General features: G+C 70.9%; 118 protein-coding genes (1 of these 118 cut by a window edge). 71 read left to right on the top strand and 47 right to left on the bottom strand.

The annotated features are described in order from the left end of the window. The 4 genes in view from JJQ90_RS16100 to JJQ90_RS16085 are tightly spaced (at most 28 nt apart) and all read left to right on the top strand, a layout consistent with a single transcriptional unit that may run on beyond the window. Positions 1–78, top strand: the 3' portion of a protein-coding gene (locus tag JJQ90_RS16100; RefSeq protein WP_216877109.1) for a hypothetical protein. Its footprint begins 276 nt before the window's first position; 78 of the gene's 354 nt are visible here — the last part of the coding sequence; its start codon lies off the left edge, out of view; its stop codon occupies positions 76–78. A 6-nt stretch (positions 79–84) separates the two neighbouring features. Beyond that, positions 85–1,347 (top strand): MFS transporter, encoded by a 1,263-nt coding sequence (locus tag JJQ90_RS16095; RefSeq protein ID WP_329959453.1) that lies wholly within the window; start codon positions 85–87, stop codon positions 1,345–1,347. Then, the gene (locus JJQ90_RS16090) at positions 1,341–2,330 is read left to right on the top strand and encodes a Gfo/Idh/MocA family protein (RefSeq protein ID WP_216877108.1); all 990 of its coding nucleotides are present in this window, start codon (positions 1,341–1,343) and stop codon (positions 2,328–2,330) included. Before JJQ90_RS16095 ends, JJQ90_RS16090 begins: the two co-directional genes overlap by 7 nt. A 28-nt stretch (positions 2,331–2,358) precedes the next feature. Next, positions 2,359–2,664, top strand: a complete 306-nt coding sequence (locus tag JJQ90_RS16085) for a hypothetical protein (RefSeq protein WP_216877107.1) — start codon at positions 2,359–2,361, stop codon at positions 2,662–2,664. Here JJQ90_RS16085 and JJQ90_RS16080 read toward each other — a convergent pair. Further along, entirely contained in the window at positions 2,649–2,933 is a 285-nt protein-coding gene (locus JJQ90_RS16080) for a hypothetical protein (protein WP_216877105.1), read from the bottom strand. The genes JJQ90_RS16085 and JJQ90_RS16080 overlap by 16 nt on opposite strands. 87 nt (positions 2,934–3,020) lie before the next feature. Here JJQ90_RS16080 and JJQ90_RS16075 point away from each other — a divergent pair, with 87 nt between their 5' ends. From JJQ90_RS16075 to JJQ90_RS16065, 3 genes are all read left to right on the top strand, one after another. After that, a complete protein-coding gene (locus JJQ90_RS16075; protein WP_216877103.1) occupies positions 3,021–3,371 on the top strand; it encodes a RidA family protein in 351 nt (116 codons plus the stop codon). 396 nt (positions 3,372–3,767) lie between these two features. After that, positions 3,768–4,607 (top strand): CHAP domain-containing protein, encoded by an 840-nt coding sequence (locus tag JJQ90_RS16070; RefSeq protein ID WP_230410712.1) that lies wholly within the window; start codon positions 3,768–3,770, stop codon positions 4,605–4,607. 58 nt (positions 4,608–4,665) lie between these two features. Then, positions 4,666–5,172 carry a cupin domain-containing protein gene (locus JJQ90_RS16065; RefSeq protein ID WP_216877099.1) on the top strand — a complete coding sequence of 169 codons (507 nt, stop codon included), beginning with the start codon at positions 4,666–4,668 and terminating at the stop codon, positions 5,170–5,172. Here the strand turns inward: JJQ90_RS16065 and JJQ90_RS16060 are convergent, their stop codons facing one another. The 4 genes from JJQ90_RS16060 to JJQ90_RS16045 form a co-directional block, all read right to left on the bottom strand. Next, complete coding sequence (locus tag JJQ90_RS16060; protein WP_216877097.1) at positions 5,173–6,138, bottom strand: lysophospholipid acyltransferase family protein; 966 nt, start codon at positions 6,136–6,138, stop codon at positions 5,173–5,175. Then, on the bottom strand, positions 6,131–7,528 hold the full coding sequence (locus tag JJQ90_RS16055) for a cytochrome P450 (protein ID WP_216877095.1): 1,398 nt from the start codon (positions 7,526–7,528) through the stop codon (positions 6,131–6,133). The genes JJQ90_RS16060 and JJQ90_RS16055 overlap by 8 nt, the downstream gene beginning before the upstream one ends. Before the next feature lie 27 nt (positions 7,529–7,555). Next, entirely contained in the window at positions 7,556–8,623 is a 1,068-nt protein-coding gene (locus tag JJQ90_RS16050; protein WP_216877093.1) for an alcohol dehydrogenase, read from the bottom strand. Between the two features lie 73 nt (positions 8,624–8,696). After that, on the bottom strand, positions 8,697–9,866 hold the full coding sequence (locus JJQ90_RS16045; protein WP_216877091.1) for a deoxyguanosinetriphosphate triphosphohydrolase: 1,170 nt from the start codon (positions 9,864–9,866) through the stop codon (positions 8,697–8,699). Positions 9,867–9,977: 111 nt separating this feature from the next. Between JJQ90_RS16045 and JJQ90_RS16040 the strand changes: the two genes are divergently transcribed. Both JJQ90_RS16040 and xth read left to right on the top strand, forming a co-directional pair. Then, positions 9,978–10,322 (top strand): HesB/IscA family protein, encoded by a 345-nt coding sequence (locus JJQ90_RS16040; protein ID WP_216877089.1) that lies wholly within the window; start codon positions 9,978–9,980, stop codon positions 10,320–10,322. A 50-nt stretch (positions 10,323–10,372) separates the two neighbouring features. After that, a complete protein-coding gene (gene xth, locus JJQ90_RS16035; protein ID WP_216877335.1) occupies positions 10,373–11,146 on the top strand; it encodes an exodeoxyribonuclease III in 774 nt (257 codons plus the stop codon). A gap of 3 nt (positions 11,147–11,149) precedes the next feature. Here the strand turns inward: xth and JJQ90_RS16030 are convergent, their stop codons facing one another. Next, on the bottom strand, positions 11,150–11,491 hold the full coding sequence (locus JJQ90_RS16030; RefSeq protein ID WP_216877087.1) for a hypothetical protein: 342 nt from the start codon (positions 11,489–11,491) through the stop codon (positions 11,150–11,152). Positions 11,492–11,637: 146 nt separating this feature from the next. Further along, complete coding sequence (locus JJQ90_RS16025) at positions 11,638–12,786, bottom strand: amidohydrolase (protein ID WP_216877085.1); 1,149 nt, start codon at positions 12,784–12,786, stop codon at positions 11,638–11,640. Positions 12,787–12,874: 88 nt separating this feature from the next. On the opposite strand from JJQ90_RS16025, the gene JJQ90_RS16020 reads away from it, so the two are divergent. Both JJQ90_RS16020 and JJQ90_RS16015 read left to right on the top strand, forming a co-directional pair. Continuing rightward, the gene (locus JJQ90_RS16020; RefSeq protein ID WP_216877073.1) at positions 12,875–14,752 is read left to right on the top strand and encodes an autotransporter assembly complex protein TamA; all 1,878 of its coding nucleotides are present in this window, start codon (positions 12,875–12,877) and stop codon (positions 14,750–14,752) included. Further along, entirely contained in the window at positions 14,727–18,590 is a 3,864-nt protein-coding gene (locus tag JJQ90_RS16015; protein ID WP_216877071.1) for a translocation/assembly module TamB domain-containing protein, read from the top strand. Before JJQ90_RS16020 ends, JJQ90_RS16015 begins: the two co-directional genes overlap by 26 nt. A gap of 1 nt (position 18,591) precedes the next feature. Here JJQ90_RS16015 and JJQ90_RS16010 read toward each other — a convergent pair whose 3' ends face one another. After that, positions 18,592–20,268: a methyltransferase domain-containing protein gene (locus JJQ90_RS16010; protein ID WP_329959452.1), complete on the bottom strand. Its 1,677-nt coding sequence runs from the start codon at positions 20,266–20,268 to the stop codon at positions 18,592–18,594. A gap of 185 nt (positions 20,269–20,453) precedes the next feature. Between JJQ90_RS16010 and JJQ90_RS16005 the strand changes: the two genes are divergently transcribed. From JJQ90_RS16005 to JJQ90_RS15985, 5 genes are all read left to right on the top strand, one after another. Further along, on the top strand, positions 20,454–21,329 hold the full coding sequence (locus tag JJQ90_RS16005) for a 2-dehydro-3-deoxygalactonokinase (RefSeq protein WP_216877067.1): 876 nt from the start codon (positions 20,454–20,456) through the stop codon (positions 21,327–21,329). Beyond that, complete coding sequence (locus JJQ90_RS16000; protein ID WP_216877065.1) at positions 21,320–21,928, top strand: 2-dehydro-3-deoxy-6-phosphogalactonate aldolase; 609 nt, start codon at positions 21,320–21,322, stop codon at positions 21,926–21,928. The genes JJQ90_RS16005 and JJQ90_RS16000 overlap by 10 nt, the downstream gene beginning before the upstream one ends. Before the next feature lie 81 nt (positions 21,929–22,009). Beyond that, positions 22,010–23,053, top strand: coding sequence for a TRAP transporter substrate-binding protein (locus tag JJQ90_RS15995; RefSeq protein ID WP_216877063.1), 1,044 nt, complete (start codon positions 22,010–22,012; stop codon positions 23,051–23,053). Positions 23,054–23,106: 53 nt separating this feature from the next. Next, complete coding sequence (locus JJQ90_RS15990; RefSeq protein WP_216877061.1) at positions 23,107–23,619, top strand: TRAP transporter small permease; 513 nt, start codon at positions 23,107–23,109, stop codon at positions 23,617–23,619. Next, the gene (locus JJQ90_RS15985; protein WP_216877059.1) at positions 23,619–24,941 is read left to right on the top strand and encodes a TRAP transporter large permease; all 1,323 of its coding nucleotides are present in this window, start codon (positions 23,619–23,621) and stop codon (positions 24,939–24,941) included. Before JJQ90_RS15990 ends, JJQ90_RS15985 begins: the two co-directional genes overlap by 1 nt. An 8-nt stretch (positions 24,942–24,949) precedes the next feature. Here JJQ90_RS15985 and JJQ90_RS15980 read toward each other — a convergent pair whose 3' ends face one another. Continuing rightward, the gene (locus JJQ90_RS15980; protein ID WP_216877058.1) at positions 24,950–25,129 is read right to left on the bottom strand and encodes a hypothetical protein; all 180 of its coding nucleotides are present in this window, start codon (positions 25,127–25,129) and stop codon (positions 24,950–24,952) included. Positions 25,130–25,278: 149 nt separating this feature from the next. Here JJQ90_RS15980 and pcaF point away from each other — a divergent pair, with 149 nt between their 5' ends. The 4 genes from pcaF (at position 25,279) to pcaG (ending at position 28,973) form a co-directional block, all read left to right on the top strand. Next, positions 25,279–26,487, top strand: a complete 1,209-nt coding sequence (gene pcaF, locus JJQ90_RS15975) for a 3-oxoadipyl-CoA thiolase (protein WP_216877056.1) — start codon at positions 25,279–25,281, stop codon at positions 26,485–26,487. A gap of 94 nt (positions 26,488–26,581) precedes the next feature. Continuing rightward, positions 26,582–27,730 (top strand): bifunctional 3-oxoadipate enol-lactonase/4-carboxymuconolactone decarboxylase PcaDC, encoded by a 1,149-nt coding sequence (pcaDC, locus tag JJQ90_RS15970; protein ID WP_216877054.1) that lies wholly within the window; start codon positions 26,582–26,584, stop codon positions 27,728–27,730. Then, positions 27,727–28,434, top strand: coding sequence for a protocatechuate 3,4-dioxygenase subunit beta (pcaH, locus tag JJQ90_RS15965; protein WP_216877052.1), 708 nt, complete (start codon positions 27,727–27,729; stop codon positions 28,432–28,434). Before pcaDC ends, pcaH begins: the two co-directional genes overlap by 4 nt. Beyond that, positions 28,431–28,973: a protocatechuate 3,4-dioxygenase subunit alpha gene (pcaG, locus tag JJQ90_RS15960; RefSeq protein WP_216877051.1), complete on the top strand. Its 543-nt coding sequence runs from the start codon at positions 28,431–28,433 to the stop codon at positions 28,971–28,973. Before pcaH ends, pcaG begins: the two co-directional genes overlap by 4 nt. On the opposite strand, the gene JJQ90_RS15955 is transcribed toward pcaG, so the two are convergent. Both JJQ90_RS15955 and JJQ90_RS15950 read right to left on the bottom strand, forming a co-directional pair. After that, positions 28,937–29,218: a hypothetical protein gene (locus JJQ90_RS15955; RefSeq protein ID WP_216877048.1), complete on the bottom strand. Its 282-nt coding sequence runs from the start codon at positions 29,216–29,218 to the stop codon at positions 28,937–28,939. The two genes, pcaG and JJQ90_RS15955, sit on opposite strands and share 37 nt — an antisense overlap. A gap of 116 nt (positions 29,219–29,334) precedes the next feature. After that, positions 29,335–29,727, bottom strand: coding sequence for a response regulator (locus tag JJQ90_RS15950; protein ID WP_216877046.1), 393 nt, complete (start codon positions 29,725–29,727; stop codon positions 29,335–29,337). 276 nt (positions 29,728–30,003) lie between these two features. On the opposite strand from JJQ90_RS15950, the gene JJQ90_RS15945 reads away from it, so the two are divergent. Genes JJQ90_RS15945 through JJQ90_RS15925 form a run of 5 tightly spaced genes read left to right on the top strand, consistent with a single transcriptional unit; the run spans position 30,004 to position 34,051 of the window. Next, entirely contained in the window at positions 30,004–30,978 is a 975-nt protein-coding gene (locus JJQ90_RS15945) for an NAD(P)/FAD-dependent oxidoreductase (RefSeq protein ID WP_216877044.1), read from the top strand. Further along, the gene (locus JJQ90_RS15940) at positions 30,975–31,547 is read left to right on the top strand and encodes a pyridoxamine 5'-phosphate oxidase family protein (protein ID WP_216877042.1); all 573 of its coding nucleotides are present in this window, start codon (positions 30,975–30,977) and stop codon (positions 31,545–31,547) included. Before JJQ90_RS15945 ends, JJQ90_RS15940 begins: the two co-directional genes overlap by 4 nt. A gap of 8 nt (positions 31,548–31,555) precedes the next feature. After that, positions 31,556–31,831, top strand: coding sequence for a DUF3253 domain-containing protein (locus tag JJQ90_RS15935; protein ID WP_216877040.1), 276 nt, complete (start codon positions 31,556–31,558; stop codon positions 31,829–31,831). Then, on the top strand, positions 31,828–32,292 hold the full coding sequence (locus JJQ90_RS15930) for a DUF1499 domain-containing protein (protein WP_216877038.1): 465 nt from the start codon (positions 31,828–31,830) through the stop codon (positions 32,290–32,292). Before JJQ90_RS15935 ends, JJQ90_RS15930 begins: the two co-directional genes overlap by 4 nt. A 28-nt stretch (positions 32,293–32,320) precedes the next feature. After that, complete coding sequence (locus tag JJQ90_RS15925; RefSeq protein ID WP_216877036.1) at positions 32,321–34,051, top strand: ABC transporter ATP-binding protein/permease; 1,731 nt, start codon at positions 32,321–32,323, stop codon at positions 34,049–34,051. 13 nt (positions 34,052–34,064) lie between these two features. On the opposite strand, the gene JJQ90_RS15920 is transcribed toward JJQ90_RS15925, so the two are convergent. Next, a complete protein-coding gene (locus JJQ90_RS15920; protein ID WP_216877034.1) occupies positions 34,065–34,535 on the bottom strand; it encodes an SRPBCC family protein in 471 nt (156 codons plus the stop codon). Beyond that, positions 34,528–34,860, bottom strand: a complete 333-nt coding sequence (locus JJQ90_RS15915; RefSeq protein ID WP_216877032.1) for an ArsR/SmtB family transcription factor — start codon at positions 34,858–34,860, stop codon at positions 34,528–34,530. The genes JJQ90_RS15920 and JJQ90_RS15915 overlap by 8 nt, the downstream gene beginning before the upstream one ends. Before the next feature lie 125 nt (positions 34,861–34,985). Here JJQ90_RS15915 and JJQ90_RS15910 point away from each other — a divergent pair, with 125 nt between their 5' ends. The 3 genes from JJQ90_RS15910 to JJQ90_RS15900 all read left to right on the top strand — a co-directional run bounded on the left by JJQ90_RS15910 (position 34,986) and on the right by JJQ90_RS15900 (position 38,107). Further along, a complete protein-coding gene (locus JJQ90_RS15910; RefSeq protein ID WP_216877030.1) occupies positions 34,986–35,630 on the top strand; it encodes a DUF1826 domain-containing protein in 645 nt (214 codons plus the stop codon). Further along, positions 35,627–36,817: a zinc metallochaperone GTPase ZigA gene (gene zigA / locus JJQ90_RS15905; protein ID WP_216877028.1), complete on the top strand. Its 1,191-nt coding sequence runs from the start codon at positions 35,627–35,629 to the stop codon at positions 36,815–36,817. The genes JJQ90_RS15910 and zigA overlap by 4 nt, the downstream gene beginning before the upstream one ends. Before the next feature lie 111 nt (positions 36,818–36,928). Continuing rightward, positions 36,929–38,107, top strand: a complete 1,179-nt coding sequence (locus JJQ90_RS15900; RefSeq protein ID WP_216877026.1) for an AGE family epimerase/isomerase — start codon at positions 36,929–36,931, stop codon at positions 38,105–38,107. Here the strand turns inward: JJQ90_RS15900 and mdoH are convergent. The 5 genes from mdoH to JJQ90_RS15875 all read right to left on the bottom strand — a co-directional run bounded on the left by mdoH (position 38,104) and on the right by JJQ90_RS15875 (position 43,911). Further along, on the bottom strand, positions 38,104–40,278 hold the full coding sequence (gene mdoH, locus JJQ90_RS15895; protein WP_216877024.1) for a glucans biosynthesis glucosyltransferase MdoH: 2,175 nt from the start codon (positions 40,276–40,278) through the stop codon (positions 38,104–38,106). The genes JJQ90_RS15900 and mdoH overlap by 4 nt on opposite strands. Continuing rightward, a complete protein-coding gene (locus JJQ90_RS15890; RefSeq protein ID WP_230410710.1) occupies positions 40,266–41,783 on the bottom strand; it encodes a glucan biosynthesis protein in 1,518 nt (505 codons plus the stop codon). The genes mdoH and JJQ90_RS15890 overlap by 13 nt, the downstream gene beginning before the upstream one ends. 179 nt (positions 41,784–41,962) lie before the next feature. Further along, on the bottom strand, positions 41,963–42,658 hold the full coding sequence (locus JJQ90_RS15885; protein WP_216877022.1) for a hypothetical protein: 696 nt from the start codon (positions 42,656–42,658) through the stop codon (positions 41,963–41,965). A gap of 41 nt (positions 42,659–42,699) precedes the next feature. Next, complete coding sequence (locus tag JJQ90_RS15880) at positions 42,700–43,314, bottom strand: hypothetical protein (protein ID WP_216877021.1); 615 nt, start codon at positions 43,312–43,314, stop codon at positions 42,700–42,702. A gap of 129 nt (positions 43,315–43,443) precedes the next feature. Then, positions 43,444–43,911, bottom strand: a complete 468-nt coding sequence (locus tag JJQ90_RS15875) for a CYTH domain-containing protein (protein WP_216877020.1) — start codon at positions 43,909–43,911, stop codon at positions 43,444–43,446. 69 nt (positions 43,912–43,980) lie between these two features. On the opposite strand from JJQ90_RS15875, the gene uvrB reads away from it, so the two are divergent. Together uvrB and JJQ90_RS15865 are read left to right on the top strand one after the other, a co-directional pair. After that, on the top strand, positions 43,981–46,188 hold the full coding sequence (uvrB, locus tag JJQ90_RS15870) for an excinuclease ABC subunit UvrB (RefSeq protein ID WP_216877019.1): 2,208 nt from the start codon (positions 43,981–43,983) through the stop codon (positions 46,186–46,188). Between the two features lie 110 nt (positions 46,189–46,298). After that, positions 46,299–46,541: a hypothetical protein gene (locus JJQ90_RS15865; RefSeq protein ID WP_216877018.1), complete on the top strand. Its 243-nt coding sequence runs from the start codon at positions 46,299–46,301 to the stop codon at positions 46,539–46,541. A gap of 3 nt (positions 46,542–46,544) precedes the next feature. On the opposite strand, the gene JJQ90_RS15860 is transcribed toward JJQ90_RS15865, so the two are convergent. Together JJQ90_RS15860 and JJQ90_RS15855 are read right to left on the bottom strand one after the other, a co-directional pair. Continuing rightward, positions 46,545–47,030, bottom strand: a complete 486-nt coding sequence (locus JJQ90_RS15860) for a hypothetical protein (RefSeq protein ID WP_216877017.1) — start codon at positions 47,028–47,030, stop codon at positions 46,545–46,547. After that, positions 47,006–47,347 carry a hypothetical protein gene (locus JJQ90_RS15855; protein ID WP_216877016.1) on the bottom strand — a complete coding sequence of 114 codons (342 nt, stop codon included), beginning with the start codon at positions 47,345–47,347 and terminating at the stop codon, positions 47,006–47,008. Before JJQ90_RS15855 ends, JJQ90_RS15860 begins: the two co-directional genes overlap by 25 nt. Positions 47,348–47,442: 95 nt before the next feature. Between JJQ90_RS15855 and JJQ90_RS15850 the strand changes: the two genes are divergently transcribed. The 9 genes from JJQ90_RS15850 to JJQ90_RS15810 all read left to right on the top strand — a co-directional run bounded on the left by JJQ90_RS15850 (position 47,443) and on the right by JJQ90_RS15810 (position 55,767). Then, a complete protein-coding gene (locus JJQ90_RS15850; RefSeq protein ID WP_216877015.1) occupies positions 47,443–48,234 on the top strand; it encodes an SDR family oxidoreductase in 792 nt (263 codons plus the stop codon). After that, positions 48,231–48,653 carry a dihydroneopterin aldolase gene (gene folB / locus JJQ90_RS15845; RefSeq protein WP_216877013.1) on the top strand — a complete coding sequence of 141 codons (423 nt, stop codon included), beginning with the start codon at positions 48,231–48,233 and terminating at the stop codon, positions 48,651–48,653. Before JJQ90_RS15850 ends, folB begins: the two co-directional genes overlap by 4 nt. Before the next feature lie 348 nt (positions 48,654–49,001). Beyond that, positions 49,002–50,936 (top strand): excinuclease ABC subunit UvrC, encoded by a 1,935-nt coding sequence (uvrC, locus tag JJQ90_RS15840; protein WP_216877011.1) that lies wholly within the window; start codon positions 49,002–49,004, stop codon positions 50,934–50,936. Between the two features lie 25 nt (positions 50,937–50,961). Then, on the top strand, positions 50,962–51,579 hold the full coding sequence (gene pgsA / locus JJQ90_RS15835; RefSeq protein WP_216877010.1) for a CDP-diacylglycerol--glycerol-3-phosphate 3-phosphatidyltransferase: 618 nt from the start codon (positions 50,962–50,964) through the stop codon (positions 51,577–51,579). Between the two features lie 29 nt (positions 51,580–51,608). Next, positions 51,609–52,322 carry a hypothetical protein gene (locus JJQ90_RS15830; protein WP_216877008.1) on the top strand — a complete coding sequence of 238 codons (714 nt, stop codon included), beginning with the start codon at positions 51,609–51,611 and terminating at the stop codon, positions 52,320–52,322. A gap of 14 nt (positions 52,323–52,336) precedes the next feature. After that, entirely contained in the window at positions 52,337–52,588 is a 252-nt protein-coding gene (gene moaD, locus JJQ90_RS15825; protein WP_216877006.1) for a molybdopterin converting factor subunit 1, read from the top strand. Between the two features lies 1 nt (position 52,589). After that, positions 52,590–53,051, top strand: a complete 462-nt coding sequence (locus tag JJQ90_RS15820) for a molybdenum cofactor biosynthesis protein MoaE (protein ID WP_216877004.1) — start codon at positions 52,590–52,592, stop codon at positions 53,049–53,051. Further along, positions 53,048–54,418 (top strand): hypothetical protein, encoded by a 1,371-nt coding sequence (locus tag JJQ90_RS15815; RefSeq protein ID WP_230410709.1) that lies wholly within the window; start codon positions 53,048–53,050, stop codon positions 54,416–54,418. The genes JJQ90_RS15820 and JJQ90_RS15815 overlap by 4 nt, the downstream gene beginning before the upstream one ends. Beyond that, the gene (locus JJQ90_RS15810; protein WP_216877002.1) at positions 54,418–55,767 is read left to right on the top strand and encodes a hypothetical protein; all 1,350 of its coding nucleotides are present in this window, start codon (positions 54,418–54,420) and stop codon (positions 55,765–55,767) included. Before JJQ90_RS15815 ends, JJQ90_RS15810 begins: the two co-directional genes overlap by 1 nt. Before the next feature lie 115 nt (positions 55,768–55,882). On the opposite strand, the gene JJQ90_RS15805 is transcribed toward JJQ90_RS15810, so the two are convergent. Together JJQ90_RS15805 and JJQ90_RS15800 are read right to left on the bottom strand one after the other, a co-directional pair. After that, positions 55,883–56,236, bottom strand: coding sequence for a nuclear transport factor 2 family protein (locus JJQ90_RS15805; RefSeq protein WP_216877000.1), 354 nt, complete (start codon positions 56,234–56,236; stop codon positions 55,883–55,885). A 68-nt stretch (positions 56,237–56,304) separates the two neighbouring features. Next, a complete protein-coding gene (locus tag JJQ90_RS15800; protein ID WP_216876998.1) occupies positions 56,305–56,832 on the bottom strand; it encodes a GNAT family N-acetyltransferase in 528 nt (175 codons plus the stop codon). A gap of 215 nt (positions 56,833–57,047) precedes the next feature. Here JJQ90_RS15800 and JJQ90_RS15795 point away from each other — a divergent pair, with 215 nt between their 5' ends. Genes JJQ90_RS15795 through JJQ90_RS15785 form a run of 3 tightly spaced genes read left to right on the top strand, consistent with a single transcriptional unit; the run spans position 57,048 to position 59,721 of the window. After that, complete coding sequence (locus JJQ90_RS15795) at positions 57,048–57,614, top strand: MarR family winged helix-turn-helix transcriptional regulator (RefSeq protein WP_216876996.1); 567 nt, start codon at positions 57,048–57,050, stop codon at positions 57,612–57,614. Then, positions 57,611–58,318: a response regulator gene (locus JJQ90_RS15790; RefSeq protein WP_216876994.1), complete on the top strand. Its 708-nt coding sequence runs from the start codon at positions 57,611–57,613 to the stop codon at positions 58,316–58,318. Before JJQ90_RS15795 ends, JJQ90_RS15790 begins: the two co-directional genes overlap by 4 nt. Then, positions 58,315–59,721, top strand: coding sequence for an ATP-binding protein (locus JJQ90_RS15785; protein WP_216876993.1), 1,407 nt, complete (start codon positions 58,315–58,317; stop codon positions 59,719–59,721). Before JJQ90_RS15790 ends, JJQ90_RS15785 begins: the two co-directional genes overlap by 4 nt. Positions 59,722–59,747: 26 nt before the next feature. Here JJQ90_RS15785 and JJQ90_RS15780 read toward each other — a convergent pair whose 3' ends face one another. The 5 genes from JJQ90_RS15780 to JJQ90_RS15760 all read right to left on the bottom strand — a co-directional run bounded on the left by JJQ90_RS15780 (position 59,748) and on the right by JJQ90_RS15760 (position 62,902). After that, the gene (locus JJQ90_RS15780) at positions 59,748–60,179 is read right to left on the bottom strand and encodes a phasin family protein (protein WP_230410708.1); all 432 of its coding nucleotides are present in this window, start codon (positions 60,177–60,179) and stop codon (positions 59,748–59,750) included. Between the two features lie 144 nt (positions 60,180–60,323). Next, complete coding sequence (locus JJQ90_RS15775; protein WP_216876992.1) at positions 60,324–60,920, bottom strand: TetR family transcriptional regulator; 597 nt, start codon at positions 60,918–60,920, stop codon at positions 60,324–60,326. A 51-nt stretch (positions 60,921–60,971) separates the two neighbouring features. Next, entirely contained in the window at positions 60,972–61,772 is an 801-nt protein-coding gene (gene proC, locus JJQ90_RS15770) for a pyrroline-5-carboxylate reductase (protein WP_216876991.1), read from the bottom strand. A 55-nt stretch (positions 61,773–61,827) separates the two neighbouring features. Then, a complete protein-coding gene (locus JJQ90_RS15765) occupies positions 61,828–62,334 on the bottom strand; it encodes a type III secretion system chaperone family protein (RefSeq protein WP_216876990.1) in 507 nt (168 codons plus the stop codon). A 166-nt stretch (positions 62,335–62,500) separates the two neighbouring features. Continuing rightward, positions 62,501–62,902: an accessory factor UbiK family protein gene (locus JJQ90_RS15760; protein WP_230410707.1), complete on the bottom strand. Its 402-nt coding sequence runs from the start codon at positions 62,900–62,902 to the stop codon at positions 62,501–62,503. Between the two features lie 105 nt (positions 62,903–63,007). Between JJQ90_RS15760 and rfaD the strand changes: the two genes are divergently transcribed. The 7 genes from rfaD (at position 63,008) to JJQ90_RS15725 (ending at position 69,046) form a co-directional block, all read left to right on the top strand. Next, the gene (gene rfaD, locus JJQ90_RS15755) at positions 63,008–63,988 is read left to right on the top strand and encodes an ADP-glyceromanno-heptose 6-epimerase (RefSeq protein ID WP_216876989.1); all 981 of its coding nucleotides are present in this window, start codon (positions 63,008–63,010) and stop codon (positions 63,986–63,988) included. Positions 63,989–63,997: 9 nt separating this feature from the next. After that, a complete protein-coding gene (lgt, locus tag JJQ90_RS15750) occupies positions 63,998–64,789 on the top strand; it encodes a prolipoprotein diacylglyceryl transferase (protein WP_216876988.1) in 792 nt (263 codons plus the stop codon). Continuing rightward, positions 64,786–65,784, top strand: coding sequence for a class I SAM-dependent methyltransferase (locus JJQ90_RS15745; RefSeq protein ID WP_216876987.1), 999 nt, complete (start codon positions 64,786–64,788; stop codon positions 65,782–65,784). Before lgt ends, JJQ90_RS15745 begins: the two co-directional genes overlap by 4 nt. Continuing rightward, a complete protein-coding gene (gene pgeF / locus JJQ90_RS15740; protein WP_216876985.1) occupies positions 65,781–66,539 on the top strand; it encodes a peptidoglycan editing factor PgeF in 759 nt (252 codons plus the stop codon). The genes JJQ90_RS15745 and pgeF overlap by 4 nt, the downstream gene beginning before the upstream one ends. Positions 66,540–66,598: 59 nt before the next feature. Beyond that, positions 66,599–67,534, top strand: coding sequence for a hypothetical protein (locus JJQ90_RS15735; RefSeq protein WP_216876983.1), 936 nt, complete (start codon positions 66,599–66,601; stop codon positions 67,532–67,534). Positions 67,535–67,687: 153 nt separating this feature from the next. After that, a complete protein-coding gene (locus JJQ90_RS15730) occupies positions 67,688–68,620 on the top strand; it encodes a ribose-phosphate pyrophosphokinase (RefSeq protein WP_216876981.1) in 933 nt (310 codons plus the stop codon). A 102-nt stretch (positions 68,621–68,722) separates the two neighbouring features. Next, positions 68,723–69,046, top strand: a complete 324-nt coding sequence (locus JJQ90_RS15725; RefSeq protein ID WP_216876979.1) for a hypothetical protein — start codon at positions 68,723–68,725, stop codon at positions 69,044–69,046. Between the two features lie 27 nt (positions 69,047–69,073). Here the strand turns inward: JJQ90_RS15725 and JJQ90_RS15720 are convergent, their stop codons facing one another. Then, a complete protein-coding gene (locus tag JJQ90_RS15720) occupies positions 69,074–69,949 on the bottom strand; it encodes a LysR family transcriptional regulator (RefSeq protein ID WP_230410706.1) in 876 nt (291 codons plus the stop codon). A gap of 118 nt (positions 69,950–70,067) precedes the next feature. On the opposite strand from JJQ90_RS15720, the gene JJQ90_RS15715 reads away from it, so the two are divergent. Next, entirely contained in the window at positions 70,068–70,712 is a 645-nt protein-coding gene (locus JJQ90_RS15715) for an NADPH-dependent F420 reductase (RefSeq protein WP_216876977.1), read from the top strand. 4 nt (positions 70,713–70,716) lie between these two features. Here the strand turns inward: JJQ90_RS15715 and JJQ90_RS15710 are convergent, their stop codons facing one another. Continuing rightward, entirely contained in the window at positions 70,717–71,115 is a 399-nt protein-coding gene (locus JJQ90_RS15710; protein ID WP_216876975.1) for a Zn-ribbon domain-containing OB-fold protein, read from the bottom strand. Positions 71,116–71,120: 5 nt separating this feature from the next. After that, positions 71,121–72,293: a thiolase domain-containing protein gene (locus JJQ90_RS15705; RefSeq protein ID WP_216876974.1), complete on the bottom strand. Its 1,173-nt coding sequence runs from the start codon at positions 72,291–72,293 to the stop codon at positions 71,121–71,123. Positions 72,294–72,407: 114 nt separating this feature from the next. Between JJQ90_RS15705 and hmgA the strand changes: the two genes are divergently transcribed. From hmgA to JJQ90_RS15685, 4 genes are read left to right on the top strand one after another with little or no spacing between them, the layout of a single operon-like run. Beyond that, on the top strand, positions 72,408–73,745 hold the full coding sequence (gene hmgA, locus JJQ90_RS15700) for a homogentisate 1,2-dioxygenase (protein ID WP_216876972.1): 1,338 nt from the start codon (positions 72,408–72,410) through the stop codon (positions 73,743–73,745). Between the two features lie 5 nt (positions 73,746–73,750). Then, positions 73,751–75,025, top strand: coding sequence for a fumarylacetoacetase (gene fahA / locus JJQ90_RS15695; protein ID WP_216876970.1), 1,275 nt, complete (start codon positions 73,751–73,753; stop codon positions 75,023–75,025). Between the two features lie 15 nt (positions 75,026–75,040). Then, on the top strand, positions 75,041–76,012 hold the full coding sequence (locus JJQ90_RS15690; RefSeq protein WP_216876967.1) for a hydroxymethylglutaryl-CoA lyase: 972 nt from the start codon (positions 75,041–75,043) through the stop codon (positions 76,010–76,012). Then, entirely contained in the window at positions 76,009–77,148 is a 1,140-nt protein-coding gene (locus JJQ90_RS15685; RefSeq protein ID WP_216876965.1) for a CaiB/BaiF CoA transferase family protein, read from the top strand. Before JJQ90_RS15690 ends, JJQ90_RS15685 begins: the two co-directional genes overlap by 4 nt. Before the next feature lie 3 nt (positions 77,149–77,151). Here the strand turns inward: JJQ90_RS15685 and JJQ90_RS15680 are convergent, their stop codons facing one another. Both JJQ90_RS15680 and JJQ90_RS15675 read right to left on the bottom strand, forming a co-directional pair. Further along, the gene (locus tag JJQ90_RS15680) at positions 77,152–77,883 is read right to left on the bottom strand and encodes an aspartate/glutamate racemase family protein (protein ID WP_216876963.1); all 732 of its coding nucleotides are present in this window, start codon (positions 77,881–77,883) and stop codon (positions 77,152–77,154) included. Positions 77,884–77,887: 4 nt separating this feature from the next. Then, the gene (locus tag JJQ90_RS15675; protein ID WP_216876962.1) at positions 77,888–78,931 is read right to left on the bottom strand and encodes a TauD/TfdA family dioxygenase; all 1,044 of its coding nucleotides are present in this window, start codon (positions 78,929–78,931) and stop codon (positions 77,888–77,890) included. Between the two features lie 96 nt (positions 78,932–79,027). Between JJQ90_RS15675 and JJQ90_RS15670 the strand changes: the two genes are divergently transcribed. Together JJQ90_RS15670 and JJQ90_RS15665 are read left to right on the top strand one after the other, a co-directional pair. Beyond that, positions 79,028–80,188, top strand: coding sequence for a M20/M25/M40 family metallo-hydrolase (locus tag JJQ90_RS15670; protein ID WP_216876961.1), 1,161 nt, complete (start codon positions 79,028–79,030; stop codon positions 80,186–80,188). 68 nt (positions 80,189–80,256) lie between these two features. After that, complete coding sequence (locus JJQ90_RS15665; RefSeq protein WP_216876960.1) at positions 80,257–80,529, top strand: hypothetical protein; 273 nt, start codon at positions 80,257–80,259, stop codon at positions 80,527–80,529. A 1-nt stretch (position 80,530) separates the two neighbouring features. Here JJQ90_RS15665 and JJQ90_RS15660 read toward each other — a convergent pair whose 3' ends face one another. Both JJQ90_RS15660 and JJQ90_RS15655 read right to left on the bottom strand, forming a co-directional pair. Then, the gene (locus tag JJQ90_RS15660; protein WP_216876959.1) at positions 80,531–81,289 is read right to left on the bottom strand and encodes an SDR family NAD(P)-dependent oxidoreductase; all 759 of its coding nucleotides are present in this window, start codon (positions 81,287–81,289) and stop codon (positions 80,531–80,533) included. Further along, on the bottom strand, positions 81,286–82,338 hold the full coding sequence (locus JJQ90_RS15655; RefSeq protein ID WP_230410705.1) for a ketopantoate reductase family protein: 1,053 nt from the start codon (positions 82,336–82,338) through the stop codon (positions 81,286–81,288). The genes JJQ90_RS15660 and JJQ90_RS15655 overlap by 4 nt, the downstream gene beginning before the upstream one ends. 119 nt (positions 82,339–82,457) lie before the next feature. Between JJQ90_RS15655 and JJQ90_RS15650 the strand changes: the two genes are divergently transcribed. Together JJQ90_RS15650 and JJQ90_RS15645 are read left to right on the top strand one after the other, a co-directional pair. Then, positions 82,458–83,312 (top strand): DMT family transporter, encoded by an 855-nt coding sequence (locus JJQ90_RS15650; RefSeq protein ID WP_230410704.1) that lies wholly within the window; start codon positions 82,458–82,460, stop codon positions 83,310–83,312. A 187-nt stretch (positions 83,313–83,499) separates the two neighbouring features. Continuing rightward, the gene (locus JJQ90_RS15645) at positions 83,500–84,471 is read left to right on the top strand and encodes a DMT family transporter (protein ID WP_216876958.1); all 972 of its coding nucleotides are present in this window, start codon (positions 83,500–83,502) and stop codon (positions 84,469–84,471) included. On the opposite strand, the gene JJQ90_RS15640 is transcribed toward JJQ90_RS15645, so the two are convergent. Beyond that, complete coding sequence (locus JJQ90_RS15640) at positions 84,402–84,821, bottom strand: gamma-glutamylcyclotransferase family protein (protein WP_216876957.1); 420 nt, start codon at positions 84,819–84,821, stop codon at positions 84,402–84,404. The genes JJQ90_RS15645 and JJQ90_RS15640 overlap by 70 nt on opposite strands. 47 nt (positions 84,822–84,868) lie before the next feature. On the opposite strand from JJQ90_RS15640, the gene JJQ90_RS15635 reads away from it, so the two are divergent. Further along, positions 84,869–86,272, top strand: a complete 1,404-nt coding sequence (locus JJQ90_RS15635; RefSeq protein ID WP_216876955.1) for an L-lactate permease — start codon at positions 84,869–84,871, stop codon at positions 86,270–86,272. On the opposite strand, the gene JJQ90_RS15630 is transcribed toward JJQ90_RS15635, so the two are convergent. Further along, the gene (locus tag JJQ90_RS15630; RefSeq protein ID WP_216876953.1) at positions 86,250–86,480 is read right to left on the bottom strand and encodes a hypothetical protein; all 231 of its coding nucleotides are present in this window, start codon (positions 86,478–86,480) and stop codon (positions 86,250–86,252) included. The two genes, JJQ90_RS15635 and JJQ90_RS15630, sit on opposite strands and share 23 nt — an antisense overlap. An 11-nt stretch (positions 86,481–86,491) precedes the next feature. Further along, complete coding sequence (locus JJQ90_RS15625) at positions 86,492–87,235, bottom strand: TSUP family transporter (RefSeq protein WP_216876951.1); 744 nt, start codon at positions 87,233–87,235, stop codon at positions 86,492–86,494. 85 nt (positions 87,236–87,320) lie between these two features. Here JJQ90_RS15625 and JJQ90_RS15620 point away from each other — a divergent pair, with 85 nt between their 5' ends. The 9 genes from JJQ90_RS15620 (at position 87,321) to JJQ90_RS15580 (ending at position 95,210) form a co-directional block, all read left to right on the top strand. Continuing rightward, complete coding sequence (locus tag JJQ90_RS15620; RefSeq protein WP_216876949.1) at positions 87,321–88,199, top strand: LysR substrate-binding domain-containing protein; 879 nt, start codon at positions 87,321–87,323, stop codon at positions 88,197–88,199. A gap of 170 nt (positions 88,200–88,369) precedes the next feature. Beyond that, complete coding sequence (locus JJQ90_RS15615) at positions 88,370–88,987, top strand: YjbE family putative metal transport protein (protein WP_230410703.1); 618 nt, start codon at positions 88,370–88,372, stop codon at positions 88,985–88,987. Between the two features lie 119 nt (positions 88,988–89,106). Next, positions 89,107–90,078: a TRAP transporter substrate-binding protein DctP gene (gene dctP / locus JJQ90_RS15610; protein ID WP_216876947.1), complete on the top strand. Its 972-nt coding sequence runs from the start codon at positions 89,107–89,109 to the stop codon at positions 90,076–90,078. A 189-nt stretch (positions 90,079–90,267) separates the two neighbouring features. Next, entirely contained in the window at positions 90,268–91,239 is a 972-nt protein-coding gene (locus JJQ90_RS15605; protein ID WP_216876946.1) for a DctP family TRAP transporter solute-binding subunit, read from the top strand. A gap of 58 nt (positions 91,240–91,297) precedes the next feature. Continuing rightward, positions 91,298–91,894 carry a TRAP transporter small permease gene (locus JJQ90_RS15600; RefSeq protein WP_230410702.1) on the top strand — a complete coding sequence of 199 codons (597 nt, stop codon included), beginning with the start codon at positions 91,298–91,300 and terminating at the stop codon, positions 91,892–91,894. Positions 91,895–91,919: 25 nt separating this feature from the next. Next, on the top strand, positions 91,920–93,197 hold the full coding sequence (locus JJQ90_RS15595) for a TRAP transporter large permease (RefSeq protein ID WP_216876945.1): 1,278 nt from the start codon (positions 91,920–91,922) through the stop codon (positions 93,195–93,197). Beyond that, complete coding sequence (locus JJQ90_RS15590; protein ID WP_377099175.1) at positions 93,197–93,871, top strand: DNA-3-methyladenine glycosylase family protein; 675 nt, start codon at positions 93,197–93,199, stop codon at positions 93,869–93,871. Before JJQ90_RS15595 ends, JJQ90_RS15590 begins: the two co-directional genes overlap by 1 nt. Positions 93,872–94,020: 149 nt before the next feature. Further along, on the top strand, positions 94,021–94,917 hold the full coding sequence (locus tag JJQ90_RS15585) for a metallophosphoesterase (RefSeq protein ID WP_216876944.1): 897 nt from the start codon (positions 94,021–94,023) through the stop codon (positions 94,915–94,917). A gap of 104 nt (positions 94,918–95,021) precedes the next feature. Continuing rightward, a complete protein-coding gene (locus JJQ90_RS15580; protein ID WP_216876943.1) occupies positions 95,022–95,210 on the top strand; it encodes a hypothetical protein in 189 nt (62 codons plus the stop codon). Position 95,211: 1 nt separating this feature from the next. On the opposite strand, the gene JJQ90_RS15575 is transcribed toward JJQ90_RS15580, so the two are convergent. The 5 genes from JJQ90_RS15575 to JJQ90_RS15555 form a co-directional block, all read right to left on the bottom strand. Further along, positions 95,212–95,976: an alpha/beta fold hydrolase gene (locus JJQ90_RS15575; RefSeq protein WP_216876941.1), complete on the bottom strand. Its 765-nt coding sequence runs from the start codon at positions 95,974–95,976 to the stop codon at positions 95,212–95,214. Then, positions 95,973–96,836, bottom strand: a complete 864-nt coding sequence (locus JJQ90_RS15570; RefSeq protein WP_216876939.1) for a DMT family transporter — start codon at positions 96,834–96,836, stop codon at positions 95,973–95,975. The genes JJQ90_RS15575 and JJQ90_RS15570 overlap by 4 nt, the downstream gene beginning before the upstream one ends. A 77-nt stretch (positions 96,837–96,913) precedes the next feature. Further along, positions 96,914–98,263, bottom strand: coding sequence for an NAD(P)H-dependent oxidoreductase (locus JJQ90_RS15565; protein ID WP_216876937.1), 1,350 nt, complete (start codon positions 98,261–98,263; stop codon positions 96,914–96,916). 10 nt (positions 98,264–98,273) lie between these two features. After that, on the bottom strand, positions 98,274–98,465 hold the full coding sequence (locus tag JJQ90_RS15560) for a hypothetical protein (RefSeq protein WP_216876935.1): 192 nt from the start codon (positions 98,463–98,465) through the stop codon (positions 98,274–98,276). A gap of 4 nt (positions 98,466–98,469) precedes the next feature. Further along, on the bottom strand, positions 98,470–99,486 hold the full coding sequence (locus tag JJQ90_RS15555) for an NAD(P)H-quinone oxidoreductase (protein ID WP_216876933.1): 1,017 nt from the start codon (positions 99,484–99,486) through the stop codon (positions 98,470–98,472). Between the two features lie 162 nt (positions 99,487–99,648). On the opposite strand from JJQ90_RS15555, the gene JJQ90_RS15550 reads away from it, so the two are divergent. Further along, complete coding sequence (locus JJQ90_RS15550) at positions 99,649–100,938, top strand: ABC transporter substrate-binding protein (protein ID WP_216876931.1); 1,290 nt, start codon at positions 99,649–99,651, stop codon at positions 100,936–100,938. A gap of 73 nt (positions 100,939–101,011) precedes the next feature. On the opposite strand, the gene JJQ90_RS15545 is transcribed toward JJQ90_RS15550, so the two are convergent. From JJQ90_RS15545 to JJQ90_RS15535, 3 genes are all read right to left on the bottom strand, one after another. Continuing rightward, positions 101,012–102,010, bottom strand: coding sequence for a Bug family tripartite tricarboxylate transporter substrate binding protein (locus tag JJQ90_RS15545; RefSeq protein WP_216876930.1), 999 nt, complete (start codon positions 102,008–102,010; stop codon positions 101,012–101,014). A gap of 109 nt (positions 102,011–102,119) precedes the next feature. Beyond that, positions 102,120–103,097, bottom strand: a complete 978-nt coding sequence (locus JJQ90_RS15540; protein WP_216876928.1) for a Bug family tripartite tricarboxylate transporter substrate binding protein — start codon at positions 103,095–103,097, stop codon at positions 102,120–102,122. An 83-nt stretch (positions 103,098–103,180) separates the two neighbouring features. After that, positions 103,181–104,350, bottom strand: coding sequence for a diaminopropionate ammonia-lyase (locus tag JJQ90_RS15535; RefSeq protein WP_216876926.1), 1,170 nt, complete (start codon positions 104,348–104,350; stop codon positions 103,181–103,183). A 100-nt stretch (positions 104,351–104,450) separates the two neighbouring features. Here JJQ90_RS15535 and denD point away from each other — a divergent pair, with 100 nt between their 5' ends. Continuing rightward, positions 104,451–105,437: a D-erythronate dehydrogenase gene (gene denD / locus JJQ90_RS15530; protein WP_216876924.1), complete on the top strand. Its 987-nt coding sequence runs from the start codon at positions 104,451–104,453 to the stop codon at positions 105,435–105,437. Here the strand turns inward: denD and JJQ90_RS15525 are convergent. Beyond that, complete coding sequence (locus JJQ90_RS15525; protein WP_216876922.1) at positions 105,357–105,860, bottom strand: hypothetical protein; 504 nt, start codon at positions 105,858–105,860, stop codon at positions 105,357–105,359. The two genes, denD and JJQ90_RS15525, sit on opposite strands and share 81 nt — an antisense overlap. Positions 105,861–106,072: 212 nt before the next feature. Between JJQ90_RS15525 and JJQ90_RS15520 the strand changes: the two genes are divergently transcribed. Beyond that, positions 106,073–107,044: a Bug family tripartite tricarboxylate transporter substrate binding protein gene (locus JJQ90_RS15520; RefSeq protein ID WP_216876920.1), complete on the top strand. Its 972-nt coding sequence runs from the start codon at positions 106,073–106,075 to the stop codon at positions 107,042–107,044. Between the two features lies 1 nt (position 107,045). Here the strand turns inward: JJQ90_RS15520 and JJQ90_RS15515 are convergent, their stop codons facing one another. Then, positions 107,046–107,474, bottom strand: coding sequence for an acyl-CoA thioesterase (locus tag JJQ90_RS15515; protein ID WP_216876918.1), 429 nt, complete (start codon positions 107,472–107,474; stop codon positions 107,046–107,048). Positions 107,475–107,599: the final 125 nt, after the last annotated feature.

The raw sequence follows: 107,599 nt of genomic DNA, 5'->3' as shown, positions 1-107,599 counted from the left end.
GACCGGCTGATCGCCGAATGCCTGCGCGGGCCGGCCACGGCCCCTGTTCCTGGCCCGGCCCCCGCCCGGACCCGCTGAGCGGGCGTGGCCTCCTCCGGCGCGCTGGCGCGCGCCCTTTCCACCCGGGATTCGCGGCTGTTCTTCTCCGGCTCCATGGTCGCCTGGACCGGGCTGTGGATGCAGCGCATCGCCGTGTCCTGGCTCGCCTGGGAACTGACCGGCAGCGCCTTCTGGGTGGGCATGGTCGCCTTCTGCGACCTGGCGCCGGCGGTGTTCATCAGCCCGCTCGCCGGCGCGATGGCGGACCGGGTGGACCGGGTGAAGCTGGCGATGTGGACGCAGGTGGCGATCGCCCTGCAATCCGCGCTGGTCGCCGGCATCACCTTCAGCGGCCATATGACCATCACCATCCTGCTGGTGCTGGAGGTGATCGGCGGCGTCGCCGCCAGCTTCGCCCAGCCGGCGCGGCAGACGCTGATGCCCGGCATCGTGGCCCGCGCCGACCTGCCCGCCGCGGTGGCCGCCAACTCGCTCTGCTTCGCCACCGCCCGCTTCATCGGCCCGGCCATCGCCGGCCCGGTGATCGCCATATGGGGCGTGGTGCCGGCGATTGCCGGCAATGCGGTGGGCTATGTCTTCGCCTGCATCTCGATCTGGCTGCTGCGGGTCGACCCCAAGGAACGCCAGGGCCACCCCGCCTCGAAAAGCCTGTTCGGGGAGGTGGTGGAGGGGCTGCGCTATGCCGCGCGCCATCCGGGCCTCGGCCCGATCCTGCTCTATGCCGCGCTCGGCGCGCTGCTGCTGCGCGGGGTGCAGGAGATTCTGCCGCCCTTCGTGGAACGCCTGTTCGGGCGCGGCGCCGAGAGCCTGGCCATACTGACCGCCTGTTTCGGCGTGGGCGCGCTCTGCGCCGGGCTCTGGGTGGCCTCCCGCGGCCGGCTGGAAGGCACGACGCGGCTGGCGGTCTTCGCCGGGCTGGCGCAGGCCGTGGCCACGGTGGGCTTCGTCGCCACCAGCTTCTTCCCCTTCGGCATGCTCTGCGCCGCGCTGATCGGCGGCTTCGCCTCGATCCATGGGATCAGCGTGCAGACCCTGATCCAGAGCGCGACGGACACGACCTATCGCGGCCGCATGCTGAGCCTCTGGGGCCTCATCACCCGGGCCTTCCCGGCGCTGGGGGCGCTGTCCCTGGGCGCGGCCGGGGAGTTCTTCGGGCTGCAATGGCCGACCCTGGTGGCGGTGGCGCTGTTCCTGGGGGTCTTCGCCTGGGGCGTGACGCGGCTGAAGCGCATGGAAGCGGAACTCGAATCACCACCACCACCCCCTTTGGGAGACGACAGATGTTGAACGCCGCAATCGTGGGCATGGGGCGCTGGGGCCAGGTGCTGGTGAACAGCGTGCAGGGCCAAGGGCAGCCCAAGCAGGGCGCGCCGCTGCGCTTCGTCGCCGGCAGCACCCGCAGCCCGGACAAGGCGCGCGACTGGGCCGCGCAGCAGGGCATCCGCATCCTGCCGGACTTCGCCGCCGTGCTGGCCGACCCGGAGGTGCAGGCCGTGGTGCTGGCCACGCCGCATGCCCAGCATGCCGAGCAGGTGATCGCCGCGGCGCAGGCCGGCAAGCATGTCTTCGTGGAGAAGCCTTTCACCCTCGACCGCACCAGCGCCGCCGCTGCCGTGGCGGCCTGCGAGAAGGCCGGCGTGGTGATGGCGCTGGGCCATAACCGGCGCTTCCTGCCCTCCACCGCGCTGATGAAGGCGATGCTGGCGGATGGCTCGCTGGGCACGCTGCTGCATGTCGAGGGCCAGTTCAGCGGCCCCGGCGCGCGCGCCTACCAGCCCGGCATGTGGCGCGCGGACCGGGCGGAAAGCCCGCTCGGCGGCATGGGCGGCATGGGCATCCATATGATCGACATGATCATCCACCTGGCCGGCCGCTTCCGGCAGGTGACGGTGCACAGCCACGCCCAGGTCAGCCAGACCATCGACGACACCACGGCCATGCTGGGCCTGCTGGAGACCGGCGCCACGGTGAACTTCGCCACCCTGTCGCTGAGCCCCAGCTTCTGGCGTGTGGCCCTGTTCGGCACGGAGGGTATCCTGCAAATGCAGGGGCTTGAGACCCTTTCCTACACCCCGCGCGAAAGCGAGGGCTGGGTCAAGACCTTCCCCAAGACCGATATCGAGGCGGCCGAGCTCGCCGCCTTCGCCGCCGCCGTCGCCGGCGGCCCGGCCTATCCCCTGCCGGTGGCGGAGGCGATCCATGGCGTCGCGGTGTTCGAGGCGATGATCGGCGCCGCCGCCTCCGGCAGCAGCTACGCCGTGGTGGCGTAGCGGCGGGCTGCGGGGCTATCCTGCCGGCATGACGAGATCGCGCCGCACCCTGCTGACCTGCCTGCCCGCCGCCGGGGCGCTGACGCCCCTGGCGGCGCAGGCCTTCCGGCTGGAAGCCCCCTCGGCCGAGGCCATGGCCGATTACGGCGCCGGCTGCCCGGCGACCGACAGCCACGCCGCCTTGCAGGCGGAGGTGGAGAAGCTGCTGGAAGGGCGGCCGCTGCCACCGGCCCTGGCCCCGCAGCTCGCGCGCCTGGCGCGCTGCCCTTTCTGTGGCTGCGCCGTGACGGGCGCGGCCGACCATGGCGAGGGCCGGCCTCAGCCGGAGGGCTGATCCCGCCAGTAGCGCACCGTGGCACGGTCTTCGAGTTCCTTCGCCAATCGGCGCGCAAGGGACCGGCCCTGCGTTTCAAACGCCGCCTCGGCGGCCGATGTGGCGAAGCCCGACCTTGCGGGGTCGTCAGCGTCCAGCGTGGCATCATAGCGGGCGGCCCAGGCGGCCAAGTCGGCGGCCAGCGCCGCGCTCACCGCCAGCGTCGCCGGGTCGATATTCCCGGCTTCCCCGGCATCCCACCACAATGGCCAGCAATGATAGTCGGCCATGACCCTTATCCGCATGGCACCTCACCTTGCCGCCCGTGCCGACCAAGCTTAGGAAAAGCGCGCCAACCCCCACGAGGAGAACCGCTCATGTCCAAGATCACCCGCCAGGGCAGCAACCCGATCCTGTCCTCCTCGGTGGAGTACCACAACTTCGTCTACCTGGCCGGCATGACCGCCGATGACCTGTCCCAGGACATCACCGGCCAGACCCAGCAGGTGCTGGAGAAGATCACCGCCGCGCTGGAAGCCAATGGCACGGACAATACCCGCCTGCTCCAGGCCCAGATCTGGCTGAAGGACATCCGCGACCGCGACGCCATGAACAAGGTGTGGGTCAACTGGCTGGGCGATGCCGGCCGCCCGGTGCGCGCCTGCGTCGAGGCGAACATGGCCGATCCGCGCCACCTGGTGGAGATCATGGTCACCGCCTGCCGCTGAGTTCGCTTCCGGATGCGCGCCGGCCGCCGTCAAGGTGGCCGGCGCGTTTTCATATCGGCCTGATGCCCTTCCCATTCGGCAACAACATGACAGCCATGTGACTCGCTTCTGGCCTGTCGGGATTCCCTGTTTCGAGTGTTGCATTTTGGACGCAACACTGTGGCTTCGTGTTTCAGCGTGTTTCGCTCTAGGAAGATGGTCTGTTCCTGTGGCCCCGCGCCCACCCGCCCCGAACGAATCACCGCGTATTTCGCCGCGTTTCATCACAGCGGGTTGCCCCGGGGAACCGCCGCCGGCTACCGCAACCTCCAGGCGAGCCATAACGGGTCGCTGTTGTGGCGAAGCAGGGGATAGTCGATGCGGGCAAAAAGCACGCTTGCAGCACTCTTAATCCTGTTGGGCAGCACTGCCTTCGTCCCATCAGCCGATGCCGCGGAGCGCAACGCGCGCACGGCCCAGGCCCGTGCCACGGCGCAGCCGGCCCAACGTCCCGCGGCGAACCGGCCCACCGCCAGCCGGCCCACCACCAGCCGCCAGAACGCTGCCCGCGCCAATGTCACGCGACAGACGAGCGCCGTGCAGCGCCGCCAGGCAAGCCGCAGCGTCTCCGTCGCCGTGCCCAGCACAGCCGCATCGCGCAGCGCACCCATCGCCCAGCAGGTCTCCACTTTCGGCGTGATGCGCCAGGCCCATGGGGCGGGCGCCGGCACGCCGATCCTGCCCGTCTCCCGTACCTCCGGCCTGTCCTGCGTACCCTTCGCGCGGATGGCGACGGGCATGGAGATTTCGGGCGATGCCCGCCATTGGTGGAACAACGCAGGCGGTCGATATGCCCGCGGCCAGGCGCCGGAGCGTGGCGCCGTGCTCGCCTTCACCGCCTCCGGCGGCATGTCCCGCGGCCATGTCGCCGTGGTCAGCCGGGTCGCCGGCCCCCGCACCATCCATATCGACCATTCCAATTGGGGTGGTCCCGGCATCCGCCGTGGCACGGTGATGCGTGGCGTGGTGGTCATGGACGTCTCCGACCGCAATGACTGGACCGCCGTGCGCGTCCAGGTCGGCCATGACAGCAGCAGCTTCGGCCGCACCTATCCGACCCATGGTTTCATCTACAACCGCCCCGCCGGCACCCGCATGATGACCGCCGAGGCGCCGCGCTACATCGAAGTGGCCGACGCCGCCTCCCCCCATGCCGCACAGCATCAGCGGCTGGCGGAGCAGCTTCTGGCCCGCTGATACCGCGCAACTTCCGGCGCGCCGGCGCGTCAGGCCCCCATCGATTTGGGAGGCTTCGATGCATGAACGTGGCACGGATGGCGCGGAGCGCCTGATGCTGCCGGACAGCGCCGCCCAGGGCGGCCAGATCCCGAATAATCCCCGGCTTCCCGTGCTGCTGCATCGTGGCGCCACCCCGCCGGACGATCCGGCGGCGGCGGAGGCGCTGTTCGCCCGCCATGGCTGGCCGCCCGCCTGGCGCAACGGCATCTACGACTTCGACCACTACCACCCGAACGCCCATGAGGCGCTGGCCATTGCCCGTGGCAGCGTGCGCGTCAGGCTGGGGGCGGAGGCCGGGGTGACGCTGGATCTTACGGCCGGCGACGTGGTGGTGCTGCCCGCCGGCACGGCGCATCGCAATCTCGGCCAGTCGGACGACCTGCTGGTGGTCGGCGCCTACCCGCCCGGCGACCCACCCGAGCAGTTCACCACCCGCCCCGGGGAGCGTGAGCGCGCCCTGCACGCCATTCCCGCCACGCCCGACCCGCCCTGCGACCCCGTGACAGGGCAGCCTTACCGGTAGCTACCGGTCCTGCTGGAAGACATGCGCCATGAACCACTGCTCGGGATGGGCGCGCACCACCCCCTCCACCACCCAGTCCAGCGCCGCGATATCCTGGAGCACCGCCGCGCGGCCGCGCCCCGGCGGGCCGATCTCGACCGGCGGCAGGAAGGTCAGGCTGAAGCGCGCCGAATCGCCCAGCCGCAGCGCATAGGCCGGCACCAGCGCCGCCCCGGTGGCGGCGGCCAGCCGCACGGCGCGCATGATATTGCCATCCATCCGCAGCGGCCGGCCGAGGGAGGGCGCATGAACCCGCCCCTCCCAGAACTCGTCCACGTAATACAGCAGCGCGGCCTCGCGGGCTTCCAGGATGCGATGTGCCTCGAATACCGCGCCGAGCGTCGGCGCCACCGCCACGGCGGCACCGCTGCCGGCGGAGGTCCGGCTGCGGTTGCGGGCGCGGTCGGCGATGCGCATGCGGAAGCGGTTGGGCAGGCGCTGGTAGATGGCGTGGAAGGGAATGCCGAGCATGGCCAGCCCGGCATGCACCACCTCCCAGTTGCCGACATGCAGCCCGGCGACGATCAGCGGCCGGCCGGCATGCCAGGGGCCGAGCACATGTTCCGCCCCCTCCACCGCGATGCGCCCCTCCGCCCGGAAGCGCGACAAGGCGGCGAATTCGCCGAAGCAGCGGCCGACATGCGACCAATGGGCCGTAAGCAGCCTCTCGATCTCCTCCGCCGATGCCTCCGGTCGCAATTCCCGCAGCAAGGCGCGCACCCGGTCGGAGCCGACCTGCCGCTTGCGCCCGCCGCGCAGGCCGAGCCTGGCGCCGACGGCGGAAGCGCCCTCCGTCGGCAGCAGCCGCATGGCCTGGTGCGGCAGCCAATCCGCCAGCCCCTGCATCGGGTCGCGCAGCCAGTAGCGCGCCAGCGCCTGGCGCTCCGCCCAGCGCCAGGGCGGGGCCTTGTAGAGAAGATCAACCAAGCGGGGCGATCCGCATCGGCAGGGTCTCGCCGGGGCGCAGCGTCAGCCGCGCCACGGGCATCACCTGCGTGCCCGGCTCCAGCGTCAGACCGAAGTTGCCGGCCAGGGCGGCGAGGCAGATGGTCGCCTCGGCGAGGCCCAGATGCATGCCTGTGCAGATGCGCGGGCCGGTGCTGAAGGGGATATAGGCGTGGCGTGGCGGCTTCGGCGCGCCGGGCATGAAGCGGTCTGGGATGAAGGCATCCGGCTGGTCCCAGAGGCCCGGCTTGCGATGCAGCAGCCAGGGGCTGACCAAAATGATGGTGCCCTTGCGCACCGGCCGGTCACCGATCCGGTCCGGCCCCAGCGCCTCCCGCGACAGCAGCGGCACGGGGGGATACAGCCGCAACGTCTCCTCCACCACCGCGCGGGTGAAGGGCAGCTTCGGCAAGTCGGCGAGAGTCGCCACCCGGTCGCCAAGAGCACCCCGGACCTCCTCGACCAGCCGGGTGGCACTGCCGGAATCCTGGGACAGCATGAACAGCGCCCAGGCGAGGGTATTCGCCGTGGTCTCGTGGCCGGCCATGAACAGCACGATCGCCTCGTTGCGGAAGGCGCGGCGGTCCATCGGGCGGTCGGTGCCGGGGACCTTGGCCTCCGACATCGCGCGGATCAGGGAGGCCTCGCCCTCGCCCGGCCGGTCCAGGATATCGGCGATCAGCCCATCCACCACCTGGTGGATGCGCCGCGCCGATTCCCGCACGGCGGCGCTGCGGTAGCGCGGGAACCAGTCGGGCAGGCCGAGCAGCGACAGGATATCGGTCTGGCCGATGCAGGCCTGGTAGGCGGCGAAGGCGGCCACCACCTCCTTCGCCGCATCCCGCCCCAGGGCACGGCCGAAGATGGTACGGCAGATGATCTCGGCGGTCAGGTGCCCCATCTCCGCCAGCACATCCACCGGCCGGTCGGGCGAAAAGCCGCGCCAGGCATCGCGGCGCTCCATGGCGGCCTCGGTGATGGCGGGCGCCAGCTCGGCCAGGCGGGAGACATGGGTGACGGGCGCCACCACGCGCCGACGCTCCCGCCACAGCGGCCCGTCGCTGACGAACAACCCGTCGCCGAGCAATGGGATCAGCGCATGGCGATGCTGCGGGCTTTTCCGCTGGAAGTTCTCATGACGCTCGACGAAGACGTAATGCACCGAGTCGGGGCTGTTGCAGACCACCACGTCGCGGGTCAGCAGGCGGCTGCCATAGACGTCGCGTTCGAAGGAGGATTGGGCCCAGATTGCCAGCCAGTTCTCCCGCGCCAGCTTCAGCATCTGGCGCAGCGGCAGGCCCTTTTCCGGGCGCGGCGGAAAGGGCGGCACATAGGGCGCCGTGGTCGGCGGGGCAGCCGTATCGGTCAGCATGCCCGAGCCTAACACGGCCTTCGCGGGCTACGCAGCCTCTGCCGTCAGCACGACGCGGCCCGTCACCTTGCCCTCACGCAACCGTTGCAGGGCGCTGTCGGCATTGCGCAGCGGCTCCCGCGTGATGGGGATGCCCGGCAGCCCGCCGCCCTGGGCGATCTTCACCAGCTCCCGCAGCTCCTTCGGATTGCCGACATAGCTGCCGCGCACCGTCAGCGCCCGCATCGCCATCACCGGCAGCGGCACGGTCAGCTCGCCGCCGAAGAGCCCCACCTGGATCAGCGTGCCGCCCTTGGTCAGCGCGTCGAAGCACATGCGCGCGGTCTGGCTGCCATTGACCAGATCGATGATCGCCTCCACCGGCCCGCCGCAGAGCGCGATCAGACGCTGGACGGTATCCTCCCCGCCGGGCTGGAAGGTGTCGGAGGCCCCGGCCTGCCGCGCCGCTTCCAGCTTTTCCGCGCTGAGATCGACCGAGACGATGCGCTGGTGCCCCATCGCCTTCAGCACCGCGATCGCCTGCAGGCCGAGACCGCCGGCGCCGACCAGCACGATCGGCACGTCGGGCGGCATCGGCATCACCTTGTTGATGGCCGAGAAGACGGTGATGCCGGAACAGGCATAGGTCGCGGCCAGCGCCGGGTCGATGTCGCCCGGATCGACAAGGTGGCGCGGCTCCGGCACCAGGATGTGGGTGGCGTAGCCGCCATTCTGGAAGATGCCGAGCGCCTTGCCCTGGAGGCACATATTGTCCTCCTCCGCCTGGCACTTTGCGCAGGTGCCGCAGCCGACCCAGGGGAAGACGATGCGGAGCTGGCCGACTTCGAGCCCCTGCCCCTCCGCCTCGGGTCCCCACTTCACCACGCGGCCCACCGTCTCATGCCCCATGGCCAGCGGCAGCTTCACGCCGCGATCGGACAGCCTCATCTTGCCGCGGCTGCCGAGGTCCCATTCGCCTTCCCAGACATGGATGTCGGAATGGCAGACGCCGGCATGGGTGACTTCCAGAAGCACCTGGCGGCCCACGGGCTCCGGAGTCGGCAGCTCGATCTCCTGAAGCGGCTTGCTCGCTTCGACAACGGCCCAGGCTTTCATCTTGACGTCCCTCCGCATTGCGGTCCCAGGCGACCATTGCGGCGGCGCGGGGTCAAGCCGCTGCCAGGCGCTGTCAGCCCGGGATGGAGGGATCGGTCATGCGCCGGTGCTCCTCCAGCGCGAAGCGGTCGGTCATGCCGGCCAGGTAGTCGCAGACCGCCTGGGCGGCGGCGGGGCTGCCCGCCTCCCCGGCCCGGGCCTGCCACCAGGGCGGCAACTGCCGCGGCTCCCCATGCAGCAGGGAGAACAGCAGTTGCAGCGCCCGCTTGCACTTCTGCGTGGTGCGATTGACCCGCCAGTGGCGGTACATGCGCTGGAACAGGAAGGCGCGCAGCTCGTTATTCGCCTCCATCATGCTGTCGGAGAAGGCGACCACTGGCCGGTCATGGGCGCGGATATCGGTGGCGCTGGCCGGCGCCAGGGCGGCAATGCGGCGGCGCGTCTCCGCCACCGTGTCGTTCACCATGGCATTGATGACACGCCGCACCACCTCCCCGGTCGCACGGTCGCGGGGCATGTCGGGGTTGGCGCGGATGGCCTCGGCATGGGCCTCCCGCACCAGAGGCAGTTCCACCGCCTCCTCCAGCGTGAACAGGCCGGCGCGGATGCCGTCATCCAGGTCGTGGTTGTTGTAGGCGATGTCATCCGCCAGCGCCGCCACCTGCGCCTCGGCCCCGGCATGGGTGGTCAGGTCCAGCGGTTGCAGGCGGTCGTATTCGATGATGAAGGGGCTGGGGCGGCGCAGCGGGCCATTGTGCTTGGCCAGGCCCTCCAGCGTCTCCCAGGTCAGGTTCAGCCCGTCGAAGCCGGCATAGCGGGTTTCCAGCCGGGTGACGGCCTTCAGCGACTGCGCATTGTGGTCGAAGCCGCCATAGGGCTTCATCATCGCATCCAGCGCATCCTCCCCGCCATGGCCGAAGGGCGGGTGGCCGAGGTCATGCGCCAGCGCCAACGCCTCCGCCAGATCCTCCTCCAACGCCAGTTCGCGGGCGATGGAGCGGGCGATCTGCGCCACTTCAAGGCTGTGCGTCAGTCGCGTCCGGAAATGGTCGCCCTCGTGGTAGACAAAAACCTGGGTCTTGTATTGCAGGCGCCGGAAGGCGGTGGCGTGGATGATCCGGTCGCGGTCGCGCTGGAAGGGCGAACGCGCGCCCCCGCCCGGCTCGGCATGCAGCCGGCCGCGGGAGGTTTCGGCCCGGACCGCCCAGGGGGCCAGCCCGTCCGCATGCCGCTTGATATCCATGCCCTTCGGCCTAGCACCGCCCCGCCCCCGCCGGAAAGGCCCGGCCGGTTGTCGCGCCTGGAACCCCGGGCGTTTCCACCCTATCTTCATGGCAAGGAGCATCCGCCCACCATGGACACTGCCATCATTCCCTTCCGCGTCACCCCGCGCGCCGCCGCCCAGGTGGCGGAGATCGCCGCACGCCAGGGCAAGCCCGGGGCAGGGTTGCGCCTCGCGGTCGATGCCGGGGGCTGTTCCGGCTTCCAGTACCGCTTCGACCTGGAGGACGCCCCGGCCGAGGACGATCTGGTGGTGGCCGAAGGCCCGGGCCGGGTCTTCGTCGATCCGGTGAGCATGGAACTGCTGGCCGGCGCGGAGCTGGACTGGACCGAGGCGCTGATCGGCGCGCATTTCGCGGTGAAGAACCCCCAGGCGGTCAGTGCCTGCGGCTGCGGCACCAGCTTCTCGGTCGGGTAGCCGAAGTCGGGTAGTCAAAGAGGGGCGGCGCAGGCAGTCTGCGCGCCATGATCCGCCTCGCCAGCTTCAACGTGAACTCCGTCCGCAAGCGGGCGCCGCATATCCTGCGCTTCCTCGCCCGGCAGCAGCCCGACCTGCTGTTCCTGCAGGAGCTGAAATGCCGGACGGAGGAGTTTCCCGGCGTGGAGCTCGCCGCCTCCGGCTACCAATTCCGGGCCGTGGGCCAGCCGGGCGGCCGCAATGGGGTGGCGGTGCTGGCGCGCATTCCCTTCGAGGTGGTGTCCGAAGCCCTGCCGGGCGACGACGCCGACAGCCAGGCCCGCTTCATCGAGGTGAAGGCCGCCGGCATACATGCTGCCGGCATCTACCTGCCGAATGGCAATTCCGGCGGCGATGAAGGCTACCTCTACAAGCTGACCTGGATGGAGCGGCTGCGACGGCTGGCGCAGGCGCGGCTGGATGCCTTCACCCCGCTCGCCATCCTGGGCGACTTCAACGTCTGCCCGGCGGCGCAGGATTTGGCGCCTGGGACCCTGCCGCCGACCGATGCGCTGGTGCGGCCGGAGACGCGGGCGGCCTGGAGGGCGCTGGAACATCTCGGCCTGACCGATGCGCTGCGCGCCCTGCATCCGCTGCCGGAGCGGATCTACACCTATTGGGACTACGGCTCCGCCTTCGAGCGCAATGCCGGGCTGCGCATCGACCATGCGCTGCTGAGCGCGGAGCTGGCGGAACGGCTGGAAGCCTGCACGGTGGATGTGGACCCAAGGGCGGAGGAACAGCCCTCGGACCACACACCCGTGCTCATCGACCTGGCGGATTGAGGCTCAGCGGTGGCCGCGACCATGGTCGCGGCCCCGGCCCCGATCATGCCCCCGGTCATAGCCACGACCGCCGCCATGGCTGTAGTGGCGCGGCGGGCCATAGTGGCGGGGCGGCGCGTAATGGCGCGGCGGTGGCGCGTAGTAGCGGGGCGCCGGGGCGTAATACGGGCGGTAGACCGGGCGCGGCGCGTAGTAGCGCGGGGCCGGCGCGTAATAGGGCTGTGCATAGCCGTAGCCATAGCCGTAGCCGTAGCCGCCAACGGGCGTGACATCGGCAGCGACCACGCAGCCCGGCGCGAAGAGCAGCACCGGCAGCAGCAGGAAGAAGGCGCGGAGGCGGCGCATGGGCGGGGACTCCCCTGCGGCGGGCTGGTTTCTCGGATGCCCTGCCGCTTGATGGGCAGTTAACCCCGCCGTCATGTCCCGGTTCAGGCGCGATCGCGGCGGCGCCAAGGCCTTTTGCGGCGGAGCCGCCTTAATCCAGGGACGAATCAGCCCCCCAGCGCCCGTTTCGCGACCTCCGCCAGGAAGCCGCTGGCGGTCGGCAGCACCGCGTCGTTGAAGTCGTAATGCGGGTTGTGCAACTCCCGCCCACCCTCCGCCGGGCCATTTCCGATCCAGACGAAGGCGCCGGGTACCTCCTTGAGAAACCAGGAGAAATCCTCCCCGGTCATGGCCGGGGGCACGTCGCGCCGGGTGGGTGCCACGGCGGTGGCGGCGGCGGCGGCCAGCTCGCGCTCGGCGGGGCTGTTGGCCGTCACCTCCACCCCCTGGCGCCAGCCCACCTCGGCGGTCACGGCGCAGGTGGCGGCGATACCCTTTGCCACACGATGCAGGCCTTCCCGAATCGCCTCCCCGGCCGAATCGGCCAGCCAGCGGGCGGTGCCCTTCAGCACGACGCGGGCGGGGATCTGGTTCTGCGCCTCGCCCCCCTGCACCATGGTGACGGAGACCACGCCGCCGGCCAGCGGGTCCAGATTGCGGCCGACGATGCTCTGCAAGGCCACGATGCAATGCCCGGCGGCGACCATCGGGTCGCGCGACAGATGCGGCAGGGCGGCATGGGCGGCATGGCCGTCGAAGGTGATGTCGAAGCGGGCGCCGGCCGCCATCACGGCCTTGTCATGCACGGCGATGGTGCCAACCGGCAGTCCGGGCCAATTATGCCAACCGAAGATGCGGTCCATCGGGAAGCGCTGGAACAGCCCCTCCGCGATCATGCTGCGGGCACCGCCGCCGCCTTCCTCCGCGGGTTGGAACACCAGATGCACCGTGCCGGACCAGCCCTGATCCGCCAGCAGCAACTTCGCCGCCCCCAGCAGCGCGGTGGTGTGGCCGTCATGGCCACAGGCATGCATCACGCCGGGGACGGTGCTGCGATAGGGCAGGTCCTCGTTCACCTCCTGGATCGGCAGCGCGTCCATATCGCCGCGCAGGCCGACGCTGCGATTGCCGCCGGCGCGCCGCAGGGTCGCCACCACGCCATGGCCGCCGAAATCGGTGGTGATCTCCGTCACCCCGATCTCCCGCAGCTTCTCCGCCACGAAGGCGGCCGTCGCGCTTTCCTGCAAGGTGAGGCCCGGATGGGCGTGGAGGTGGCGGCGCCAGCCTGTCAGCGTCTCGGCGAATGCGGTGTCCATCCTGTAAGGATAGCGGTTTCGCGGCTTCGTCTCCATCCCCGCGATGCAACCCTTTCCCCGGCCGCACGCTTTGTTCCTTAAGCGAGAAGTGAAAAAACCCCTGCGACTCATCCTCCTCATCCCCGCCCTGCTGCTGGCCGCGACCCCCGTTCTGGCCCAGCCGGCCGCCGAACCACCGGCGCCAGCCGCCGAGGCGGCACCGGCCGACCTCCCCTATGCCACCACCCTGATGCCCAGCGGTGTCGAGGCGCTGGACGAGCCACTGCGCCAGGCCTCCCGCCTGATCCGCCTGTCCGACGAGGCGCCGGTCGATTCCTTTGGCCTGGTCGCCCGCGCGCTGGGGGAGCCGCCCTTGCTGGATGCCGTGCTGCGGGCGGAAGGCTATTGGGCCGCCGTCATCACCGTGCGCGTCGCTGGCGAGCCAGCCGATGCCGCGGGCCTGGCGCAACGCCTGGCCAATGCCCCGCCGGGCGCGCCGGTGCCGGTGGAAGTCCGCATCGCCCCAGGCCCGCGCTACAGCATCCGCCGCGTCGCCCTGCGGCCGGATGCGCAGGCGGCCGCGCCGGCCATTGCCGCGCTCGGCGCACCCCCGGGTATCGCCCCCGGCGATCCGGCCCGCAGCGGCCCGGTGCTGGATGCCGAGACGGCGCTGATCGACCGCCTGCGCGTCGCCGGCTACCCGCTGGCCGCCGTGGTGGACCGGGAGGTGCTGGTGAACCACGAGGAACAGGCGATGGACGTCACCTGGATCCTCGCCCCCGGCCCGCAGACCCGCTTCGCCCCGCCAGAGATCGCCGGCGACACCGCCGTCAGCCGCCGCCTTCTGGCCCGCATCGCCAACCGCCTGTCCGGCGAGCCCTATGCCCCCGCGACGCAGGAGGCGACTCGACGCCAGCTCCTGGCCCTCGGCGCCTTCGATTCGGTGCGGGCGCGGGCGGCGGCGCGGCTGGATGCGGAGGGCCGCCTGCCGGTGACCTTCACCTTCACCGACCGGCCGCGCAATGCGGCGGGCGCGACGCTGGCCTATGAGACCAATTTCGGCCCCTCCGCCTCGGTCTACTACGAACGCCGCAACGTCTTCGGCAATGCGGAGCGGCTGCGGCTGGAGGCCTCGGCGTCGCGCCTCGGCGGCGACGCCGAGGACAACAACTACCGGATCGGCGCCAATCTGCGGCGGCCCGGCCTGTTCGACGGCCGCACCAGCCTGGTGCTGGATGCCGCGGTGCTGCGGGAAAGGCTGGACGCCTATGACCGCGACGCCATCACCACCTCCGCCCTGCTGGAACGCCCCTTCGGCGCCCGCTGGGTGCTTCAGGCCGGTCCGACCTTCGAGACCGGCAAGATCGGCCGCGATGGCGACATGCAGGCCTTCACCCTGGCGGGCTTCGTCATGGGCGCCCGCTACGACAATACCGACGACCCGCTGGACCCGCGCCGCGGCTACCGGCTGAGCGCCACCGTCACGCCCTATATGGATGTGGCGGAGGGGGGCGGCTTCGCCCGGGCGATCGGCAGCGCGCGCGGCTATTTCAGCCTGGTGGAAGGTGGCGGCACGGTGCTGGCGCTGCGCGGCACGCTGGGCAGTCTGGTCGGCGCCGACCGCGCGGTGCCGCTCGACAAGCGCTTCTATGCGGGCGGCGGCGGGTCGGTGCGCGGCTATGCCTATCAGGCGATCGGGCCACAGGATTCCCAGAACCGGCCGAATGGCGGGGCCAGCCTGGTGGAGGGCTCGGTCGAGATTCGCCAGCGCATTTCCGGCGCGCTCGGCATGGTCGCCTTCCTCGATGGCGGCTCCGTCGGGCAGGCGGAGACGCCGAGCTTCGAGGAGGTGCGCTTCGGCGCCGGGCTTGGCGTGCGCTACGGGACGGCCATTGGGCCGTTGCGACTGGATGTGGCCGTGCCGCTGAACAAGCAGCAGGGCGATGATGGATATGGACTTTATGTCGGACTTGGCCAGGCCTTCTGAGACGGCGCCCGCCCGGCCGCGCCGCCGCCGCTGGGTGGCCGTGCTGCTGGGGGTGGTGCTGACCCTGCTGTTGCTGCCGCCGCTGCTGGTCGGCGGCGCGCTGCTCTATGCCAATACCGAGGGCGGGCGGGCGCGCCTCGCCGGGCTGGCGGAATCCTTTGTCCCAGGCCTGACGCTGGAAGGCCTGTCCGGCCCCCTGCCCGGCCGCCTCGGCATCGCCCGGCTGACCATGGCGGATGACCAGGGCGTCTGGCTGGAGCTGGAGGGCGCCCGGCTGGACTGGGACCCGCGCGCGCTGCTGCGGCGGGAGGCGCATGTGAACCTGCTGGCCGCCGAGCGCCTGGCGCTGCACCGCCTGCCCGCCTCCGCGCCCGAGGCCGAGCCGTCCGAGCCCGGCCCGCTGCTTCCCGAACTGCCCAGCCTGCCCCTGGCGGTCCGGCTGGACCGGCTGGAACTGGCCCGGATCGACCTCGGCGAGGCCGTGGCCGGCATGGCGGCAAGGCTGCGGGCGGAGGGCATGGCGGTGCTGGATGCCTCCGGCCTCACCGCCGGTCTGGATGTGAACGCACCGGAGGGCGCCACCAGCCTGGCCCTGCACGCCGCGCTGCGGCCGGAGACCGGGCGGCTTTCCGCCGAGATCCACCTGCGCGACGCGGTGGATGGGCTGCTCCCGCGGCTGATCGGCCAGCCGGGGCGGCCGATCGAGTTGGACCTGACCCTAGACGGTCCCGCCGAGAACGCCGCGCTCACCCTGCGCGCCGCGCTCGGCCCGGGGCTGGCGCTGGACGTCGCCGGCACCATCCGCGCCCCGGATATGGACCGGCTGGGCGCGGAGCTGCGCGGCACCGCCGATGCCTCCGGCCTGCTGGAGGGACCGCTGGCCGCGCTGGCCGGGCCGCTGGACCTGGCCCTGGACGCCGGCCGCATGCCGGATGGCGCCATCGACCTGCGCGGCCTGACCGTCTCCGGCACCGCCGGGCGCGTTGCCGCCCAGGGCCGCATCGCCAGCGATTTCGCCACCGCCGCGCTGCGGGTGCAGGCCGCGCTCGCCGGTTCCGACAGCTTCGCGGCGCTGCTGCCTCCGGGCGTCGCGGCTTGGGAGGGTCTGGACCTCGACGCCAGCATCGACGGCCCGCTGGCGGCGCCCGTGGTGGATGCGCGACTGGCCGCGCGCGGCTTCTCCTCCCCGCAGCATCCGGTGATGGCCCTGCTGGGCGCCACGCCTCGGGTGACGCTGCGCGCCACGGCGCCCGACCAGATCGCGCAATTCACCCTCGCGGGTGCGGCGATCCGGGCCGAGGCCAGCGGCCGCGTGGCGGAGGTGCTGGACCTGCGCTTCGCCGCCGACCTCGCCTCGGTGGAGGGCGCGGCGCCGGGTCTGCTCGGCGCGCTGCGCCTGACCGGCACCGCGACCGGCCCCATGGCCGATCCCAGCCTGACGGTGCAGGCCGCCTCCGACCGGCTGGAGATGGCCGGACAGGTGCTGGAGGCGCTGGCGCTGGAGGCACGCATCGCCAATCCGGCGACCGCCCTGGCCGTGAACGCCCAGGCCAGCGGCCGCTTCCAGGGGCAGCCCTTGGCGCTGGACCTGCGCGGCGCGCCGCAACCCGATGGCAGCCTGCGCCTGGATGCCGCCACGGCCCGCTTCGGCCCGGCGGAGCTGGTGGCCGATGGCGTGCTGGACACCGCCACCACCATCTTCACCGGCAATGCCCGGCTGAACGTGCCCGACCTCGCCCCGCTTTCCGCCGTCGCCGGCACGCCGCTGGCCGGCAGCCTGCGGGCGGAGGCGGTGCTGGCCGGGGAGAATGGCCAGCAGCGCGCCAATCTGCGGCTGAACGCACCGCGCCTGACCGCCTCCGGCACCGCCCTGCGCGACATCGTGGCGCAGGTGGAGGGCACGCTGGCCGAACTCGCCTTCCAGCTTTCGGGCCAGGTGGCGGAGGCGCGGATCGAGGCGCGCGGGCGGCTGGCGCAGCAGGCGGAGGGCGTGCGGCGCCTGGACCTCGCCACGCTGAACGCGGCCTCCAATGGCGAGAGCCTCCGCCTGACCGCCCCCGCCCGCATCCTGCTGCGGCCCGATGGCGGCATCGAGGTGGCGGCGCTGGCGCTGACCAGCGGGCGCGGCGGCAATCTGAGCGTGGCGGGCAGTTGGTCCACGGCGCGGGCCGACCTGCGCGCGAATCTGGTGATCCCCGACCTCGCCGTGCTGGCCGCGCTGCTGCCGGATGTGACGCCGAGCGGCCGGGTGCAGGCGGAAGCCCGCATCACCGGCCCCGGCACCGCGCCGGAGATCGCCGCCACACTGCGCGCCACCGGTGTGCGGTCCAACGCCGCCTGGGCGCGCGGCCTGCCGGCGGTGGAGATCCAGGCGGAGGGTCGGCGCGGTGGCGATGGCGCCATTTCTGGGCGCGCTACCGCCAATGCCGGCAATGCCACCCGCCTGACCGCCACCGCCAACCTGCCGCGCGGGCCGGAGGGGCCGCTGGAGGGTTCGCTGGACGGCACAGCCGATCTTGGCGCCCTGACCGCGCCGCTGCTGGCGGCCGGCGCGGATCGGGTGGCGGGGCGGATGACCCTCGCCTTGCGGGTCGGCGGCACCACCGCCGCGCCGGTCCTGGGCGGGCAGGCACAGCTTGCCGGCGGGTCCTATCGCAACGCAGTTCAGGGCATCGCCCTGACCCAGCTCGCCGGCACCATCGCGGCGGAGGGGCCGCAGCTTCGCCTCGAACTGAACGGCCGCGCCGGCGAGGGCCGGGTCGCCCTGACCGGCACTGTGGCACCCTTGGCGGAGGGCATGCCGGTGGACCTCGCCTTGCGCGCGACGGGGGCGCAGCCTGTCTCGTCCGACCTGATCCGGGCGACATTGGATGCGGAACTGGCGCTGACCGGGATGCTCTCCAGCGGCGCGCGGCTCTCCGGCCCGCTGCGGCTGCGGCGGGCCGACATCCGCGTGCCGGAGGATCTGCCGGCCAGCGTCCGCAGCCTCGGCCCGGTGACGGAGGTCGGCCGGGTGCCCGGCCGCGCCACCCCGCCGCCGCGCGCCCCTGCGAATGCGGCGGCGCCCGCCGGTGGCGGCGGCGGGCTGCCCATCGCGCTCGACCTGCAGTTCATCGCGCCGCGCGGCGTTTTCGTGCGCGGCCGCGGGCTGGATGCGGAGCTGGGCGGGACGCTGGCGATCCGCGGCACGCTGGACGCGCCCGACATCTCCGGCAATCTGTCGCTGGTGCGGGGCGAGTTCCAGATCCTGGCGCGGCGCCTGACCTTCAGCCGGGGGCGGCTGGATTTCTCCGGCGGGCTGATCCCCGACCTGGATTTCGAGGCGATCAGCCAGACCGGCGGCACCACCGTGCGCGCCAATGTCAGCGGCCCGCCCAGCAATCCGACCATCACCTTCTCCTCCACGCCGGAGCTGCCGCAGGATGAGGTGCTGGCGCGGCTGCTGTTCGACCGGCCGGTCAGCGAGCTGTCGCCCTTCGAGATCGCCCAGATCGCCCAGGCCATCGCCGGCGCCACCGGATTTGCCGGTGGCGGCGCCTCCGGCGTTCTGGACCGCGTGCGCCAGACACTCGGCCTCGACCGGCTGGCGGTGGGTGGCGGCGGGGAGACGGCGGCGCGGCGCACGGCCGCGGAGGAACGCGCGGGGCCGACGCTGGAAGCCGGGCGCTATGTCGCCGATGGCGTCTTCGTCGGCGTGCGGCAGGGGACGGAAAGCGGGTCCTCCCGGGTCGGCGTGCGGGTGGATTTGACGCCGCGCATCAAGCTGGAGGCCGAGACGGGCGACCGGGAAGCGGGGGAGCGGGTGGGCGTGACGGCGGAGTGGCAGTGGGGGCGGTAACTCAGCCGATCCCCGGAACCCTGCGCAACAGCGCCGCATCCAGCGCCGCCCGGCGTTCCCAAAGCGCGCGATACCAGTCCAGCCGCGGCGCAACCTGCCGCGCCAGCATCCGGTCCGCCGCGACCCAGGCGCGGGCGGCATTCGCCATGTTGAGCGCGCGGCCCGGTTCGGCCAGCAGGGCGCGCAATTCACGACCGAGGCTTTCGGGGTCCGGCACGATCAACCCGGTTTCGCCATGGCGCAGGCTCCCGGCATAGACCACCGGGCTCGCCAGGCAGCACAGGCGATGGCCGCCGGCCTCCACCGCCTTCAGGTCGGATTTCATGCGGTTGAAGCGGGTGTCGGCCAGCGGCAGGAAGGCCAGTTCGCAGCGGCCCATCACCATTCGGTAGCCGGCGTAATCCGCGGTGGGGGTGAAGCGTTTGTGGGGCGTGGCCAGCGCCTCGAAACTCGGACGATCGTGCAGCACCTCCACGGCCAGGCGACCGCCCGCCTCGGCCAGGACCTGGTTCAGCACCGGCAGGAAGGGGGCGATGTCGGCCTGGCGGTTCAGCGCGCCGAAGAACAGGGTCAGGCGCGACGGGTCGCGGAAATTCACGGGCTCGGGCAGCTCGGCCAGGGCGTTGGGAAACACCGCGATCTCGTCGTTGAAGGGCGCCAGCAGGTCGCGCAGCGGCGCCGTGGAGGTCTGCACCGCATGCACGCCGCGAAAGGCCAGATGGTTGCTGGCGGCGATCGAGGGCCAATGCGCGGGATCGTCGTCGAACTCCTGCACCAGCAGGGCGCCGGTGGCGCGCAGCCCGCGCAGGTAATCCACGCTGTCCGGCCGGTCGAGCAGTCGGCGCTGCAGGACCAGAATGCGCGGCACATCCACCTTCGGCATCTCGGCCTGCGGCCCGGCCAGCGTCGCGACGCCGGGGCGGCTCGCCAGTGCGGCGAAGGGCTGCAGCACACGCACATCGTTCACGCCGCCGACCGGCCGCAGTGTCCGCGCCGCGACCAGCATCGGCGCGGGCGGCCTGCGGGTGGCGCGCCAGACATATTGCAGAGGCGCGGAGCGGCGCAGCCAATCGGCCTCCGTCACGCCCAGCGCCTGCAAGGCGGGGGCGAGGCGGCGGGCGAATTCCGTGGCGCGGTCATGGTCGAAGATGCGCGGCGAGACCTCCAGCGGCACCAGCCCGGCCTGTTCCAACGCCTGCTGCATCCCCTGCTTCGTGAACCAGCGCAGATGGGTGCGGTCGAACAGGCCCTGGTCTTCGTAGCACCAGCCGCCGGCCAGCAGGCGTGCGGCGAAGGACCAGTGTTCCAGGTTCGGCACGCAGGCCAGCAGCACGCCATCTTCCGCCAGCAGCGCCGCGTCGCGTCGCAGCACGGCCCAGGGGTCGCGCAGATGTTCCAGCACATCGCCGAGGATCAGCGCATCCAGGCTGCCGGGCGCGATGGGTGGCGCCGTCGCCTCGATGTCGATGCGGTGCACCGCGTCGTAATGCGCTTGCGCCTGGTCGGCGAGCGCCGGGTCGGCCTCCACCGCCAGCAGCTCCGTCGCCGGGTTGCGACGCCGGAAGGCCGCGCCGAGGCCGCCGGCGCCGCAGCCGACATCGAGGATGCGCCGCGCATCCAGCGGGATGCGCGCCAGCAGGTCCGGATTGGCGTCAGTGCCGTAGTTCCGCCGGGTCACGGCGCAGACGTCGGCAGGGCAAGTGCGCAAGGCATGAGCGACGTCCAGAGGCGCGAAAATGGCGCGCGGATGGGACACGTGATGCGGCGGAGAGGCAAGACGCTCCGGCCAGGCGGGGGGCTTGCGCCCCTCCCCCGCCCGGCGCATGCCTTCGCCGGGACGAAACGGGATGAGACGGAACGACCATGATCGGGGTCGACTGGGGCACCACCAGCCTGCGCGCCTATCGCATCGGCGCATCCGGCCCGGCGACGGACCGGCTCGACCGGCCGGGCGGCATCCTCACCGTGCCGCAGGGCGGCTTTCCCGCCGCCTTGCGTGACGCCATCGGCCCCTGGCTCGCGGCCGGGGAGACCAGGGTGCTGCTCTGCGGCATGGTCGGCAGCCGCCAGGGCTGGGTCGAGGCGCCCTATCTGCGCTGCCCCGCGGGCCCGGCCGAGATCGCCGCCGCCACCACCGCCATCCCCTTCGCCGGCGCCGAGCTGCGCCTGATCCCCGGCCTGACGACCGAGGATGAGGGCGGCGTCCCCGATGTGATGCGCGGCGAGGAGACCAAGCTGGTGGCCCTGGCCGAGAGCCTCGGCACCGCGCTGGCCTGCCTGCCCGGCACCCACAGCAAATGGGCGCGGCTGGAAGACGGGCGCGTCACCGGCTTCGCCACGCACATGACCGGCGAGACTTTTGCCGCATTGTCGCAGCACACCATTCTGGCCCGCACCAGCGTGGACGGCCCCGATGTACCGGAAGCCTTCTCCCGCGGCGTGGATCGCGCGCGCCAGCCCGGCGGGCTGCTGCACCATCTGTTCGGCGCCCGCACCCTGCATCTGATGGGCCGGCTGGAACAGGCGGAGACGCGCAGCTTCCTCTCCGGCCTGCTGATCGGCCATGAGATCGTGGCGGCGGCTTCGGGGGTGACGGCGGTGCATCTCGCCGGCGCCGCGCATCTCTCGGCGCTCTACGCCGCGGCGCTGGCGCGCAACGGCATCGCGGTGACGCAACATGATCCGGATCTGGTCGCATCCGGCCTTCGCCAGATCGGCAGGAGTCTCGGATGGGTTTGAAGGATTGGCTCGCGGCCTGCCCCCTGGTCGCCATCCTGCGCGGGCTGAAGCCCGAGGATGCGCTGGGGATCGGGGAGGTGCTGGTCACCTCCGGCATCGCCGTGCTGGAAGTGCCGCTGAATTCGCCCGAGCCGCTGGAGAGCATCCGCATCCTGGCGCATCGCTTCGGCGAGGATGCGCTGATCGGCGCCGGCACGGTGACCGACCCGGCCGATTGCGCGCGCATCGCCGCCGTGGGCGGCCGGCTGATCGTGACGCCGCATGCCGACCCCGCCGTGGTGCGGGCTGCGAAGGCGGAGGGCATGATCTGCGTCCCCGGCTTCTTCACCCCGGGCGAGGCTTTTGCCCTGCTCAAGGCCGGCGCGGATGGGCTGAAGCTGTTCCCGGCCGAGGCGGGGTCACCCGCCATGCTGCGCGCCTTGCTGGCCGTGCTGCCGAAGGGCACGCCGGTGCTGCCCGTGGGCGGCATCGATGCGACGAACATCCCAGTCTGGCGGGAAGCCGGCGCCACCGGCTTCGGCATCGGCAGCGCCATCTTCCGCCCCGGTGACGACGCGGCGGCGGTGCGCGCCAAGGCGGCGAAGCTTCGCCTTGCCTGAATGGGAGCGGAGGGGCATCAATATCCGCAATCGTCCGGCGCGGATGTCGCGCAACCGGATGGCAAAGGGGGGTTGGTGTCCATGACGTTGCATCGCCGCGATTTCGTCCTGCTTGGTGCCGCGGCGCTCGCCGCGCCGGCCTTGGTGCGCAGCGCCAAGGCGCAGGAACTCACCCTGCGGCTGCACCACTTCCTGCCGCCCGTCGCCAATGTGCACCGCCATTTCCTGATGCCCTGGGCGCAGAAGATCCAGGCGGAATCGCAGGGCAAGCTGCGGGTGCAGATCTTCCCCTCGATGCAGTTGGGTGGCGCGCCGCCGCAATTGTTCGACCAGGCGCGGGACGGCGTGGTCGACATTGTCTGGACCCTGCCCGGCAATACCCCCGGCCGCTTCCCGAAGGTCGAGGTCTTCGAACTGCCCTTCGTGGCCGATCCGCGCGCCCGGCCGAATGCGCTGGCCTGCCAGGAATTCGCCCAGACCCATCTGCGCGAGGAATTCGCCGATGTGCATCCCATCGTCATCTGGGCGCATGATGGCGGTGTCATCCATTCCAACCGCTCCGTCACGAAGCTCGAGGATATGCGCGGCCTGAAGCTTCGCTTCCCGACCCGCCAGGCCGGGGAGGCGCTGCGCGCGCTGGGTGCCGCGCCGATCGGCATGCCGGTGCCGCAGGTGCCGGAGGCCGTGTCCCAGCGCGTGATCGACGGCGCGGTGGTGCCGTGGGAGGTCGTGCCCTCGATCCGCCTGCAGGAGCTGGTGAGCCACCACACCGAGATCCTGGGCACGCCGACCTTCTATTCCGCCACCTTCATCCTGGCGATGAACAAGGCGCGCTACGCGGCGATGCCGGACGAGCTGCGGACGGTGCTGGACGCCAATTCCGGCATGGTCGCCGCCGAGATGGCCGCCAAGCCCTGGGACGACCAGGGTCCCCTGGTCCGCGCCCAGGTGGCGCGCCGACGCCAGAACACCATCGTGCAGCTCTCGGCGGAGGAGAAGCAGCGCTGGATCGAGGCGACCCGCCCGGTGGTCGATAACTGGATCGCCGGATCGCGCGAGCGCGGTTTTGATGGTGCGGCCATGCTGGCCGAGGCCCGCGGCCTGATCGCCAAGCACGGCGCGTAACGGGTTGCGGGTTCCGGGCCAGCGCGCTCGACGAAAAGTGGGAGCGCCGGCTGATGCGGGACGACCTGGCCCCAGACTGGGGGCAGCCACCGGGTGGCGCCATAGGCCTTGCCGCGCGGGCGCTGGCCTTCCTGGGCGGCGTCTCGCTGCTGGTGGCGGCATTGGTCACCACGATCAGCGTCGTGCTGCGCTGGTTCACCAGCCAGCCGATCCGTGGTGATTTCGAGATCGTCTCGATCGCCAGCGGCGTCGGCGTGTTTGGCTTCCTCGCCTATGGCACGCTGATGCGCGCCAATATCCTGGTCGACACCTTCTCCACCTGGCTGCCGCGCCGTGTGGCGGGGGCGGTGGATGGGTTCTGGATGGTGGTCTGGGGCGGTGTGACCCTGTGGCTGGCCGAACGCATGGGCCTCGGCGCGCTGGAGACCTGGCGCAACGGCATGCGCACCATCGGCTTGCTGGCCCTGCCCTATTGGTGGGCGGTCGCCATCGGCGCGCTGGCCTTCGCGATGACCGGCGTCGCGGCGCTGGTCTGGGCGCTGCGCTTCCTGCGGGGGCGTTTCTGATGGCGCCGGAATTCGCGCTCGCGCTCACCGGCTTCGGCGCGCTGCTGGCGCTGATCGCGCTGCGCGCGCCGGTGGGGCTCGCCATGCTGCTGGTCGGCATGGGCGGCTATGTCCACATCCTGGACTGGACGACGCTCGGCAACTACCTGAAGACCACGCCCTACCATCTGTTCGCCAACTACACGCTGTCGGTCATTCCGCTGTTCATCCTGATGGGCGCCCTGGCGGAGCGCGGCGGGCTGGCGCGGGACCTGTTCGCGGCGGCGAATGCGCTGATCGGCCGCAAGCCGGGCGGCATGGCGATGGGGGTGATCGGCGCCTGCGGCTGCTTCGGCGCGGTCTGCGGCAGTTCCGTCGCCACCACCGCCACCTTCGCCCGGGCGGCGCTGCCGGAACTGCGGCGCTACGGCTACGATCCCGGCTTCTCCACCGGCACCATCGCGGTCGGCGGCACGCTCGGCATCCTGATCCCGCCCAGCGTCATCCTGGTGATCTATGCGATCAGCACGGAACAGAACATCGCCAAGCTGTTCATGGCGGCGCTGATCCCGGGCCTGCTGGCCATGGCGCTGTATATCCTGGCCATCGCACTGCTGGTGCGCTTCAACCCGAAACTCGGACCGCCGGGCGAGGCGCCGAGCGCCGCGGAGCGCCGAACCGCCTTCCGCAATGTCATTCCGGTGCTGCTGATCGCCGTGGTGGTGGTGGGCGGCATCTATGGCGGCGTCTTCACGCCCACCGAAAGCGCTGCCATCGGCTGCATCGGCACGCTGGCCGTCGGCGTGCTGCGCGGCACATTGAGCCCGCGCCAAATTCGGGAAGGTCTGTTCGCCACCGCCGAGACGACGGCGATGATCTTTGCGATCCTGCTCGGCGCCGAAATCTTCAACGCCTTCCTCGCTTTGACGCAGGCGCCGGACCTGCTGGGGATGTGGATCTCGGAGCAAGGCTACCCGCCTTATGCGGTGCTGGGCATCCTGCTGGCCTGCTACATCATTCTCGGCGCCGTGATGGACGAGTTGGCGATGATGCTGCTGACCCTGCCGGTGTTCTTCCCCGTCGTCACCGCGCTGGATTTCGGCCTGACGACGGAGGAGACGGCGATCTGGTTCGGCATCCTGGTGCTGGTGGTGGTCGGCATCGGGCTGACCGCCCCGCCCATCGGGCTGAACGTCTTCGTCGTCTCCGGCCTGGCGAAGGACGTGCCCATGGCGCGAATCTATCGCGGCGTGCTGCCCTTCCTCGCCATGGATATCCTGCGCCTCGGCCTGCTGGTGGCCTTCCCGGCGCTCAGCCTCTGGCTGGTGAACGCGCTGAGCTGAGGGCCGGGCTAGGTCCGTTCGGGATGCACCGCGGGGCCGACCGGCGCCGGGCCAGGATCCTCGGGGGTCTCGGCCGGCTTCTGCGGCGGCTCATGCACGGCGGGTCCCACGGGGGCCGGGCCGGGATCGGTCTGGCCATGCGGGGCCTTCTTGGTGGCGGCGCCGCCGGGTGCGGAATTCTCGGGCATCTTGCGATCTCCTGTCCCTGCCCTGGCGGCAGGTTCGTTGCGTCACCGGGGTAACGCGGGGCAGGTGCCGGAGGTTGCGAAGGCGCGCATCAGTTGACGCCGACATCCATCGGCGGCACGAAACGCGCAACGCCTCGAGGAACCCGACCATGGCCGATGCCTTCATCTGCGACGCCGCCCGCACCCCCATCGGCCGCTATGCCGGCGCGCTGAAGGATGTCCGCCCCGACGATCTCGGCGCCGTTCCCATCAAGGCGCTGATGGCGCGCAACCCCAGCCTCGACTGGGCCGCGGTGGAGGATGTGATCTTCGGCTGCGCCAACCAGGCCGGCGAGGACAACCGCAACGTTGCCCGCATGTCCGCCTTGCTGGCCGGCCTGCCCGAATCCATCCCCGGCTCCACCGTGAACCGCCTCTGCGGCTCCGGCATGGATGCCGTCGGCATCGCCGCGCGGGCCATCAAGGCCGGCGAATGCGAGCTGATGCTGGCCGGCGGCGTCGAGAGCATGACCCGCGCCCCCTTCGTCATGGGCAAGTCGGCCGAGGCCTTCGGCCGCGCCGCCGAGATCTACGACACCACCATCGGCTGGCGCTTCGTGAACCCGAAGATGAAGTCCGGCTTCGGCATCGATTCCATGCCGGAGACGGCGGAGAACGTCGCCCAGGATTTCCAGGTTTCCCGTGCGGACCAGGATGCCTTCGCGCTGCGTTCCCAGCAGCGGGCGGGCCGCGCGCAATCCTCCGGCCGTTTCGCCCAGGAAATCGTCCCGGTCAGCATCGCCCGCCGCAAGGGCGACCCGATCATCGTCGACCAGGACGAGCATCTGCGCCCCGACACGACGCTGGAAGCCCTGGCCAAGCTGGGCACGCCCTTCCGCAAGGAAGGCGGCAGCGTCACCGCAGGCAATGCCTCCGGCGTCAATGACGGCGCCTGCGCCATCCTGGTCGCCAGCGCCGCCGCCGCGGCGAAGCACGGGCTGACGCCGCGCGCCCGCGTGGTGGCCGCCGCCACCGCCGGCGTCGCGCCGCGCATCATGGGCTTCGGGCCGGCGCCGGCGGTGAAGCGCGTTCTGGCCAAGGCCGGGCTGACGCTGGCCGACATGGCGGTGATCGAGCTGAACGAGGCCTTCGCCGCCCAGGCGCTGGCCGTCACCCGCGACCTCGGCCTGCCCGACGATGCGGCGCATGTGAACCCCAATGGCGGCGCCATCGCATTGGGCCACCCGCTCGGCATGTCCGGCGCGCGGCTGGTGCAGACGGCGGTGCAGGAATTGCACAATCGCGGCGAGCGCTATGCGCTGGTCACCATGTGCATCGGCGTCGGCCAGGGCATCGCCATGGTGCTCGAACGGGTCTGAGGCCCCAGGGTGGGCGACCCCGTCGCTCACCCGCCGGCTTCCCGGGTCACACGATCTGGTGATAGGACACGATCTGGTCAGGTGGGGAGCCGGGATGTTTTTGCACCTGGGCGATATCGTCGTTCATGCAGCCGTCGATGGCCCCGCCGAGGCGCCACCCCTGCTGATGCTGCATTCCATCGGCACGACCCTGCATGACTTCGACCCGCAGGTCGCGGTGCTGTCCCGGACCCATCGGGTGATCCGCATGGACATGCGCGGGCACGGCCTGTCCGGCGTGACCGATGGCGACTATTCCATGCAGCGCCACGCGGCGGATGCGCTGGCGCTGCTCGATGCGCTGGGCATCCGGCAGGCGCATGTGCTCGGCATGTCGATCGGTGGCCGCATCGCCATGCAGCTCGCGGTGATGGCGCCGGATCGCGTGGAGTCGCTGATCCTGATGGACACCGCGCTGGAATTCCCACCGCCCGAGGCCTGGCAGGAGCGCATCGAGGCGGTGATGCGAATCGGCACCCAGGCGCTGGTCGATGTGGTGATGCCGCGCTGGGTGGTGGATACCGCCCTGCCCTCCTCCCAGGGCCTGCGGCAGATGCTGCTGCGCACGGATCGCCGCGGCTATGCCGGCTCCGCCGCCGCGCTGCGCGATGCCCGGGCGGCGGAGGTCGCCGGGCGCATCACCTGCCCCACCACCGTCATCGTCGGCGACCAGGACGTCGCCACCCCGCCGGAGATGGCGCGGGAGGTGCAGGCCGCCATTCCCGGCAGCCGCTACCTCGAGATCGCCGGGGCCGGCCATCTTCCGACGCTGGAAAAGCCGGAAGCCGCGACCGCCGCCATTCTCGACCATTTCGCCGCCCTCGCCCCGAAACCCGGCCTGGAAGCCGGCATGGCCGTGCGCAAGGCGGTGCTGGGGGAGGCGCATGTGGCGCGCGCCGCCGCCAATGTCTCGCCGCTGGATGCGGCCTTCCAGGAATGGATCACGGCCAATGTCTGGGGCGGCGTCTGGACCCGCCCGGGGCTGACGCGCCACAGCCGCAGCCTGCTCTGCATCGGCATCATGGCGGCGCTGGCGCGGCATGAGGAGCTGGAACTGCACCTGCGCGCCATCCCCCGCACCGGCGTGACGCCGGAGGAGGTGGGGGAGGTGCTGCTTCAGGTCGGCGCCTATGCCGGCGTGCCAACGGCGAATGCGGCGCTGAAGATCGCCAAGGCCGTGCTTCAGGAGGAACAGATCCGTTGAGCGATCCCATCGCCTATCGCCGCCCGGCGCCGGGCACCCAGCCGCCGCTGGATTTACCGGCCTATGGCAGCACCCATAAGCGCCACCCGAAGCAGCCGCTGATCCGCGTGCCGAACACGCTGACCGAGACCAGCGCGCCGCATTTCGACCCGGCCCACTACCCGGTGCAGGCCGACATGTCCCAGGTCGGCGGCCGCGCCGCGCTGGGCGAGCGGATCATCGTCGCCGGCCGCGTGACCGACGAGGATGGCCGCCCGCTGCGCGGCGCGATGGTGGAGGTCTGGCAGGCCAATGCCTCCGGCCGCTACCACCATCCGCGCGACCAGCACGACGCGCCGCTGGACCCGAATTTTGAGGGCCGCGCGCGGCTTTTCACCGATGCGGAGGGTCGCTACAGCTTCGTCAGCATCAAGCCGGGCGCCTATCCCTGGCGCAACCACGCCAATGCCTGGCGGCCGATCCATATCCATTTCGGCCTGCACGGCACCGGCTTCGGCCAGCGCATGATCACCCAGATGTATTTCCCGGGCGACCCGCTGCTGCCGCTCGATCCCATCTTCAACAGCACGGCGGATGAGGCGGCGCGCAACCGGCTGGTCTCGACCTTCGACCTCGACATCACCCGGCCGGAATGGGCGCTGGGCTACCGCTTCGACATCGTGCTGCGCGGCCCCGCCGCCACGCCCTTCGAGAACACGCCATGAGCACCCCCGCCACGGCGAGCCAGACCGCCGGCCCCTACTGGCACATGATCGATTTTCCCGAATGGGCCGACCTTCTGCGCGCCGGCGGGCCGAATGACGGCGTGCAGGGCGATCGCATCACGCTCACCGGCCGCATCACGGATGGCGACGGCGCACCCTGCGTCGATGCCATGGTGGAAATCTGGCAGGCAGGGCCGGACGGCGCCTACGATGCCGGCTTCTTCGGCTTCGGCCGCTGCGCCACCGACACGGATGGGGAATTCCGCTTCACCACGCTGAAGCCCGGCGCCGTGCCCGGCCTCGGCAATGCGACCCAGGCGCCGCATATCCTGGTGACCATCTTCGCCCGTGGCCTGATGCAGCACGTCGTCACCCGCGCCTATTTCGCCGGGGAGAAGCTGAACGACCAGGATCCGGTGCTGAATCTGGTGGACCCGGCGCGGCGCGGCACGCTGATCGCCCAGCCGGCGGGCGCCGGCGCCTGGCGGCTCGACATCCGGCTTCAGGGCGAAGGCGAGACGGTCTTTCTGGATATATGACCGTTTCTCCTGCCGACGGCCCCGTCTTTGGCAGCGACGCGACGCGCGCCATCCTGGGCGAGCGCGCCTTGCTCCAGCGGATGCTGGATGCGGCGCTGGCCCGTCTCGGCCTGATCCCGGCCGAGGCCGCCACCGCAATCACCCAGCCCGCGCGGGTCGAGATGCTGGACATACCGGCGCTCGCCCGCCGCCGCGGGGCCGGAGGCCGGGCGCTGGACCCATTGGGGCACCACCACCCAGGACATCACCGATACGGGCTTCCTGCTGCAATTGCGCGCCGCGCTGGCGCTGATCGCGGGCGACCTCGACCGGCTGGTCGCGGCGCTGGCGCGCGCCACCGGCCCAGCGACGTGACGCCCAACTACTGGACCCGATGCGACGAAGGCGGCTGGTGCAGCAGCGCCCCGATCGTCTCCGCCGCGCGGGCGACACTGAAGGGCTTGGCCAGGAAGGGCGCATCGGGCAGGCCACGCCCCGGCTCCGCAGCCCGGAAGCGGCCGGAGGTATAGACCACGGGCAGGCGGGGCCGAAGCTGGCGCGCCGCATGCGACAGGTCGAAGCCATCCGCGCCCGGCAGGTTGATGTCGGTCAGCAGCACATCGATATCGTCGCGTCGCGCGAGCAGCGCCAGCGCGGCTTCCGCATCCTCCGCCTCGATCACGGTGAAACCGGCATCGGCGAGACCCTCCACCAGGGTCATCCGCACCAGAGGATCGTCCTCTACGAGCAGCAGTGTCAGGGCGCCCGCCTCCATGCCAAGAAATCCTCCCGAAGCAAAAGGCTAAGCACGGCGCGACGAAAAAGGATGGGGCCTGGACTGTGACGTGTGCGTGATAAGGCCGGATCGCCGCTGGCTGTGATCCGGGCGCCCCAGGCGAGGTTCAGGATGGGGCCAGCACGGCGCCAGGCCGCATCCTTGCACCCCGGCCGGCAACCGGCCTGGCGCCTTCGCTTGCCGCCATCGCGGCCTGGCGATTCCGCAATGCACAAGCCCCTTGCCTCGCGGCGCCGGCACGCCATACAGGGCAGCATGCCTCCCAAAGATATCGCCATCATCGGCGCGGGCCTCGCGGGCCTCGCCTGTGCCAAGACCCTCGCCGCCTACGACGTCCGCCTGCGCCTGTTCGACAAGGGCCGGGGCCCCGGCGGACGCATGGCGACGCGGCGGGTGGAGGCGGGCGGCCATGTGCTGAATTTCGACCATGGCGCGCAATACCTGACCGCCCATGGCCCGGCCTTCGCCGCGGTGCTGGATGCGGCGCGGGCGCAGGAATGGCCGAGTGCCGGGCGCCATGTCGGCGTGCCGCGCATGTCCTCCGTGCCACGGGCGCTGGCGGAGGGCATGGATATCGACCTGATGCGCCACGTCACCGCCATCACCGGCGCGCCCGGCGCCTGGCAGGTGCATCACCTGGATGCCCGGCTGGTGCGCCCGGGCCACCCCTTCCCGACCCAGACGCCGGAGGTGGATGGCCCCTTCGAGGCGGTGGTGCTCGCTTTGCCAGCGCCGCAGGCCCAGGCGCTGCTGGCCGGCCCCGCGCCGCATCTGGCCGGTGTGCTGGAAGCAGTGCGCTTCGAGCCCTGCTGGTCGCTGATGCTGGCCTTCCCCGAACGCCTGGCCTTGCCCGACACGATCCGCGATGCCGGCCCGATCGGCTGGGCGGCGCGCGACAGTTCCAAACCCGGCCGCGATGCCAGCCTGGAGCTTTGGGTCGTGCAGGCCGGCCCCGCCTGGTCCCGCGCCAAGCTGGAACTGACGGCGGAGGCGGCGGCGGCGGCGCTGCTGGCCGAATTCGCCCAGGCCACCGGCCAGGTGCTGCCGACACCCTATTTCAGCGCGGCGCATCGCTGGCGCCATGCGCTGGTGGAAACGCCGCTCGGCGCGCCCTGCCTCTGGGATGCGCAGCTCGGCCTGGGTGCGGCCGGCGACTGGTGCATCGGCGCCCGGGCCGAGGCGGCGGTGGACAGCGCCGCGGCGCTGGTCGCCGCCATCCGGAGCACATGAGCAGCGGGCCAGAACTGGCGGAAGTGCTGGCGGAGGCCTTTCGGCTGTTGGCTCGCGGCGTCGCCGATCGCCGGCACCCTTTCCACAGGCCGACCCTGGCCACGATCGGCCTTGATGGCATGCCGCAGGCCCGGACGGTGGTCCTGCGCCGCTTCGACCCGTTGCGCCGCCAGTTGCGCCTTTATACCGACAGCCGCGCCGCCAAGGCGGCCGAGTTGGCAGCCTTCCCCTGGGCGGCGCTGCATGGCTATGACCCGGACGGCCAGTTGCAGCTTCGGCTGCGCGGCCGGGCCAGCCTGCATCAGGATGATGCGGAGGCCGATGCCGCCTGGGCGTCCAGCCCTGCCGGAAGCCGCGCGCTCTACGCCATCAGCCCCGCCCCTGGCACTGCCTGCGCCGCACCACCGCCGGCACCGCAGGACAGCGAGGGCGGGCGGCCGCATTTCTGCCTGATGGTGCTGGAATTGACCCGGCTGGAATGGCTGCATCTGGCCACCGGGGGCCATCGCCGCGCCCGCTTCGACTGGCCCGGCGATGGCGCCCACACCGCCACCTGGCTGGTGCCCTAAGGACCGACATGACCTCCCCCGACGCGATCACCGCCGAAATTCTCCGCCAGACCGCCGCGCGCGGGACTGACAAAAGCATCTGCCCGAGCGAGGTGGCCAAGGCCCTGGAACCGCAGGAGGACGCCTGGCGGCGGCTGATGGGGCCGGTCCGCGCCGCCGCCATCCGCCTGGCCCGCGCCGGGCAGGTGGAGGTGCTGCGCAAGGGCAAGCCGGTGTCGCCTGAGACCGAGATCCGTGGCGTCATCCGCCTGCGCGCGGCCCCGCCGAAAGGGGACGCCCCATGAGCACCCGCCTGTCCATGGCCAGCCTGGCGCTGCTGCGCGGCCCCGGCACCGCCGGCCTGCCGCCGGCCGAGCCGGTGGATTTCGCCCGGCTGGTGCTGCCCGCCTCCCCCAATGCCGCGCTGCTCGCCCCGCCGGGCGTCACCAGCCAGCCGCATGTCAGCCTGCCGTTGCTGGCAGTCTCGCCCGAGGCCGCCTGGGCGGCGCTGCGCATGCTGGGGGAAGGCCAACGGCGTTGCTGGAAGATGGCGGAATGGCCGGAGCGGCGGCAGGTGCAATGGGTGGACCGCACCCGCCTCGTCGGCTTTCCTGACCTGGTGAATGGCCAGGTGGTGCCGCTGGTCGGCGGCTCCGGCGTTTTCCTGTATTCGCGCAGTCTGCTCGGCTATTTCGATTTCGGCGTGAATCGCCGCCGACTCCTCGCCTGGCGCGCCAGGCTGGAGGAGGCGCTGCGCGCCGTGTGAACGCCCTCCCACACCGGATCCTGCCCCAATGCGCCGCCTCGGCTCCTTCCTGCATGACGCCTGGGCGCTGACGCGCCCCTACTGGACCAGTGAGGAAAAGGCGCGCGCCCGGCTGCTGCTGGCGGCGGTGGTGGTGCTGAACCTGTCGCTGGTGGGCATGACGGTGGTGCTCACCTATTGGCAGCGGGCCTTCTACAACGCGCTGGAGGCCAAGGATTCCGGCACCTTCTGGTCGCTGATCTTCCTGGGTGGGGAGGCCGACGGCACCTGGTTCCCGGGCTTCACCGTGGTCGCGGTGGCCTATATCCTGATTGCGGTCTACCAGCTCTATCTGCGCCAGGCCCTGCAGATCCGCTGGCGCCGCTGGCTGACGCGGGACTATCTGGACGACTGGCTGGCCGACCGTGCCTATTACCGCATCGCCCTGACCGATCCCGGCACCGACAATCCCGACCAGCGCGTGGCCGATGACCTGCGGCTGTTCGTGGACGACACGCTCACCCTGGGGCTCGGGCTGATGAACAGCGTGGTGACGCTGTTCTCCTTCATCCTGGTGCTCTGGTCGCTGTCGGGGCCGCTGGAGGTCTTCGGCGTCTCCATCCCCGGCTACATGGTCTGGGTGGCGCTGATCTATTCGGCGCTCGGCACCTGGCTGGCGCATCTGATCGGCCGGCGGCTGATCGGGCTGAACTTCCTCCAGCAGCGGGTGGAGGCGGATTTCCGCTACGCTTTGGTGCGCTTCCGCGACAATGTAGAGGGCGTGGCGCTGCATGGCGGAGAGGCCGACGAGAAGCGCGGCCTGCTGACCCGCTTCCAGGCCCTGGCGGAGAACTGGTGGGCGATCATGACCGCCACCAAGCGGCTGACCTTCTTCACCGCCGGCTATTCCCAGGTGGCCAGCATCTTTCCCATCGTGGTGGCGGCGCCGGCTTATTTCGCAGGGCGCATCCCGCTCGGCGGGCTGATCCAGACCAGCAGTGCCTTCGGCCAGGTGCAGGGCGCACTCTCCTGGTTCGTCGATTCCTACGCCCGGCTCACCGAATGGCGCGCGACGGTGGAGCGGCTGACCGGCTTCCGCCGCGCGATCGCCACCGCGCGCGCCACCGCCAGCGGCCCGCGGCCGGTCGCCGGGCCGGATGTGGCGGTGACGCTGGAGGGGGTGACGCTGTCCCTGCCCGATGGCCGGGTGCTGATCCAGGATGCCGCGCTGCGGCTGGAGAAGGGCGAGGCCGTGCTGATCTCCGGTGCTTCCGGCAGCGGCAAGTCCACCCTGTTCCGGGCGCTGGCGGGCATCTGGCCCTATGGCCAGGGCGCCGTGCATATGCCGGCAGGCACCCGCGCGCTGTTCCTGCCGCAGCGCCCCTACCTGCCGCTGGGCAGCCTGCGCCGCGCCGTCTGTTATCCGCTCGACGCCGCATCGGTGCCGGAGGACGCGGTGCGGGAGGCGCTGGAGGCGGTGGGCCTCGGCCATCTGCGGGACCGGCTGGATGTGGAGGATGCCTGGGACCGGCGCCTTTCGGGCGGGGAGCAGCAACGGCTCGCCTTCGCCCGGGCGCTGATCGCGAAGCCCGATTTCCTGTTCCTGGACGAGGCGACGGCCAGCCTCGATCCGGCGGCCGAGGCGGCGCTGTACCGGCTGGTGGCGGAACGGCTGCCGGGGGTGGGCATGCTGTCCATCGCCCATCGCCCGGCCGTCGCCGCCTTCCACGGCCGCAGCTTGCGGGTGGCAGAAGGGCGGCTGGCAGCCGGCGAGGCGTAGCGGACCTCCCGAGTCAGCCTTCGAAGCCGCGCATCGTCGCCACGAGCTGATCCAGCGCGGTGCCCCAGCCCTGGTGGAAGCCCATGGCGGCGTGGCGGTCGCGGTCCTCCGGCGTGCGGTGCATCGCCAAAGCGGTGTAGCGGGTGCCGCCTTCCACCGGCTCCAGGGTGATGGTCGCGGTGAAGAAGGGCTCCGGCGCCGGGCGGAAGCCGGGCAGCAGGGCATCGGTGAAGGTCAGGCGGCGCTCCTCCTCCACCTCCAGCCAGCAGCCGGGGCTGTCCATCCGCTCGCCATTGGGGCCTTCCATGACGGTGCGGAAGATGCCGCCGGGGCGCAGGTCAATCTCCGCCGCCGTGGTGCGCCAGGGGGCCGGGGTGAACCACTTCACCAGATGCTCCGGCCGGGTCCAGGCCAGCCAGACCAGGCGGGGCGGCACCGGCACGATGCGGGTCAGCACCAGGTCGAGCGGGGATTCGTCAGCCATTCTCTTGCTCCTTCAGGGTCAGGACATAGGCGTCCAACTGGTCCAGCCGCGCCTCCCACACCGCGCGCTGGCGGCTGAGCCAGGCCTCGGCCTCCCGCACCGCCTCGGGGCGCAGGTGGCAGATGCGCTGGCGGCCCTGCTTTTCCGTGGCGATCAGTCCGCCGCGTTCCAGCACCCGCAGATGCTGCAACAGGGTCGGCATGGCCATGCGGATCGGCGTTTCGATCTGGCCGACGGCGGCCGGCCCCTGGGCCAGCCGGGCCAGGATGGCGCGGCGGGTGGGATCGGCCAGAGCATGGAAGGCGTGGTCCAGTTGGTTAGTCATGTGACTCACCATAACGACCTGCCGCGCCTGCGCAAGATCACTTAATCGTCTGGTTGTGTTTTGCCAGAGCCTTGCGAGCCGCGCCCCATCATGCAATGTTATATTATAACATTCTCAGGCCACCCATGCTGATCGAAGGCTTCTGCCCCGCCGCCGGCCCCGGCAACCTCGCCAGCCCCCTGCCCGCCGTACTGGCCGGCATCGTCCGGCCGGGCACCCATATCGCCATCTGGCCCCGCACCCTGCCCGGCCCGCTGATGCGCGACCTGGGCAAACTCGCCGCCCGCGCGCCCTTCACCGCGACGGCCGAGGACACGCCGGAAGCCGCGCTGGATGCGCTGGTGGCGGCACTGCCGGGGCCTGCGCCGCTCGACCTGTTCCTCGACATGCTGCACCTGGCGACGGTCTTCACCCAGATCGCCGGCGCGCCCCGCCTGCGCATGCGGCTGGAGGCGATCGACGGACCCGGCTGCCATCTCTGGCATGCCGATGCGGTGGGGCTGCGGCTGCTCTGCACCTATCGCGGCGCGGGCACCGAATGGCTGGCCAGGCCGGGCGGCGCGCAGGCGGCGCGGCTGCTGAACCGCGCCGGTAGTCCCGGCCTCCCCATCCAGCGCCTGGGCACCGGCGACGTCGCCCTGATGAAGGGCGAGGCCTATCCGGGCAACCAGGGCGCCGGCTGCATCCACCGCGCCCCGCCCCGCACCCCCAAGGCGCCACCGCGCCTGCTGCTCTGCCTCGATGAAGCCGGACGGATTCCCCTCGAATGAACAAGCTTCCCGTCACCGTGCTTTCCGGCTTCCTCGGCGCCGGCAAGACCACGCTGCTGAACCACATCCTCGCCAATCGCGAGGGCCGTCGCGTCGCCGTCATCGTCAATGACATGTCGGAGGTGAATATCGACGGCGCGCTGGTCGCCAATACCGGCACGCTCTCCCGCACCGAGGAGCGGCTGGTGGAGATGTCGAATGGCTGCATCTGCTGCACGCTGCGCGAGGACCTGATGCAGGAGGTGACGAAGCTGGCCGCGGAGGGCCGCTTCGACGCGCTGCTGATCGAAAGCACCGGCGTCGGCGAGCCCATGCCCGTCGCCGCCACCTTCGACTTCCGGACGGAGGAGGGGTTTTCCCTGTCCGATGTCGCGCGGCTCGACACCATGGTGACGGTGGTCGATGCCCAGGCCTGGCTGCGCGACTATGCCTCCGCCGACAGCCTCGCGAAACGCGGCCAGGCGACCGGGGAGGAGGATACGCGGCTGCTGGTCGACCTGCTGGTCGAGCAGGTGGAATTCGCCGATGTGCTGGTGCTGAACAAGGCCGACCTGGTCAGCGAGGAAGACCTCGGCCGCCTCTCCGCCCTGCTCGCCACCTTCAACCCCCGCGCCGAGATCATCGCCAGCACCGAAGGCCGCGTGCCGCTGCACCATGTGCTGGACTCGGGAAAATTCGACTTCACCCAGGCGAGCCAGGCGGCCGGCTGGTCGCAGGCCCTGGCGGGCGGGCATCTGCCGGAGTCCGAGGAATTCGGCATCGCCAGCTTCGTATGGAAGGCCCGCCGGCCGCTGCACCCCGCCCGCTTCAAGCGGCTGGTCGAGGGGCCGCTGCCCGGCGTGGTGCGGGCCAAGGGGTTCTTCTGGCTGGCGACGCGCATGCCCTGGGCGGGGTCCTGGCAATTGGCCGGCGCCGTCGGGCGGCATGAGGCGGCAGGCTTCTGGTGGGCCGCCACCGACCCCGACCGGTGGCCGGAGGACCCCGGCTGGCACGCCGGCGTGCGGGCGAACTGGCAGGAACCCTTCGGCGACCGCCGGCAGGAGATCGTCTTCATCGGCATCGGGATGGACGAGGCCGGGTTGCGACGCCAGTTGGATGCCTGCCTGCTGACGGAGCGGGAGATGAAGGGCGGCCCCAAGGCCTGGACGAGGCTCGAGGACCCCTTTCCAGGCTGGCGCCAGGGGTAGCGCCGACCGCTACCGGAGCCGTTACCACCGCGCGAGGTATCGCAACCCGGCACAACCTTGTCCGCGCCGCAATTGCTGGCTACCCGGGGAGGGTCACGCAGGGACACCCCAATGCCGTCCAGCAACGCGCCCGCACACCCCCCCCAGCTTCCGGCAGCGGATGTCACCGACGATCTCTGGCGCTGGATGGGTGAAGTGGCCCTGCCCTTCTGGGCAACGCAGGGCCTCGACCCGGAAACGGGGCTGTTCTGGGAGCGGATGACGGCCGATGGCGCGCCGGACCGCGCCGCGCCGCGCCGCATCCGGGTGCAGGCGCGGCAGATCTACAGCCTCGCCCATGCCGCGGTGCTGGGCCTCTATCCGCAGGGCACAGCGCTGGCGCTGGGCGTCTTCGACCGATTGCTGGACGCGGCGGAAGCGCCGGATGGCGCGCCCGGCTTCGTCCAGGCGCTGGCGCCGGATGGCGCGGTGCAGGATGCGACGCGCGACGCCTATGACCACGCCTTCCTGGTGCTGGCCTTCGCCTGGCTTTCGAAGGCCAGCGGCGCGCCGCGCGTGGCGGCGGCGCTGGAGCGCTGCCTGGCCTTCGTCGACCAGGGGCTCGGCGCCGCGGATGGCAGCCTTTACGAATCCGTGCCGCGCCGCCTGCCACGCCGGCAGAATCCGCAGATGCACTGGTTCGAATCGGTGCTGGCCCTGATGGAGCTGGGCCATCCCGGCGCCGCGGCCCGCGCCGCGACGGCGCGCCGCCTCTTCGATGAAAAGCTGTATCACCGCCCGACGCGGACCATCGGCGAGTATTTCGCCGAGGACTGGCACCCCCTGCCCGATGCCGCCGCGCGGATCGTGGAGCCGGGGCATCTGGCGGAATGGAGCTGGCTGCTGCGCCGGCACGATGCGCTGGCCGGCCTGCCGCCCTGCGCCGAGGCGGCCGATCTGTTTCAGGCCGCCTTGCGCTGGGCCCAGCCCGCCACCGGCCTGCTGGTGGATGAGGTGGATCGCGACGGCCCGGTGCTGCGCGGCACCAGCCGCATCTGGCTCCAGACCGAATTGGTGAAGGCCCGGCTGGCCATGGCGGAGGAGGGTGGTGCGGCGGAGCGCGAGGCCGCGATCGCCGCGCTGACCACGATGCGCGACCATTTTCTCGGCAAGCCCTGGCCCGCCGGCTGGATCGACCAGCTCGATGCGGCGGGCCGTCCGGTGCCCGGCCCGGTGCCCGCCAGCATCCTGTATCACGTCTTCGTCGCGGTCGCGGAAGCCAAGCGGATCTTCGGGATGTCCCCGGTCTAGACGGTTGCCATCACCGGGCGCGAGGGCTGCGCTCTCACGCCGGCCAGCCCGACCAACTGCTCGAGCCCTTCCTTGTCGGCCAGCAGCGCCGCCTTTTCGGCGCGTGTCAGCCCGGCCAGCGCCTCCTCCAGCGTCTTCGCCTCCGCCGCCTTGGCACGGCCGACCACCAGATTAGGGTCCAGCGGGTCGAGGCGCGGGCGGCGCGGCGGCGGCAGCATCGCCTGATGCGCCGCGCGCAGCGCGGGATCCGTGGCGAGCCGGCGCACCGCTTCCGTATCCTCCGCCTCCGCCTGCCATTGCCGGCGGAAGGTGACGGCGCGGTCGAGCACGGCGGGCGGTGCCGCCTCCTCCGGGATCGCCAGAAGGCCGATCCGCCGCAGCAAGGCGGGGCTGCGCGCGGTCCAGGCCGCCAGCGGCACGGCCAAGGCCAGGCCCAAGGTCACCGGCAGCATCCACAGCGCCAGATAGGGCGAGACGAGCCAGGAGGCGATGCCGAACAGCAGGCCGAACAGCGTGTGGCGCCAGTAGAGCCGGAACACGGCCCGCATCGGCAAATGGCCATCATCGCGCTGCTGCGGCTGCCAGCCGGAATCGCGGCCGAGCAGGATGGAGACCACATCGGCGCTTTGCGTCAGCATCGTCACCGGGGCCAGCAGACCTGCGACCACCGTCTCCACCAGCATCGACAGGAAGGACCGCACCGGGCCGCCGATGCCGTCGCGATCGCGCTGCCGCAACAGCATCAGCCCCCAGGCGAGCAGCTTCGGCACCAGCAGCAGCGCCATGGTGCCGATGAACAGCCACATCGCCCGCACCGGATCGACCACCGGCCAGTCCGGAAACAGCGAGGGGCCGGCGGGGAAATAATTCGGGCGGATGAAGCGCACCTCCAGCGCGCCGAACACCCCCACCACCAGGAACAGCAGCCAGAGCGGCGCGGTGATGTAGCTGCCGATGCCGGTGAACAGGTGCAGCCGGCTGATCGGATGCAGCCCGCGCGCCGGCAGCACTGCCGCATGCTGAAGATTGCCCTGGCACCAGCGACGGTCACGCACCGCGAGGTCGGTGAGCGAGGGCGGGCTTTCCTCGTAGCTGCCCTGCAGGGTCGGCACCATGTGGATCGCCCAGCCGGCACGCCGCAGCAGTGCGGCCTCGACGAAGTCATGGCTCAGGATATGGCCGCCGAAGGGCTTGCGGCCGCGCAGCGTCGGTAGCCCGGCATGGGCGGCGAAGGCACGGGTGCGGATGATCGCGTTGTGGCCCCAGTAATTGCCCTCCGCCCCATGCCACCAGGCGATGCCGGCGGCGATCATCGGGCCATAGACCCTGCCGGCGAATTGCTGCATCCGGGCGAAGAAGGACTTGCCGCCGACGATCACCGGCAGGGTCTGGATCAGCCCGACATCGGGGTGGGATTCCATCGCCGCCGCGATACGGACCAAGGCGTCGCCCTCCATCACGCTGTCGGCGTCGAGGATGAGCATGGACGGATAGGAGGCGCCGAAGCGCTGCACCCATTCGGCGATGTTGCCAGCCTTGCGTTCCGTGTTCTTCGGGCGGCGACGGTAGAAGATGTGGTCGTGGTCGCCGGTGCGCTCGCGCAGCGCCAGGAAGGCCGCTTCCTCCGTCACCCAGGCATCCGGATCGGTGGTGTCGCTCAGGATGAAGATGTCGAAATGCGCGCCGCGCCCGGTGGCGGCAAGGCTTTCATGGATCGCCTGGAGCCCGGCCATCACCCGCTCCGGCGGCTCGTTGTACACGGGCATCAGCAGCGCGGTGCGGCTGGCAAGTTCGGGCAATGGGGCCGCCGCATCGATGCCGAGACGCCGGCCACCGCCCGCCAGCAGGCTGCCGAAGCCGCAAAGCGCGCTGATGAAGGACAGCGCGATCCAGCCGAACAGGGCGATGAACAGCAGCAACAGGATGATCTGCAGGGCGGTGGGCCGGCGGATATCCAGCGCCAACCCCATCTCATGCGCGGCGAAGGCGGTCAGCAGCACCGAACCGCCCAGCACCAGCACGCGCCGCCAAGCCATGCCGCCCGGCGCGGAGGGGCGCGAGGTCGGCCCGGGCTCCGGCATGCGGCGCAGCGACTGCACCGGCATCTCCAGTGGCGCCGGCTCCGGCAGCGCGTGCCAGCCGGGCGGCGGCGATCCGGCTACGCCGTCCATCGATACAGCCAGGTCTCGGTCAGGGGCTGGTCGCCGATCTTCAGCACGACGCGCAGTTCCACCAGCCGCGCCGAGCCTGGCGCCAATTCGAAATGCACGCGCCAGCCGCCATTCTGCGGATTGCGCTGCACCACCGGGTTGCGGATTTCGCCGGCGCTGTTCGAAAGCTCCATCGTCGGCGTCACATCCGGCGGAACCTCGCCCGCCTTGCCGCCGGCCACATCGAGCACGAACAGACGCCCGCTGCGCCCCGCGGCACCCAGCCGCGTCTCGGTGAACTGCGCCAGATCCCGGTTGCCGGGGAAGACCGGCAGCCAGTGCAGGCGATAGACGAAATTGTATTCCTGCCCGGCCCGCATCGGCTGCTCGGGCCGCCAATAGGCGACGATGTTGTCGTGGATCTCGCCATCCGTGGGGATTTCCACGAGCTGGACGCGCCCCGGCCCCCAATCGGAAATCGGCTCCACCCAGAGGCTCGGCCGGCGCTCATACAGCGCCTCCAGGTCATTGTAGCCGAGGTAGTCGCGTCGCCGCTGCATCAGGCCGAAGCCGCGCGGATTGACCTCGCTGAAATCGCTGATCTGCAGGTCGCGCGGATTGTGCAGCGGCCGCCACAACTGTTCGCCGCGGGAGGTGGCGATCATCAGCCCGTCGGAATCATGCACTGCGTTGCGGTAGTCGTTCACGCCCTCCCGGTCATTGGGGGCGAAGAAGAACATGCTGGTCAGCGGCGCGATGCCTGCCGCCGTCACCTCCACGCGCGGGAACATCGCGGCCTGCACGTCGAAGACGGTGTGGTCGCCGGGGCGAATGGTGAAGCGAAAGGCGGCGGTCGCGCTCGGGCTGTCGAGCAGCGCATGGACCACCACGGAATTGGCGCCGGCATGCGGGCGTTCCAGCCAGAAGGCGCGGAACAGCGGAAACTCCTCGCCCGCCGCATCCGCCGTCTTGATGGCGAGGCCGCGGGCCGACAGCCCATAGAGCAGTCCCCGCCCGACCGCCCGGAAGTAGGAGGCGCCGAGGAAAGCACAGAGCTCGTCATAGATGCCCTGGGTGTTCAGCGGGTTGTGGATGCGGAAGCCGGCATAGCCGAAATCGGCGCCTGGCGGCGCGCGGTCGCCCAATGTGAAGGCGCCGGGATCATAGGGGATCGGGCGCGCCTGGCGCTCCACCACCTCGAACATCTCGACCTTCTGGGCATAGAGGAAGCCGCGATGGAAGAGCTGCACCCGGAAACCCAGATCCTGGCCTTGCCAGAGGCTGCGTTGCGGATCGAAGCGCAGCGTGCGGTAGTCGTCATAGCTGAGATCGGTGAAGGCGCGTGGCAGTGAGGAGTTCGGCGCGCGATAGTCGCGGCTGGCCAGGTCGCGCGCCATGTCGCGCACGGTGCCGTCGCTGAAGGGCTGTCCGGGTCGGGCGGCGGGCTGCGCCTCCACCTCCTCCCGCGTGTCACGCAGGAACAGGGCAGAGCCGGCGAGAGCGGCAAGAGCGGTTCGGCGTCGCAATTGAGCCCCCATTCGGCGCGGGTGGATGGTTGCGGGCGCCGGGCCTGTCATGGCCCCGCAAGCCCGCGTCGCCCTGCTAACGGAATGCGGCATGGGCGGTTGCATAGTCTGTCTGGCAGCGCACAAAAAAACGGGCGGGGGATGACCCCGCCCGCTTCAGCCCTGCAAGGGCCGGCTGGTCAGGCCACGTCGCCCGGCCGGCGCAGTGCCGGGTCATTGGCGAGCGGCAGCTCGCCCGGCGCGCGGATCGGCGCGGTATGGCCGACCGGGTTGCGTGCCGGGTCCACCGCCGGATCCCAGCCGCTGCTGCGCCATTCCTGCTGGCGGGCATCCATGTCGATCGGGCCGTGCTGCTCTAGGATTCGCTCGGCCTCCGCGGCGCGGCTCTCATCGGTTCGCACCGCCACCAGATGACCGCCACGGCGCAGCCCCTCGGAATAGGTGGTGGCGTGTTCCTCGCCCACACCGGCCGAGACCAGCCCACCGATCAGACCGCCCGAGGCGGCGCCGACACCGGCACCGGTCAGGGCGGCGACAAGCCAGCCCGCGGCCACCAGCGGGCCGACGCCCGGGATCGCCAGGGCACCGATGCCGGCCAGAAGGCCCGCGCCGCCACCCAGGACCGTGCCGAGCGAGGCGCCGGTCGCCGCGCCTGTCTTGGTCGGGGCCTCAGCGGTGCCATCCGGATGCCGCGTGCCCACATCCGCGGCGGCGGCGCGACCGGGCGTGCCGGGCAGGTCGTCACGCACGGTCTCGCCGGCGCTGCCCATATAGGTGATGTCTTCATGCTTGAAGCCGGCGGCCTCGAGGCTGGCGACCGCGGCATGCGCGGTGGTGGAGCTGTCGAAAAGCCGGGCAATGGTACGGATTGTCATAAGCGCGTTTCCTGTCGTTGTTGATGATGGGTTCGTCAGGCTCACGGCGTCGCGACGATGTTGCCCTGGAAGTCCATGCCGACGCCGGTCTGCTGACCGTTGCGCATGGCTCGGCCGCGCCAGATGCCACGATCGTCCAGGGTCAGCCCCTGCACATCGGCGAAGCCGGCGTCACCCATGCGGGAACGGGCCTGGCCCTCGGTGAAGGAATTGGCCCCCTCCTCCAGCGCGCCCTGGCGGGCCGTATCGCCGCCACCCTGGACCGGCGCCGTCGGCGTGGTGGTGCCGGTGCTGGGCGCGGCGCCGGGTGCGGGCGTGGTGGGCTGGGTCGCGCCCGGCAGACCGCCGCCGGCCCGACCCGGATCGGACGGTGTCGCGCCCGGGCTGGTCTGGCCCATCTGCGAGGACGGGGCGCGCGCGCCACCCATGCCGGGCGCCTGGTTGGCCTGGCTGCCCTGCGGCATCGGCGTCGGATTGGTCTGGGCTGCCGGCGCACCCGGGGTCTGGCCGGACGTACCCTGCTGCGCCATGGGCTGGCCCGTCGGGCCGACATTCGGCGTGGTCGCGCTGGGCGAGGTGCTTTGCGCGAAGGCGGCGCCAGCGAGGCCGAGGGATGCGACAAAAGCGCCCACGAGGGCGGTGTGACGTGTCGTCATGGTGGTTCCTCCGTAATTCTGATCGGGTGTGATGCACCCATGCTGTTCAGAACGCGGAAGATGGCCGAGTGTTCATACTGCCGCCGAGACGGTCGCGCACAGCGGCGCGAGCGGCGAGCCGGCGATGGGTCAGGGCCCGGCGATGGCCAGCGCCGCATTGGCGTAGCGTGGGTCCTCCGTCACCTCCGCGCCGAGCCAGTCGGGCAGCGGCGGTTCGGTGGTTTCGTCCGGCAATTCGACTTCCGCCAGCACCAGCCCCGCCAGGCGGGCGGGCGCCTCGAAGACATCGACGGTCCAGAGGTGGCCGGCATGCGGTACCTCGTGGCGGGTCTTGGCCAAAGGCGGCGTCAGGCAAAGCGCCAGCATCGATTCGGCCTCGGCGACCGGCACTTCATATTCGAATTCCGCCCGCACCAGCCCGCCCGGCCCCTTGATGGTCAGGAAGCCGCGCGGCCCGGCGATGCGCACCCGCACCACGGGCGCGCCTTTGCCCGGCGCCGAAAGGTAGCCCTGGCGCATCGGCACGCCCGGGCCGGCCACCGCCGCGCGCCACCCCTGCCCCGTCACCAGGAACTTGCGCTCGATCTCGATACCCATGCTGCTTTGTCCTGTGGCGCCCGGCTCCCACTACCACTCGGGAGGGGAAGCGCCCACATTCGCGGCGCCATGAACATCCTGACCCCCGTCGAGTTCTTCCCGCAGAAGCGCCCCGCGCCTGCCCCCGGCACGCCGCTGCGCGTCGTTTCCCCCTATGAGCCGAATGGCGACCAGCCGACGGCCATCGCCACGCTGCTGGACGGGCTGGCGAAGCAGGAGCGGGACCAGGTGCTGCTGGGCGTCACCGGCTCCGGCAAGACCTTCACCATGGCCAAGGTGATCGAGGCGGTGCAACGGCCGACGCTGATCCTGGCGCCGAACAAGACCCTGGCGGCGCAATTGTACGGGGAGATGAAGTCCTTCTTCCCCGACAACGCCGTGGAGTATTTCGTCAGCTACTACGACTACTACCAGCCGGAGGCCTATGTGCCCCGGACCGACACCTACATCGAAAAAGACGCGCAGATCAACGAGCAGATCGACCGCATGCGCCACTCCGCCACGCAGTCGCTGCTGGAGCGGTCCGATGTGGTGATCGTCGCCTCCGTCTCCTGCATCTACGGTATCGGCTCGGTCGAGACCTATTCGCGCATGGTGGTGAAGCTGGAGCGCGGCGGGAAGATCGAGCGCGACGTGCTGATCAAGGGCCTCGTCGAACAGCAATACCGCCGCAACGACAGCGCCTTCCAGCGTGGCACGTTTCGTATCCGCGGTGAAACGGTGGATATCTGGCCGTCGCAGCTGGAGGACCGCGCCTGGCGCGTCAGCCTGTTCGGCGACGAGATCGACGGGCTGAAGGAATTCGACCCGCTGACCGGGGAGATCACGGGCGATCTCGACCGCGTCGCGATCTACGCCAACAGCCACTACGTGACGCCGCGGCCGACGATGCAGCAGGCGATCATCAGCATCAAGGCGGAGCTGAAGGAACGGCTGGCGGAGTTGCACGCGGCCGGCCGGCTGCTGGAGGCGCAGCGCCTCGACCAGCGCACCACCTTCGACATCGAGATGCTGGAGACCACCGGCGTCTGCAAAGGCATCGAGAACTATTCGCGGTATCTCACCGGCCGCAAGCCGGGCGAGCCGCCGCCCACGCTGTTCGAATATCTGCCCGAGAATGCGTTGCTGGTGGTGGATGAAAGCCACGTCACCGTGCCGCAGATCGGCGGCATGTACCGCGGCGACTTTGCGCGCAAATCCGTGCTGGACGAATTCGGCTTCCGGCTGCCGTCCTGCAAGGACAACCGGCCCCTCAAATTCGAGGAATGGGACGCCTACCGCCCCACCACCGTCTTCGTCAGCGCGACGCCGGGGCCCTGGGAGATGGAGCGCACCGGCGGCGTCTTTGCCGAGCAGGTGATCCGCCCGACCGGCCTGGTGGACCCGGTGACGGAAATCCGCCCCGTCGAGGGCCAGGTGGACGACCTGCTCGCCGAGTGCCGCAAGGTGACCTCCGAAGGCGGCCGCATCCTGGTGACGACGCTGACCAAACGGATGGCGGAGGATCTGTCCGAATACATGACGGAGACCGGCATCCGCTGCCGCTACCTGCATTCGGACGTGGACACGCTGGAGCGCATCGAGATCATCCGCGACCTGCGCCGCGGCGTCTTCGACGTGCTGATCGGCATCAACCTGCTGCGCGAGGGTCTCGACATTCCCGAATGCTCGCTGGTTGCGATCCTGGATGCGGACAAGGAAGGCTTCCTGCGCTCCACCACCGCGCTGATCCAGACCATCGGCCGCGCCGCGCGCAATGTGGAAGGCCGCGTCATCCTCTATGCCGATGTGATGACGGAAAGCATGAAGCGCGCCCTGGGCGAAACCGCCCGCCGCCGCACCAAGCAGCAGGAATGGAACGCGCTTCACGGCATCACGCCGACCAGCATCCGACGCGACATCTCCGACGTGCTGCAATCGGTCTATGAGCAGGATTACGTAACGGTGGAGGCGGTGGAGGGCGACAGCACCGCCAACTTCGTCGGCAAGGATATCGGCGCCAGCATCGCGGAGCTGGAAAAGCGCATGCGCGCCGCCGCCGCCGACCTGGAATTCGAGGAGGCCGGCCGGCTGCGCGACGAGATCAAGCGGCTGGAGGCGCTGGAGCTTGGCCTGACGCCGAACATGGCCGGACGTTCGCTTCAGGACAGCGCGCCACGGCCCGGCGCGAATGGCAAGGGCCGGGCGAAGCAGGACTGGAAGCCGAAGCCGATGGGGCCCGGCGGCGGCGGCTACGACCCGAACAAGGCCAAGGGCGGGCGCGGCCGCCGGCGCTGAGGCTCACGCGCGCTTGATCGGCTGTGGCGGAGACAAGGCAGGCGCCGCCGCATGGGCGCCTCAGCCGGGCGGCTTATTCCCCGCAGTGCAACTGACGGAGGAACACCCTCATGCGGGCAACTCGTGGTCTGGTCCGGTTGGCGCTGGCCAGCGCTCTCATCATCCCCCTCGCGGCCTGTGACGGGATGTCGCGGCGCGAGCAGCGTGCGCTCTCCGGCGGCGCGATCGGCGCGGCGGGCGGCGCGGCGGTGGGTGCGCTGACCGGCGGCTCCGCCGTGACGGGCGCGCTGATCGGCGGTGCCGGTGGCGCCGCGGTGGGCGCGCTGACCGGTGGCGGCGGCAGGCGCCGGTAAGGCTCAGCCGCGCGGCTGGTGGCGGCGTGCCAGCCGGCGCAGCGCGGCAGGGTCGAAGGCATCCGCCGTCGTGTCGATCAGGAACGGCAGACGGGCGCCCGGCGGGCGCAGGGTGATGGCGGTGGAAACGGTGCCACGGGCGACAAAGGCCCTGGCCTGGCCCGTGACGCTGATCCAGGGCAGCAGGTGCGGGCGGCGGCCCCAAAAGGCCAGCGTCTCCACCCGGATCCCCTCCGCCATCGCGTCGATCGCGGTGACGTAGAGGCTGCGATACAGCTCCAGTCCCAGGGCGATGGCGGCCAGGATCGGCGCCAGGATGGCCAGGGCCAGCGCGTCGCCCTCCGGCCAGATATGGGGCAGCGCCAGGGCGCCGAGGGCGAAGGCCAGCGCGGCCAGCGCGGCCAGCCAGGCGCCGTATTGCAGCCCGCGCACCCGCCGGAAACGGCTGTTGCGGTACAGCGCGGTCACCGCCCGAAGCCGATCCCGCATTCCGACAGCAGGCCGGAAACACTGCCCCGGGCGGATTGCGCGGCCTGCGCCACCCGCAACTGATCCTGCGGGGGCAGGCCCTGCATCAGGCAGGAACTGACCGCCACCGCCGAAAGACCACCTCCGATGGCGCAGCGCCCGGCGGCGGTGGCGATTCGCTGGCAGAATTCGCGCTTCTGCTGCGGTGTCTCCTGCTGCGTCCCTTGGGGCGCCAGCAGCCCCGGAATGGAAGGCGCAGTACGGCCGAGTCCGGGAACCCCCTGCGCCAGGGCCGGCGCCGTGCCCAGCAGCGCCATCACCGCCAAAGCCATCCGCATCGTCGCTTCCCCCACGCATGCGCCCAGGGAAGGCGCGCGCATGCTGGCGGTCAAGCATTGGCGGGTGGCGCGGCGCCCGCTATCTCCCGCCGCGCATGATCCCCTCCCTCATCCCCGAAGCGATTCCCCGCGCGGCCCTGGTCACCGGCGGGGCCAGGAGGCTCGGCCAGGCGATGGCGCTGGCCCTGGCCGAGGCCGGCTTCGACGTGGCGATCCATTTCGGCGGCAGCGCGGCGGAGGCGGCGGAGACAGTCGGCCGGATCGAAGCGCTCGGCCGCCGCGCCGTCGCCCTGCGCGCCGACCTGGCGCGGGAGGCGGAGGTGGCGCCGCTGCTCGGCCTGGCGAGCGCCGCCCTGGGGCCGATCGGCGTGCTGGTGAACAACGCCTCCACCTTCGAACGCGACGAATGGCACGACGCGACCCGGGAAAGCTGGGACCGGCATATCGAGGCCAATCTGCGCGCCCCCTTCGTGCTGTCCCAGGCCATGGCCCGTGCCCTTCCCGACCAGGCGGAGGGGGTCATCGTCAACCTGCTGGACCAGCGGGTCTGGTCGCTGACGCCGCATTTCATGTCCTATACCGTCTCCAAGGCCGGGCTCTGGACGCTGACCCAGACGCTGGCCCTGGCGCTGGCGCCGCGCATTCGCGTCAATGCCATCGGCCCCGGGCCGGCCATGCCCTCCCCGCGGCAGACGCAGGCGCAGTTCGACCGGCAATGCGCCTCCGTGCCGCTGCGCCACGGCACCGGGCCGGCGGAGGTCGCGCGCGCTTTGCTCGCCATCCTGTCGCTGCCCGCCATGACCGGGCAGATGCTCGCGCTCGATGGCGGGCAGCATCTGCAATGGGCGCCAACGCCGCTGGCGGGTGCCACGGAGATCGACGAATGATTCACGCCCCCCTCTATGCGCCCGATGCCGAGCGCGGCTACCGCGTGGTGTTCCTGCGGCGCATGGACCTGCTGGCGCGGCTGGGCATCCATCCGCATGAAAAGGCGGCGCCCCAGCGCATCGTGCTGAGCGTGGAGCTGGTGGTGCGCGACGATTCGGCGCCCGCCGCCATCGGGCCGGATGATTTTCGCCGCGTGGTGGACTACGCCCGGCTGGTGGAGACGGCGCGCGCGACGGTGGCGGAGGGGCATGTGCTGCTGGTGGAGACGCTGGCGGAGAAGGTCGCCATGGCCGCGCTGGCCGATGACCGGGTGCAGCGCGCCCGGGTCACGGTGGAAAAGCCCGATGCCTTCCCGGATGTCGAGACGGTGGGCGTGGTGGTGGAACGGACCCGCGCGACCCATATCGCCGAAGGCTGAGACCGGCCCCGCCGGAAGCAGCCTATGTCACCGGCAAAGTGCCTGACCCGGAGGCGGCCGCATAACTTTTCCACTGTGGTCACGCCTTCGAGAGCGCTCTTTGCCTGTCAACCGCGAAGTTCCGCTTGACCCCCAGAATCTATGTCTTGGAACATTAGATTTCATAAAAAACAATGACTTAGAAAAAACGCCCAAAAAGCGGGCAAGCTCTTGTGACTGGCGGATGACGGCCATTCGCCGGGGTTTCCCGCCAGTTGACCCACAGACTTATCCACATGTTTGGTGGAAAAATCATTTGGGAACGCGGTCCTGTCCAGCAGCACCTCTCCGCCCCCTCCGAGCATCACGATGACCGAGACGACCCCCTCCGAACCGCCCGAATCCACGCCCCCGCCTAGCGGCCTGGCGGTGATCGAACGGGCGCTGGAAACCCTGCCGCTGGCGCCGGGCGTCTATCGCATGCTCGATGCCAAGGGCGACGCGCTGTATGTCGGCAAGGCGCGCAGCCTGAAGCGGCGGGTGGCCGCCTATACCCAACTGCCCCGCCTGCCGGAGCGGCTGCGGCGCATGGTCTTCGAGACCCGGGCGATGGAGGTGGTGACCACCGGCAGCGAGGCCGAGGCGCTGCTGCTGGAAGCCAACCTCATCAAGAAGTTGCGGCCCCGGTTCAACATCGTGCTGCGGGATGACAAGTCCTATCCCTGGCTGGTGATGACGGAGGACCATCCCTGGCCGCAGATCGCCAAGCATCGCGGGGAACGCCGCAAGGGCGCCAGCTACTGGGGTCCCTTCGCCAGCGCCTGGGCGGTGAACCAGACCCTGACGGCGCTGCAGAAGGTGTTCCTGCTGCGCACCTGCCGCGACACCGTCTTCGACAGCCGCACCCGCCCCTGCCTGCTGCACCAGATCAAGCGCTGCTCCGCCCCCTGCGTCGAGCGCATCAGCCGGGAGGACTATGCGGCGCTGGTGCGCCAGGCGAAGGATTTCCTGGGCGGCGGGATTCCTTCCCTGCAACGCAAGCTGGCCACGGAGATGGAGGAAGCGGCGGAGCGCCTGGAATTCGAACGGGCCGCCAGCCTGCGCGACCGCATCCGCGGCCTGACCCACATCCAGGGCAGCGACCGGATCAACCTGGACGGCGTGAACGACGCCGATGTGGTGGCGCTGCACCAGATGGCCGGGCAGTCCTGCGTGCAGGTCTTCTTCTTCCGCGGCGGTCGCAACAACGGCAATCGGCCCTTCTTCCTGTCCCACGCCAAGGCGGAGCAGACGCCGGAGGAGGTGCTGGGCGCCTTCCTCGCCCAGCTCTACGACGACCTGCCGCCGCCTCCCCTGGTGCTGGTCAGCCATGAGCCGCGCGACTGCGCGCTGCTGGCGGAGGCGCTGACGCTCAAGGCCGGGCGCAAGGTGGAAATCCACCGGCCGCAGCGTGGTGAGAAGCGCGGCGCGGTGGAACATGCCGCGACCAATGCGCGGGAAGCCATCGAGCGCCGCATGGCGGAAGGCGCCGCCCAGGCCGACCTGCTGGCCGGCGTCGCCCGCATCTTCGACCTTCCCGCGCCGCCGGAGCGGGTGGAGGTCTATGACAACAGCCATATCATGGGCACCAACGCCTATGGCGTGATGATCGCCGCCGGCCCCTCCGGCTTCCTGAAATCGGCCTATCGCAAATACGCCATTCGCGGCGCCCCTGGCGTGACGCCTGCCGCCGCGCCGCGTGGCGGTGACGACTTTGCGATGATGCGGGAGGTGTTCGAGCGTCGCTTCGGCCGCGCCCTGAAGGAGGACCCCGGGCGGGAAAGCGAGGCCTGGCCCGACCTGGTGCTGATCGACGGCGGCGCCGGCCAGCTTTCGGCGGCGCGGGCGATCCTGGCGGAGCTGGGCGTGGACGACCTGCCCCTGGTCGCGATGTCCAAGGGGCCGGATCGCGATGCCGGGCGCGAATGGTTTCATCAATCAGGCCGGGACCCCATCCAGCTCCCGCCGCGCGATGCCGTGCTGTATTATCTGCAACGCCTGCGCGACGAGGCGCATCGCTTCGCCATCGCGACCCACCGCACCGGGCGGTCGAAATCCCTGGTGCGGTCGGAACTGGATGACGTGCCCGGCGTCGGTGCCGCGCTGAAGCGCAAGCTGCTGAACCATTTCGGCTCGGCGCGCGGCGTGCGCAATGCGGCGCTGACCGACCTGGAGAATGCGCCCGGGATCGGCCCGACCGTGGCGCGCCGCATCCATGGCCATTTCCACCCGGGCGCAGGGCCGGGTAGAGTGGCGGAAGGCTGAGCCGAGACCAACCCCGGATGACCATGTGCCGACCGACCTCCCCAACCTCCTGACCCTGTCGCGCATCGCGGCGATCCCTTTGCTGGTCGTGCTGGCCACGCTCGGCCATGACTGGAGCAATCTGGCCGCCTGCGCCGTCTTCTCGGCTGCGGCGATCACCGATTATTTCGATGGCAAGCTGGCGCGGTCGCGCCAGCAGATCAGCGATTTCGGCCGCATGCTGGACCCGATCGCCGACAAGCTGCTGGTCGGCGCGGCGCTGATGCTGCTGGCCGGCACCGGGGGCTTGAGCGATTTCGGGCTGTTTCCCGCAATTGTCATCCTGCTGCGGGAGATCCTGGTTTCCGGCCTGCGCGAGTATCTGGCCGGGCTGAAGATCGGCCTGCCGGTGACCAGCCTCGCCAAATGGAAGACCGGCTTCCAGATGGGGGCGCTCGGCGCGCTACTGGCCGGCGACAGCGGCGCCTCCGTCATCTGGCTGTCCTGGCTGCCGGTTTCCCTGATCGGGGAAGTGATGCTGCTGGCCGCGGCGATACTGACCTTGGTAACGGGTTGGGACTATCTTCAGGCCGGGCTTCGCCATGTCAGCCGTGCCAGCATCCCGCCGCCGGCAGAGTCGGCGCCAGCCCGGACCTTGCCGTGACAGACTCCGCTACACCCTTGAGACGTGCCATGCTGCGGCGCATCTTCTGCCCGAACCTCGCGAATACGGGAGCCGACATGGCCGCCGAACGTTACCGCCCAACCCTCCGCCGCGCCGCGAATTGCGCGCCGCTCCTGGCGCTGACCCTGCTGGCCGGCTGTTCCGGCAGCGGCATCGGCAGCACGCTTTCGGCGGGCTGGGAGCGCATCCGCTCGCCCTTCATGGGCTCGGCCAACGTCGTCACCGGCGACAGCCTGACCATCCAGCGCGTGCGCGGCGGCAATCCGGCGGTGGAACCGCTGGTGCCGGAATCCGGCGATGTCTGGCCGGGCCAGGAAGCCGCCCGGCCGACCATGATGGGCGGGCCGGATGAGGCGATGCGCAATATCCCCAGCTACCGCCCCAGCCTGATCGACGGCGCGCCGCCCGCCTCCTCCCCGGTGCCGACGCCGGGCGTGCGGCGCGGTTCCTCGACGCCGCCGGGGGCGCTCGGCGCGCCGGGTGAATTCCCGCGCAGCCCGGCCACCGCCGCACCGGCGGGCGCCTATAGCCCGCCGGGCGCGCGGCTGGAGGGACGATCGATGACCACACCCTCCGGCGGCCAGGTCACCGGCACCGGCGGCACGCCGCGCGTTCAGGGCTATACCGGGCCGCAGGGCGGCGGCGCGGTGATCCGCGACGGCAATGTGGAGACCTGGATCGGGCCGGATGGCCGCACCAGCACGCGGGTGGTGCCGAACTGAGAGGATCTGCCGGCTTGAAGCTCCTCTATTTCGCCTGGGTGCGCCAAAAAGTCGGTCTGGCCGAGGAGGAGATCGGGCTGCCGGAGGATGTGCGGGATGTGGCGGGGCTGGTCGCCTTCCTCGCCACCCGCAGCCCCGGCCATGCCGCCGCCTTCGCCGATCCGCGCCAGATCCGCGCCGCGGTGAACCAGGATTTCGCCAAGCCCGACCAGGCGGTGGCAGCGGGCGACGAGGTCGCATTCTTCCCGCCCGTGACCGGGGGCTGACATGGCCGGTCCCGACATCCGGGTGCAGGAAGCGCCCTTCGACCTCGGCGCCGAATCGGCCGCGCTGAGCCAGGGACGGACCGATATCGGCGGCCTGGCGAGCTTCGTCGGCCTGTGCCGCGCCGATGACGGGCTGGCGGCGCTGGTGCTGGAACATTATCCCGGCATGACCGAGCGGGCGCTTGAGAAGATCGCCGCCGAGGCCTGGGCGCGCTGGCCGCTGACCGGCTGCACCGTGATCCACCGCGTCGGCCGGCTGGTGCCGGGCGCGCCCATCGTGCTGGTGCTCACCGCCTCCGCCCACCGCGCCGCCGCGCTGGAGGCCTGCGCCTTCCTGATCGACTGGCTGAAGACCTCCGCCCCTTTCTGGAAGCGGGAGGAATTCGCCGATGGGCGGGAACGCTGGGTCGAGGCCAAGGCCAGCGACGACGCGGCGGCCGCCCGCTGGGCGTCGGGGGCTTGATCCTCCGCCTCGCGGCGATCATCGCAGCGCTTCTGGGCGGCGGGCTGCTGCTGGTCTGGCCGGCCTTCCTCAACGGCTATCCGCTGGTCTTCAGCGATACCGGCGCCTTCCTGCACCAGACCGCGCCGCCCCCTTCGGGCCCGCTGGTGATCTGGGACAAGCCGCATGTCTACGGGCCGCTGATCCAGCTTTTCCATGGGCGGATCAGCCTCTGGGGACCTTTGCTGGCGCAGGGGCTGTGCCTGTCGCATCTGATCTGGCTGATGCAGCGGGCGCTGCGGGGGGATGCGGCGCCGGGCTGGCACCTGGCGGCCTGTGCCGGGGCGGCGCTGCTGACCACGGCCCCCTTCACCATCGCCCTGCTGATGCCGGATGTCTTCGCGCCGATCCTGCTGCTGGCCCTGCTGCTGCTGGGTTTTGCCCGCGAGTCGCTACGCCGGGCCGAGGCGATCTGGCTCGGCCTGCTGGCCACCGCCGGCATTGCCACCCATCTGTCCCACCTGCCGTTGGCCTTCGCACTGCTGGTCTTCGTGCTGCTGGTGGCGCGGCGGGCCGGGCCGGCGCTGCGGGTCGCGGCGCCGCTGGTCCTGGCCGTGCTGCTGCTGCTCGGCACCAATCTCTGGGGGCACGGGCGCGCCAGCCTGTCCCCGCACGGCGCCACCTTCGCCCTTGCCCGCTTGCAGGCCGATGGTCCGGCGGCGGCACTGATCCAGGCGCGCTGCCCGGAGGCCGGCTGGTATCTCTGCGCCTTCGCCGAGCGCCTGCCGATGGACAGCGACGCCTTCCTCTGGGACTCGGACAGCCCCGTGAACCGCACCCCGGACGGCACGGCGCGCTTCCTCGGCGGCGCGCTGCTCTCCGACGAAGCGCGGGTGATCGTGGCGGAGACACTGAGCGCCTATCCGCTGGAGGTGGCCTGGAGCACGGCGCGCAACGCGCTGCGGCAGGTGGTGCTGGCGACGGTGGGCGACACCCTGGTGGCGACCCATCTGGAAGCCGCCGTGCGCCCCCGCATCGCCGAGGCGTTTCCGGCACGCGAGCTCGCCGCCTATGACGCCGCCCTGCAGCCGCGCGGGCTGCTGCCACAGGCCGCCGCGCCCTTCCTCTGGCCGCATGCCCCGGTGCTGCTGGCGGGCGCGGTGCTGGCGCTGCTGGCCTGGTGGCGCGGCCTGGGGGATCGGCGGCGGATCGGGCTGGTGGTGGGGGTGCTGGTCGGCGTCTCGGCCAATGCGCTGGCGACCGGCGGCCTGTCCAAGCCGCATCTGCGCTATGAGGCGCGGATCCTCTGGCTGATGCCGGTCGTCGCAGGGCTGGCCCTGCTGCCGCGTGCGCGGCCGGAGGATGCCGGCCGCGCGGACGTGTCGTGATGGCGCGGCTGATCGCGCTGCTGGCCGTGCTGGCGGGCGCGCCGCTGCTGGTCTGGCCGGCCTGGCTGAATGGCTATCCGCTGGTCTTCATCGACACTGTGTCCTACCTGCTGCACACGACCCAGCCCGAAGTGCCCTGGGACAAGACCCAGGCCTATGGCCCCTTCCTGCACCTGTTCCATTGGCAGCGCTCGCTCTGGGCGCCGATGCTGGTGCAGGGGGTGCTGGCCTCGCATCTCATCTGGCTGACCCAGGGCGCGCTGCGCGGCCGGCCGCATCCGGGCTGGCATCTGCTGGTCTGCGCCGGGCTGGGGCTGCTGAGCTCGGCGCCCTGGTTCCTGGCGACGCTGATGCCGGATGCGCTGACCGGGCTGGTGCCGCTGGGGCTGTTCCTGCTGGCCTTCGGCAGGCTGCGCCTGGGGCAGAGCCTGTGGGTGGGCGGGATCACGGTGCTGGCGATCGCCGTCCACCTGTCGCACCTGCCGATGGCCCTGTCGCTGCTGGCGCTGATCCTGCTCCTGACCTGGAGGTTCGGGCCGGTGTTGCGGGCGGCGCTGCCGGTGGCGCTGGCGGTGCTGCTGCTCTGCACGGCCAACCATGTGGCCTTCGGCCGCTTCACCCTCTCGCCGCATGGCGCCGCCTTCCTGCTGGCGCGGCTGCAGGCGGATGGGCCGGCGGCCGCCCTGCTGCGGGATCGCTGCCCTGGGGCCAGCTGGCACCTCTGCGCCTTCACCGACCGCCTGCCGATGGACAGCGATACCTTCCTCTGGGACGAGACCAGCCCGCTGAACCGGGAGGCCGATGGACAGCTCCGCCCGATGGGCGCCATGCGCGGCGCGGCGGAGGCGCGGGAGATCATTTCCGCGACGCTGGCGGCCTACCCAACGGAGGTCGCCCTCGCCGGCCTGCGCAACATGATGACCCAGCTCGGTCTGATGCGGGTGGGCGACACGCTGGTGCCGGACCACCTCACCGCCTCCGCCCGCCGCGCCATTGCCGGCCACTTCCCGGCGGAGGAGCTGGCGCAATTCGATACCGGGGCGCAGATGCGCGGCGCCTTGCCGGCGCTGGCCGCGCCCTGGCTCTCGCCGCATCTGCCGGTCCTCGCCGTGGCGCTGGTGGCGGCGCTGTGGCTGGGCTGGCGGGCGGCGCGGGCCGGGGACCGGCAGCGGCTCGCTTTGCTCGGCTTCGTGCTGGTGGCGCTGCTGGCCAATGCCGCCGTCGCCGGGGCATTGTCCAAGCCGCACCACCGCTACCAGGCGCGGATCATCTGGCTGCTGCCGCTGGCCGTCGCGCTGGTGGCGATTCCGCGACGAGCCGAGGCGCATACCAGCGGACCGGTCGCTTGACCGGTCCGAGGCCGCGAATGCGGCCCGCCGCTTATGCGGCGAAGCCAAGCAAACCGGAGGTTTGCGCCCGGCGTCTGAGGGGCCTGAAACGTGTCAGCGTTTCAGGCCGTTAGTATCAGTAGAAGAAGCGTTCCTCCACCACCTTGCCATCCTTGACCGTGTAGAGGCCGATCTCGGCCATCTGGATGCGCTGGCCGGTTTCCTTCACCGTGATGTCCATCTCGAAGCGCAGGGCGAACTGGTCGCCATGCACGAAGGGGCCTTCCGTGGTGGCGGAATGGATCTCGTGGTTGGCGTACCACCACTCGCCCTTGCCCTTCACCGCCGCCTTGCCGCGGAGTTCCGCCATTGGGCCTTCCATGGCCTCCCGGCTCACCACGTCGTCGGCCCAGAAACGGTCGCCGGCTTCCTCATGCTGGTCGGCCTTGCACAGCGCGGCGAAGGCCTCCGCGATTTCCCTGGTCGTCATGTTTGTGCCTGTTTTGTTCCAGAGGCCCGACCTTAGGCGATCGGGCTCGCCGGTCGCAAGCGACGTTTTCAAGACGTCGCGCAGGCGCCGATCAGGCGGTTGATATCGGCCCAGGCGATGCTGCGCTCCGGCATGGGGTGTCCAACCCGCTCCCGCTCCACCACCGGCCCCAATATGCCGCCGAAGCGCTTGGCGAATCGGGCCAGCCCCTCCGCCCCCGCCGGCACCGCGAGCGTCGCGGCCCGCGCGCCATCCTGCCGCATCCGCTGCGCCAGCAGGCCGAGCAGCGACCGGCCGATGCCGCGCCCACGCATCTTCTCCCGCACCTCCAGATGGTCGATCTGCGCCGTGCCGGCCGCCAGCACCGCATTGGCGAAGCCTTCCAACTGATGGCCGGTCATCGCCACCACCACCTGGCCGGGGCGCTTGCGGCCGCGCAGCAACTCCTGCCACTGCGCCACCATCGCGGCTTCCAGCGGGTCCTCGATGAATTCGGCGTCGAAGAAGGCGGCGCGGGAGTCGCGCCAGAGGTCGGCATGCAGCTTGCTGATCCGCGCCACATCGCCGACCCGCGCCGTGCGCAGCGTCAGCGGCATGGGCGGCGGGCCTGCCGGCGGTCGAAGGGCATGGGCGGCATCTGTCCAACATTCTCCTGTGGGCGGTATCGCGCATCAGGATCGCTGATCGCTACTCGTTCCCGCGCCCGTGCCCTATATCGGGGGAAGACGCATAGCGCGATGGTGGGCACGACCCACCAAGGCCACCGGCGCATCTGTCGGGGATCGGAAGCTCATGGGAACGCGTATCGGCCATGCCGCCAGAACCTGACATCTCGGCCCCCACCCGACCCCGCCCGTCCCCGGCGCGGGAGGAAGACCGCGCCGGCCGCAACCTTCTGTTCCTGCGGGAGGAGGAGCTGCGCCTGGCGCAGGACCTGCTGTTCTTCGGCTATCGCGACTTCACCGCCGGCGCCGATGCGCTGCTCGCCGGGCTCGACATGGGCCGGGCGCATCACCGGGTGCTGCATTTCGTCGGCCGCCAGCCGGGAATCACCGTGGGCGACCTGCTCGGCATCCTCGGCATCACCAAGCAGTCGCTCGGCCGGGTGCTGACCCCGCTGGTGGAGGAAGGCTTCGTCACCCAGAGCCCGGGCCGCAGCGACCGCCGCCAGCGCCTGCTGACCCTGACCGAGAAGGGCGCGGCGCTGGAGCGCAGCCTGTTCGAACGGCAGCGGGACACGGTGATGCGCGCCTATCGCGAGGCCGGCCCCCAGGCCGTGGAGGGTTTTCGGCGCGTCATGCGCGGCCTGATGGGGGAAGATGCCCGCACTGCCCTGGCGCGGCTGGAAGCGGGGCCAGGGCCGGAGGCCGCACGATGACGCTCAGCGCCGATGCACCGCATCTTCTCGTCGTCGATGACGATGCCCGGCTGCGCGCCCTGCTCCAGCGCTTCCTGACCGAGCAGGGCTTCCGGATCACCGCCGCGGCGGATGCCGCCGCCGCCCGCCACGCCCTGGCCTCGGTCAGCTTCGATCTGATGGTGCTGGATGTGATGATGCCCGGCGAAAGCGGCCTGGAACTGACCGAAAGCCTGCGGCGGGAGGGGCAGGACGTGCCGATCCTGATGCTGACCGCACGCGGTGCGCCGGATGATCGCGTCATCGGCTTCGAACACGGCGTCGATGACTACCTCGCCAAGCCCTTCGACCCGCGCGAGCTGGCGCTGCGCATCCGCACCATCCTGCGCCGCGCCGCGCCGCCGCCCGTGGCGGACCTGTCCGGCGGCCCGGTGCAGCTCGGTCTGCGCTGGTTCGACCCGCAGCGGGCGGAATTGCGCGGACCGGAAGGCGTGGTGCGGCTGACCGGCGGCGAACAGTCGCTGCTGCTGGCCCTCGCCCGGCGCCCGAATGACGTGCTGAGCCGGGAGGAGATCGCCGAGGCGCTGGGCACGCCGGAGGCCGGGGAGCGTGCCATCGACGTCCAGGTGACCCGCCTGCGCCGCAAGATCGAGCCCGATCCGCGTGAGCCGCGCTTCGTGCAGACGGTGCGCCATCGCGGCTATGTGCTGCGGCCGGGCCCATGAGCGACATCCCGGCGCCCGCGACGCCCGCGGAACAGCCGGTGGCGAAGCCGGCGCGACCGGTGCGTGCCTTCGGCCAGGGGCTGCGCCCGTTGCTGCCGCGTGGCCTGCTCGGCCGGTCGCTGCTGATCATCCTGCTGCCGCTGCTGATCCTGCAGGGGGTCGCCCTGCAACTGTTCTACGGCAACCACCTCGACGTCATCTCCCGCCGCCTGGCCGGCGGCGTGGCGGGCGAGATCGGCATGGTCATCGAGATCATGCAGCGCATGCCCGACCCGGCCGACCGGGCCTGGCTGTTCCGCGACGCCTCCTGGCGCCTGGATCTCGGCCTGGCCTTCGAGGGCGGGGCCAGCCTCGGCGCCACGCCGGATCGCGCCGCCTCCCTGCCCCTGCTGCCGCTGGAGGATGACCTGGCGCATGCGATGGCGGAGCGGGTGCGGCGGCCCTTCGATGCCGATTGGCAGTCCGACCGGCGCAGCGTCATCATCCGCATCCAACTGCCCGATGGCGTGCTGCATGTGGAGGCGCCGCGCAAAAGGCTGTTCACCGGCACGCTGTATTTGTTCTTCATCTGGCTTGTCGGCTCCTCCCTGCTGCTGTTCGGCGTGGCGGCGCTGTTCATGAAGAACCAGGTGCGCGCCATCCGCCGGCTGGCGGGCGCGGCGGAGGCCTTCGGGCTGGGGCGTGATATCGGGCAGATGAAGCCGGAGGGCGCGAGCGAGGTGCGCCAGGCGGCCAGCGCCTTCAACCGCATGCAGGACCGCATCCGTCGCTTCATCGGCCAGCGCACGGATATGCTGGCCGGCATCAGCCACGACCTGCGCACCCCGCTGACCCGCATGCGGCTGGCCTTGGCCATGCTGCCGCATGCGCCGGAAACGGAGGCGGATGTCGCCGCGCTGACGGAAGATGTGGAGGAGATGGAGCGGATGATCGCCGTCTACCTCGCTTTCGCGCGCGGCGAGGCGCAGGAGCAGACCCAGCCGACCGACCTTGCCGCGCTGGTCAGCGAGGTGGCGCGAAAGTCACCGCGTGATGGGGCGCAGGTCCTGGTGCGGGTACCGGAAAGCCTCGTGCTGCCCTTGCGGCCGGATGCGCTGCGGCGCTGCCTCGCCAATCTGATCGACAATGCGCGCAAGCATGCGCGGCGCATCGATATTGGCGTCGCCGAGATTCCGCGCGGCGACGGCATCGCCTGGGCGCAGGTCACCGTGGATGATGACGGCCCCGGCATTCCGGAAGAGTTGCGGGAGGAGGCTTTTCGGCCTTTCGCCACCCTCTCGGCCGGCGGAACCGGGCTCGGCCTGGCCATTGCGCGCGACATCGCGCGGTCGCATGGCGGCGACATCGTGCTGGAGGCGAGCCCGCTCGGTGGGCTGCGGGCCCGCATCCGGCTGCCAGTTTAGCGGGGGGCGCGCCCGCCCCCCCAAAATCAGCCCTTCTGCTGGGCGACCAGGGTCTTCACCTCGTCCATGGCTTCCGTGAAGCGCTTGTTCAGCACGCCCAGCGCCTCGGAATTGGAGTTCTGGATGAGGTCGGCGACCTCCTTCATGTTCGCCACCGCGCGCTCATAGGCGGACTTCAGCATCTCGGCCTGCTTGGCCGCGCGGACCTGCGGGCTTTCGGTGCCGGACATCGCACGGATCGCATCCGTCATCTCCGCCATCGAGGCCTGGAGGATTTCCATATGCCGGCGCCCCACGGCCTGCGCGCCTTCCAGGGCCACGCGGTTGGCATTGGACAGGGCCTCCAGGTTCCGGCGCTGCGCCTCGGCCAGGCCGGACATATCCGGCATGGCGGGCAGGCGGAATTCGGACAGCATGCGCATCATCTCGTCGGGCTTCATGCCAAAGCGGTCGGACATCGCGTCAGGCTCCTCGAAGGGGGGAAGAATGAAAGAGTGTTTAGCCGGGCGCCGATGGCGGGAGAAGGCGGCGAATGATGCACTGCACAAAAAACATGCGGGATACCCAGGACCGCGTCCCGCAGGGTGAAACCCGGCCGGCCGTCAGGCCTCGGCCGGCGGCAGCGCCAGGTCGCCAGGGTCGATGTTGAGGCTGCGGGCGGTCTGCTCCGCCCGGTCGAGTGCCCGGTCCAGCGCCGCCATGGTGGTGCCGAGATCGACACTCTCATCCTTTTCCCAGGCCCGGATCGTCATCAGCCAGACACCGACCAGCCCGGCCGCGCGCAGCCGCCCCTGAAGGCCGCTGGCGTCCAGCTCCGCCGCCTCCAGCATCCGGGACATGCTGCGCTGCAGGATCGGGAACAGCGCCGCGGCCAGCACGCCGTCACGACGCATATCGGCGATCAGCCGCAGCATGCCGGCGCGGTGCGGCACCAGGGCATCGACGCCGCGCATCAGCACATCGAACACCCGGTCACGCGGCGTGCCGCCCTGCCCCGGCACCGTCTCCGCCGCCACATGCGAAGCCACCGCCTCCCCATGCAAACGCAGCAGGTCGAGGCGGGAGGGAAAGCGGCGCACCAGCTCGCGGGTTGGGATGCCGGACAGGGCGGAGAGCCGGCCGGGCGTCACACCGCGCCAGCCATGCTCGGCGATCACGGCGAAAAGGGCATCCAGCAGCCTGGAGTCGGAAGCGTCCATGCCTGGATGTTGGGGGCGCGGGCGCCCGACGCCAATGGGGGGGATGCGGATTTACCCGGCAAGCTCACGCGATCGCGCCGTGGCGGCGGCGATCGCCTTGGAAATGCTGTCCGGCCAGGCCTGCTGCGCCATCAGCACGGCCAAGGCCCGTTCGGTGGTGCCCTTCGGGCTGGTGACGTTCTTGCGGAGCTGCGCCGCATCCTCCGTGCTCGCCGCCAGCAGCGCGCCGGACCCCGCGACGGTGGCGCGCGCCATGCGGCGGGCGAGGTCGGCCGGGATGCCCTGTTCCACCGCCGCGGCCTCCAGCAACTCGGCCAGCAGGAAGACATAGGCGGGGCCGCCGCCGGAGACGGCGGTGACGGGGTCGAGCAACCCCTCCTCCGCCACCCAGTCGACCTCCCCGGTCGCGGCCAGCAGCGTGTCGGCCAGGCCGCGCTGGCTGGGGGAAACGCCCGGGCCGGCGAAGGCGACGGTAAAGCCCTGGCGCACGGCGGCCGGGGTATTCGGCATGGCGCGGACGACCGCCGCCCCCTGCCCCAGCAGCCCCTGCATGAAGCCCACCGTCTTGCCGGCCATGATGGAGACGAACACCGCCGAGCCGGCGAAGCGGGCATAGGTCGGCAGGCTGGCCGGGGCCTCCTGCGGCTTGGTCGCCAGCACCACGGCGGCGGGGGCGAAGCCCGCCGGGATCTCGGCCGCGTCGCGCAGCAGGGTGGCGCCGGGGATCGGCCCGGTGGCGAAGGGGTCCACCACCAGGGTCTCGCCCAGGCCGCGTTCGCGCCAGCCGGCCAGCATGGCGCCGCCCATCTTGCCGCAGCCGATGAGAAGCAAAGGAGGGAGCGTTTCGGTCATGACGGCGAGCCTTGCCGCCAGGACGCGGTTTGGCAAGCCGGCGTCGCGAAGCCCATCAGGCCTCGCCGACACAATCCAACATGGCCGCCTGCAGGGCCTCCGCCGGCGGCTTGCCGCCCCAGAGGACGAACTGGAAGGCCGGGAAGAAGCGCTCACACTCGGTCAGCGCGATATCCACCATATCCTCCAGGCTCTCGGCGGAGGCGCCCGGCGCACCGCGCAGCAGCACGGCGTGGCGGAACACCGGCATGCCATCGTCGCTGTCCAGGCCGAAATGGCCGATCCAGAGCTTCTCATTGGCCAGGGCCAGCAGTTCGAACAGCTTCTCCCGCTTGCCGGGGGGCACCTTCATGTCGAAGCTGCAGGAGAAGTGCATGGCGCTGATTTCCTGCGACCAGGAAAAATACAGCCCGTAGTCGCACCATTTGCCGGGTGCCTCGGCCGCCATCTCGCTGTCCGAGCGCCGATCGAAGGCCCATTCATTGGCCGTCACGATCTGTTCCAGCACATCGAGGGGGTTCGCGGACCGGTCGCGTTCCTCGTATCCGACGTAAGCGGACATCGCGGCACCTCCTTCGCCCGTCCGGGCGCCACCCCCCTGATGGTGGGAGGGGGCCGCCCGAATCGCCACTACGGGTAGACTACGCAGGTGCGAAATGGCACCGCAAGCGCCGCTTTGATGACCGGCTCAAGGACTTGCCGGCCGAGTCGGCGAAACCGGATGCGACTCAGCCGCCATCCGCCGCGAGGCCGGGATCGTTGGCCGGCGGTGCCGTGTCCGCCGCCGTCAGCTTCGCCTCCAGCGCCGCGACGCGGGTCTCCAGCGCCTCGGCCTGCTCGCGCGCCCGGCGCGCCACTTCCAGGGCGGCGTCGAGATCCTCGCGCTTCACCAGGTCCAGCCGCTGCACCATGGCGTCGAGTTGCGCGCGGCCCATCGCCTCCGCCTCCGCCCGCGCGCCGGCCAGGACGGAAAACGCGCCGCCGGCCATGCCCGCGAGGTCGTCGAACAGGCCGCGCTTCGGCCCCTGCCCGCCGAAGGGTCCGCCACCCGCCCCCCCGCCGGGGCCGCCGCTGGTGCCCCCACCCGTGCCGCTGCCGCCCATGCCGCCGGGTCCGGTTTCACTGGTCATCACGACCTCCTGCCTGATCTGTCCGTGCCTTGTCCGGCCGCGACGCCGCGGCCTATACCCCGGTCGCGGCGAGATAAGCGCCGCGGCACGAAGGGACAACCACCGATGTATGTCGTGACCGGCGGCGCCGGTTTCATCGGGTCCAACCTGGTCGCCGCACTCTGTGACCGGGGGGCGGAGGTTCTGGTGGTGGACCGGCTGCGCGAAGGGGTGAAGTGGCGCAACCTGGCGAAGCACGGCATCGCCGGGGTGCTGCCGCCGGAAGCGCTGGCGGATTTCTGGGCGAGCCAGCCGAAGGTCTCCGCCGTGCTGCATATGGGTGCGATCAGCGCGACCACGGCGACCGATGGCGATCTGGTGGCCGCCACCAACCTGACCCTGCCGCTGGCGCTCTGGGCGGAATGCGCGCGACGGGCCATTCCGTTCATCTACGCCTCCTCCGCCGCCACCTATGGCGATGGCGCGCTGGGCTTCGCGGATGATGACAGCGCGGCGGCACTGGCGGCGCTGCGACCGCTGAACCTGTATGGCTGGTCAAAGCTGGCCTTCGACCGGCGTGTCGCGGCGATGCTGGCGCGCGGCTATCCCGCCCCGCCGCAATGGGCCGGGCTGCGCTTCTTCAACGTCTATGGGCCGAACGAATACCACAAGGGCCGCATGGCCAGCGTGGTGTTTCACAAGTTCAACGAAGTGCAGCGCGGCGAGCCGGCCCGGCTGTTCCGCTCCGACCGGCCGGATGTGGCGGACGGCGCGCAGATGCGCGACTTCGTGCATGTCGATGACTGCGTCGCGGCGATGCTCTGGCTGCTCGACCATCCGAAGGTCAGCGGGCTGTTCAACATCGGCTCCGGCCAGGCGCGCAGTTTCCTGGACCTGGTGCGGGCGATGTTCGCCGGGCTGGGCCAGAACGACCGCATCGCATTCATCGACATGCCGCCGGACCTGCGCGGAAAATACCAGTATTTCACGGAAGCCCCGATGGGGAAGCTGCGCGCGGCGGGCTTCGACCGGGCGCCGACGACGCTGGAAGACGGCGTCGGCCGCTATGTGCGGGACTTCCTGTTGAACCCTGACCCGCATAGGTGACCCGGAAAGATGTTCGTGATCGCCTTCCCCGTCATCGACCCGGTGCTGATCGAGATCGGCCCCTTCGCCCTGCGCTGGTACGCGCTGGCCTATATCGTCGGCATCGTCCTGGGCTGGATGCTGGCGCGCCGGCTGATCGCCCTGGCGCCGGTGGCGGCGACGCGCGAACAGCTCGATGACTTCATCACCTGGGCGACGCTCGGCATCATCCTCGGCGGGCGGCTGGGCTATGTGCTGTTCTACCGCCCCGGCTACTACATCACCGCGCCGTGGGAGGCGCTGTATGTCTGGCAGGGGGGCATGTCCTTCCATGGCGGCATGCTCGGCGTCATCCTCGCCGCGCTGTGGTTCTGCCGCCGCCAGGGGCTGCCGGCACTGCGCTTCGGGGACCGCATCGCGCCGGCGGTGCCGATCGGGCTTGGGCTCGGACGGTTGGCGAATTTCGTGAATGGGGAGCTCTGGGGCCGCGTCAGCGACGTGCCCTGGGCCATGGTCTTCCCGACCGGCGGGCCGGAGCCACGGCACCCCAGCCAGCTCTATCAGGCGGCGATGGAGGGGGTGGTGCTGTTCATCATCCTGAACATCCTGGTCCGCATCCCGGCGCTGCGTGAGAGGGAGGGCTTCGTGACGGGCGCCTTCCTGGCCTTCTACGGGCTGGCGCGCTTCATCGGGGAGTTCTTCCGCCAGCCGGATGCGCATCTCGGCTTCCTGCTCGCCGGCACCACCATGGGGCAGTTGCTGTCGCTGCCGATGATGCTGGTGGGCGCCGTGCTGATGCTGCGGGCGCGCCGCCCGGCATGAGCGAGAGGCTCGACCGTTTCATGGCGCGGGCGGTCGCGGCCTATTACGCCCGGCCGGCGACCCCCTTCGGCCGGGCGGGCGACTTCACCACGGCGCCGGAAATCTCCCAGGCCTTTGGCGAGGTGCTGGGCCTCTGGGCCGCCATCGCCTGGGACCAGATGGGCCGCCCGGACCCGGTGCTGCTGGTGGAGGCCGGGCCCGGGCGCGGCACGCTGATGGCCGATGCGCTGCGCGCCGTGGGCGATGTCGCCGCCCCCTTCCGCGCCGCGCTGCGGCTGCACCTGGTCGAGATTTCTTCCAGCTTGCGCGAGGCGCAGGGCCGAATGCTGGGGCCGGCGGTGGAGGGCTGGCATGACGACCTGGCCAGTCTGCCGCCGGGGCCGATGCTGCTGCTCGGCAATGAATTCCTGGATGCGCTGCCGATCCGGCAATTCATCCGGCGCGGCCCAGCCTGGATGGAGCGGCATGTCCGGGACGGGCAATTTGTCGAAGTCCCAACCGACCACCCCCTTCCCGCCGAGGCACCCGATGGTGCTGTTTGCGAGGTCGGGGAAGCGGCGCAGGCCGTGATGGCAGCCCTCGCCACCCGGCTGGCCGCCCAGGGCGGCGCGGCGCTGTTCCTCGACTACGGGCCGGCCGAATCCGGCTTCGGCGACAGCCTTCAGGCGGTGCGCGGCCAGGCGACAGGGCTCGATCCGCTGGCCGATCCGGGCACCGCCGACCTGACCGCCCATGTCGACTTCGCCGCAATGGCCCGCACGGCCCGCGCCGCGGGCGCCGCCGCGCAGGGGCCGCTGCCGCAGGGGCTGTTCCTGCAACGCCTTGGCCTGATGTCCCGCGCCGCCATGCTGGCCCATGGCCGCCCGCGCCTCGCCCGGGAGATCCTGTCGGGGGCGGAGCGGCTGGTGGCGGCGGAGGGCATGGGCCGGCTGTTCAAGGTGTTGGCGGTCTGCGACCCTGCCCTACCTCCCCTTCCCGGATTCGACCCCTCATGACCCCCGGCTTCCTCACGGCGGGCCTGGCCGTGCCGCATGGCTTCTTCACCCGGCAGGGCGGCGTCTCCTCCGGCCCCTATGCCGCGCTGAACTGCTCCCTCTCCGGCCAGGATGATCCGGAGGCGGTGCGCCGCAACCGCGCCGCCTGCGCCCAGGTGCTGGGTGCCGAGGCCGTGCTCGGGCTGGTGCAGGTGCATGGCGTGGCGGTGGCCGATGCCCGCACCCCCTGGACCGATGACACCCGCCCCACGGCGGATGCGCTGGTGACGAACCGCCCCGGCCAGGCGATCGGCGTGCTGACCGCCGATTGCGCGCCCGTGCTCTTCGCCGACCTCCGCGCCGGCGTCATCGGCGCCGCCCATGCCGGCTGGCGCGGCGCCGTGGCCGGCGTTCTGGAAGCCACGGTCGAGGCGATGGAAAGCCTGGGGGCAACCCGGGCCGATATGGCCGCCGTGGTCGGCCCCTGCATCGGCCAGGCGAGCTATGAGGTCGGCCCCGACCTGCGGGATGCCGTGCTGGCGCGATCCGGCACCGACGCCCGCTTCTTCACCCCCGGCCAGCGCGAGGATCGCTGGCAGTTCGACCTGGCCGGCTATTGCGTCGCGCGCCTCGCCGCGACCGGCATCGGCCGGGCCGACGCGCTGTTCCAGGACACGCTGGCCTTGGAGGAAAAATTCTTCAGCCATCGCCGGCGTACCCTGGCTGGCGGCGGGCCGATCGGACACCAGCTTTCCGCCCTCGCTTTGCCCGGGTGAGCCGATGCCCTACGTGATCATGTTCCTGGTACTGATGGTGGTGACCCTGATGGCTTCCTGTGTCTTCGCATAGCCGTCGCCGAGGGTTGCTGCTGCTGGCGCCGCTGGCGCTGGCGGCCTGTGGCGGGTTGCCGCAGCCGTTTCGTGGCCGGCCCGGCGCCGTGGCCCGAAGGCTGCGCCTGCCGCCAGGCTACCGCGTGGCGGTGCCCGATTCCCGGCAGTTGCTGCTGACCGACGCCGATTCCGCCAGCCTCTCACAGGCCATGGCCGGAGCACTGGTGGCCCAGGAAATCCCCGCCGTCGCCGGCAACCCTCTGCCGCTGGATTGGCAGTTGCTGATGACGGCGGAGCGGGATGGCGAGCTGGTGCTGCCCCGCTTCGCCCTGCGCGACGCGGATGGCCGCGCCCTGGGCAACCTGGTCGGCCAGCCGGTGCCGGCGCGCGCCTGGGCGGAGGGCGGCGGACCGCTGCATGCCGAGGTCGCCGGCCAGACAGCCCCGCGGCTCGCCGACCTGATCGGCCGCATCGATGCGCAGCGCCGCACGGGGGATGAGCGCGCCTCCGGCGGCGGCGCCCCGGTGCTGCGGCTGCTGCCGGTGCGCGGCGCCCCCGGCGACGGCAATCGCAGCCTGACCGCCCGCATGCGCGACAACCTGGCCGGCTTCGGCTTCCAGGTGCAGGAGGAGGCGGAGGGTGCGCAATTCGCGGTGCTGGGCGAGGTTTCGGTGGTGCCCTCCGGCCGCGGGGTGCAGCGCGTCGAGATCGTCTGGATCGTCTCCCGCCGCGATGGGGAGGAGCTGGGCCGGGTGCTGCAATTGAACGAGGTTCCGGCGGGCACGCTGGCGGGCCTCTGGGGCGATGTCGCCTTCGTGGTGGCGCAGGAGGCCTCGGGCGGCATCCGCGATGTGGTGACCAATGCCGGCGGCTTTCCCGCCCCTGCGGCCACAACCGGCGCCACGCCAGCCGCCGCCACACCGCCCGCCCCTGGGCGCTGAGGCGCGGCACAGGGCCGCCATGCGCGGCCGTCATCCGCCGGTGATGGACACTTTACCGTCACGTTGCTACCAAGCCGCCCGTCGGAGGCGGGCTTTCTGCCACGGCCGCACTCGCCTTTCTCGCACTCCTTCCCCCCGGGGTTCGCGCTCGTCATGAAGATCATCGCCTGCAACAGCAACCGCCCCCTGGCCGAGGCGGTGGCCGCGGCGCTCGGCATCGCGCTGACCCAGGCCTCGGTCCGCCGCTTCGCCGACATGGAAATCTTCTGCGAGATCCATGAGAATGTCCGGGGCGAGGATGTCTTCGTGGTGCAGTCCACGAGCTACCCCGCGAATGACAACCTGATGGAGCTGCTCATCATGCTGGACGCGCTGCGGCGCGCCAGCGCGCGGCGCATCACGGCGGTGATCCCCTATTTCGGCTATGCGCGGCAGGACCGGAAATCCGGCAGCCGCACGCCCATCTCGGCCAAGCTGGTGGCCAACCTGATCGTCGAGGCCGGCGCGCATCGTGTGCTGACGATGGATCTGCATGCGGGCCAGATCCAGGGCTTCTTCGACGTGCCGGTGGACAACCTGTTCGCCGCCCCCCTGTTCGCCCGCGACATCCAGGAACGTTTCGCCGGCCGCGACCTGATGGTCGTCTCCCCCGATGTCGGCGGCGTGGTCCGGGCGCGCGCCATCGCCGCGCGCATCCACACCGACCTCGCCATCATCGACAAGCGCCGCCCGCGGGCCGGCGTCTCCGAGGTGATGAACGTGATCGGCGAGGTCGAGGGCCGCGACTGCATCCTGGTCGATGACATCGTCGATTCGGGCGGCACGCTGGTGAATGCGGCGGAGGCGTTGCTGAAGAACGGCGCCAAATCCGCCAGCGTCTATGTGACGCATGGTGTCTTCTCCGGCGGCGCCGTGGCCCGCGTGGGCGCGGCCCGGATCGAGCATATGGTGGTGACGGACAGCATCCTGGCCACGGAGGCGGTACGCATTTCCCGCAACATCAAGCAGTTGACCATCGCCCCCCTGCTCGCCGAGGCGATGAAGCGAATCAGCGAGGAAAGCTCGGTCAGTTCACTGTTCAACTGAAATCGACTGTTGCAGTCTGGCGCAAATTAAGCCGGGTTCGGACTGCATCCGGCCATGATTGGCGCGTTTACTGAGTATCCCAACCCAGAAGGGAAGACTCAGATGGAACGCCGCCGCTTTCTCTTCGCCGGACTTGCCGGCGCTCTCGCCGCCACGCTCGGGGGCGTCGCCGCCCAGGCCGCTACCCCGGTCATCCGCCCCGCTGTCACCCCCGAGCCGCAGCCTGCCGCGGAGCCGGCTCTGGCGCGGGAGGAGGAGGTCGATGCGCTGATGCAGGAGGTGCAATGGGGCCCGCCGCCCGGCCGCCCGCGCCCCGGCCGTGGCCCCCGCCGTCGCCGCTGCTGGACGGAGCGCCGCCGCGTCGCCTATCGCGACCGCTTCGGCCGCGTGCGCTACCGCATGGTCGACCGGCGCGTCTGCCGCTGAGGCGGGCGGGCCTGCCGGTCGGGTGGGCTACCTGACCCCGAAGGCCTCGATCACCGCATCGACGAAGCTGCGCACCTTGACTGTCGGCCGGCGTCCGGCGGCGTAGAGCACATGCATCGGCCGCGTCGGGCCCTCATGATCCGGCAGCACCCGGACCAGGCGGCCCGCCGCGATCTCGGAGGCGAGCACATCCTCCGGCCCCAGCGTCACGCCATAGCCCGCGATTGCCGCCTGAAGCAGCGTCTTCCAGTCATTGCTGCGCAGCCGGCCGGTCGCGCGCACTTCCACGCGCTTGCCATCCCGGGTGAATACCCAGCGGCAGGGGATGGAGGGCGACCAATAGGCATATGCAAGGCAGTCATGCTGCTCCAATTCCTCCGGCGTCTCGGGCACGCCGCGTGCTGCGAGATAGGAAGGGGCGGCGCAGGCGATCAGCCGGTAGGGCGCGAGCGGATGCGCCACCAGCGCCGCATCCTGCACCTCACCGATGCGCAGCATCACCTCGAAACCCTCCTCCAGCGGATCGACGAAGCGGTCGTTCAGGGTCAGGTCGATCTGCATCTCGGGATGCCGCGCCAGGTAGCGGGTCACGAAGGGGGCCAGGCTGAAGGCGCCGAAGGTCATCGGCGCATTCACCCGCAGCACGCCCTTGGGCTGGCTGCGCATCTCCTGCGCCAGGGCCTCCGCCGCCTCGGCCTCCAGCAACAGATGCCGGCAGCGGTCGTAATAGGCGCGGCCGATATCGGTCAGGCTCTGCCGGCGGGTGGTCCGGTGCAGCAGGGTGGTGCCCAGGCGGTCCTCCAGGAACACGACATGCTTCGCCACCATCTGCGGCGACAGGCCCAGGGCCTCCGCCGCGGCGGCGAAGGACCCCAGATCAGCTGCCTTCACGAAGACGCCCATGCTGGTGAGGCGGTCGATAATTGCCTCCTATTGGTTGGGAGTGTCGATTATTTTTCACAATTTATCGCCGAACGATAGGGGATTAAGCCCGGCTCTCCATGGATACAGGAGCAAGGCGATGAAGATCGGCGTGATCGGGGCGGGTTTCGTCGGGCGGGCCATCGGCCGGCTGGCGGTGGCGGCGGGGCATCAGGTGATGCTCAGCAATTCGCGCGGGCCGCGGAGCCTGTTCAGCCTGCCCTCCGCGATTGGCTGCGAGATCGGCACGGTCGAGCAGGCGGCGGGTTTCGGCGATATCGTCGTGGTGGCGGTGCCGCTCTCGGCCTATAGCGCGGTGCCCGCGGCGCCCCTGGCCGGGAAGGTCGTGATCGACACCAACAACTACTATCCGGAACGCGATGGCGGCATCGAGGCGCTGGATCGCGGCGCGACCACGACCAGCGAGATGTTGGCGCGGCATCTGCCGGGCTCGCGCATCGTGAAGGCCTTCAACGCCATCACCATGACCGACCTGGAACGCGATGGCCGGCCGGCCGGGGCGCCGGACCGGCGCGCCCTGCCCCTCGCCGGCGATGATGCGTCGGCCAAGGCGCTGGTGGTGGGGCTGGTCGATGCCTTCGGCTTCGATGCGCTGGATGCCGGCGTGCTGTCGGAAGGCTGGCGGTTCGAACGCGGCCGGCCGGCCTATTGCGTGCCGCTGAACGCCGCCAATCTCGCTCGGACCCTGGCGGGCACGTCCCGCCAGGCGGCTCCGGCGGCCTGACGGATCAGGCCGGCGCGAACATCGGCACGGGGGCGCCGGCGGCGCCTTCCGCGTCCTGGGTCGGGCGGAACACCACCCGCACCTTCATGCCGATGCGGATCTCCTCGAAGGCGCAATCGACGATGTTGGTGAAGAGGCGCGGCCCTTCCTCCAGCTCGACATAGGCGCAGGCATAGGGCTGGGCGACGCGCATCACCGTGTAGCTGTAGATGGTGCCGCGCCCGGTGGCCTGCACCACCTCGACATTCGGCGAAAGGGTGAAGGGCGAGGCCCCGCGCGGATAATAGAAATGCCGGCCGGTATCCTTGCACAGCCCGATCAGCAGCCTGCCTTCGGCCGCGGCGTCCCAGACCGGCTTCATGCTCGGATCGACGATGGGCGCGGCGTAGATGCGTTCAGCCATGGCCCTCACTCCCTTTCCAGGATCAGCGTGGCGCTGCCGTGCCGATGGCCGAGCAGCCCGCCCGTGCCATGCGCCAGCGCCAGGCCGCAATCGGCGACCTGCACGGCGGGGTGCGCTTCGCCGCGCAACTGACGCACCGCCTCGATCACCTTGGTCATGCCGCCGCGATTGGCAGGGTGGTTGTTGCAGAGCCCGCCGCCATCGGTGTTGAAGGGCAGCTTGCCCACACCTGAGATCAGGTTGCCGTCGCGCACGAACCTTCCTCCGTCGCCCTTCGCGCAGAAGCCGAGGTCTTCCAGCTGGATGAGCACGGTGATGGTGAAGCTGTCATAGATGCTGGCGTAGCGGATATCGGCGGGCGTCACGCCGGCTTCCGCGAAGGCGCGGGCGCCGGAGAAGCGGGCGCCGGAGAAGGTGAGGTCCGGGTAGCCGCCGAACTGACCCTTTATCGCCTCGCCCGTGCCGCGCACCGCGATGACCGGCCGCTTCAGGGACCTGGCGATCTCGGGCCGAGCCACAATCAGCGCGCCGCCGCCATCGCTGATGACGCAGCAATCGAGGCGATGCAGCGGGTCCGCCACCAAAGGCGAATTCACCACCTCCTCCACCGTCACAACCTTCTTCAGCATGGCGTGGGGGTTGTGCTGGGCGTGATGGCTGGCGGCCACCTTGATCCAGGCGAGATCCTCGCTGGTGGTGCCGAATTCATGCATGTGGCGCATCGCGCACATGGCGTAGCTGCCGGCGACGGTGCGGCCCATCGGGATCTCGAAGGGGTCATCCGGCACCTGTGCGTTCTGTGCCCGCGCCCCGGTGCCGGTCGCCATGCCTTCGCTGCGTGGCCGGCCGGCGAGCGTGATCAGGGCGATGTTGCAGCGGCCCAGCGCGATGGCCGCCGCCGCATGGGCGACATGGGCGAGGTAGGAACTGCCGCCGATATCGGTCGAATCGACATGGCTCAGCCGGTCGAGGCCGAGATAATCCGCCATGGCCAGCGGCCCCATGCCGGGGGCGTCGCCGGCGCAGAAATAGCCGTCGATGTCGTCCTTGCTCAGCCCGGCATCCTGGAGCGCGCCGAAGGCGACCTCCGCATGCAGCTGCGCGACGGATTTGTCCTCCGCCTTGCGGGTCGGGTGTTCATAGGCGCCGACGATACAGGCGCGGCCGCGGAGGCTCATCGGGGGTGGTTCCTCGCGTTGTTCGGGGGGCAACCTGCCGCCCCCGGCGCCGCGCGTCCAGCATCCCCAAGCCGCGTGGATGCCGCTATGCTGCCGCCATCGAGGGAGGCGAGCATGGATATCACGCCGCAACAGACGCTGGTCGCCGCCAATGCCGGCTACATGTCCGGCTTCGGCAATGGCTTCGAGACAGAGGCACTGCCTGGCGCGCTGCCCGTCGGGCGCAATTCGCCGCAGCGCTGCGCCTATGGGCTCTATGCCGAACAACTGTCGGGCAGCCCCTTCACCGCACCACGGGCCAGCAATGCGCGGTCCTGGCTGTATCGCATCCGCCCCACCGTAGCCCATATCGGCCGCTTCGCGCCGCGCGATGCCGGGCTGTGGCGCAGCGCGCCCTGTGCGGAGGAAAGTGGCCTGCCGATCCAGCCGCTGCGCTGGGACCCGCTGCCGATTCCCGAGGCCGGGGAAACCTTCCTGACCGGGATGCGCACCATCACCACCTGCGGCGACATCTCGGGACAAACCGGCATGGCCGCCAGCATCGCGCTGGTCACCCGCAGCATGGTGGACGAGACCTTCTGGAACTCCGACGCCGAGATGCTGGTGATCCCCCAACAGGGCGCGCTCCGGTTCCGCACCGAATTCGGCGTGATCGATGCGGCCCCCGGCGAGGTCGCGGTGATGCCGCGCGGCGCAAAATTCCGGGTGGAGTTGATCCACGACGAACCGGCGCGGGCCTATGTCTGCGAGAATTACGGCGGCGCCTTCACCCTGCCCGAGCGCGGCCCGATCGGCGCCAATTGCCTCGCCAACCAGCGCGACTTTTTGTCGCCCGTCGCGGCCTACGAAGACGTGGAGCGGCCGCAGCTGGTCGTCGTCAAATGGGGCGGGCAGCTCTGGCAGGCGGAGATCGGGCATTCGCCGCTGGATGTGGTGGCCTGGCACGGCAACTACGCGCCCTACAAATACGATCTTTCCCGGTTTTCCCCGGTCGGGCCGCTGCTCTTCGACCATGCGGATCCTTCGATCTTCACGGTGATGACGGCGCCCTCCGAAACGCCGGGCACGGCGAACATCGACTTCGTGCTGTTCCCGGAGCGCTGGATGGTGGCGGAGAACACCTTCCGCCCACCCTGGTACCACATGAACCTGATGAGCGAATTCATGGGCCTGATCCTCGGCCAGTACGACGCCAAGCCGCAGGGTTTCGTGCCCGGCGGGTTCAGCCTGCACAACTGCATGCTGCCGCATGGGCCGGATGCGGAGGCCTTCGAGAAGGCCAGCACGATTGAACTCGCGCCGCACAAGCTGGCGAACACCATGGCCTTCATGCTGGAGACGCGGCTGCCGCAGCGGGTCACGGCCTATGCCGCCGGCGTGGCGCAACGGCAGCCGGATTACGAGGCCTGCTGGTCGGGCCTCCTCAAGAAATTCGATCCGACGCGGCGGTGATCTGGATGCTCGACGACACCCACGATCCGGCGCGGCGCAGCTTCGTCGCCTCGGCCAATGGCCATGCGGATTTCCCGATCCAGAACCTGCCGCTGGGTGTCTTCGCCCCGCCGGGCGGGGCGCGCCGCGCGGGGGTGGCCATCGGCGACCGCATCCTCGACCTGCCCGCCGTCGCGCCCCTGCTGGGCGGCGGCGCGGCGGAGGCGGTGGCAGCGACGCGCGATTGCCGGCTGAACGGCTTCTTCGCCCTCGGCGCGGCAGCGCGGCAGGCCTTACGGGCGGAGCTTTCGGCACTACTGGCCGAGGATTCCCCGGCCGCGGCGGAGCTGGGGCCGGTGCTGCACCGCGCCGCCGACTGCACGCTGCACCTGCCGTCGCGCATCGGCGACTACACGGATTTCTACGCCGGCATCCAGCACGCCACCAATGTCGGCGCACTGTTCCGCCCGGACCAGCCGCTGATGCCGAACTACAAGCATGTGCCGATCGGCTATCACGGCCGCGCCAGCTCCATCGTGCCCTCCGGCACCGCGCTACGCCGTCCGAACGGCCAGCGCAAGCCAGCGGCGGAGGCCACGCCCAGCTTCGGGCCGAGCCGAAACCTCGATTTCGAGCTGGAGCTTGGCATCTGGATCGGCCCCGGCAATGCGCTGGGCACACCCATCCCCATCGCCGAGGCCGCCGACCACATCGCCGGCTACTGCCTGCTGAACGACTGGTCGGCGCGCGACATCCAGGGCTGGGAATACCAGCCCCTCGGCCCCTTCCTGGCCAAGAATTTTTGCTCGACCATCAGCCCCTGGGTCATCACGCCGGAGGCGCTGGCGCCCTTCCGGGTGGCGCAGCCGGCGCGGCCCGAAGGCGATCCGCGGCCGATGGATTATCTGTGGGACGATCATGACCAGGCGGAGGGCGCGCTGGCGCTGGAGCTGGAGGTCTGGCTGACCCTTCCGGGCGAGGCACCCCATCGCCTGTCCACCAGCGATGCGCGCGGGCTGTACTGGACCCCGGCGCAGTTGGTGGCGCATCACGCCTGCGGCGGCTGCAATCTGCAACCCGGCGACCTGTTCGGCACGGGCACCATCTCCACCGAAGCCGGCTACGGCTCGCTGCTGGAGATCACCGCCGGCGGCCGCAAGCCCGTCACCTTGCCATCCGGCGCCACCCGCCGTTTCCTGGAGGATGGCGACACCATCACGCTGCGCGCCCGCGCCCATCGCGCCGGTTTTGCGACCATCGGCTTCGGCGATTGCACCGGCACCATCCTCGCCGCGCCCTGAGGGAAGGAATCGAACATGTCCGACCGGCCGAAACGGGTCGAGTTCCGCGAGGAAGGCCCGCGCGAGGGCTTCCAGATCGAGAAGACCATCTTCCCGCTGGCGGAGCGGGTGAAGCTGGTGGAGGCGCTGGCCGAGACCGGGCTGCACCACATCCAGGTGGCCAGCTTCGTCAGCCCGAAGCATGTGCCGCAGATGGCCGACAGCGCCGAATTCTTCGCCGCCATCCGCAAGAAGCCGGGCGTGCAATATGCGGGGCTCTGGCTGAACGAGCAGGGTTTCGAACGCGCCCGGGCCACGGGGCATGTGGACCTGTCGGGCAAGATTTCGCTCTACGCCTCCGACGCCTTCGCCCAGCGCAACAACCGCTGCTCGGCGGCGGAGATGGCGGAACGCCAGAAGGGTTGGCTCGACCTCTATGCGGCGGCGGGCGTGAAGCCCGAATACGCGATCATCATGGCCGCCTTCGGCTGCAATTATGAGGGCGATATTCCGCCCGCGCGCGTGGTGGAACTGGCGCGCTACGCCCACGACATCTGCGCCGAGCGGGGCGAGAAACTGCCTCAGATCTTCCTGGCGGACACCATGGGCTGGGGCAATCCGGACCAGACGCGGCGGCTGGTCGGCATGGTGCGGGAGGCGCTGCCCGAGGTGCGCATCGGCCTGCATCTGCACGACACGCGCGGCCTCGGCACCGCCAATGTCATGGCGGCGCTGGAGATGGGCGTGGACCTGTTCGACAGCAGCGTCGCCGGCCTCGGCGGCTGCCCCTTCGCCGGCCATGGCGATGCCGGCGCGGCGGGGAATGTCTGCACCGAGGACCTGGTCTTCCTCTGCCACGAACTCGGCATCGAGACCGGCATCGACCTGGAGGCGCTGGTGGACTGCGCGCGGATGGCGGAACGCCTGATCGGCCGCCGGTTGAACGGCCGCGTGATGCATGCGGGATCGCTGGCGAAGTACCGGACGAAGCGGGACGTGGCGGCGTGAAGCCTCTCGATGGTGTGAAGGTGGTCGAGATCGGCCAGGTCTTTGCGGGCCCCTATGCGGGCGCGGTCCTGTCCGATCTCGGCGCCGAAGTGATCAAGGTGGAAAAGCCGCAGGGCGGCGATGATGCGCGGCAGATGGGCCGTGATTTCCGCCGCGGCGATGCGCTGGTGTTTCACGAATTCAACCGCGGCAAGCGCAGCGTGGCGCTGGACCTCAAATCGGCGGAGGGGGTGGCGGTGCTGCATGCGCTGCTCGAACAGGCCGATATCCTGGTCCACAACATGCGCCCCGGCGTGCCGGAATCGCTGGGCCTCGGCGGCGCGGAGACCACGGCGCGCCACCCGCGCCTGATCTATTGCGAGATGGGGGCCTTCGGCCATCGCGGGCCGATGAAGGACCAGCCGGGCTACGAGCCGCTGTTGCAGGCCTTTGGCGGGCTGTCCTCCATCACGGGTGAGCCGGGCGGCAAGCCGGTGCGGATGGGCGCCAGCGTGGTGGACCAGGGCACCGGCATGTGGACGGTGATCGGCGCGCTCGCCGCCCTGCAGCAGCGCGCGCGCACCGGGCGCGGCTGCGTCATCAACACATCCCTGTTCGAAACCGCCTTCGCCTGGGCCAACCAGAAGGTTTCCGCCTTGGTGAACCAGGGCGAGCAGCCGGTGCGGCATGCCTCCGGCCATCCCGGCTTCGTGCCCTATGAGGCCTTCGACGCGTCGGACTCACCGCTGCTGGTCTGCTGCGGCAATGACCGGCTGTTCGGGAAATTCTGCGGGGTCCTCGGCCATGCCGAGTGGATTACGGACGGGCGCTTTGTCACCAACCGCGACCGCCTGGCAAACCAGCACGCGTTGTTGCCGATGATCCGGGAGATCATGCGCAGACGCCGCCGCGTGGAATGGCTCGGCCTGCTGGTGGAGGCCGGCGTGCCCTGCGCGCCGATCAACACCATCGAGGAGATGCTCGCCGAGCCCCAGGCCCAGGCGATGGAGATGCTGGCGACGCCGCCGGGCGAGGATTTCGCCGTGGTCGCCCTGCCGATCAGCTTCGACGGCACCCGCCCGCTGCCGCCTTGTGGCGCACCCAGGCTGGATGCCGATCGCGGCGCGGCTTTCGAGACGCCGCGACCGGTGCCGTAGACGTCAACCCCCGCGCAGCAGCCGTTCCAGCGCCGGGGACAGGCCGATGCCGGTGCGGCCGCTCGGCGCGGCATAGCTGCCGGTGCGAGGCTTCGGCAGGCGCTGGGCGACCAGCGCCTCGGCCAGCTTCACCGCGCAGGTGATGCCATCCAGCAGCGGCACGGGCGAACGATCCTGCAACTGCACCGCCATGCCGGCCAGGGCGGCGCCGGCCAGCACCACCGAATCGCAGCGCGCCGCCATCGCCTCCGCCGCCGCCAGCACCTGGCCGGCGGCGCCATCCGGATTGGCGATGGCCTGCTGCGGCGTCAGCGGCAGGCCCACCACCTCCGCGCAGCGCGCCGTCAGCCCGTGCCGCGCCACCAGCTCCTCATAGGGTCGCGCCTGGCCGAGGGTCAGCACGCCGAAACTGCCGCCGAGCAGGCAGGCGGTCAGGCAGGCCGCCTCCGTCATGCCGATCACCGGGCAGGGCATGAGCTGGCGTGCCGCGTCCAGCGCCGTGTCGTGGCTGACCGCCAGGATGGCCGCATCCACGGCGCCCGCATGCTCGGCCAGGGTCGCCAGCAGCGCATGGGCGGCGATGGCATTCTCCGCCCGCGTCGAGATGACGGAGGGGCCGAATTCGGGCGTGGCGCCGAGGATCTCCGTGCCCGGCGCGGCGGCCGCCTGGGCGGCGAGGACGCAGGCCTCCGTGATCGCCAGGGTCGTATTGGCGTTGACCACCAGGATGCGCATGGCCTCAGCCCCCGATCATGGTGCCGGCGACGGGACCACCGCTGAGCGCCAGCAGCCCCTCCGGCAGGGCGCGGGAGGTTTCGGTCAGCAGCAGCAGGCGCAGCGCCTCCCGCGTCCCCGGCGGAGGCGGCGTGGGGGGCGCCTCCGCGTCGGGCAGCATGACGTCGCCCGCCGACGTCTCCGCGGCCACCTCGGCAATGCCCTCCGCCCGGCGCTTCCAGACCTGAAGCGGATTGAACAGCAGCACGTCACCCGGCCGCACATCGATGCGCAGTGCCAGGCCCGGCTCGGCGCAGATGCTGTCCAGCAGGTCGAGCGCCTGCATCTGCGCGGCGGTCAGCCGGGGCGTTTCCGGCATGCGCTGGGCCGCATCGATCGAATCGCGGGCATAGCGGCCAATGAAGGCGCCGGAGGCGCTGCTGAACACCGGCAGGTTCAGCACCACCCCGCCCGGCGCGGCATGCGGCAAGGGCCGGTGCAGCACTTCCAGCGCGGCGCGGTCGCGCTTCATCATTTCATTGTGCACCGTGGCGGCGGCGACCAGCATGGCGGGGTCCACATCCGGCGGCTGGCGCAGCACCAGCAGCGCCACGACATCCGCCGCATCGGCATGGAAGCGCCAGCGCAGCGCGCCGCCGGCAGCGCTGTGCAAACGCTGCACCGCCCCGCCCTCCCCCGGCAGGGGTCGGCCGAGATGGATGCCGATGGCCGCCAGCAGCGGCTCCGCCAGCGCCTCCCCCAGCCGCTCCAGCGTCAGGCCGCGCAGCAGCACGAAGCCGCGGCCGGTGTCGAGGCGCGTCGCCGCGCCGCGCAGCACGGCGCCGAGACGCGGCAGCGGCGCCTCCGCCGCGGTGGCGGGCGCGCGGCCACCGAGCGCGGTCAGCGCCTGTTCCAGCTCCGCCAGATCCTCCGCGCCGAGTGGAATCATCCAGTCGGAATGGCGCAGGTCGGCGGCGCGCCAGGCGGCCTGGCCGGCCTGGGGCACCAGCCGCAAGCGAGGCGGCACGAGGGGGGAAGCGGCCTGGGGCGGCAGGGGCATGTCACTCATCGCCGGGCACATTACAGCAAAGCCGGCCGGCGCCACATCTTGCCTTGTTGTGCCCCCTGCCCCCAGGCTGCCACCCCTTGCCGGAGACCCTGCGCCATGGATGCCTCGCTGCCCGCCGCCCCTCTGCCCGCGCTGGACCTGCCCTTCGAGATGGAGGCGATGCTGGAGGGTCTGCGGCCCTGGGTGGAATGCGAGAGCCCCACCTTCGACGCGGCGGCGGTGAACCGCATGATGGACCTGGCCGGGCGCGACCTGGCGCTGCTGGGCGCGCGGGTGGAGCGAATCGCCGGCCGCATGGGTTTCGGCGATTGCGTCCGCGCCCGCTTCCCGCACCCCGCCGGGGACACGACGCCAGGCATCCTGGTCCTCGCCCATCTCGATACCGTCCACCCGGTCGGGACACTGAAGAAGCTGCCCTGGAAGCGGGAGGGGGGCACCTGCCGCGGCCCCGGCATCTTCGACATGAAGGGCGGCACCTTCCTGGCGGTGGAGGCCATGCGCCAGATCCTGCGCGCCGGCCTGCCGACCCCCCTGCCCGTCACCTTCCTGCTGACGCCGGATGAGGAGGTGGGCAGCCCCTCCACCCGCGACCTGATCGAGGCGGAGGCGCGGCGCGCCCGCTACGTGCTGGTGCCGGAACCGGCGCGGCCCGATGGCGGCGTGGTGACCGGGCGCTACGCCATCGCGCGCTTCAACCTGCGCAGCACGGGCCGGCCGAGCCATGCCGGATCGACGCTGGGCGAGGGCCGCTCCGCGATCCGGGAAATGTGCCGCCAGGTGCTGGCGATCGAGGCGATGACGACGGAGGACTGCACCTTCTCCGCCGGCGTGATCCATGGCGGGCAATGGGTGAATTGCGTGGCGACGCATTGCGACGCCGAGGTTCTCTCCATGGCCAAGCGGCAGGCGGACCTCGATGCCGGCGTGGAACGCATGCTGGCGCTGAAGCCCGCCGCGCCGGATGTGGCGCTGGAAGTGACGCGCGGCGTGACCCGCCCGGTCTGGGAGCCGGATGCGGGCACCATGGCGCTGTATGAGGTGGCGCGCGGCATCGCCGAACGGCTCGGCTTCGCGATTCCGCCGCAATCCTCGGGCGGCGGCTCGGACGGCAATTTCACCGGCGCGATGGGCATTCCGACCCTGGATGGCCTCGGCGTGGCGGGGGCCGGGGCGCATACGCTGGACGAACACATCGCCGTGGGCAGCCTGGTGCCGCGCGCCAGGCTCTTCGCCGGGCTGCTGTCACGTCTTTCTTGAGATTCACGAAACGTCGCGTTTTTGGCTATTCTCTCATTAACAAATGAGGGACCCGGACAATGCGGCACATGGCGATCTGGACGATGACACTGGCGCTGGGGCTTCCGACCCTGGCGCTGGCGCAAGGCTCGGCAGCCTCCGGCCCCAATGCCGGGGCGCTGCATGGCCAGAACTGGGACATGCGGCAGGACCTGCACACCCCCACCCAGCCCGGCGCCCCGCCGCAGACCCGCACCCAGCGGCTGCGGCAGCAGGCGCGGGAGGCGGAGGCGCGGCGGCGGGCCGAGCAGCGTGCCCGGCAACAGCAGCAGCGGGCCCGCCAGACCCAGGCGCCGCGCTGACCTAGCTCCCGCCATCCACCTGCAGGATCTGCCCCGTCACCCAGCTTGCGAAGGGCGAGGCGAAGAACAGCACGGCATTGGCCATATCCTCCGGCTCGCCCAGCCTGCGCATGGCGATGCGGCCGAGCATCGCCTTCTGGCCTTCCGCCCCATAGCTCTCGAACTGCTTGATCGATGCGGGGTTGGACAGGGCGAAGCCCGGCGCGACCGAATTCACCGTGATGCCGAAGGGGCCGAATTCGCGGGACAACTGGCGGGTCAGCCCGACCAGCGCGTGCTTGGAACTGCAATAGGCCTGGATGCCCGTCAGGCTGGCCTTCAGCCCGGCGCCGCTGCTGATGGTGACGATGCGGCCCGCCTTCGCCTTCTTCATGCCGGGTGCGGCGGCCTTGGCCAGGTTGAAGGCGGCGTGGGTGTTGATGTCGAAGATCGCGTGCCAGTCCTCCTCCGGCACTTCCTCGATCGGGCGCATCACCTGGCCGCGCACACCGCCGGCATTGCAGACCAGCACGCCGATGGGCTGGCCGGTGGCCTTCTCGATATCGGCGATCCAGCCGGCGGCGGCGCCCTTGGCGGTCAGGTCGAAGGCGGCGGTGGTGATGCTGCCCTCGGTTTCCGCTGTTTCCTTCAGCTCATCGGCCGACAGGTCGCAGGCGAAGACCTTGGCACCGAGGCCGGCAAAACCGCGGGCGATGGCGCGGCCATAGCCATGGCCGGCGCCGGTCACCGCCACCACCACGCCGTCATATCGGATGTTCATGCCATCAGCTCCGTCAGGTTCGAATCCGCCATAGGGCGTTCGCCGCGCTCGCATTCATGGATCATGGCGATCAGCCGCTCCAGCGTCGGGCAGGCCAGGCCATGCGCGCGGCCAATCGGCGGCACGGCGCCGATCTGCGCATCGGCGGGCGTCGCACGATGCCGCACCCAGAGGTCACGCCAGATGCCCGAATGGGTCTTTGCGTTGGGGCGATTGAAGGCCTCCATCGCGATCATGGAGGCGCGCGCCGCGTCTTCCGTTCCGCCCGGGCCGAAAGCCGCCGGATCGAATCCGTTGAAGCCGAGGGGCGTCACGCCTTCGGCGCGGGCCACGGCGATGACCTCGCCGCAGAGAGCGCGGACCAGCGGCAGCAGTTCGCTGCGCGCCAGCGTGTCGGCGATGCCCTTCTCGGCCAGGCCCTGGGCATAGAGCAGGCTGGAATAGGCCAGCTTGCCCCAGAGATAGCCCCAGATATTGGGGGTCAGCACCGCATCCGGCTCGAAGGTCGCGGCCAGCAGCGCGTGCAGCGCCTGGACGCGTGGCGTGGTCGCGCCATCCAGCTCCCCCACCACCACGGCGCCGCGATTGCCGTAGAGGATGCGGCCGGGCTCGATCCAGTCGGCGCCGAAATTGACGAAGGCGCCCATGGTGCGATGCGCACCGCAGACCTCCGCGATCACCCGCTCGCACAAGCCGTTCTGAAGCGACAGCACATAGCCATCCTCGGCCAGATGCGGCAGCAACTGGCGGCAGGCAGCTTCCGTGTCGTGGGTCTTCACGGCCAGGAAGATGCGGCGGAACACGCCCTTCACATCACCTGGCAGCGAGGCCGGGGCGCTGACCTTCATCTGCGCGACCGGCCCCTCGATCACCAGCCCGCGCGCCGGATCGGCGATGGCGGCGACATGGTCGGGCACGACGTCGCAGAACACCACCGCGTGGCGGGCGCGCACCAGATGGGCGCCGACCGTGCCGCCGATGGCGCCCGCGCCCCAGATCAGGATCGGCCCATGATCCACCGCCTCCCGCGCCCCATCCCTGCCTGCCAAGCCCAGTCCCTCCATTGCCATGCCGGCCATGCGCCCGGCGCCCTTGCGCGGCGCGGCGCGGCCTGACCACCCTGCATCCCAGGCTAGAGAGGACCAGCGCCGCGTCAATGTTCCCCGGGATGAGTGGCAACCTGAAGGGCGCGGCCCTGATGTCGGCGGCGGCCGTGCTGTTCGCGGCGGAGGTGCTGATGATCCGATGGATGACCGCGCGCGGCATCCCGGTGGAGGTGCAGCTTTTCGCCCGCGCCCTCGGGCAGTTGCTGTGGGTTTCGCCGCGCATCGCGACCAGCGGTGTGGCGGTGTTCCGCACGAAGCGGCTGCCGATGCACATGCTGCGCGGCGCGTCCTCCCTCATCTGCTGGGGGCTCTACTACTATTCCTTCACCCGGCTCGACATGGCGACGGGCACGGTGCTGTCCTTCACCAATGTCATGTTCACCACCCTGCTCGCCGCGCCGATATTGGGGGAGCGGGTGGATCGCTGGCGCTGGTTCGGCACCATCGCCGGCCTGCTCGGCGTGGCCGTGATGCTGCGGCCGGGGGCGGAGGTGGATGCGCTGGGCGCGACGGCGGCCATCGTCGCCGCCATCGCCTGGTGCGGCATCACGCTGTCCTCCCGCAGCCTGACACGTACCGACAGCACGCTGACGGTGCTGGCCTGGGTCGGCGTCTTCACCAGCCTCGGCGTGCTGCCGCTGGCCGTCATGGCCTGGGTGCCGCTCGGGCTGGTGGAGATGGGGCTGCTGCTGGTGGTCGCCACCGTGATGCCGGGCATCATCTTCATGGTGACGGAGGCGCTGCGCCATGGCGAGGCCAGCGCCATCGCCCCCTTCCAGTATCTGCGCCTGGTGGTGGTGACCGCCGCGGGCTGGATCCTGTTCAACGAGGTGCCGGACCTGTTCGGCTGGATCGGCGCCGCCATCATCATGACCGGCGCCGTCGTCATCACCGTGGCGGAAGCCCGCCGCCGATGAGTGTCCTTTCCAAGTGCTCCGAAATGCTTCGGAGCCCCTCATACGCCGGGCGGAAGCCTCCGGCTTCCTTGGCTTCGTCATGCCGAAGGCATGCCTTCGGCATGACGCATAAGCGGCGGCGGCCATTCGGCCGCTCGGCCGGCGCGGGACGCCGGCCGCAGGGCAGCCCCTTGAGGCGCGGCATCGGATGAGCCCATTCGCCAAGGCCGCGCTGCTTTCCGTCGCCGCCGGCTTCGTCTTCAACCTGGAGACCACGCTGGTGAAGGCGATGGAGGGTGTGCCGCTGGCCACCCTGGTGCTGGCCCGCGCCCTCGGCCAGATCGCCTGGACCCTGCCGGCCTTGGCGCGGGACCCGACGCTGCCGCGCACCAAGGCGCTGCCGATGCAGCTGTTCCGCGGCGTGCTGTCTGTCGTGTCCTGGTACACCTACTACCTGGCCTTCACCGGCCTGCCGCTGGCCACGGCGACCGTGCTGTCCTTCACCTCCGTGCTGTTCGTCACTGCGCTGGCCGGGCCGGTGCTGGGCGAGAAGGTGCGCTGGCGGCGCTGGAGCGCGACGCTGGTCGGCTTTGCCGGCGTCGTCGCCATCATCCGCCCCGGCGATGCCGGGGCGGTGGCGCTGGACTGGCCGCTGGCGGCGGCCCTCGCCTCGGCGCTGATGGGCGCGATGATCGTGCTGACCACCAAGACCCTGGCGCGGACGGAGCGCACGGGCACCATCATGTTCTGGATCGGCGTGGTCGCGGTGGCCGTCGCCGTGCCGGCCGCACTGCCGACGCTCGCCTGGCCGGGCTGGGGAAATTTCGGGCTGCTGATCCTGTGCGGCGTCTGCGGGCCGCTCGGCATGCATCTCTGGATCAATGCGCTGCGCATGGTCGATGCCAGCGTCATCGCGCCGATCTCCTATATCCGCCTGGTCTTCGCCGCCGCCACGGGCGTGCTGCTGTTCCGGGAGGTGCCGGACATCTGGCTCGGCGTCGGCGCCGCGCTGATCGTCGGTTCCGCCATCTACATCACGCGGCGGGAGGCGCAGGTGGCGCGCCGCCGCGCCGCGCCGCTGGCGGTGAATGCCCAGGCCGCGCTACCGCTTCAAACCACGAAGCCCGATTCCGCCAGCGCCGCCTCCAGCGGCGAGTCCGCCAGCCCGAATTCACGATAGCCCCGGCGCAGATGCCCGACATACCAGCCCGCCGGCGGCCCCGGCTTCAGCCGCCGCCCGACATAGATCCAGGCCTCGCCCCCATCCGGCAGCGGCAGCTTCAGCCGCTCATAGACGCCGAGCGCCGTGCCCTCGAATCGATCCAGCGCCCGCAGGTGGCGCGGGGTGATGCGCCAGAGGCCAATCGGCAGCAGCGCCCCCGGCTCCGGCTCGATATCGGCGAAGCGGCGCAGCACCAGGCGCCAGCCGGGCAGCAGCAGCGCGCCGGCCGGCGCCGCCCCGGGGCAGCGTTCCGTCATCCGGGCATGGTCGAGATTGCTGCCATAGGCGGCGTAGAGCGGGGGCTGCATGGCGCCGCAGCCTGCCCCGGCCGGACCCCTGCGACAAGGATCACCGCATGATGCTGCTGTTGCAGGCGGCGCCGCTGCTGCTGCTGGTGGCGCTGCTGCTCTCGGGTCGCGCCGGGCCGGTGCCGGCGGTGCTGGCCGCGCTGGTCGCCGCCCTGCCGGCGGTGGTCGCGACGCTGGAGGGGCCGGCCCTGCCCTTCCTGTCCGAGGAAACGCTGCGCGGCCTTTTCCTGGCGCTGAAACCCATCACCGTGCTGATGGGCGGGCTGCTGTTCCACGCCGCCGTCTCCGACCGTGCCTCGACGACAGCGACGCCGGGCGGGGCACCCGATCCGCGCCGCATCTTCGTCGCCGCCCTGCTGATGGGTGGCTTCATGGAAAGCGTCACCGGCTTCGCGGTGGGCGCGGTCTTCGCCCTGTCCGCCATTCGCGGCATGGGGCTGCGCGGTGCGCCGGCCGGCGCCATGGCGCTGCTGTCGCTGACCCTGGTGCCCTGGGGCGGCCTCGGCCCGGGCACCTCGCTCGGCGCGGCGCTGACGGGGCTGCCGGCGCAGGATGTCGCGGCGCTGACCGCCTGGCCCAACGCCGCCTGGCTGCTGCTGATGGGGCCGGTGCTGTGGCGGCTTTGCGCCGCGGCCGGCATCGCCGTGCCGGGGCGGGAGAAGGCGGCGCAGATGGCGCTGCTGGCCGCGATGTCGGCGATCCTGCTGGCCTCCCACGCGCTGTTTCCCTTCGAGGTCGCGGGCATCCTGGCCACCGGCCTGCCGCTGCTCTTCACGCTGTGGCGGCTGGACCCGCCGCGTGGCGTGCAAGGCTGGGCGCGCGCCGGGCGGGCCATGGCGCCCTATCTGCTGCTGACCTTCTGTCTGTTGCTGGCGCGAAGCTGGTCCGGCGCGCCCGAATGGGCGCCCTATGCCGACCTGCCGGGCTTTCCCATCACCCATGTGGCGGTGGTGCTGTGGGTGGTCTCCGGCGCGCTGCTGATCGGCCGCGCGGGCGCCGCGCCGCGCAGCCGCGCCGCCTTGCACCGCGCGCTGCGGCCGGCGCTGGCCATGCTGCTTTATGTCGTGCTGGCGCGCTGGATGGCGGGGTCCGGCATGGCCGGGGCGCTGGCCGGCGCGGCGGCGGAGGGGCTGGGACCGCTCGCCCCCTATGCCGTGCCGGTGCTGGGGCTGGCCTCGGGCATCGTCACCGGCAGCAATGTCGGCTCGAACGCCGCGCTGATGCCGGTGCAGGCGGCGCTCGGCCAGGCGGCGGGGCTGCCGCCGTTGCTGGCGCCGGCCTTGCACAATTTCGCGGGTGCCGCGGGGGCGGGCATGTCCTTCGCCGGCACCGCGATGATCTGCGGGCTGCTGGCCGATGGCGCGCGGCCGGCGCAGATCTGGCGGCTGCTGCTGCCCTCCATGCTGGGCGTGGTGGTGCTGGGGTGGGTCATGGTGGCGTGGCTGAGTTGACCTCTGCGCGCCCGGCTGGCGTCGCCACAACCCAGAGCGCGCCGTCCCGCGTCTCACAGGCCAGCAACCCGCGATCCCCCGCATCCTCCCACACCGTCAGGCGGGGGCAGGAGGTGCGCCAGATGTCCATCACCTCCGCATAGGGGCGCGGCGCATCGGCGATCCAGGCGACCAGGTCGCGGATCAGCGGTTCCTTCGGGTCCGTCATGACGGCCTCCATCAGGGAAAGACCAGCAGCCAGGTGCCCTGCGCGAGGTAGAAGGCGGCGATCCCCGCCACCAGCCGCCCGGCCCAGGCGCGGTACTGCACCTCCGTCAGCGCCGCCAGCAGCGGCCTCGCCAGCAGGGTGCCGAGCAGGGAGGCGGCGACGGCACCGCCGGCCAGAACCGGGTCAAGCTCCGCCGCGCCAGCCACCAGCCCGCCGAAATACAGCAGCTTCATCGCATGGCCCTGCACCTGGCAGACCGCCTTGGTGGCGACGATGCCATGCCGGTCGAGCCTGCCGCCCAGGAAAAAGCTGTCGAGCAGCGGCCCCGCCACGCCGGTCAGCAGCATCAGCGACATGCTGGCCATGCCGCAGCAGGCGCCATGCAGCGGGTCCTCGGGATCGGCCTTCGACCCGGCCGGCAGCAGCTTCAGCAGGAAGGGGCTGAGGCCGAGGGCGATCAGCGCCAGCGGCTTGTCCGGCACGAAGAGCACCAGCGACCACAGCCCCACCGCGACGACGCAGCCCAGCGCATAGGCGGCGACGATCGCCCAGCGCACATGGCGCAGCAGGAAGGCGGCGCGCCAGGCGTTGGAGGCAATCTGCGTCACCGCATGCAGCGCCATCGCCACGGGAAGCGGCAACAGCAGCAGCAACACGCCGATCAGCACCAGCCCTCCCGCCATGCCAAAGATTCCCGAGAGCAGGGAGGTGGCGACCATCAGGGTCCAGAGGCTCAGCATGGTCAGGGCGGTCATCGGCGGGGCTCCTCTGACGGATGGATTGCGCCCGCCGGGCACGGCGCACAAACTGCCTTTGCTGAGCCTGGCATGAGTTTTCCTGATGCTACCCGCCCCCCGCCCACCCTTCCTGAACGGCATCCGCGCCTTCGAAGCCGCCGCCCGCGCCGGCAGCTTCGTGCAGGCGGCGGCGGAGTTGCATGTGACGCCCGCGGCCGTCAGCCGCCTGGTGAAGCTGCTGGAGGAACGCATGGGCGTCGCGCTGTTCCGCCGCCACGCCAACCGGCTGGAGCTGACCGCGGCCGGCCGCCGCTACCGCGACGGGCTGGTGCCCTTGCTCGACGCGCTGGCACGGCTGACCGAACAGGTGCGGGAGGAGGCGGGCGGCGGCGCGCTGACCGTCGGGGTCGGTCCCACCTTCGCCATCCGCTGGCTGATCCCCCGCCTCGCCGACCTGCAACGCCGGCAGCCAGGGCTGGAGGTGCGGATCACCACCGGCGGCATCGCCGCGCCCTTCTCCGACCGCTGGAGCTGCGGGATCCTGATGGGCGAGGGCGAATGGCCGGACCTTGTCGCCACCCGGCTGTTCGGCGCGGACCTGCTGCCGGTCTGCGCGCCCGCCATGGCGGCGAAGCTGCGCCGCCCCGCTGGCTTGGCGCGAGCTACCCTGCTGCGCGTGGCGCATGCACCCGGCGACTGGCCGCGCTGGCTGGAAGCCGCCGGCGCGCCGGGCATCACCGCCGCCGGGCCGGTCTTCGAATTCTACGGCCAGGCGCAGCAGGCCGCCGCCGATGGGCTCGGCGTGGCGATGGGGGTGCGGCCCTATATCGACGACGACCTCGCCGCCGGGCGGCTGGTGGCGCCCTTTCCGCTGCCGGTGGCGCGCGGCACCGCCTGGTACCTGGTGCACCGGCCCTGGCGGGCGGCGGATCGGGGCGTTCGGCTGTTCCGCGACTGGCTGCTGGCACAGGCGGCGGGGTGACAGGCATGTCACGGCGCAAGTAACCGATCTGTCACGCACAATACATATAAGTCATGGCCCTGGCGTTGCGAAGTTGAAACTTCGCGGGGAGCCCTCCGGCACCTAATCTGTCACCGGGTTGAAACGGCCAGGATCTGTGCCGCGCCCGGAGGAACGGTATGGATTCGCTCATGGCCCAGGGACCGCAGTTCCTGGAGATTCTCTGGCTCAACGTCATCCTGTCCGGCGACAATGCCGTCGTCATCGGCATGGCCGCCGCCGGCCTGCCGCCGGCGCTGCGCAGCCGCGCCGTGCTGTTCGGCATCCTGGCCGCGGCGGCGCTGCGCATCGTCTTCTCGCTGGGCGCCACCTGGCTGCTCGGCCTGTGGTGGATCGAGCTCCTCGGCGGCGCGGCGCTGCTGTATATCGCCTGGGGCTTCTGGAAGGAGCTGCGGCATGAGGCGGAGGAGGCCGAGGCCGGCCACACCGCGCCCGACAAGACCCTGATGCAGGCGCTGCGCCAGATCATCATCGCCGATGTGTCGATGAGCCTGGACAATGTGCTCGCCGTCGCCGCCGTGGCGCGCAACAACATGGTGATGCTGGTGATCGGCCTGACCGTCTCCATCCTGCTGATGGGCCTGCTGGGCGGGGCGCTGGCGCGGATGCTCGACCGCTACAAGTTCATTGCCTATATCGGCCTGGCGCTGATCGCCTATATCGGCGTCGAACTGCTGTGGGAGGGTGCGGCGGCGGCGAATGAGGCGCTGGCGCTTGGCCTGCCCCTGCCCCATGTGGCCGCGCATTGATCGCCCAGCCTTGCCTGGCGCCGCGCGGCCTGGCTTGAAGCGGCGCCCCCGCTTCACCTATACCCTGTGACAGCAAGGGGCGCCGCGAAGGCGCCCCGGTCCTGGGGAGAGACGCCTACATGACATTGTCCCGCCGGCTGGCCCTGGCCGCCGCCTTCCTGGCCCCTCTGGCCGGCCCTGCTTTGGCCCAGACCCAGATCACCATCCAGCATCCGCTGCCGCTAAACAGCCATTACGGCGCCGGCGCCACCGCGCTGAAGGAAGCCTTCGAGCGTGCCAGCGGCGGCCGCTACAATGTGGTGATCCAGCGCAACGACAATGAGCGCGAGGCGATCGAGAGCGCGCAGATCGGCACCATCGAATGCGTCGTCACCTCGACGGGTCCGGTCGGCAACTTCGTGCCGGAGACGCGCAACCTCGACGTGCCCTTCCTGTTCCGTGACACGGCCCATGCCCGCGGCGTGCTGGACAGCGAGATCGGCCAGCAGATGCTTGGCCGCTTCTCCGCCCGCGGCCTCGCCGGCGTGGTCTGGATGGAGAACGGCTTCCGGCATCTGACGAATTCGCGGCGCGAGGTGAACACGCCCGCCGATATTCGCGGGTTGAAGGTGCGCACCATGGAGAACCAGGTGCATATGCGCGCCTTCTCCACCCTCGGCGCGCTGCCGACTCCGATGGCCTTCTCCGAACTCGTGCCGGCCCTGCAGCAGGGCACGGTGGATGGGCAGGAGAATCCGATCCCGGTGATCGTGGCGAACAACCTGAACCAGGTGCAGCGCTACCTGACGCTGACCGGCCACGTCTATTCGCCAGCCATCCTGATCTGCAATCCGGGGATGCTGGCGCGCATGTCGGCCGCTGATCGCGCCGCCTTCATGGAAGCCGCCAAGGCCGGTGCTGCCGCCAATCGCGCGCGCGTCACATCGGATGAGCAGTCGGGCGTGGACGAGCTGCGCCGCCGTGGCATGACAGTGGTGACGCAGGTGGATGCGGCCGCCTTCCAGACCGCGCTCGCCGCCGCCTTCACGGAATATGAGCGCACGCTGGATGGCGCGCTGCTGCGCCGCATCCGGGAGTGGCGCGCGAACTGAGGCAGACCTGCCCGAGGGCCTGCCAGGCGCAATGACAGGGGGGGGCGCGGTGCAAGCCGCGCCCCTTGGCGTTTCGCTCGCGCGATCCATCAGTCCCTCGCCTGGGATTGATGCCCCCACCGCAATGCATCTATACGCTCTATGCATGCAGCGCCGATCCAACGGTGCTCATCTCCAGGGAGTCCATCCATGAAAGCGACCCGCCGCGTGGCGCTTGCCGCCGCGCTGATGCTGCCCTTCGCCTTTTCGGCGCAGGCACAGACGCAATTGACCGTGCAGCACGCGCTGCCGCTCGACAGCCATACCGGCGTCGGCGCCCATACCTTCAAGACGGCGCTGGAGCGGCTGACCAACGGGCGCTACAGCGTCACCACTCAGCGCAACGACAATGAGCGCGAGATGGTCGAGAGCGTGCAGATCGGCACCATCGACTGCACCTTCACCTCCACCGGCCCGGTCGGCAATTTCGTGCCGGAGGTGCGCATCTTCGACGTGCCCTTCCTGTTCCGCGATGCCACCCATGCGCGCGGCGTGCTGGACAGCGAGATCGGCCAGCAGGTGCTGAACCGCTTCAACGCGCGCGGCCTGGTCGGCGTGGTCTGGATCGAGAACGGCTTCCGCAACCTGACGAACTCGCGGCGCGAGGTGAACACCCCCGCCGACCTGCGCGGGTTGAAGATCCGCACCATGGAGAACCAGGTGCATATCCGGGCCTTCACCACGCTCGGCGCGCTGCCGACGCCGATGGCCTTCTCCGAGCTCATCCCGGCCCTGCAGCAGGGCACGGTGGATGGGCAGGAGAATCCGATCTCGGTCATCGTGGCGAACAACATCAACCAGGTGCAGCGCTACTTCACCATGACGCGCCACGTCTATTCGCCGCAGGTGATGATCTGCAACCCGGCGATGGTCGCGCGCTTCAACGCGGCCGACCGCGCGCTGTTCCAGCAGGCGGCGCGCGAGGCGCAGACCGCCAACCGCAATCGCGTCACGGCGGATGAGGAAGCCGGCGTGGCCGAGCTGCGCCGCCGCGGCATGACGGTGGTGACGGAGGTCGACACCGCCGCCTTCCAGACCGCCCTGGCCCCGGCCTTCGCGGAATGGGAGCGGACGCTGGATGCCGCCACCCTGCGCCGCATTCGTGAGTGGCGCGCCAACTGAGACTCCGCAGTCGGGCACGGCATCGCGCCGTGCCCTTTCCGCATCCGGAATCCACGCGATGAACATGATGAACGTGGTGCCATTGCAGGTGACGGGGGCGGCGACGCTCGCCGTCGTCCTGCTGGCACTCTGGGCGGGCTCCGGCGGTGGCGTCAGGGGGATGATCCGGACGGCGGTGCTGCGGTTGGACCGCGTGGCGACCGGCATCGCCGCCATCCTGGCCTGCCTTGCCCTGGCCCTCGCGGCGGCGGCGGGGCTGTGGCAGGTTTTTGCCCGATTTGCGACCGAAACACCCTCCATCTGGTCGGAGGCGCTGGTGCGGACGGCGCTGATCTGGATGGCCTATCTCGGCGTGGCGCTGGCGCTGCGCGGCGGCGCGCTGGTGTCCATCGACGTGGCGCACCGCCTGACCTCCGGCGCCCTGCGCCGGTCCATCGAGGCGGCAGCGCTGGCCTGTTCGCTGTCCCTCATGGGCATCATGTTCTGGTTCGGCTGGACCATGGCGCAGCGCGTGCAGTTCCAGGAGATGGCGGGGCTCGAGGTCTCGATGACCTGGGGCTATGCGGCGATCCCCGTCGGCGCGGTCTTCGCCATGATCGGCGCCCTCGCGCATTTCCTCGACCGGCGTGATGCCGAGCTGGAGTACGCCGCATGAGCGGCCACCATAAGGATGACGCGCCATGAGTGGCGCGATGCTGACGGTCATGCTGGTGCTCTTCGCCATCAGCGTGCCGGTTGCCGTGGCCATCGGGCTTGCCGCCATCATCGGCATCCATGGTTTCACCAATTTCCCGCTGATCGTCGCGGCCCAGCAGCTGTTCGTGGCGCTGGACAAGTTTCCGCTGGCAGCCATTCCCTTCTTCATCCTGGCCGGCAACCTGATGGATGTGGGCGGCATCTCCCGCCGCCTGGTCGCCTTCGCGCAATCCATCGTCGGCGGCATCCAGGGCGGGCTGCCCGCCACCTGTGTCGTCACCTGCATGATCTTCGCCGCCATCAGCGGCAGTTCCGTCGCCACCACCTTCGCGGTCGGCGCCATCATGATCCCGGCGCTGGTCCGCGCCGGCTATCCGGTGGCCTTCGCCGCCGCCTTGCAGGCCACGGCGGCGGAACTCGGCGTGGTGATCCCGCCCTCGATTCCGATGATCCTCTACGGCGTCACGACGCAGACCAGCATTCCGGAGCTGTTCATCGCCGGCATCGCCCCGGGCATCCTGATCGCCGGCGCGCTGGTGTCCACCGTGCTGATCTGGTGCCGCCTCAAGGGCTGGGGCAAGCAGGATGGGGAGGGCAGGCTGGGCGTCCTGACGGCGACGCGCCAGGCCGGCTTCGCGCTGTTCATGCCCGTCGTCGTGCTCGGCGGCATCTATGGCGGCATCACCACGCCGACCGAGGCCAGCGTCATCGCCGTCGCCTATGCCATCCTGGTCGGCATGTTCCTGCACCGGGAGATCGGCTGGCGCGACCTGTTCCCGATCTTCCGCAAATCGGTGATCAGCAGCGCGGTGATCCTGTTCATCATCGCCTGCGCGGCGGTGTTCTCCTGGCTGCTGAACCGGCAGGGCGTGCCGGATGCCGCCGCCGCCTGGCTGGTCACCACCTTCGACGGCGCGGGGATGTTCCTGCTGGGCGTCAACCTGTTCCTGTTCGTGATCGGCATGTTCGTGGAGACCAGCGCCTCCATCATCGTGCTCGCCCCCATCCTGCAGGAAGCGGCGGCGCGCTTCGGCATCGATGGCGTGCATTTCGGCACCGTCATGGTGGTGAACCTGGCGATGGGCATGATCACGCCGCCCTTCGGCGTGAACCTGTTCGCCGCCGCCCAGGTGGCCGGCACCAGCGTGGACAAGATGATGCGCTACCTGCCGATCTTCATCGGCGTCATCTTCGCCTGCCTGATGCTCATCACCTACGTGCCCTGGATCGTGCTGGCGCTGCCGACGCTGGTCTTCCGGTGATCGCCACCGCCGCGGCGCTGCGCCATCTGCGCCGCGACCCGGTGATGAAGCGCATCATCCGCCAGATCGGCCCCTGCACGCTGGGGGCGGCGGCGCGCGAACCCTATGAGGCGCTGGTGCGCGCGATCACGCACCAGCAGGTGCATGGCCGCGCGGCGGAGGCGATTCTCGGCCGCTTCATCGCGCTTTATCCGGGCCACGACTTCCCGCCCGCTGCTTTGGTGCTGGACACGCCGGTGGAGGCGATGCGCGGCTGCGGGCTGTCCGGCAACAAGGTCGCCGCGATCCGCGACATCGCGGAGAAGGCGGTGGGCGGGCTGGTGCCGACCGGCGATGCCGCCGCCCGGCTGCCGGACGAGGCGCTGATCGAGCGGCTGGTGGCGATTCGCGGCGTCGGCCGCTGGACGGTGGAGATGATGCTGATCTTCACCCTCGGCCGGCGCGACGTGCTGCCGATCGACGATTTCGGCGTGCGGGAGGGCTGGAAAGTCGCCGCGGGGCTGGAGGCGCAGCCGAAGCCGAAGGAACTCGCCGCGATCGGCGAGGCCTGGGCACCCTGGCGGAGTGTCGCCGCCTGGTATCTGTGGCGCGTCGCGGATGCCGACCGGATCGCCCGGCTGAAGCCCAAGCCCGGCGGCAAGGCCACGCCGGCGGTGCCGGGCGCCGCCCTGTGAAGCTGCCGCGGGAAAGCCGGCGCGTTCCGACCCGCCCCGAACTGCCCCGGGCTCCAGCCCCGGAAGCGTCCCCCGCCGAAGCCCCGCCCCGGACTCCGGCGCCCCTAACGCCGTCGCCCCGTGCCGCGCCGCCGCCGCCACCTCCGGCCATGTCCACGCGCCGGGCGCTGCTGACCACCCTGGGCGGCATGACCGCGATCGGTGCGGTGGGCGGGCTCTACGCCTTCTGGATCGAGCCGACCTATCGCCTCGGCATCGCCGAATACCGGCTGCATCCGCCGAACTGGCCCGCCGGCCGACCCCTGACCATCGCCGCCCTCTCCGACATCCATGCCTGCGAACCGCAGATGCCGCTGGAGCGCGTTGCGCAGATCGTCGCCGCCACCAATGCGCTGCGGCCCGACCTGGTGGTGCTGCTGGGCGACTACATGGGCGGCGGCGCGCTGGTGAAGCACGGCATCCCGGTGACCGAGACGGCGCAACTGCTGAAGGATCTGCGCGCGCCGCATGGCGTGCACAGCGTGCTCGGCAACCACGACTGGTGGGAGGATGCGCAGGTGCAGCGCTTCCGCCGCGGCGTGCCGCGCACCGCGCGGGTCCTGGCCGAAGCCGGCATCTCCGTGCTGCACAATGCGGCGGTGAAGACCGGCTTTCGCGGCCAGGGATTCTGGCTGGCCGGCAGCGGCAGTCTCTGGGCGTTCCGGGAGACCGATGATGGCCGCTACCTCGGCGCCAACCATCTGGGACGCACCCTCGGCGGGGTGCGGGACCAGGACCCGGTGATCCTGCTGTGCCATGAGCCGGATATCTTCCCCACCGTCCCCGCGGATCGGGTGGCGCTGACCATCTGTGGCCATACCCATGGCGGGCAGGTGCGGGTGGCGGGCTTCTCGCCCTATGTCCCCTCCGCCTTCGGCAATCGCTATGCCTACGGGCATGTGGAGGAGGCGGGGAAGCACCTGATCGTCTCGGGCGGGCTCGGCACGTCCCTGCTGCCGGTGCGCTTCGGCGTGCCGCCGGAGATCACGTTGATCCGGCTGGGGTGACGGCCGCCGTCCCGGCGGTAGCTGGACAATCTTGTTTATTGTGCCTTTTCGGAACGGCACAAGATGTGCTGAATCGGGTCAGGATCGATGAAGGGAGCACAGGCATGACGGACCCCAAGGCACCCGTCCCATTGGATGACGAGGCCCTCACCGAAGTGGTCGGTGGCGCCGTCGCCTTCTCCTTCACCTATGACAATGACTGGATGAGTGGCGGCACCGAGGAGCCGGAGGGCCCGCCTTCCGGGGATGAGGTGGAGCCCGAGGCCCGCCCGGGATTCCGCGGCGGGTCCTGACTCAGGCCGTCAGGAAACCCCGCACGGCTGCCAGGAAGGCCTGGGGATTCTCCGCATGCAGCCAGTGGCCGGCAGCGATCTTCGCGCGTTCGGCGGCCGGGAAAAGGCGCTGGAAGATCGGCCAGTGCTCCGGCTGGACGTAGTCCGAGGTCTCGCCGGCCAGCACCAGCACCGGCCCGTCATAGCGCCCCGGCAGATCGGGCCAGCCACCGATATCCGGCATGCCGGCGGCGATCGCCTCCAGCCCGATGCGCCAGGCCGGCGGGTCGCTGGTGAAGACCAGGTTCTGCAGCAGGAAGGCGCGCAGCGGCGCGGCGGGCACGGCGGCGACCAGCGCCGCATCGGCCTCCCGCCGCGTCAGGCCGGGGCGCAGCGGGATCGCGCGCATCGCGGCGATATAGGCGTTGAACAGCGGCGACGGGTAGGTGACGGGGGCGATATCCGCCACCAGCAGCCGTGACACGCCCGCACCTTCCGCCAGCGCCAGGGCCATCGCCACCTTGCCGCCCATGGAATGGCCGATGATGGCGGCGGGCCAGGCACCCTCCGCCCGCAGCGTCTCCGCCACATCCGCCGCCATATCCGCATAACCCATGCCCTCGGCATGCGGGGAGGCGCCGTGATTGCGCAGGTCCAGCGCCAGCACGCGGAAGCCATCCGCCGCCAGCGCCTTCTGCACCGCGCCGAAATTCTGGCCGGCGCCGAGCAGCCCGTGCAGCAGAACCACCGGGGCACCCTCGCCCATTTCCGTGACGTTCAATTTCATCCGCGTGCCGCCATGATGACCGAGGCCACGATCAGCCCGCCACCCACCAATACATCCCAGCCCAGCGGCTCGCCGAGCCAGATGGTGGAGACCAGCACGCCGAAGGCCGGCACCATCAGGAAGCCCACCGAGGCCACCGCGCCCGGCAGCTTCCGCCCGGCCTCGATCACGCACCAGGTGCCGATCGGCGCCGCGAACAGCCCGATATACAGAAGATGCGGCCAGGAACTCAGGCCGACGCCGCCCTCCGGCTCCAGCAGCAAAGTGAGCGGCACCAGGATCAGCGCGCCGATACCGAAGCACCAGGGCAGCAGGTCGAACATCGGCGTCCGCGGCGGCCATTTGCGGGAGGCGATGATGGCGATGGTCCAGAGCAGGCCGGCCATGACCAGCATGAAATGCCCGAGCAGCACCTGGTGGTCCGACCAATCCACCGCCCAGGGCCCGATCAGCACCCCCGCCCCCGCCAGCCCCAGCCCGGCGGCGAACCAGCGCGCGGCGGAGACCTTCTCCCCCAGCAGCAGGACGGAAAGCGGGATCAGCCAATAGGTCACGACATTGGACAGCACCGCGGTGCGCCCTGCCGGCACCAGCGCCACCGCCAGATGCGTCAGCGCGAAGAAGCCGCCGAGCTGGAACACGCCGAGGAACAGCACCGCCGTACGGTCCTGCGCCGCCGGAAAGCGCAGCCGCCCCAGGGCGGCGAGCAGTATGGCCGCCCCCAGCGCCGCGAGCGCGGATCGACCGAGGCCAAACCAAAGTGGCGAGGCATCCGCAAGCGCGGCCTTGGTGATGGGCCAGGCACCGCCGAAAAGGATGACGGCTGCGAAAAGCAGCCGGAAGGCGGAAGCCATGGGCATGTTCGCTAACCTAGCCGTGCCGGCGGCGCCGCGAAAAGCCCGCATTCATGCGAATGACGTGGCAATTCGACACTTATCTACAGGGACGAGGCGATCATCTCGGCACGCACGGCCCTGGCGACGCCAGCCGGCCCCTCGGCCGGCGGCGGGTGCAGATCCGCCTCGGTCAGCAGCGCACCCTGCCGCACCGGCCGGGCCAGTCGCACGCCATGCGCCAGGCCAATCGGCACGGCACCCAGCCCGCGGGACCGGGCGGCGGGGATGCACTTGCCCCAGACGGTCGCCCCACCCTCCCCATCCAGCACCTCGCCCGCGGCCAGGTCGCGCTTGGCGATGGCGACGCAATCCGCCGACCAGCTTTCCGGGCTTCCCGTCGGCTCGCCGCGCAGGGCGGCGGAGGCAACGGAGACGCCGAGCTCCAGCCCGATGAAGTGATAGGGCCGCCACAGCGCGGCATAACGACCGGTGCTGTCGGTGGCCACGCCATATTCGGCGAAGCAGCGACGGGCGTAGTCGGTGTCCCCCTCGAAGACGACATAGACGCCCCAGCGGAGATTGTCCGGAATCTCGGCGCCATCCCGGGTCAGTGACGACACCACCTCGACCACGCCCTTGCGGGCCAAAGTGCCGCCCTCGTTATGCGGCCGCAGCAGGTCGGGAAGCTGGCTGGTTCCGGCGGGCGGGAAGGCCAGGCCATCCTCCGGCGGGGCCAGGCCGGTGGCATTGGCGATGGCCGCCATCTCGATGCCCGACTTCGTGCCATCGAGGAAGGAGTTGAACATGCGGGGATTCATCCCGCCCTCCCGCGCCTGTTCCGCCGTCAGCCCGTAGAAGTCCCAGACCGTCTCCGGCGTGCTGTCGTGATAGGCGGGCAGGTATTTGGTGCCCTTGCCGGCGGCGATCACCGAAAATCCGCCGGTGCGGATGGTGTCCACCAGCTCCGCCACCAAAGCCGGCTGGTCGCCATAGGCCATGGAATAGACCACGCCGGCCGCCGCGGCCTCCCGCGCCAGAAGTGGGCCGGCCAGCACATCGGCCTCCACATTCACCATCACCACATGCTTGCCGTGGCGCATGGCGTGGCGGGCATGGATCAGGCCGGCGGCGGGGTCGCCGGTGGCCTCCACCACCACCTCCACATGGGGGTCGGCGATCAGTGCCAGCGCGTCCTCGGTCAGCCAGGTGGCGCCGGTCCGCGCCGCCGTCGCGGCGTCCGGCGCGCCGCCAGCCTCCGGCGCCCAATGGATGCGGGACAGGGCCGCGCGGGCGCGGGGGATGGAGAGATCGGCGATGCCCAGCACATGCAGCCCCGGCGTGCGCGGCGCCTGGTGCAGGAACATGGAGCCGAACTTGCCTGCGCCGATCACGGCGACCCGCACGGGACGCCCCTGTTCCTGGCGCTTCAGCAACAGGCGATGCAGGTTCATCGGCGGGTCCTCACGGCGAATACCAGGGGCGCGGGCGCGAGCCCGGCAGGGTGGTGCCGGCGCGGCGCACCAGGATCAGCGTGGCCGCCAGCGCCAGCAGCACCGAGGCCCCCTGCCCGCCCCGCCGCCACAGCCGGCCGCGCATCCGCCCGGACAGGGCCAGCAGCAGCAGCGCCAGGGCGAAGAACAGCCAGGGGATCACATCCTCACACCGTCAGCATGATCTTGCCGATATGCGTGCTGCTTTCCATCAGCGCATGCGCCGCCGCCGCCTCGGCCAGGGGGAAGGTGCGGAAGATGCGCGGCCGCGCCAGGCCCTGTTCCAGCAGCGGCCAGACCCTGGCCTCCAGCGCCTGGGCGATCTCCGCCTTCTGCGCCGTGGTGCGGGGGCGCATGGTGCTGCCGGTGACGGTCAGGCGCTTGACCATGATCGGGCGCAGGTCGACCTGTTCCGCCAGATGGCCGTTCAGGAAGGCGATCATCACCAGCCGCCCATCCAGCTTCAGGCTGCGGATGTTCTTGGTGAAATAGGGCGCGCCGACCATGTCGAGCACCACATCCACGCCCTTACCGCCGGTCAGCGCCTTGATGCGCTCCTGGAAATCCTCGGCCTTGTAGTCGATCGCCGCATCGGCGCCGAGCTCCAGGCAGGCCGCCACTTTTTGCGCGCTGCCCGCCGTCGCATACACCGTCGCGCCAAACGCCTTTGCGAGCTGGATGGCCGTCACGCCGATGCCGCTGGTGCCGCCGTGGATCAGGATGGATTCGCCCGCCACCAGCCGGCCATGCCCGAAGACATTGGCCCATACCGTGAAATAGGTTTCGGGCAGGGCGGCGGCATGCAGCGCATCAAAACCCTTCGGCCAGGGCAGGGTCTGGGCCTCCGGTGCCACGCAATATTCGGCATAGGCGCCGCCATTGGTCAGCGCCGCGACCTTGTCGCCGACCTTCCAGCGCGTCACCGCCGCGCCGACGGCCACCACCTCTCCGGCGCATTCCAGGCCGATCACCGGGCTGGCGCCGGGGGGCGGCGGATAGCTGCCATTGCGCTGGGCGACATCGGGGCGGTTCACGCCGATCACCTCCGTGCGGATCAGCACCTCATCCGCCGCCGGGCGCGGCACCGGGCCGCGCGCCGGCGCCAGCACTTCCGGCCCGCCACCCTTGCCCGTGCCGCCGGCGGTGTGGTCGATCAGGGTCATCTCGGCGGGCAGGTCGGTCATGGCGGGTTCCTTGCTGCGGGCCGGGGCCCAGCTCTTGCGCCCGAGGGACCATGCGGCGGCGGCAGGCGTCAAGACCGCCGATCGGCCGCGACCGGCGCCGGACGGGGTTGTGTGGTCGCCGGGGCGCATGGGAACATGCCGTGTCTTCGTGGGGAAAGCAGGATGCAGGCTTTCGGCCGCCGGGCGCTGGTTGGGGTGGCCGGCGCTGCGATCGGGGCCTTCGCACCGCCCGCCACGGCGCAGCCCCAGACAGCGGGAACGCCGCAACCAGCCCAGGCGCCGGAATTGCGGCTCGGCGCGATCTTCCCCCTCAGCGGCCCTTCCGCGCCCTTCGGCGATGAATGCCATCGCGGGCTGGAACTGGCGGTGGAAGCGCGCAACGCCGCCGGTGGCGTCTTCGGCCGAACCATCCGCCTGGTCCGCGCCGACGCGCCGGACGAGACGGCCGCGGCCAATGAGGCGCGGCGCCTGACCCAGGGCAATGAGCGGGTCGTCGCCATCTTCGGCAGCTTCGGCACGGCGATCGCCCTGCCCGCCTCCCAGGTCGCGGAGCTGGCGGGCGTGCCCTATTTCGAGCTGAGCGCCATCGGCGATGCCGTGATGGAGCGCAACTTCCGCTGGGTGTTCCGCGCCGCGCCGCGGGCCACGGATTTCGCCGCCGTCGCGCTGGATGGCGTGCAGATCCTGGCCAATGCCATCGGCCGCCATCCCAGCTCCCTGCGCCTGACCATCGCGCAGGAGGATGCGCTGGGCGCCAATTCCATCGCCGCCGCGCAGGCCGCCCTGATCGAGGCGCGCGGCCTCGCGGTGATCCAGCAGGCCGGCTACGCGCCGCGCCCCGGCGACCTGAACGGCCTGGTCCAGCGCCTGCGCGGGGTGGAGGCGGAGGTGGTACTGCACAGCGGCGCGCCGGGCGACGAGGCGCTGCTGTTCCGCGCGATGCGGGAGGCGAACTGGAAGCCGCTGATGCTGATCGGCACCGCCGGCGGCTATGGCATGGCGGAGACGGCGCGCAGCATCGGCGACGCGCTCTGCGGCACGATGAGCGCCGACTTCACGCCCTTCGCGGTGAATGAGGCCGTGGCCCCCGGCGCCCGCGCCTTCGCCGAGGCCTATCTGCGCCGCTATGGCGCGGAGCCGCGCTCCGGCCATGGCCTGGCCAGTTTCTCCGGCGCGCAGGTGTTCCTGGATGCGCTGCACCGCGCCGGCAGTTCGGACCGGGATCGCATCCGCGCCGCGGTGCTGGCCACCGACATGGCGGAGGGCAGCACGGCCTGTGGCTGGGGCGCGCGCTTCGACGAGCGCGGGCAGAACCTGCGCGCCAGGCCGATGCTGTGCCAGTGGCAGCCCGCCGCCGCCACCAGCCCCGGCACCCCGCCGGGACTGCGCCAGGTGGCCATCGCCCCGGCCGAGGCGGCGGTCGCTGAGGCGCTGCCCCGGCTGGGGATGTAGGTCTTGGGGTGGCCTGCTTATCCACTCCGTTCGCTGCGAAGTGCAGCAAACGGAGCGGGCAGGACACCGGGCTTCAGCCAGCCCTGATGCCGGCCGCCCGCACCAGCGGCTCCCACACCGCGATCTCGCTGCGCAGATAGGCGGCGGCCGATTCGGGGGTGCTGTCGCTGACCACCTGCATGGCGAAGCTCAGCAGGCGCTCCTTCACCGCCGGGATGTTCACCGCCGCATTCACCGCGCGGTTCACCGCCTGGATCACCGGCGCCGGGGTGCCGCTGCGGGCGAAGACCATGTGCCAGGTATAGGCCTCGTAGCCCGCCACGCCCTGCTCGATCATGGTCGGGATCTCGGGCGCCAGCGGCGAGCGTTCCTTCGTGCTGATGCCGAGCGCGCGAAGCTGGCCCGACCGCGCATAGGGCAGCGCGGAGGCGGCGATGTCGAAGATCATCGGCACGCGGCCCGACAGCACATCCGGCAGCGCGGCGGAGGAGCCGCGATAGGGCACGTGGTTCACCCGCAGCCCGCCGGCGGCATGCAGGAACAGCTCCGTCGCCAGATGCACCGCGCCGCCATTGCCGGAGGAGGCATAGTCGTATTTGCCCGGATTCTCCCGGAGCTGGGCGATGAACTCGGCCAGGGTCCGGGCCGGGAAGTCGTTGTTCACCAGCAGGATGACCGGCACCTGGCCGACCAGGGCCACGGGCGTGAAATCGGCGATGGGGTCGAAGGGCAGGGTCGGGAACATCGCCCGCGTCACCGCATGGGCGACGGTGCTGTAGAGCAGCATGGAGCCGTCCTGCGGCCCCTTGGCCACCACATCCGTGCCGATCACCACGCCGGAGCCGGTGCGGTTTTCCACCACGATGCGGTTGGGCAGTGCCTTCGACATCTCCTCCGCCAGCAGGCGGGCGGGGACATCGGTCGGGCCGCCGGCGGCGAAGGGCACCACCATGCGGACAGGCTGGCTGGGCCAGGCGGGCTGCGCCATGGCAGGGCGGATCAAGGCGGGTGCGGCCAGCCCAGCCGTGCCAATGGCCAAAAGATGGCGTCGCCCGAAATTCGGAATCGTCATGCAAGCTCTCCCCTCGGGCGGTGTTTCCCGCCCGTTGCGTTCCTGGACGCCGCATGATGGGGGGAGAGAGGTGGCCGGCGTCAATCAAAGACGCCGGCCGGCACGGCACTCAGTTGATGGTGATATTCGCCTCGCGGACCACGGCGGACCACTTCTGCGTCTCTTCACGCAGCCAGGCGGCGGCGGTGTCCGGCGTGCTGTCGGTGACCAGTCGCATGGCGAGGTCGGACAGCCGCTGCTGCACAGCGGCCTCCGCGGCCACCTGCATGAAGGCCCGGTTCACCGTCTGCACGACATTGGCGGGCGTGCCCTTCGGCGCCATCACCATGTGCCAGGTATAGGCCTCGAGGCCCGGGAAGCCGGCCTCCGCCGTGGTCGGCACATTCGGCAATTGCGGCAGGCGGGTGCGGTCCATCACCGCCAGCGCCCGGGTCTCGCCGCTCTGGGCGTAGGAGAGGGCCGAGGTCGCGACATCGACGATCAGCGGAATGGTGCCGTTCAGCACATCCGGCATCGCCGCCGCGGTGCCGCGATAGGGCACATGCAGGGCACGGGCATCCATCGACCGCAGCATCAGCTCCGTCGCCAGGTGCAGCGCGCCCCCATTGCCGGAGGAGGCATAGGTCATGCCGCCCGGATCGGCCTTCAGCGCGGCCTGGAGCCCGGCCATGTCGCGGATCGGGGAATTCCGGCCCACCGTGACCAGCATCGGGATGACGCCGACCAGCGCGACCGGCACGAAATCCGCCTCCGGGTCGAAGGGCAGGCGCTGGAACAGCGCGCGCAGCACGGCATGGGCGACCGTGGTGTAGAGGAAGGTATGGCCGTCATTGGCCTTGGCCACGGCCTCCGTCCCCACCAGCACGCCGGCGCCGGTGCGGTTTTCCACGACGATGCGCTGCGACATGTTGGCGCCAATCCGCTCGGCGAAAAGCCGTGCCGGGATGTCGGTGGGGCCGCCGGCGGCGAAGGGCACGACGAGCCGGATCGGCTGGGATGGCCAGTTGCCCTGGGCGCGGGCGGGGGAGATCAAGGAAGGGGCCGCGAGGGCGGCCGCCGCGGCGCCGAGGAGGTGGCGACGATTCATAGGGCGTTGCTCCAATTATGCCTTTGGACAACGCCTAGCGTCGTCCATCGATGCACGGCATGTCGCAACGCAACAATCCCGGGTCAACCTCCATCCGCCATCAAGCTTGCGTAGAGGTCCGGGTCCGTCGCCCCCTCCGTCCCGAACAGCAGCACCCGGCTTTCCGCATCCAGCCCCAGCAGGGCGCGGTACATCGGGTCCCGCGCCGCCAGCAGCAGCGCCGCCAGGCCGGCCACGGCGCTTTCCCCGGCAACCACCTTTGGAGTCCGCCGGCCGAGCAGGCGCATGCAGTCCACCGCGCTGGCATCGGGCACCGCCATGAAGGCGAAGGCCGCCCGTTCCAGCTCCTGCCAGGCGAGCAGGCTGGGCTCGCCACAGGCCAGGCCCGCCATCAGCGTGTCCAGTTCACCCGCCACCGTCACCGGGGCGCCGGCCTCGGCGCTTTCCAGCAGGCAGGCGGCCTTCTCCGGCTCCACCACCACCACCTTCACATCCGGCCCGAAACGGGTGCGGAGCTGGATCGCCACCGCCGCCGCCACGCCGCCGACCCCGCCCTGGATGAAGGCATGCGTCGGGGCCTTGCCGGCCATCTGGTCCGCCGCCTCATCGGCCATCAGCCGGTAGCCCTGCATCACGTCGCGCGGGATCTCGGTATAGCCCTCATAGGAGGTGTCGGAGACGACGAACCAACCCTCCGCCTCCGCCATCCGGGCGGCCTCCCGCACCGCATCGTCGTAATTGCCGGGGACCACCCGGATCTCGGCGCCGTACTGGGCGATCGCGTCGCGGCGGCCCTGGCTCACCGTCTCATGCACGAAGATGACGCAGCGCGCGCCGAAGCGCCGGGCGCCCCAGGCGACGGAACGGCCGTGATTGCCGTCCGTCGCGCAGGTGACGGTGATGGCCCGCACCGCGTCCCGATGCGCCCCGGCCTCCAGCTCCGTCGCCGTGGCGGAATTGGCGACGCCGCGGCGGGCGAGTTCCGTGACCAGCAGCCGCAGCACCGCATAGGCGCCGCCCAGCGCCTTGAAACTGCCGAGCCCGAATCGCCCGCCCTCGTCCTTCCAGTGCACCGAGCCGACCCTGGCGGCCGCGGCCACCTCCGCCAGGTCGAGCAGCGGCGTCGGCGCATAGCCTGGCCAGGCGGCGATCTCCGCCCGCGCGCGGCGGAAGCCGGCCTCGGGCAGCACCACCAGGCCGGGCGTGCCATGGCGGCGGTTGATGAGCAGGCGGGAGGGACGGTCTGGGATCATGCGGCGGAGAGTGGCGCGCGCGAAGGCCCACCGCAATCGCTTGGCGCCGGGACCGTCTGGCGGCAGTCTGCACGCTGAAGAAGATGGGGTGGAGAGCCTGATGCAGGTCACGATTCTGGGCGGTGGCGGCTTCCTTGGCCGCCGGCTGGCGGCGCGTTTCGCGGCGGATGGGGCCGTGGGCGGCCAGCCCATCACCGCGCTGACGCTGTTCGACCTGCATGAGCCGGCGCCGCTGGAGGCCCCCTTCCCCGTCCATTGCCTGGCCGGCGACGTTGCCGATGCGGCGACGCTCGCCCGCGCCATTCCCGCCGGCACCGGGCTGGTGGTGCATCTGGCCGCCGTGGTCAGCGCGGCGGCGGAGGCCGATTACGAGCTGGGCATCCGGGTGAACATCGCCGGCACCCAGGCGCTGATCGACACCTGCCGCAAGCTGCCCTCCGCACCGCGGGTGGTCTTCACCTCCTCCGTCGCCTCCTTCGACGGCGGCCAGGCGGCGAATGTGCCGGATGACGCGCGGCAGTTGCCCACCAACAGCTACGGCGCCCAGAAGGCGATCGGGGAGCTGCTCCTGGCGGATGCGACGCGGCGCGGCTTTCTGGACGCCGTCTCGATCCGCCTGCCCACCGTGATGGTGCGCCCCGGGCGGCCCAATCGCGCCGCCAGTTCCTTCGTCTCCGCCGTGGTGCGGGAACCGCTGCTGGGGCTGGAGGCGACCTATCCGGTGGCAGAGGACTTCCGCGTCTGGGTCTGTTCGCCCCGGCGTGCCGTGGACTGGCTGGCGCATGCGGCGGCGATGGACAGCGCCGCGCTCGGCCGTGACCGCGGCATCAACCCGCCGGGCGTCTCGGCCAGCATCGACCAGATCCTGGACGCGCTGGCGGAGGTCGCCGGCCCCGAGGCGCGCGCCCTGGCGCGCCGGATCGAGGATGCGGAGGTCGAGGCGATCGTCGCCGGCTGGCCCGCCAGCTTCGCCGCGACCCGCGCCCCCGGCCTGGGCTTCGTGCCGTCAGAGCCGCTGGTGGATGTGGTGCGCGGCTTCATCGCGGACGACCTGGACGCCACCCGGCGGGACCGCGCGCTGGGCTGAGGGCGTCTCCGGACCGGGGTCGAGGATCTGGCAGAAGGGGATGGTCATCGCCGCCCGGACCTCCTCCAGCATCGGCGGCGCCATGCGGCCACGCGACATGTCGAGCGGGAAATGCCCGATCGGCACGAAGGCGATGCCATGGGGCGGCACGATCACCGGCTCGGCCGGGGCCTCGACGATGCCGCGCAGCGCGATCCCGGTCATCACGGCGGCCGGCAGGTCATGCGGATTGCGCACCACCATGCGGTATTCGCTGCGCGCCTCGGGGCGGGGATCGGCGATGACAGCCTGCTCGAAACGCTCGGCCACCAGATAGCTGGCGGCGCCCCCCAGCCCGCCCTGGCACGGAAAAGGCGCCCCGGCGACGGAGGGCGTGGCGGCCAACGCCAGAAGCAGGCTCAGGGCGGTGATGGGGCGACGCATGATGGGCTCTCCTGCGATGGCGGGCAGCTTGGCGCCATCGGGCGGCGTCTGGCCAAGACGGTCTGGCTGTTGGTGTCATCGAAATACCCTATCGCTGCACAGAGTTGCTCACGTTTCGTCACGCAGAACGATTTTTGTTGCGAACTCAAGCAGTTGCATCGTCTCCTTTCCGGCGGCATGCTGCAAGAAACGTCCCGGGAGGACCCCATCCAATGACCACCCGCCGCATCCTGCTGGGTGCCGCCGCGACCTCCGTCGCCACCCTCGCCGCGCCGCGACTCGCGAAAGCCGCCTGGCCGGCCGACCGCGCCATCGAGGTGATCGTCCCCTTCCCGCCCGGCGGCGGCGTGGACAACATGGTCCGCCCCATCGTGCATTTCGTGACGCCGCGCCTGCCGGGCGCACGCTTCGCCGTGGTGAACCGCCCCGGCGCCGCCGGACAGTTGGGCTTCGAGGCCTTGTTCAACGCGGCGCCGGATGGCTACACGCTGGGCGCGCTGACCAACACCGCGATGCATGCCGTGGCGATCGAGCGATCCCCCCGCTACAGGCCGGAGGACTTCACCTATATCGCGAATGTGGTGGACGACCCGGGCGGCCTCTGGGTGCGCGCCGACAGCCCCTGGCGCACGCTGGACGACCTGAAGGAAGCGGCGAAGAAGGACCCGGAAGGAATCGGCGTCGGCACCGCCGGCATCGGCTCCGACGACCACATGCTCCAGCTCAGCTTCGAGGAAGCTGCCGACGTGCGGCTGCTGCACATCCCCTATAACGGCACCGCGCCGGTGCAGCGGGATGTGCTGGGCGGCAGCCTGCCCATAGGCAGCTTCAACATGAGCGAGGGCGTCGGCCTGATGCGGGAGGGCCGCATCCGCTGCCTGGCGCAGGGCGGCCCGGTGCGCTGGGCGCCGACCGGCCAGGTGCCGACCTTCAAGGAACAGGGCTACGACGTGCTCGGCGGTTCCGCCCGCGGCATCGGCGCGCCGCCCGGCCTGCCGGAGGAAATCCGCGTGAAGCTGGAGACGGCATTCCGGGAAGCGCTGGCCGACCCGGCGCTGATCGCCGATGCCGAGCGCACCGGCCTGCCGCTGCGGCCGCTGGTCGGCAAGGATTACCGCGACATGATGCGGGCCGACCATGCGGTGCTCCAGGGGCTGTGGCAGCGGCGGCCCTGGCGGCGCTGAGCTAGGCGGCCACGGCGCCCTGCGCTTCGAGTGCGGCGCGCCATGCCTCGGTCAGCGGCACCTTCTCGCCGCTGTCCTGGCGGGTGACGACGCAGACCGCGCGGGCCGTGCAGCAGGGCGCGCCATCCAGCAGCAGCGCATAATCCTGCACATAGGAGCTGCGGCGGAAGGAGATGGTGCGGCAGGTCAGCACCACCGCATCATTGAAACGCGCGCCGCGCAGATAGCGCACCTCGATCTGCGCCACGACCGGGCCGGGTCGGTCCGGTGCCAGGGCGGCGCCCGTCAGCGCCTGCCAGTGTGCCACCCGCAGATCCTCGAACAGTGTCAGATAGGCGGTGTGGTTCACGTGACCGTAGAGGTCGCATTCCGACCAGCGGATCACATGGTCCCGGATCATCGGCCGGGCCGATTCAGATGTCCGGGCCATGCGGCCCTCCCATCATCGGACCACCGACCGGGCCGATTCAGATGTCCGGGCCATGCGGCCCTCCCATCATCGGACCACCGACCGGGCCGATTCAGATGTCCGGGCCATGCGGCCCTCCCATCATC

This window comes from Falsiroseomonas oleicola (genome assembly GCF_019029495.1).
Classification (GTDB): domain Bacteria; phylum Pseudomonadota; class Alphaproteobacteria; order Acetobacterales; family Acetobacteraceae; genus Falsiroseomonas; species Falsiroseomonas oleicola.
This window is presented reverse-complemented; position numbering and strand designations above follow the sequence as displayed.

Bases quoted from the DNA above. Each gene is read 5' to 3' on its own strand.
- JJQ90_RS16090 (WP_216877108.1), top strand. From the start codon at position 1,341: ATGTTGAACGCCGCAATCGTGGGCATGGGGCGCTGGGGCCAGGTGCTG.
- JJQ90_RS16085 (WP_216877107.1), top strand. From the start codon at position 2,359: ATGACGAGATCGCGCCGCACCCTGCTGACCTGCCTGCCCGCCGCCGGG.
- JJQ90_RS16080 (WP_216877105.1), bottom strand. From the start codon at position 2,933: ATGGCCGACTATCATTGCTGGCCATTGTGGTGGGATGCCGGGGAAGCC.
- JJQ90_RS16075 (WP_216877103.1), top strand. From the start codon at position 3,021: ATGTCCAAGATCACCCGCCAGGGCAGCAACCCGATCCTGTCCTCCTCG.
- JJQ90_RS16065 (WP_216877099.1), top strand. From the start codon at position 4,666: ATGCATGAACGTGGCACGGATGGCGCGGAGCGCCTGATGCTGCCGGAC.
- JJQ90_RS16055 (WP_216877095.1), bottom strand. From the start codon at position 7,528: ATGCTGACCGATACGGCTGCCCCGCCGACCACGGCGCCCTATGTGCCG.
- JJQ90_RS16050 (WP_216877093.1), bottom strand. From the start codon at position 8,623: ATGAAAGCCTGGGCCGTTGTCGAAGCGAGCAAGCCGCTTCAGGAGATC.
- JJQ90_RS16045 (WP_216877091.1), bottom strand. From the start codon at position 9,866: ATGGATATCAAGCGGCATGCGGACGGGCTGGCCCCCTGGGCGGTCCGG.
- JJQ90_RS16040 (WP_216877089.1), top strand. From the start codon at position 9,978: ATGGACACTGCCATCATTCCCTTCCGCGTCACCCCGCGCGCCGCCGCC.
- JJQ90_RS16030 (WP_216877087.1), bottom strand. From the start codon at position 11,491: ATGCGCCGCCTCCGCGCCTTCTTCCTGCTGCTGCCGGTGCTGCTCTTC.
- JJQ90_RS16025 (WP_216877085.1), bottom strand. From the start codon at position 12,786: ATGGACACCGCATTCGCCGAGACGCTGACAGGCTGGCGCCGCCACCTC.
- JJQ90_RS16015 (WP_216877071.1), top strand. From the start codon at position 14,727: ATGTCGGACTTGGCCAGGCCTTCTGAGACGGCGCCCGCCCGGCCGCGC.
- JJQ90_RS16005 (WP_216877067.1), top strand. From the start codon at position 20,454: ATGATCGGGGTCGACTGGGGCACCACCAGCCTGCGCGCCTATCGCATC.
- JJQ90_RS16000 (WP_216877065.1), top strand. From the start codon at position 21,320: ATGGGTTTGAAGGATTGGCTCGCGGCCTGCCCCCTGGTCGCCATCCTG.
- JJQ90_RS15995 (WP_216877063.1), top strand. From the start codon at position 22,010: ATGACGTTGCATCGCCGCGATTTCGTCCTGCTTGGTGCCGCGGCGCTC.
- JJQ90_RS15990 (WP_216877061.1), top strand. From the start codon at position 23,107: ATGCGGGACGACCTGGCCCCAGACTGGGGGCAGCCACCGGGTGGCGCC.
- JJQ90_RS15985 (WP_216877059.1), top strand. From the start codon at position 23,619: ATGGCGCCGGAATTCGCGCTCGCGCTCACCGGCTTCGGCGCGCTGCTG.
- JJQ90_RS15980 (WP_216877058.1), bottom strand. From the start codon at position 25,129: ATGCCCGAGAATTCCGCACCCGGCGGCGCCGCCACCAAGAAGGCCCCG.
- pcaF (WP_216877056.1), top strand. From the start codon at position 25,279: ATGGCCGATGCCTTCATCTGCGACGCCGCCCGCACCCCCATCGGCCGC.
- pcaDC (WP_216877054.1), top strand. From the start codon at position 26,582: ATGTTTTTGCACCTGGGCGATATCGTCGTTCATGCAGCCGTCGATGGC.
- pcaG (WP_216877051.1), top strand. From the start codon at position 28,431: ATGAGCACCCCCGCCACGGCGAGCCAGACCGCCGGCCCCTACTGGCAC.
- JJQ90_RS15955 (WP_216877048.1), bottom strand. From the start codon at position 29,218: ATGTCCTGGGTGGTGGTGCCCCAATGGGTCCAGCGCCCGGCCTCCGGC.
- JJQ90_RS15950 (WP_216877046.1), bottom strand. From the start codon at position 29,727: ATGGAGGCGGGCGCCCTGACACTGCTGCTCGTAGAGGACGATCCTCTG.
- JJQ90_RS15945 (WP_216877044.1), top strand. From the start codon at position 30,004: ATGCCTCCCAAAGATATCGCCATCATCGGCGCGGGCCTCGCGGGCCTC.
- JJQ90_RS15940 (WP_216877042.1), top strand. From the start codon at position 30,975: ATGAGCAGCGGGCCAGAACTGGCGGAAGTGCTGGCGGAGGCCTTTCGG.
- JJQ90_RS15935 (WP_216877040.1), top strand. From the start codon at position 31,556: ATGACCTCCCCCGACGCGATCACCGCCGAAATTCTCCGCCAGACCGCC.
- JJQ90_RS15930 (WP_216877038.1), top strand. From the start codon at position 31,828: ATGAGCACCCGCCTGTCCATGGCCAGCCTGGCGCTGCTGCGCGGCCCC.
- JJQ90_RS15925 (WP_216877036.1), top strand. From the start codon at position 32,321: ATGCGCCGCCTCGGCTCCTTCCTGCATGACGCCTGGGCGCTGACGCGC.
- JJQ90_RS15920 (WP_216877034.1), bottom strand. From the start codon at position 34,535: ATGGCTGACGAATCCCCGCTCGACCTGGTGCTGACCCGCATCGTGCCG.
- JJQ90_RS15915 (WP_216877032.1), bottom strand. From the start codon at position 34,860: ATGACTAACCAACTGGACCACGCCTTCCATGCTCTGGCCGATCCCACC.
- JJQ90_RS15910 (WP_216877030.1), top strand. From the start codon at position 34,986: ATGCTGATCGAAGGCTTCTGCCCCGCCGCCGGCCCCGGCAACCTCGCC.
- zigA (WP_216877028.1), top strand. From the start codon at position 35,627: ATGAACAAGCTTCCCGTCACCGTGCTTTCCGGCTTCCTCGGCGCCGGC.
- JJQ90_RS15900 (WP_216877026.1), top strand. From the start codon at position 36,929: ATGCCGTCCAGCAACGCGCCCGCACACCCCCCCCAGCTTCCGGCAGCG.
- mdoH (WP_216877024.1), bottom strand. From the start codon at position 40,278: ATGGACGGCGTAGCCGGATCGCCGCCGCCCGGCTGGCACGCGCTGCCG.
- JJQ90_RS15885 (WP_216877022.1), bottom strand. From the start codon at position 42,658: ATGACAATCCGTACCATTGCCCGGCTTTTCGACAGCTCCACCACCGCG.
- JJQ90_RS15880 (WP_216877021.1), bottom strand. From the start codon at position 43,314: ATGACGACACGTCACACCGCCCTCGTGGGCGCTTTTGTCGCATCCCTC.
- JJQ90_RS15875 (WP_216877020.1), bottom strand. From the start codon at position 43,911: ATGGGTATCGAGATCGAGCGCAAGTTCCTGGTGACGGGGCAGGGGTGG.
- uvrB (WP_216877019.1), top strand. From the start codon at position 43,981: ATGAACATCCTGACCCCCGTCGAGTTCTTCCCGCAGAAGCGCCCCGCG.
- JJQ90_RS15865 (WP_216877018.1), top strand. From the start codon at position 46,299: ATGCGGGCAACTCGTGGTCTGGTCCGGTTGGCGCTGGCCAGCGCTCTC.
- JJQ90_RS15860 (WP_216877017.1), bottom strand. From the start codon at position 47,030: ATGCGGGATCGGCTTCGGGCGGTGACCGCGCTGTACCGCAACAGCCGT.
- JJQ90_RS15855 (WP_216877016.1), bottom strand. From the start codon at position 47,347: ATGCGGATGGCTTTGGCGGTGATGGCGCTGCTGGGCACGGCGCCGGCC.
- JJQ90_RS15850 (WP_216877015.1), top strand. From the start codon at position 47,443: ATGATCCCCTCCCTCATCCCCGAAGCGATTCCCCGCGCGGCCCTGGTC.
- folB (WP_216877013.1), top strand. From the start codon at position 48,231: ATGATTCACGCCCCCCTCTATGCGCCCGATGCCGAGCGCGGCTACCGC.
- uvrC (WP_216877011.1), top strand. From the start codon at position 49,002: ATGACCGAGACGACCCCCTCCGAACCGCCCGAATCCACGCCCCCGCCT.
- JJQ90_RS15830 (WP_216877008.1), top strand. From the start codon at position 51,609: ATGCTGCGGCGCATCTTCTGCCCGAACCTCGCGAATACGGGAGCCGAC.
- JJQ90_RS15820 (WP_216877004.1), top strand. From the start codon at position 52,590: ATGGCCGGTCCCGACATCCGGGTGCAGGAAGCGCCCTTCGACCTCGGC.
- JJQ90_RS15810 (WP_216877002.1), top strand. From the start codon at position 54,418: ATGGCGCGGCTGATCGCGCTGCTGGCCGTGCTGGCGGGCGCGCCGCTG.
- JJQ90_RS15805 (WP_216877000.1), bottom strand. From the start codon at position 56,236: ATGACGACCAGGGAAATCGCGGAGGCCTTCGCCGCGCTGTGCAAGGCC.
- JJQ90_RS15800 (WP_216876998.1), bottom strand. From the start codon at position 56,832: ATGCCGCTGACGCTGCGCACGGCGCGGGTCGGCGATGTGGCGCGGATC.
- JJQ90_RS15795 (WP_216876996.1), top strand. From the start codon at position 57,048: ATGCCGCCAGAACCTGACATCTCGGCCCCCACCCGACCCCGCCCGTCC.
- JJQ90_RS15790 (WP_216876994.1), top strand. From the start codon at position 57,611: ATGACGCTCAGCGCCGATGCACCGCATCTTCTCGTCGTCGATGACGAT.
- JJQ90_RS15785 (WP_216876993.1), top strand. From the start codon at position 58,315: ATGAGCGACATCCCGGCGCCCGCGACGCCCGCGGAACAGCCGGTGGCG.
- JJQ90_RS15780 (WP_230410708.1), bottom strand. From the start codon at position 60,179: ATGTCCGACCGCTTTGGCATGAAGCCCGACGAGATGATGCGCATGCTG.
- JJQ90_RS15775 (WP_216876992.1), bottom strand. From the start codon at position 60,920: ATGGACGCTTCCGACTCCAGGCTGCTGGATGCCCTTTTCGCCGTGATC.
- proC (WP_216876991.1), bottom strand. From the start codon at position 61,772: ATGACCGAAACGCTCCCTCCTTTGCTTCTCATCGGCTGCGGCAAGATG.
- JJQ90_RS15765 (WP_216876990.1), bottom strand. From the start codon at position 62,334: ATGTCCGCTTACGTCGGATACGAGGAACGCGACCGGTCCGCGAACCCC.
- JJQ90_RS15760 (WP_230410707.1), bottom strand. From the start codon at position 62,902: ATGACCAGTGAAACCGGACCCGGCGGCATGGGCGGCAGCGGCACGGGT.
- rfaD (WP_216876989.1), top strand. From the start codon at position 63,008: ATGTATGTCGTGACCGGCGGCGCCGGTTTCATCGGGTCCAACCTGGTC.
- lgt (WP_216876988.1), top strand. From the start codon at position 63,998: ATGTTCGTGATCGCCTTCCCCGTCATCGACCCGGTGCTGATCGAGATC.
- JJQ90_RS15745 (WP_216876987.1), top strand. From the start codon at position 64,786: ATGAGCGAGAGGCTCGACCGTTTCATGGCGCGGGCGGTCGCGGCCTAT.
- pgeF (WP_216876985.1), top strand. From the start codon at position 65,781: ATGACCCCCGGCTTCCTCACGGCGGGCCTGGCCGTGCCGCATGGCTTC.
- JJQ90_RS15730 (WP_216876981.1), top strand. From the start codon at position 67,688: ATGAAGATCATCGCCTGCAACAGCAACCGCCCCCTGGCCGAGGCGGTG.
- JJQ90_RS15725 (WP_216876979.1), top strand. From the start codon at position 68,723: ATGGAACGCCGCCGCTTTCTCTTCGCCGGACTTGCCGGCGCTCTCGCC.
- JJQ90_RS15720 (WP_230410706.1), bottom strand. From the start codon at position 69,949: ATGGGCGTCTTCGTGAAGGCAGCTGATCTGGGGTCCTTCGCCGCCGCG.
- JJQ90_RS15715 (WP_216876977.1), top strand. From the start codon at position 70,068: ATGAAGATCGGCGTGATCGGGGCGGGTTTCGTCGGGCGGGCCATCGGC.
- JJQ90_RS15710 (WP_216876975.1), bottom strand. From the start codon at position 71,115: ATGGCTGAACGCATCTACGCCGCGCCCATCGTCGATCCGAGCATGAAG.
- JJQ90_RS15705 (WP_216876974.1), bottom strand. From the start codon at position 72,293: ATGAGCCTCCGCGGCCGCGCCTGTATCGTCGGCGCCTATGAACACCCG.
- hmgA (WP_216876972.1), top strand. From the start codon at position 72,408: ATGGATATCACGCCGCAACAGACGCTGGTCGCCGCCAATGCCGGCTAC.
- fahA (WP_216876970.1), top strand. From the start codon at position 73,751: ATGCTCGACGACACCCACGATCCGGCGCGGCGCAGCTTCGTCGCCTCG.
- JJQ90_RS15690 (WP_216876967.1), top strand. From the start codon at position 75,041: ATGTCCGACCGGCCGAAACGGGTCGAGTTCCGCGAGGAAGGCCCGCGC.
- JJQ90_RS15680 (WP_216876963.1), bottom strand. From the start codon at position 77,883: ATGCGCATCCTGGTGGTCAACGCCAATACGACCCTGGCGATCACGGAG.
- JJQ90_RS15675 (WP_216876962.1), bottom strand. From the start codon at position 78,931: ATGAGTGACATGCCCCTGCCGCCCCAGGCCGCTTCCCCCCTCGTGCCG.
- JJQ90_RS15670 (WP_216876961.1), top strand. From the start codon at position 79,028: ATGGATGCCTCGCTGCCCGCCGCCCCTCTGCCCGCGCTGGACCTGCCC.
- JJQ90_RS15665 (WP_216876960.1), top strand. From the start codon at position 80,257: ATGGCGATCTGGACGATGACACTGGCGCTGGGGCTTCCGACCCTGGCG.
- JJQ90_RS15660 (WP_216876959.1), bottom strand. From the start codon at position 81,289: ATGAACATCCGATATGACGGCGTGGTGGTGGCGGTGACCGGCGCCGGC.
- JJQ90_RS15650 (WP_230410704.1), top strand. From the start codon at position 82,458: ATGAGTGGCAACCTGAAGGGCGCGGCCCTGATGTCGGCGGCGGCCGTG.
- JJQ90_RS15645 (WP_216876958.1), top strand. From the start codon at position 83,500: ATGAGCCCATTCGCCAAGGCCGCGCTGCTTTCCGTCGCCGCCGGCTTC.
- JJQ90_RS15640 (WP_216876957.1), bottom strand. From the start codon at position 84,821: ATGCAGCCCCCGCTCTACGCCGCCTATGGCAGCAATCTCGACCATGCC.
- JJQ90_RS15635 (WP_216876955.1), top strand. From the start codon at position 84,869: ATGATGCTGCTGTTGCAGGCGGCGCCGCTGCTGCTGCTGGTGGCGCTG.
- JJQ90_RS15630 (WP_216876953.1), bottom strand. From the start codon at position 86,480: ATGACGGACCCGAAGGAACCGCTGATCCGCGACCTGGTCGCCTGGATC.
- JJQ90_RS15625 (WP_216876951.1), bottom strand. From the start codon at position 87,235: ATGACCGCCCTGACCATGCTGAGCCTCTGGACCCTGATGGTCGCCACC.
- JJQ90_RS15620 (WP_216876949.1), top strand. From the start codon at position 87,321: ATGCTACCCGCCCCCCGCCCACCCTTCCTGAACGGCATCCGCGCCTTC.
- JJQ90_RS15615 (WP_230410703.1), top strand. From the start codon at position 88,370: ATGGCCCAGGGACCGCAGTTCCTGGAGATTCTCTGGCTCAACGTCATC.
- dctP (WP_216876947.1), top strand. From the start codon at position 89,107: ATGACATTGTCCCGCCGGCTGGCCCTGGCCGCCGCCTTCCTGGCCCCT.
- JJQ90_RS15605 (WP_216876946.1), top strand. From the start codon at position 90,268: ATGAAAGCGACCCGCCGCGTGGCGCTTGCCGCCGCGCTGATGCTGCCC.
- JJQ90_RS15600 (WP_230410702.1), top strand. From the start codon at position 91,298: ATGAACATGATGAACGTGGTGCCATTGCAGGTGACGGGGGCGGCGACG.
- JJQ90_RS15595 (WP_216876945.1), top strand. From the start codon at position 91,920: ATGAGTGGCGCGATGCTGACGGTCATGCTGGTGCTCTTCGCCATCAGC.
- JJQ90_RS15585 (WP_216876944.1), top strand. From the start codon at position 94,021: ATGTCCACGCGCCGGGCGCTGCTGACCACCCTGGGCGGCATGACCGCG.
- JJQ90_RS15580 (WP_216876943.1), top strand. From the start codon at position 95,022: ATGACGGACCCCAAGGCACCCGTCCCATTGGATGACGAGGCCCTCACC.
- JJQ90_RS15575 (WP_216876941.1), bottom strand. From the start codon at position 95,976: ATGAAATTGAACGTCACGGAAATGGGCGAGGGTGCCCCGGTGGTTCTG.
- JJQ90_RS15570 (WP_216876939.1), bottom strand. From the start codon at position 96,836: ATGCCCATGGCTTCCGCCTTCCGGCTGCTTTTCGCAGCCGTCATCCTT.
- JJQ90_RS15565 (WP_216876937.1), bottom strand. From the start codon at position 98,263: ATGAACCTGCATCGCCTGTTGCTGAAGCGCCAGGAACAGGGGCGTCCC.
- JJQ90_RS15555 (WP_216876933.1), bottom strand. From the start codon at position 99,486: ATGACCGACCTGCCCGCCGAGATGACCCTGATCGACCACACCGCCGGC.
- JJQ90_RS15550 (WP_216876931.1), top strand. From the start codon at position 99,649: ATGCAGGCTTTCGGCCGCCGGGCGCTGGTTGGGGTGGCCGGCGCTGCG.
- JJQ90_RS15545 (WP_216876930.1), bottom strand. From the start codon at position 102,010: ATGACGATTCCGAATTTCGGGCGACGCCATCTTTTGGCCATTGGCACG.
- JJQ90_RS15540 (WP_216876928.1), bottom strand. From the start codon at position 103,097: ATGAATCGTCGCCACCTCCTCGGCGCCGCGGCGGCCGCCCTCGCGGCC.
- JJQ90_RS15535 (WP_216876926.1), bottom strand. From the start codon at position 104,350: ATGATCCCAGACCGTCCCTCCCGCCTGCTCATCAACCGCCGCCATGGC.
- denD (WP_216876924.1), top strand. From the start codon at position 104,451: ATGCAGGTCACGATTCTGGGCGGTGGCGGCTTCCTTGGCCGCCGGCTG.
- JJQ90_RS15525 (WP_216876922.1), bottom strand. From the start codon at position 105,860: ATGCGTCGCCCCATCACCGCCCTGAGCCTGCTTCTGGCGTTGGCCGCC.
- JJQ90_RS15520 (WP_216876920.1), top strand. From the start codon at position 106,073: ATGACCACCCGCCGCATCCTGCTGGGTGCCGCCGCGACCTCCGTCGCC.
- JJQ90_RS15515 (WP_216876918.1), bottom strand. From the start codon at position 107,474: ATGGCCCGGACATCTGAATCGGCCCGGCCGATGATCCGGGACCATGTG.